The organism is Brevundimonas sp. SGAir0440 (assembly GCF_005484585.1).
GTDB lineage: Bacteria > Pseudomonadota > Alphaproteobacteria > Caulobacterales > Caulobacteraceae > Brevundimonas.
Genome location: NZ_CP039435.1, coordinates 837,776 through 950,319 on the forward strand (window position 1 = coordinate 837,776; position 112,544 = coordinate 950,319).

At 66.0% G+C, this 112,544-nt stretch carries 104 protein-coding genes, 1 tRNA gene and 2 pseudogenes (2 of these 107 running past the window's edge); 64 read left to right on the forward strand and 43 right to left on the reverse strand.

Features of this window, described 5'->3' with window-relative positions; genetic code table 11:
• Together E7T10_RS04110 and E7T10_RS04115 are read right to left on the reverse strand one after the other, a co-directional pair.
• Positions 1–966, reverse strand: partial view of a hypothetical protein gene (locus E7T10_RS04110; RefSeq protein WP_137720842.1) — the 5' portion only. It extends 627 nt beyond the left edge of the window; the window shows 966 of its 1,593 coding nt (coding positions 1–966); it begins with the start codon at positions 964–966; its stop codon lies beyond the left edge, outside the window.
• 82 nt (positions 967–1,048) lie between these two features.
• Entirely contained in the window at positions 1,049–1,693 is a 645-nt protein-coding gene (locus E7T10_RS04115) for an exopolysaccharide biosynthesis protein (RefSeq protein WP_137720843.1), read from the reverse strand.
• Positions 1,694–1,780: 87 nt separating this feature from the next.
• Between E7T10_RS04115 and E7T10_RS04120 the strand changes: the two genes are divergently transcribed.
• Genes E7T10_RS04120 through E7T10_RS04130 form a run of 3 tightly spaced genes read left to right on the forward strand, consistent with a single transcriptional unit; the run spans position 1,781 to position 3,509 of the window.
• Positions 1,781–2,356, forward strand: coding sequence for a YqaA family protein (locus E7T10_RS04120; protein WP_137720844.1), 576 nt, complete (start codon positions 1,781–1,783; stop codon positions 2,354–2,356).
• A 39-nt stretch (positions 2,357–2,395) separates the two neighbouring features.
• Positions 2,396–2,941: a disulfide bond formation protein B gene (locus E7T10_RS04125; protein ID WP_137720845.1), complete on the forward strand. Its 546-nt coding sequence runs from the start codon at positions 2,396–2,398 to the stop codon at positions 2,939–2,941.
• Positions 2,942–2,945: 4 nt separating this feature from the next.
• A complete protein-coding gene (locus E7T10_RS04130) occupies positions 2,946–3,509 on the forward strand; it encodes a demethoxyubiquinone hydroxylase family protein (protein ID WP_137720846.1) in 564 nt (187 codons plus the stop codon).
• A gap of 139 nt (positions 3,510–3,648) precedes the next feature.
• Here the strand turns inward: E7T10_RS04130 and E7T10_RS04135 are convergent, their stop codons facing one another.
• Together E7T10_RS04135 and E7T10_RS04140 are read right to left on the reverse strand one after the other, a co-directional pair.
• Positions 3,649–4,851, reverse strand: a complete 1,203-nt coding sequence (locus E7T10_RS04135) for an acetyl-CoA C-acyltransferase (RefSeq protein ID WP_137720847.1) — start codon at positions 4,849–4,851, stop codon at positions 3,649–3,651.
• Between the two features lie 225 nt (positions 4,852–5,076).
• Positions 5,077–5,985, reverse strand: coding sequence for an SDR family NAD(P)-dependent oxidoreductase (locus E7T10_RS04140; RefSeq protein WP_137720848.1), 909 nt, complete (start codon positions 5,983–5,985; stop codon positions 5,077–5,079).
• Between the two features lie 155 nt (positions 5,986–6,140).
• Here E7T10_RS04140 and E7T10_RS04145 point away from each other — a divergent pair, with 155 nt between their 5' ends.
• The 5 genes from E7T10_RS04145 to aguB all read left to right on the forward strand — a co-directional run bounded on the left by E7T10_RS04145 (position 6,141) and on the right by aguB (position 13,642).
• Complete coding sequence (locus E7T10_RS04145; protein WP_137720849.1) at positions 6,141–7,295, forward strand: OmpA family protein; 1,155 nt, start codon at positions 6,141–6,143, stop codon at positions 7,293–7,295.
• A gap of 520 nt (positions 7,296–7,815) precedes the next feature.
• Positions 7,816–8,946 (forward strand): capsular biosynthesis protein, encoded by a 1,131-nt coding sequence (locus E7T10_RS04150; RefSeq protein WP_137720850.1) that lies wholly within the window; start codon positions 7,816–7,818, stop codon positions 8,944–8,946.
• Positions 8,947–9,115: 169 nt separating this feature from the next.
• Positions 9,116–11,629: a TonB-dependent receptor gene (locus E7T10_RS04155; RefSeq protein ID WP_137720851.1), complete on the forward strand. Its 2,514-nt coding sequence runs from the start codon at positions 9,116–9,118 to the stop codon at positions 11,627–11,629.
• A gap of 133 nt (positions 11,630–11,762) precedes the next feature.
• Positions 11,763–12,782: an agmatine deiminase family protein gene (locus E7T10_RS04160; RefSeq protein WP_137720852.1), complete on the forward strand. Its 1,020-nt coding sequence runs from the start codon at positions 11,763–11,765 to the stop codon at positions 12,780–12,782.
• Positions 12,779–13,642, forward strand: a complete 864-nt coding sequence (gene aguB, locus E7T10_RS04165; RefSeq protein ID WP_137720853.1) for an N-carbamoylputrescine amidase — start codon at positions 12,779–12,781, stop codon at positions 13,640–13,642. The genes E7T10_RS04160 and aguB overlap by 4 nt, the downstream gene beginning before the upstream one ends.
• A gap of 154 nt (positions 13,643–13,796) precedes the next feature.
• On the opposite strand, the gene E7T10_RS04170 is transcribed toward aguB, so the two are convergent.
• Positions 13,797–14,537, reverse strand: a complete 741-nt coding sequence (locus tag E7T10_RS04170) for an alpha/beta fold hydrolase (protein ID WP_137720854.1) — start codon at positions 14,535–14,537, stop codon at positions 13,797–13,799.
• 71 nt (positions 14,538–14,608) lie between these two features.
• On the opposite strand from E7T10_RS04170, the gene E7T10_RS04175 reads away from it, so the two are divergent.
• The 5 genes from E7T10_RS04175 to rplT all read left to right on the forward strand — a co-directional run bounded on the left by E7T10_RS04175 (position 14,609) and on the right by rplT (position 18,442).
• Positions 14,609–15,571, forward strand: coding sequence for a glycosyltransferase family 9 protein (locus tag E7T10_RS04175; RefSeq protein ID WP_137720855.1), 963 nt, complete (start codon positions 14,609–14,611; stop codon positions 15,569–15,571).
• Between the two features lie 125 nt (positions 15,572–15,696).
• Positions 15,697–16,218 carry a translation initiation factor IF-3 gene (gene infC / locus E7T10_RS04180; protein ID WP_039244129.1) on the forward strand — a complete coding sequence of 174 codons (522 nt, stop codon included), beginning with the start codon at positions 15,697–15,699 and terminating at the stop codon, positions 16,216–16,218.
• 84 nt (positions 16,219–16,302) lie between these two features.
• The gene (locus E7T10_RS04185) at positions 16,303–17,607 is read left to right on the forward strand and encodes an MFS transporter (protein WP_137720856.1); all 1,305 of its coding nucleotides are present in this window, start codon (positions 16,303–16,305) and stop codon (positions 17,605–17,607) included.
• A 161-nt stretch (positions 17,608–17,768) separates the two neighbouring features.
• The gene (gene rpmI / locus E7T10_RS04190; RefSeq protein WP_137720857.1) at positions 17,769–17,966 is read left to right on the forward strand and encodes a 50S ribosomal protein L35; all 198 of its coding nucleotides are present in this window, start codon (positions 17,769–17,771) and stop codon (positions 17,964–17,966) included.
• Between the two features lie 122 nt (positions 17,967–18,088).
• Positions 18,089–18,442, forward strand: coding sequence for a 50S ribosomal protein L20 (rplT, locus tag E7T10_RS04195; RefSeq protein ID WP_017506327.1), 354 nt, complete (start codon positions 18,089–18,091; stop codon positions 18,440–18,442).
• A gap of 91 nt (positions 18,443–18,533) precedes the next feature.
• Here rplT and E7T10_RS04200 read toward each other — a convergent pair whose 3' ends face one another.
• Positions 18,534–20,129: an ATP-binding protein gene (locus E7T10_RS04200; protein WP_137720858.1), complete on the reverse strand. Its 1,596-nt coding sequence runs from the start codon at positions 20,127–20,129 to the stop codon at positions 18,534–18,536.
• Positions 20,130–20,297: 168 nt separating this feature from the next.
• On the opposite strand from E7T10_RS04200, the gene E7T10_RS04205 reads away from it, so the two are divergent.
• From E7T10_RS04205 to E7T10_RS04235, 7 genes are all read left to right on the forward strand, one after another.
• Positions 20,298–21,272, forward strand: coding sequence for a polysaccharide deacetylase family protein (locus tag E7T10_RS04205; protein WP_137720859.1), 975 nt, complete (start codon positions 20,298–20,300; stop codon positions 21,270–21,272).
• A gap of 41 nt (positions 21,273–21,313) precedes the next feature.
• Positions 21,314–22,390, forward strand: a complete 1,077-nt coding sequence (pheS, locus tag E7T10_RS04210) for a phenylalanine--tRNA ligase subunit alpha (protein WP_091748933.1) — start codon at positions 21,314–21,316, stop codon at positions 22,388–22,390.
• 53 nt (positions 22,391–22,443) lie between these two features.
• Positions 22,444–22,839: a hypothetical protein gene (locus E7T10_RS04215; RefSeq protein WP_137720860.1), complete on the forward strand. Its 396-nt coding sequence runs from the start codon at positions 22,444–22,446 to the stop codon at positions 22,837–22,839.
• Positions 22,836–25,259: a phenylalanine--tRNA ligase subunit beta gene (gene pheT / locus E7T10_RS04220; protein ID WP_137720861.1), complete on the forward strand. Its 2,424-nt coding sequence runs from the start codon at positions 22,836–22,838 to the stop codon at positions 25,257–25,259. Before E7T10_RS04215 ends, pheT begins: the two co-directional genes overlap by 4 nt.
• A 44-nt stretch (positions 25,260–25,303) precedes the next feature.
• Positions 25,304–26,644 (forward strand): APC family permease, encoded by a 1,341-nt coding sequence (locus tag E7T10_RS04225; protein ID WP_137720862.1) that lies wholly within the window; start codon positions 25,304–25,306, stop codon positions 26,642–26,644.
• A gap of 158 nt (positions 26,645–26,802) precedes the next feature.
• Positions 26,803–27,066, forward strand: a complete 264-nt coding sequence (locus E7T10_RS04230) for a hypothetical protein (protein WP_137720863.1) — start codon at positions 26,803–26,805, stop codon at positions 27,064–27,066.
• A gap of 140 nt (positions 27,067–27,206) precedes the next feature.
• The gene (locus E7T10_RS04235) at positions 27,207–27,818 is read left to right on the forward strand and encodes a DUF1134 domain-containing protein (protein WP_017506335.1); all 612 of its coding nucleotides are present in this window, start codon (positions 27,207–27,209) and stop codon (positions 27,816–27,818) included.
• Positions 27,819–27,875: 57 nt separating this feature from the next.
• Here the strand turns inward: E7T10_RS04235 and E7T10_RS04240 are convergent, their stop codons facing one another.
• Together E7T10_RS04240 and E7T10_RS04245 are read right to left on the reverse strand one after the other, a co-directional pair.
• Entirely contained in the window at positions 27,876–28,769 is an 894-nt protein-coding gene (locus E7T10_RS04240) for an SDR family NAD(P)-dependent oxidoreductase (protein WP_137720864.1), read from the reverse strand.
• Between the two features lie 8 nt (positions 28,770–28,777).
• Positions 28,778–30,010, reverse strand: coding sequence for an NAD-dependent epimerase/dehydratase family protein (locus E7T10_RS04245; protein WP_137720865.1), 1,233 nt, complete (start codon positions 30,008–30,010; stop codon positions 28,778–28,780).
• A 353-nt stretch (positions 30,011–30,363) separates the two neighbouring features.
• Here E7T10_RS04245 and E7T10_RS04250 point away from each other — a divergent pair, with 353 nt between their 5' ends.
• From E7T10_RS04250 to E7T10_RS04270, 5 genes are all read left to right on the forward strand, one after another.
• The gene (locus E7T10_RS04250; protein WP_137720866.1) at positions 30,364–31,371 is read left to right on the forward strand and encodes a DUF4167 domain-containing protein; all 1,008 of its coding nucleotides are present in this window, start codon (positions 30,364–30,366) and stop codon (positions 31,369–31,371) included.
• Positions 31,372–31,442: 71 nt separating this feature from the next.
• Positions 31,443–32,555, forward strand: coding sequence for a HAMP domain-containing sensor histidine kinase (locus tag E7T10_RS04255; protein WP_168189883.1), 1,113 nt, complete (start codon positions 31,443–31,445; stop codon positions 32,553–32,555).
• On the forward strand, positions 32,483–32,749 hold the full coding sequence (locus E7T10_RS15675) for a response regulator (protein ID WP_246846139.1): 267 nt from the start codon (positions 32,483–32,485) through the stop codon (positions 32,747–32,749). The genes E7T10_RS04255 and E7T10_RS15675 overlap by 73 nt, the downstream gene beginning before the upstream one ends.
• A 39-nt stretch (positions 32,750–32,788) precedes the next feature.
• On the forward strand, positions 32,789–33,463 hold the full coding sequence (locus E7T10_RS04265; RefSeq protein WP_137720869.1) for a DUF4893 domain-containing protein: 675 nt from the start codon (positions 32,789–32,791) through the stop codon (positions 33,461–33,463).
• A gap of 60 nt (positions 33,464–33,523) precedes the next feature.
• Positions 33,524–34,279, forward strand: coding sequence for a DUF4893 domain-containing protein (locus E7T10_RS04270; protein WP_210416144.1), 756 nt, complete (start codon positions 33,524–33,526; stop codon positions 34,277–34,279).
• Here E7T10_RS04270 and E7T10_RS04275 read toward each other — a convergent pair.
• The gene (locus tag E7T10_RS04275) at positions 34,276–34,752 is read right to left on the reverse strand and encodes a hypothetical protein (RefSeq protein WP_137720871.1); all 477 of its coding nucleotides are present in this window, start codon (positions 34,750–34,752) and stop codon (positions 34,276–34,278) included. The two genes, E7T10_RS04270 and E7T10_RS04275, sit on opposite strands and share 4 nt — an antisense overlap.
• Before the next feature lie 89 nt (positions 34,753–34,841).
• Positions 34,842–36,494: a serine hydrolase gene (locus E7T10_RS04280; RefSeq protein WP_137720872.1), complete on the reverse strand. Its 1,653-nt coding sequence runs from the start codon at positions 36,492–36,494 to the stop codon at positions 34,842–34,844.
• A 143-nt stretch (positions 36,495–36,637) separates the two neighbouring features.
• Between E7T10_RS04280 and E7T10_RS04285 the strand changes: the two genes are divergently transcribed.
• Both E7T10_RS04285 and E7T10_RS04290 read left to right on the forward strand, forming a co-directional pair.
• Positions 36,638–37,081, forward strand: a complete 444-nt coding sequence (locus E7T10_RS04285) for a MarR family winged helix-turn-helix transcriptional regulator (protein WP_246846094.1) — start codon at positions 36,638–36,640, stop codon at positions 37,079–37,081.
• Positions 37,082–37,107: 26 nt separating this feature from the next.
• Complete coding sequence (locus E7T10_RS04290) at positions 37,108–38,463, forward strand: S41 family peptidase (RefSeq protein WP_137720874.1); 1,356 nt, start codon at positions 37,108–37,110, stop codon at positions 38,461–38,463.
• A 5-nt stretch (positions 38,464–38,468) separates the two neighbouring features.
• On the opposite strand, the gene E7T10_RS04295 is transcribed toward E7T10_RS04290, so the two are convergent.
• A complete protein-coding gene (locus E7T10_RS04295) occupies positions 38,469–40,370 on the reverse strand; it encodes a BCCT family transporter (protein ID WP_137720875.1) in 1,902 nt (633 codons plus the stop codon).
• Positions 40,371–40,530: 160 nt separating this feature from the next.
• Here E7T10_RS04295 and E7T10_RS04300 point away from each other — a divergent pair, with 160 nt between their 5' ends.
• The 4 genes from E7T10_RS04300 (at position 40,531) to E7T10_RS04310 (ending at position 47,818) form a co-directional block, all read left to right on the forward strand.
• Positions 40,531–42,822, forward strand: coding sequence for a TonB-dependent receptor domain-containing protein (locus tag E7T10_RS04300; protein ID WP_210416145.1), 2,292 nt, complete (start codon positions 40,531–40,533; stop codon positions 42,820–42,822).
• A 120-nt stretch (positions 42,823–42,942) separates the two neighbouring features.
• The gene (gene clpB / locus E7T10_RS04305) at positions 42,943–45,531 is read left to right on the forward strand and encodes an ATP-dependent chaperone ClpB (protein ID WP_137720876.1); all 2,589 of its coding nucleotides are present in this window, start codon (positions 42,943–42,945) and stop codon (positions 45,529–45,531) included.
• Between the two features lie 414 nt (positions 45,532–45,945).
• On the forward strand, positions 45,946–46,080 hold the full coding sequence (locus E7T10_RS16000; RefSeq protein ID WP_256371847.1) for a hypothetical protein: 135 nt from the start codon (positions 45,946–45,948) through the stop codon (positions 46,078–46,080).
• A 409-nt stretch (positions 46,081–46,489) separates the two neighbouring features.
• Positions 46,490–47,818, forward strand: coding sequence for an integrase arm-type DNA-binding domain-containing protein (locus E7T10_RS04310; RefSeq protein WP_046653310.1), 1,329 nt, complete (start codon positions 46,490–46,492; stop codon positions 47,816–47,818).
• 311 nt (positions 47,819–48,129) lie between these two features.
• On the opposite strand, the gene E7T10_RS04315 is transcribed toward E7T10_RS04310, so the two are convergent.
• On the reverse strand, positions 48,130–48,459 hold the full coding sequence (locus tag E7T10_RS04315) for a helix-turn-helix domain-containing protein (protein ID WP_125901467.1): 330 nt from the start codon (positions 48,457–48,459) through the stop codon (positions 48,130–48,132).
• 883 nt (positions 48,460–49,342) lie between these two features.
• On the opposite strand from E7T10_RS04315, the gene E7T10_RS04320 reads away from it, so the two are divergent.
• From E7T10_RS04320 to E7T10_RS04350, 7 genes are all read left to right on the forward strand, one after another.
• The gene (locus E7T10_RS04320; protein ID WP_232464046.1) at positions 49,343–49,570 is read left to right on the forward strand and encodes a hypothetical protein; all 228 of its coding nucleotides are present in this window, start codon (positions 49,343–49,345) and stop codon (positions 49,568–49,570) included.
• 87 nt (positions 49,571–49,657) lie between these two features.
• The gene (locus tag E7T10_RS04325; RefSeq protein WP_246846095.1) at positions 49,658–50,071 is read left to right on the forward strand and encodes a hypothetical protein; all 414 of its coding nucleotides are present in this window, start codon (positions 49,658–49,660) and stop codon (positions 50,069–50,071) included.
• A gap of 61 nt (positions 50,072–50,132) precedes the next feature.
• Entirely contained in the window at positions 50,133–51,452 is a 1,320-nt protein-coding gene (locus E7T10_RS04330) for a TolC family protein (RefSeq protein ID WP_137720877.1), read from the forward strand.
• A complete protein-coding gene (locus tag E7T10_RS04335) occupies positions 51,449–52,708 on the forward strand; it encodes an efflux RND transporter periplasmic adaptor subunit (protein ID WP_125901471.1) in 1,260 nt (419 codons plus the stop codon). Before E7T10_RS04330 ends, E7T10_RS04335 begins: the two co-directional genes overlap by 4 nt.
• Positions 52,709–52,722: 14 nt before the next feature.
• Positions 52,723–55,908, forward strand: a complete 3,186-nt coding sequence (locus tag E7T10_RS04340) for an efflux RND transporter permease subunit (RefSeq protein WP_125901472.1) — start codon at positions 52,723–52,725, stop codon at positions 55,906–55,908.
• A gap of 109 nt (positions 55,909–56,017) precedes the next feature.
• The gene (locus E7T10_RS04345) at positions 56,018–56,749 is read left to right on the forward strand and encodes a HupE/UreJ family protein (protein ID WP_125901473.1); all 732 of its coding nucleotides are present in this window, start codon (positions 56,018–56,020) and stop codon (positions 56,747–56,749) included.
• A gap of 14 nt (positions 56,750–56,763) precedes the next feature.
• On the forward strand, positions 56,764–57,405 hold the full coding sequence (locus E7T10_RS04350) for a transmembrane anchor protein (protein ID WP_076224200.1): 642 nt from the start codon (positions 56,764–56,766) through the stop codon (positions 57,403–57,405).
• A 65-nt stretch (positions 57,406–57,470) separates the two neighbouring features.
• Here the strand turns inward: E7T10_RS04350 and E7T10_RS04355 are convergent, their stop codons facing one another.
• Entirely contained in the window at positions 57,471–58,802 is a 1,332-nt protein-coding gene (locus E7T10_RS04355; protein ID WP_125901563.1) for an MFS transporter, read from the reverse strand.
• A 66-nt stretch (positions 58,803–58,868) separates the two neighbouring features.
• Here E7T10_RS04355 and E7T10_RS04360 point away from each other — a divergent pair, with 66 nt between their 5' ends.
• The 6 genes from E7T10_RS04360 (at position 58,869) to E7T10_RS04385 (ending at position 64,361) form a co-directional block, all read left to right on the forward strand.
• Entirely contained in the window at positions 58,869–59,144 is a 276-nt protein-coding gene (locus E7T10_RS04360) for a metal-sensing transcriptional repressor (protein ID WP_046653321.1), read from the forward strand.
• Between the two features lie 142 nt (positions 59,145–59,286).
• Positions 59,287–60,477 (forward strand): chromate efflux transporter, encoded by a 1,191-nt coding sequence (gene chrA, locus E7T10_RS04365; RefSeq protein ID WP_125901474.1) that lies wholly within the window; start codon positions 59,287–59,289, stop codon positions 60,475–60,477.
• 57 nt (positions 60,478–60,534) lie between these two features.
• Positions 60,535–61,182, forward strand: coding sequence for a hypothetical protein (locus tag E7T10_RS04370; RefSeq protein ID WP_137720878.1), 648 nt, complete (start codon positions 60,535–60,537; stop codon positions 61,180–61,182).
• Entirely contained in the window at positions 61,179–62,561 is a 1,383-nt protein-coding gene (locus E7T10_RS04375; RefSeq protein WP_125901476.1) for a 7-cyano-7-deazaguanine synthase, read from the forward strand. Before E7T10_RS04370 ends, E7T10_RS04375 begins: the two co-directional genes overlap by 4 nt.
• Positions 62,561–63,739 carry an ImmA/IrrE family metallo-endopeptidase gene (locus tag E7T10_RS04380; protein WP_125901477.1) on the forward strand — a complete coding sequence of 393 codons (1,179 nt, stop codon included), beginning with the start codon at positions 62,561–62,563 and terminating at the stop codon, positions 63,737–63,739. Before E7T10_RS04375 ends, E7T10_RS04380 begins: the two co-directional genes overlap by 1 nt.
• Positions 63,714–64,361 (forward strand): hypothetical protein, encoded by a 648-nt coding sequence (locus E7T10_RS04385; RefSeq protein WP_125901478.1) that lies wholly within the window; start codon positions 63,714–63,716, stop codon positions 64,359–64,361. The genes E7T10_RS04380 and E7T10_RS04385 overlap by 26 nt, the downstream gene beginning before the upstream one ends.
• Here E7T10_RS04385 and E7T10_RS04390 read toward each other — a convergent pair.
• The gene (locus E7T10_RS04390; protein ID WP_125901479.1) at positions 64,358–64,567 is read right to left on the reverse strand and encodes a helix-turn-helix domain-containing protein; all 210 of its coding nucleotides are present in this window, start codon (positions 64,565–64,567) and stop codon (positions 64,358–64,360) included. The genes E7T10_RS04385 and E7T10_RS04390 overlap by 4 nt on opposite strands.
• Positions 64,568–64,832: 265 nt before the next feature.
• On the opposite strand from E7T10_RS04390, the gene E7T10_RS04395 reads away from it, so the two are divergent.
• Positions 64,833–65,582 (forward strand): hypothetical protein, encoded by a 750-nt coding sequence (locus E7T10_RS04395; protein WP_125901480.1) that lies wholly within the window; start codon positions 64,833–64,835, stop codon positions 65,580–65,582.
• A 197-nt stretch (positions 65,583–65,779) separates the two neighbouring features.
• On the opposite strand, the gene E7T10_RS04400 is transcribed toward E7T10_RS04395, so the two are convergent.
• Together E7T10_RS04400 and prmC are read right to left on the reverse strand one after the other, a co-directional pair.
• Positions 65,780–66,136 (reverse strand): endonuclease domain-containing protein, encoded by a 357-nt coding sequence (locus E7T10_RS04400; protein ID WP_168189885.1) that lies wholly within the window; start codon positions 66,134–66,136, stop codon positions 65,780–65,782.
• A 264-nt stretch (positions 66,137–66,400) separates the two neighbouring features.
• A complete protein-coding gene (gene prmC / locus E7T10_RS04405; protein WP_168189886.1) occupies positions 66,401–67,312 on the reverse strand; it encodes a peptide chain release factor N(5)-glutamine methyltransferase in 912 nt (303 codons plus the stop codon).
• 63 nt (positions 67,313–67,375) lie between these two features.
• On the opposite strand from prmC, the gene E7T10_RS04410 reads away from it, so the two are divergent.
• On the forward strand, positions 67,376–68,683 hold the full coding sequence (locus E7T10_RS04410) for a YihY/virulence factor BrkB family protein (RefSeq protein WP_246846096.1): 1,308 nt from the start codon (positions 67,376–67,378) through the stop codon (positions 68,681–68,683).
• Here E7T10_RS04410 and hslU read toward each other — a convergent pair.
• On the reverse strand, positions 68,673–69,974 hold the full coding sequence (gene hslU / locus E7T10_RS04415; RefSeq protein WP_039246193.1) for an ATP-dependent protease ATPase subunit HslU: 1,302 nt from the start codon (positions 69,972–69,974) through the stop codon (positions 68,673–68,675). The genes E7T10_RS04410 and hslU overlap by 11 nt on opposite strands.
• Positions 69,975–70,064: 90 nt before the next feature.
• On the reverse strand, positions 70,065–71,048 hold the full coding sequence (locus E7T10_RS04420; protein WP_137720882.1) for a hypothetical protein: 984 nt from the start codon (positions 71,046–71,048) through the stop codon (positions 70,065–70,067).
• Positions 71,049–71,186: 138 nt separating this feature from the next.
• On the opposite strand from E7T10_RS04420, the gene E7T10_RS04425 reads away from it, so the two are divergent.
• The gene (locus tag E7T10_RS04425) at positions 71,187–71,738 is read left to right on the forward strand and encodes a GNAT family N-acetyltransferase (RefSeq protein ID WP_137720883.1); all 552 of its coding nucleotides are present in this window, start codon (positions 71,187–71,189) and stop codon (positions 71,736–71,738) included.
• Between the two features lie 65 nt (positions 71,739–71,803).
• Here the strand turns inward: E7T10_RS04425 and ppa are convergent, their stop codons facing one another.
• Complete coding sequence (gene ppa, locus E7T10_RS04430) at positions 71,804–72,364, reverse strand: inorganic diphosphatase (protein ID WP_039246191.1); 561 nt, start codon at positions 72,362–72,364, stop codon at positions 71,804–71,806.
• A gap of 81 nt (positions 72,365–72,445) precedes the next feature.
• Between ppa and E7T10_RS04435 the strand changes: the two genes are divergently transcribed.
• On the forward strand, positions 72,446–73,189 hold the full coding sequence (locus E7T10_RS04435; protein ID WP_246846097.1) for a DUF599 domain-containing protein: 744 nt from the start codon (positions 72,446–72,448) through the stop codon (positions 73,187–73,189).
• Positions 73,190–73,448: 259 nt separating this feature from the next.
• Here E7T10_RS04435 and E7T10_RS04440 read toward each other — a convergent pair whose 3' ends face one another.
• The gene (locus tag E7T10_RS04440) at positions 73,449–74,273 is read right to left on the reverse strand and encodes an N-formylglutamate amidohydrolase (RefSeq protein ID WP_137720884.1); all 825 of its coding nucleotides are present in this window, start codon (positions 74,271–74,273) and stop codon (positions 73,449–73,451) included.
• A gap of 112 nt (positions 74,274–74,385) precedes the next feature.
• On the opposite strand from E7T10_RS04440, the gene cpdR reads away from it, so the two are divergent.
• The 3 genes from cpdR (at position 74,386) to E7T10_RS04455 (ending at position 76,042) form a co-directional block, all read left to right on the forward strand.
• Entirely contained in the window at positions 74,386–74,742 is a 357-nt protein-coding gene (gene cpdR, locus E7T10_RS04445; protein WP_017506825.1) for a cell cycle two-component system response regulator CpdR, read from the forward strand.
• A 136-nt stretch (positions 74,743–74,878) separates the two neighbouring features.
• Positions 74,879–74,953: transfer RNA gene (locus E7T10_RS04450), tRNA-Val, on the forward strand.
• Positions 74,954–75,427: 474 nt separating this feature from the next.
• Positions 75,428–76,042: a helix-turn-helix domain-containing protein gene (locus E7T10_RS04455; RefSeq protein WP_246846098.1), complete on the forward strand. Its 615-nt coding sequence runs from the start codon at positions 75,428–75,430 to the stop codon at positions 76,040–76,042.
• Here E7T10_RS04455 and E7T10_RS04460 read toward each other — a convergent pair.
• On the reverse strand, positions 76,039–77,685 hold the full coding sequence (locus E7T10_RS04460) for an amino acid ABC transporter ATP-binding/permease protein (protein ID WP_137720886.1): 1,647 nt from the start codon (positions 77,683–77,685) through the stop codon (positions 76,039–76,041). The two genes, E7T10_RS04455 and E7T10_RS04460, sit on opposite strands and share 4 nt — an antisense overlap.
• Entirely contained in the window at positions 77,682–79,286 is a 1,605-nt protein-coding gene (cydD, locus tag E7T10_RS04465) for a thiol reductant ABC exporter subunit CydD (RefSeq protein WP_137720887.1), read from the reverse strand. The genes E7T10_RS04460 and cydD overlap by 4 nt, the downstream gene beginning before the upstream one ends.
• 196 nt (positions 79,287–79,482) lie before the next feature.
• On the opposite strand from cydD, the gene E7T10_RS04470 reads away from it, so the two are divergent.
• From E7T10_RS04470 to E7T10_RS15885, 9 genes are all read left to right on the forward strand, one after another.
• A complete protein-coding gene (locus E7T10_RS04470) occupies positions 79,483–81,063 on the forward strand; it encodes a cytochrome ubiquinol oxidase subunit I (RefSeq protein ID WP_137722549.1) in 1,581 nt (526 codons plus the stop codon).
• Positions 81,064–81,087: 24 nt separating this feature from the next.
• Positions 81,088–82,236, forward strand: a complete 1,149-nt coding sequence (cydB, locus tag E7T10_RS04475; RefSeq protein WP_137720888.1) for a cytochrome d ubiquinol oxidase subunit II — start codon at positions 81,088–81,090, stop codon at positions 82,234–82,236.
• A gap of 19 nt (positions 82,237–82,255) precedes the next feature.
• Entirely contained in the window at positions 82,256–82,405 is a 150-nt protein-coding gene (gene cydX, locus E7T10_RS04480; RefSeq protein WP_017504187.1) for a cytochrome bd-I oxidase subunit CydX, read from the forward strand.
• Entirely contained in the window at positions 82,392–83,768 is a 1,377-nt protein-coding gene (gene hemN / locus E7T10_RS04485) for an oxygen-independent coproporphyrinogen III oxidase (protein WP_137720889.1), read from the forward strand. Before cydX ends, hemN begins: the two co-directional genes overlap by 14 nt.
• Before the next feature lie 128 nt (positions 83,769–83,896).
• Positions 83,897–84,553, forward strand: a complete 657-nt coding sequence (locus tag E7T10_RS04490) for an OmpW family protein (RefSeq protein ID WP_137722550.1) — start codon at positions 83,897–83,899, stop codon at positions 84,551–84,553.
• 89 nt (positions 84,554–84,642) lie between these two features.
• Entirely contained in the window at positions 84,643–85,614 is a 972-nt protein-coding gene (locus E7T10_RS04495) for a GAF domain-containing protein (RefSeq protein ID WP_137720890.1), read from the forward strand.
• A 137-nt stretch (positions 85,615–85,751) separates the two neighbouring features.
• The gene (locus E7T10_RS04500) at positions 85,752–87,269 is read left to right on the forward strand and encodes an aldehyde dehydrogenase family protein (RefSeq protein ID WP_137720891.1); all 1,518 of its coding nucleotides are present in this window, start codon (positions 85,752–85,754) and stop codon (positions 87,267–87,269) included.
• Positions 87,270–87,507: 238 nt separating this feature from the next.
• A complete protein-coding gene (locus tag E7T10_RS15880; protein ID WP_246846099.1) occupies positions 87,508–87,897 on the forward strand; it encodes an integrase in 390 nt (129 codons plus the stop codon).
• A gap of 34 nt (positions 87,898–87,931) precedes the next feature.
• Positions 87,932–88,126, forward strand: coding sequence for an integrase (locus E7T10_RS15885; protein WP_246846100.1), 195 nt, complete (start codon positions 87,932–87,934; stop codon positions 88,124–88,126).
• 308 nt (positions 88,127–88,434) lie between these two features.
• Here the strand turns inward: E7T10_RS15885 and E7T10_RS04510 are convergent, their stop codons facing one another.
• The 4 genes from E7T10_RS04510 to E7T10_RS15685 all read right to left on the reverse strand — a co-directional run bounded on the left by E7T10_RS04510 (position 88,435) and on the right by E7T10_RS15685 (position 91,026).
• A complete protein-coding gene (locus E7T10_RS04510; protein ID WP_137720892.1) occupies positions 88,435–89,136 on the reverse strand; it encodes an acyltransferase in 702 nt (233 codons plus the stop codon).
• Entirely contained in the window at positions 89,136–89,480 is a 345-nt protein-coding gene (locus tag E7T10_RS16005) for an acyltransferase family protein (protein ID WP_371276072.1), read from the reverse strand. Before E7T10_RS16005 ends, E7T10_RS04510 begins: the two co-directional genes overlap by 1 nt.
• Before the next feature lie 550 nt (positions 89,481–90,030).
• Positions 90,031–90,720: a DNA polymerase III subunit epsilon gene (locus E7T10_RS04520; RefSeq protein ID WP_246846101.1), complete on the reverse strand. Its 690-nt coding sequence runs from the start codon at positions 90,718–90,720 to the stop codon at positions 90,031–90,033.
• Between the two features lie 162 nt (positions 90,721–90,882).
• Positions 90,883–91,026, reverse strand: coding sequence for a hypothetical protein (locus E7T10_RS15685; RefSeq protein ID WP_017504296.1), 144 nt, complete (start codon positions 91,024–91,026; stop codon positions 90,883–90,885).
• A 129-nt stretch (positions 91,027–91,155) separates the two neighbouring features.
• On the opposite strand from E7T10_RS15685, the gene E7T10_RS04525 reads away from it, so the two are divergent.
• A complete protein-coding gene (locus E7T10_RS04525) occupies positions 91,156–91,827 on the forward strand; it encodes a DUF1345 domain-containing protein (RefSeq protein ID WP_246846102.1) in 672 nt (223 codons plus the stop codon).
• A gap of 423 nt (positions 91,828–92,250) precedes the next feature.
• On the opposite strand, the pseudogene E7T10_RS15890 reads toward E7T10_RS04525, so the two are convergent.
• From E7T10_RS15890 to E7T10_RS04570, 10 genes and pseudogenes are all read right to left on the reverse strand, one after another.
• A pseudogene (locus tag E7T10_RS15890) lies at positions 92,251–92,617 on the reverse strand (IS3 family transposase); the annotation flags it as partial.
• 191 nt (positions 92,618–92,808) lie between these two features.
• Complete coding sequence (locus E7T10_RS04530) at positions 92,809–93,363, reverse strand: HdeD family acid-resistance protein (protein ID WP_026108291.1); 555 nt, start codon at positions 93,361–93,363, stop codon at positions 92,809–92,811.
• 95 nt (positions 93,364–93,458) lie between these two features.
• Entirely contained in the window at positions 93,459–94,259 is an 801-nt protein-coding gene (locus E7T10_RS04535; protein WP_246846103.1) for a MipA/OmpV family protein, read from the reverse strand.
• Positions 94,256–95,638, reverse strand: a complete 1,383-nt coding sequence (locus E7T10_RS04540) for an efflux transporter outer membrane subunit (protein WP_246846104.1) — start codon at positions 95,636–95,638, stop codon at positions 94,256–94,258. Before E7T10_RS04540 ends, E7T10_RS04535 begins: the two co-directional genes overlap by 4 nt.
• Entirely contained in the window at positions 95,638–96,678 is a 1,041-nt protein-coding gene (locus E7T10_RS04545) for an HlyD family secretion protein (RefSeq protein WP_246846105.1), read from the reverse strand. The genes E7T10_RS04540 and E7T10_RS04545 overlap by 1 nt, the downstream gene beginning before the upstream one ends.
• A gap of 155 nt (positions 96,679–96,833) precedes the next feature.
• Positions 96,834–98,543: an MFS transporter gene (locus E7T10_RS04550; protein ID WP_137720897.1), complete on the reverse strand. Its 1,710-nt coding sequence runs from the start codon at positions 98,541–98,543 to the stop codon at positions 96,834–96,836.
• On the reverse strand, positions 98,540–99,088 hold the full coding sequence (locus E7T10_RS04555) for a TetR/AcrR family transcriptional regulator (RefSeq protein WP_137720898.1): 549 nt from the start codon (positions 99,086–99,088) through the stop codon (positions 98,540–98,542). The genes E7T10_RS04550 and E7T10_RS04555 overlap by 4 nt, the downstream gene beginning before the upstream one ends.
• 502 nt (positions 99,089–99,590) lie before the next feature.
• A complete protein-coding gene (locus E7T10_RS04560; RefSeq protein ID WP_168189887.1) occupies positions 99,591–100,151 on the reverse strand; it encodes a TetR/AcrR family transcriptional regulator in 561 nt (186 codons plus the stop codon).
• Positions 100,152–100,240: 89 nt separating this feature from the next.
• On the reverse strand, positions 100,241–100,678 hold the full coding sequence (locus E7T10_RS04565; RefSeq protein WP_137720900.1) for a hypothetical protein: 438 nt from the start codon (positions 100,676–100,678) through the stop codon (positions 100,241–100,243).
• Between the two features lie 85 nt (positions 100,679–100,763).
• Complete coding sequence (locus tag E7T10_RS04570) at positions 100,764–102,068, reverse strand: alpha/beta hydrolase (RefSeq protein ID WP_137720901.1); 1,305 nt, start codon at positions 102,066–102,068, stop codon at positions 100,764–100,766.
• A gap of 155 nt (positions 102,069–102,223) precedes the next feature.
• Between E7T10_RS04570 and E7T10_RS04575 the strand changes: the two genes are divergently transcribed.
• The 3 genes from E7T10_RS04575 (at position 102,224) to E7T10_RS04585 (ending at position 104,203) form a co-directional block, all read left to right on the forward strand.
• Positions 102,224–103,225 carry a DUF4105 domain-containing protein gene (locus E7T10_RS04575; RefSeq protein ID WP_137720902.1) on the forward strand — a complete coding sequence of 334 codons (1,002 nt, stop codon included), beginning with the start codon at positions 102,224–102,226 and terminating at the stop codon, positions 103,223–103,225.
• An 85-nt stretch (positions 103,226–103,310) separates the two neighbouring features.
• Complete coding sequence (locus E7T10_RS04580; RefSeq protein ID WP_026108292.1) at positions 103,311–103,736, forward strand: organic hydroperoxide resistance protein; 426 nt, start codon at positions 103,311–103,313, stop codon at positions 103,734–103,736.
• A complete protein-coding gene (locus tag E7T10_RS04585) occupies positions 103,733–104,203 on the forward strand; it encodes a MarR family winged helix-turn-helix transcriptional regulator (protein WP_017504304.1) in 471 nt (156 codons plus the stop codon). Before E7T10_RS04580 ends, E7T10_RS04585 begins: the two co-directional genes overlap by 4 nt.
• Before the next feature lie 9 nt (positions 104,204–104,212).
• On the opposite strand, the pseudogene E7T10_RS04590 reads toward E7T10_RS04585, so the two are convergent.
• The 7 genes and pseudogenes from E7T10_RS04590 to E7T10_RS04620 form a co-directional block, all read right to left on the reverse strand.
• Positions 104,213–104,363: pseudogene (locus E7T10_RS04590) on the reverse strand (IS5/IS1182 family transposase); the annotation flags it as partial.
• 49 nt (positions 104,364–104,412) lie between these two features.
• Positions 104,413–105,552: a hybrid sensor histidine kinase/response regulator gene (locus E7T10_RS04595; protein WP_017504305.1), complete on the reverse strand. Its 1,140-nt coding sequence runs from the start codon at positions 105,550–105,552 to the stop codon at positions 104,413–104,415.
• Positions 105,549–106,118, reverse strand: coding sequence for a chemotaxis protein CheB (locus E7T10_RS04600; RefSeq protein ID WP_017504306.1), 570 nt, complete (start codon positions 106,116–106,118; stop codon positions 105,549–105,551). Before E7T10_RS04600 ends, E7T10_RS04595 begins: the two co-directional genes overlap by 4 nt.
• Positions 106,115–106,954: a protein-glutamate O-methyltransferase CheR gene (locus tag E7T10_RS04605; protein WP_246846106.1), complete on the reverse strand. Its 840-nt coding sequence runs from the start codon at positions 106,952–106,954 to the stop codon at positions 106,115–106,117. Before E7T10_RS04605 ends, E7T10_RS04600 begins: the two co-directional genes overlap by 4 nt.
• On the reverse strand, positions 106,951–110,382 hold the full coding sequence (locus E7T10_RS04610) for a response regulator (RefSeq protein ID WP_168189888.1): 3,432 nt from the start codon (positions 110,380–110,382) through the stop codon (positions 106,951–106,953). Before E7T10_RS04610 ends, E7T10_RS04605 begins: the two co-directional genes overlap by 4 nt.
• A 441-nt stretch (positions 110,383–110,823) precedes the next feature.
• Entirely contained in the window at positions 110,824–112,407 is a 1,584-nt protein-coding gene (locus E7T10_RS04615; RefSeq protein ID WP_017504309.1) for an NAD(P)/FAD-dependent oxidoreductase, read from the reverse strand.
• A protein-coding gene (locus E7T10_RS04620) for a TetR/AcrR family transcriptional regulator (protein ID WP_017504310.1) crosses the window boundary here: on the reverse strand, positions 112,394–112,544 show its final stretch. 551 nt of this gene lie beyond the right edge of the window; 151 of the gene's 702 nt are visible here — the last part of the coding sequence; the start codon falls outside the window, past its right edge; the stop codon is at positions 112,394–112,396. The genes E7T10_RS04615 and E7T10_RS04620 overlap by 14 nt, the downstream gene beginning before the upstream one ends.

The window sequence follows — 112,544 nt, forward strand, 5'->3', positions numbered from 1 at the left end:
ACGCTGTTCGGCGTCAGGGCGGTCGCCAAGGGCGGCGCGACAAGCGTTAAGCCGTCGCGCCAGCGAGGTCTTCAATTGAGCCTCGTCGATCGTTCCCGTGGACAGGGCGGCGACCAATGCGCCGTATTCGGCCCCGCCCTCATGCAGCCAAGGCGCGCTGGCGCCGTCCTTGGTCGTCACCGCATGGCTGTTCCACAGGTGCAACGTCTCGTGCCAGACGAAGGTCGACAACTGTTCGATCACATCGGGCGCGGGCGCGGACCAGTCCGAGCCATGAAAGCGCAGGGAGATGACGCCATTGTCGGTCACATCGCCCCGGTATGTCGTCGGGCCGGGGCTGTCGGTGGTGACGATCAGGGTCGGCGCATAGGGCAGGTCGCGGCCGAGGCGAGCGCCATAGAATCCCTGGGCCGCCAGAAAGCCCTCAGTCATCGCGGTGCGCAGGGATGCGGGAACGGTGTCCCCGACGACGACCACGCCGCCGTCATCCTGCGTCACGGCCGACGTCGGTCCGACATAGACGTAGCTCTTGATCGCGTCGCATTGAGGCGTGGCGGTTTCACTTGGGGCCGCCTTGACGGTCAGTTCGGCGTCCATGTCCTTCAGCGCCAGCGCGGGTCCATAAAGGCTCTGGCCCGACCCCACCCGCACCAGGCCGATATAGACGCGGTCCACCTCGGCCGCGTCAGGCGCGATCAGAATTTCGAAGGCGTCGAACGGCTGGTCGGACTTCACGACGCCGTCCGAAAGGGACAGGCCGGGGGTCTTCACCGTCCAGAGGGTGCGGATGATGTCCTGGTCCAGGAAGGCGACCTCGGTGGTCGGCTGGGCCAGCTTCCAGGTCACCAGAACGCCGCCCGGCGCGGTGCGCGCCTCGATCGTCGCGGCCTGTTGAGCCGAGGCGGGGGCGGCGGCTGCGAAAGCGAGGCCGAGTGCGGCGACGAGGCCGATCAGATTCGAGGTCAAGTCTTTGGGCTCCCACCACCAAGCGTGAGCATACTGACCAAAACAACTGAGGCGATTTGACGGCCGATATCTTACGGTTGCGTCAGCCCGGCAGCCAGCGCGTGGCCCATTCGGCGCCCATCAGAAGGCCGGTCCCGAGCGCGCCCAGGAGGGCCAGCCAGACGGTCGTGACGGCGCAGCCGGCGAGGACGAACAGGCCGTCGCGCTGGATCAGGCCGACTGACAGCAGGGCCAGGGCGATGGAGGGGATGGTGTTGGTCAGGGGCATGACGATGGTCACGGTCGCCAGGATCATGAAGACGGCGGCCAGCTTTTCGCCCGGCCCATCGGCGAAGCGGCGAAGGCGGGGGCGCGACAGCCGGTCGATCCAGCCCAGTTTGGTTTCGGCGAAATCGGCCATGGCCTTCAGCCACGATCCTTTGCACCGCAGGTTCAGAAACCAGCGCGGCAGCCAAGGCTCCTCGCGCCCGACCAGCATCTGGCCAGCCAGCAGGATGACGATCAGCCCGACCACCTGCGGCACGCCGTAGAGGCCCGGCACCAGGCAGGGGATGGAGAGCAGAAGGATCAACAGCCCATAGGCGCGCTCGTCCAGCCGGTCGCGGATTTCGTGCAGGGTCAGGCCCGCGTCGCCGCCGTCATCGGCCAGCCGCCGCAGCAGCCGGGTGACGTTATGGCTGACGTCGTCCTGCTGGACCGTGGACGGGGAAGAGGCGGAGGTCGTCATTCAGGCGCTCTAGCAGGTGGACGTAACGGCCGAGGATGACGCAACGCCGCAGGGGTGCTAACGCGCCGTGCCGCCTTAAGGATCGCCATGCTGCGCAAACTCTATGACCGCGTCTTCGACCTGGCGCGCAGCCGCCATGCGACAAAGGCCCTGGCGGTCGTCTCCTTCGCCGAGAGTTCGTTCTTTCCGATCCCGCCCGACGTGATGCTGGCGCCCATGATTTTGGCGCGGCCGAACAAGGCGTATGTCTACGCCGCCGTTTGCACCGCAGCGTCGGTTCTGGGCGGGATTCTCGGTTATGCGATAGGCTATTTCCTGACCGATCTGGGTCTGGCGATCATGCGGGTGCTGGGCCATTCGGACGGACTGGAGCAGTTCCGCGCCTGGTTCGATCAGTGGGGTCTGTGGGTCATTCTGATCAAGGGGCTGACGCCCATCCCCTACAAGCTGGTGACCATCGCCTCGGGCTTGGCGGCGTTCAGCTTTCCGGTCTTCATCGCCGCGTCGGTCGTGACGCGGGGCGGACGGTTCTTCCTGGAGGCGTGGATCCTGAAGCGCTGGGGGCCGGCCATGCTGGCGCAGGTGGAAAAGCGGCTGGCGATGTGGAGCGTGATCGGCCTGGTCGCGCTGGTCGGGCTGATCGTCGTCCTGAAGCTTCTGTAAGTCGACGCGGCCGCAGGGGCGGGGTAAGACCGTTTCAAGATGATCGATATCTATCGCCTTCTGACCCGTTGGTGGACCGCCTTCGCCCTGGCCGCGTCGCTGGCCATGCTGGGCGCGGCCCATGCGTTCGAACGGTTCGGCGGCCTGGCGCCCTGCAACCTGTGTCTGAAGCAACGCGAGGTCTATTGGGGCGCCGTCGTCGTCGCTGTGCTGGCCACGGGTTGGACCCTTTTCAGCGGCGGACGCCGGGGCACGCCGCGCATCGCCGCCTTCCTGCTGGCGGCCGTGTTCGCCACAGGCGCCATCACAGCCATCTTCCACATGGGCGGCGAATACAAATGGTGGGCGCTGCCTGCGACCTGTTCGTCCGTCGGCGGCTCGGTCGATATGGACAGTCTGACGGCCTTGGCCATGGGCACGGGGCCGGTGACCAAGGTGATCGGCTGCGGCGATGTGGCCTGGAGCTGGCTGGGTCTGTCGATGGCGGGATGGAACGCGATCATCGCCTCGGCGCTTGCGGTGTTCAGCCTGTTGGCGGCGAAACGTCCCAAGGACGCCCGCGCGCCCCGGATCGAAAAGGCCTGATGCAATGAGCCATTCCATTCCCCTCCCTCGTCCTGGCCAAGGCGCCGACAAGGCGCGGATGGACGAAATCTTGCGCGTCGACCACGCCGGGGAATATGCGGCCGTCCTGATCTATCGCGCCCAGAAGGCGGTGTTCGAGGGGCGCAAGGGGCGTGACGGCATCGCCCGCGACCTGTCGGAGATGCAGGACCAGGAAGCGGTGCATCTGGCGCGCTTCGAGCGGCTGCTGAACGAGCGGCGGGTGCGGCCCACGGTCATGACGCCCCTGTGGCGCATCGCCGCCTCGGCGCTGGGCGCCGGCACCGCCCTGATGGGTGAAAAGGCGGCGCACGCCTGCACCGAGGCGGTCGAGAGCGTGATCGAGAAACACTATTCCGACCAGATCGCCGAGATCGGCGACCGCGATCCGGCCCTGGCCGCCGAGCTGAAACAGTTCCGCGACGAGGAACTGGCCCACCACGATCACGCCATCGAACACGGCAGCCGCGAAGCGCCTGCCTATCGCCTGCTATCCGGCGTGATCAAGGTCGGCTGCAAGGCGGCGATCAAGATCAGCGAGCGGGTGTGACACTAAGCCACCGTCACCCTCGGGCTTGATCCGAGGGCCGGGTGGTCCGCCGCATCGCGCCAAGGCGACGCACAGCCAAGTCCGCGTCTGATCCTCGGGTCAAGCCCGAGGATGACGAGTTTGGGTGGGTGTGAAATCTTCAATAGATCTCGAACAATCCCGCAGCCCCCATGCCGCCACCGATGCACATGGTGACGACGCCGTATTTGGCGCCGCGACGCTTGCCCTCGATCAGGACGTGGCCGGTCATGCGGGCGCCGGACATGCCGTAGGGGTGGCCGATGGAGATGGCGCCGCCCGAGACGTTCAGGCGGTCGTCGGGAATGCCCAGCGTGTCTTGGCAATACAGAACCTGGGCCGCGAAGGCCTCGTTCAGCTCCCAGATGCCGATGTCGTCCATCGTCAGGCCGTGGCGCTTCAGCAGTTTGGGCACGGCATAGACCGGGCCGATACCCATTTCGTCCGGCTCGCAGCCGGCGACGGCCATGCCGCGGTAGGCGCCGAGCGGTTGCAGGTTACGCTTCACCGCCTCGCCGGCCACCATGACGACGCAGGCCGAGGCGCCGTCCGACAGCTGCGAGGCGTTGCCGGCGGTGATGAACTCGCCCGTCTGGATCTCCTCACCGCCGCCGAAGACGGGCTTCAGCGCCTTCAGCCCTTCCAGCGTCGTGTCGGGACGGTTGCCCTCGTCCTTGGACAGGGTGACCTCTTTCGATGAGGTCTGCCCGGTGGCCTTGTCCATGACCAGCATGGTGGTGGTCATCGGCACGATCTCGGCGTCGAAGCGACCGGCGTCCTGGGCGGCGGCGGTGCGCTGCTGGGATTTCAGCGCATAGTCGTCCTGGCGGTCGCGGCTGACGCCGTAGCGGCGCGACACCACCTCGGCCGTCTCCAGCATCGACATATAGATGTGGGGCGACTGCTTCAGCAGCGCCTCGTCCTTCATCCGGTACAGGTTCATATTCTGGTTCTGGACCAGGGAGATGCTTTCCAGCCCGCCGCCGACGGCCATCTTCTGCTGATCGAAGACGACCTGTTTCGCCGCCGTGGCGATGCCCATCAGGCCCGAGGCGCACTGACGGTCCAGGCTCATGCCGGGAACGGAGGAGGGCAGGCCGGCGGCGAGCGCGATCTGGCGCGCGACGTTGGTGCCGGTCGAACCCTGCTGCAGGGCCGCGCCCATGATCACGTCCTCGATCTCGGCCGGATCGACGCCGGCGCGCTGGACTGCGTGCTTGACCGCATGGGCGCCGAGTTGCTGCGCCTGGGTGTCGTTGAAGGCGCCGCGATAGGCGCGCCCGATGGGCGTACGGGCGGTGGAGACGATGACGGCTTCGCGCATGGGCTTTCCTCCTGGGGCTATCGCCCTTCGGGCTACTTGAGCCCATTCTTGTTTGGCCTATTGCGCTTGGCGCTGCTTGAGGCCGTTCCTGTTTGGCCTATCGCGCTTGGCGCTGCTTGAGGCCGTTCCTGTTTGGCCTACGCGCGTACGCGCTGCTTGAGGCCGGTTTCCTCTGACGCCAAGTTAGGCGCCTCACGTCGCGTCAACGCAAGGCGCCTTATTTGGTCAGCCGCCGTGCGCCTTCTGCGCCTTGGTCAGTTCGATCATGCCCTGGGCGGCGCCCATGTCCGGCACGATCTCGCCCGCGCGGTCCGAGATGGCGTTGAAGCGGGCGGCGACCTGTTCTGGCGCATCGTCGCCGGTGACGAAGTCGCCTTGGGTCAGAGTGACATAGGCGCGCTCGAACCCGCCGGCGCCGGCGGCCAGGATGGCGCGGCTCGGCGCCTCCTGGCTGACCAGGTAAAGCAGGCCGGGCGTGACGAGAGCCGGGGCCAGGGCCTCCAGAGGCAGGGCGGCGCCCAGATCCTCGGTCATGCGGGTGTGGGCGGTGGGCGCCAGGCAGTTGACGCGGATGTCGTTCTTGGCCCCCTCGATCGACAAGGTCTGCATCAGGCCGACCAGCGCCATCTTGGCCGCGCCATAGTTCGACTGGCCGAAGTTGCCGTACAGGCCAGACGACGAGGTCGTCATCACGATCCGGCCGTAGTTCTGCCCGCGCATGATTTCCCATACGGCCTTGGTGCAGTTGACAGCGCCCATCAGGTGAACGTCGACGACGAAACGGAAGTCCTCGATCTCCATCTTTGCGAAGGTCTTGTCGCGCAGGACGCCGGCGTTGTTCACCAGGATGTCGATCCGGCCCCATTTCGCCATGGCCTGATCCACCATGGCCTGGACTGCGGCGAAGTCCGTCACCGAGGCCGCATTGGCCATGGCCTCGCCACCGGCCGCCTCGATTTCCGCCACGACCGATTCCGCCGCTGTCGCCGACCCGCCCGAACCGTCGCGCGCCCCGCCCAGGTCGTTGACGACCACTTTCGCCCCGCGCGCCGCAAGAGCCAGAGCGTGTTCGCGCCCCAGGCCGCCGCCGGCCCCCGTTACGATCGCCACCTGTGCGTCAAACCGCATCGCCATAATCCGTCTCCTTTCGCAAGCGCCCAATGTGTTGAAACGGCGCCACAGTCGACACAATCGTAGCTCAACCGCGGAACCGTGCGCCAGCCACGCCGTTCGGTCCCGTGAATGCTGTGCTATTGTGCAGCTTCGCGCATTCAAACAGTGAGGAAGCTATGAAGCTCAAACTTCTCGCCTCTGTCGCCGCAGCTGGGCTGTTCGCAGCCGGAGCCGCATCGGCAGAACCCAATGGTTGGTACGGGGCGATCGACGCCGGTTATCAATGGATCGACGAGATCAACGCCGAATCGTCGACTACCAATGCCAACTGGAACTACGAAGTGAACGATGGCTGGGCGGCGTTCGCTCGCCTCGGTTATCGTTTCAACCCCAACTGGCGTGCGGAACTCGAAGGCGGCTATCGCTCGGGCGACGTCGGCACCGTTCGGGCCGTTTCGGGCACTCAGGGCGTCTGCAACTTCACCCCTGCGACGGGCGGTTGCTTCTCTCCTGAAGGCGACATCGAATCGATGACCCTGATGGCGAACATCATCTACGACTTCGGTTACGAAGCTTGGGGTATCCGTCCCTTCGTCGGCCTTGGCGCTGGTGTGAACCACGTCAAGACGGACATAACCGGCAACTTGCGCGCCAACCGCGGCGCCGTCTTCACCGCGGACGACACCTCGACCAAGTTCGCTGCTCAAGCGATCGCCGGTCTGGCTTGGGCTGTGGGCGACCGCGCCAACATCGACCTGACCTACCGCTACCTGACGGGCGACGCTAACTTCGCCTCGACGACGGTCGGTACGGGCGTGGGCGCCACGTCGTTCGGCGAATGGGACGGCGACTACGATCAGTCGCACACCGTGACTCTGGGTCTGCGCTACAGCTTCGGTGCGGAAGACGCGCCGCCGCCGCCGCCTCCCCCGCCCCCGCCGCCCCCGCCGCCTCCTCCGCCCCCGCCGCCCCCGCCGCCGGTCGCTCAGAAGCCGATGCCTCGCCAGTTCGTGGTCTACTTCGACTGGGATCGCTCGGACCTGACTGCGGAAGCCCGTTCGGTGGTGACGCAGGCCGCCAACTACGCCAAGTCGGGCGCACCGACGCGCGTCCTGATCGTCGGCTACACCGACACCTCGGGTTCGGCTGCCTATAACCTGGGTCTGTCCAACCGTCGTTCGCGCACCGTCGCGGACGCGCTGGTCGCCTCGGGCGTCAACGGCGGTGTCATCGCCCTGGACGGCAAGGGCGAGACCAACCTGGCCAAGCCGACCGCCGACGGTGTGCGCGAACCGCTCAACCGCCGCGCGACCATCGACATCAACTTCTAAGATCCGAAGGCGCGCCGGTGCGGTTCATCCGGCCCGGCGCTCCCGAGGTCATGAAGTTCGTCGATTTGACAACATCATGCCGCCGTCGCCCTTTGGGCGGCGGCGGTTTTGGTGCCGTAAAGCAACGCCAACCGTCCTGCGTTTCAAAATCCCCGGGACTTGAGCGATTTCAATTGATCGCGTCCAAACTGCGGGACACAAGCATGGCGATGATCCGTAATCACAGACATCTCGGTCGCAGCCGGAGCGCAGCAATGCACGCCTCGGTGGCGGATAGAGGATAGGCGTGATGGTGGATTTGCGATCATCCTCCAGACTTCTGTCGGCAAGACGTCGGCGCAGATATCGGCTTCGCGGCGATGCGGTGCGTCCCGAGGTCCGTCCGAGATTGCAGGCGTCGCGGCCTTCGCACTCGGCGACGATTTCCGCTTTCCCGGCCAAAAGAAAGTTCGGTCCGACCGCCTTGGCGGGTCGTCGCTTCCTGATCGTTTCGGCGCCGTTTGGGCGATTCGGTGCGGTGATGGCCTCGGTTCTTGAGGCGCGGGGCGCCAATGTGAACCGCATGATCTTCAATGCCGGCGACGCGATGAACTGGCGTCGGTCCGGGGGCATTGTGTTCAAGGACACGGCGAAGGCATGGACCGAAGGGTTGATCGAGTTCGCCTCGGCGTTCACCGACATAATCCTGTTTGGCGAGGCCGGAGAGTACAACCGAGCGGTCCTAGCGGCGTCCGACCGTTTGCAAGCGCGCGTCTGGGTTTTGGAAAACGGCTATTTCCGTCCCGACTGGATCACGGTCGAGCGAAACGGCGTCAATGGCTCGAGCGCCCTGCCGCGGTTTAAGGGCGGCTATCCCGAGCCTGCGCCACTGCTGCCTGAACCCTTTACGGTCGGAAAAATCCTGCCGCATCACGTCGCCAACATCAGCGCCTACCACACGGTGCAGGTGGCGGGAAAAGCCCTGTTCCCGAACTACACGGCGCCTTACGTGTTCTCGCCGCTGGACCAGTGCCTCGGTCACATCCGGCGCTATTTGAGCCTGGCGTTCAGACGGGCTGAAAACTGTGACGCCGACGTCATAAAGGCCAGGGGCGACTTCTTCATCGCGTGTCTGCAGCGCGAGGGCGACGCGCAGCTGCTGCGCTATTCGCGCTATTGCGACAACCGCGCCTTCCTCACGGCGGTGATCGCCAGTTTCGCCGCCAAGGCGCTGCCGAAGACGCGTCTGGTCGTGAAGAACCATCCGCTTGATCCCGGCCTGGTCAATCTGCGCGCCATTACGCTGCGTCTTGCTGAGCGGTATGGCGTCGCCGGCCGTGTCGATTTCATCGATGGCGGCAACCTTGCGGCCCTGTGCCGCGCCTCGCAAGGCATGGTGGTCAACAACTCCAGCGCCGCCTTGTCGGCGCTGGGTTTCCATACGCCGGTCAAGGTGCTGGGAGACGCCTTCTTCGATTTCGAGGGATTGACCGATCAGAAGCCGCTGGATGATTTCTGGCGCGCGCCGGAGGCGCCGGATAGCGACCTGTTCACACGATTCCGTGCGCATGTGATCGCCCAAAGCCAGGTGAACGGCAATTATCATGAGCCGCACGCCATCGTGCCGACGGCCAATGGCATCGCGGACGTTTTTGAGCGGGCGTTAGCCTAGCTGACCCCCGTAAGGTGTGGCGCCCAGACCACCCTCTGTCTCTGTCATATTGCTGTTACATAACTGTCGCCCAAGGTTTCAACATGCGCCCTAGAGGGGGCTGGATTGCGACAGGCGATGGACGCCTGACGCCAGAGCCATTCGCGCCGTCCATCTGGGGATAGATGTAATGATTACTCGCAAAAGCCTGATCTGGGCGACCACCGCCCTTGCCGGCTCGCTAGCCTTCGCCGGAACCGCCTCCGCCCAATCGACCGGCACCGAAGCGACCGAAGTCGGCGAAGTCGTCGTTACCGGGGTTCGCGGACAGCGCACCATTGAGGGTCTTGCAACCGCCGAGACTGTCGCCAAGACACGCAACACCATTGGCCAGGAGTTCATCGCGACTCAGTCGGCCGGCCAGACCATTCTTCAGACCCTTAATCTGACGCCGGGCCTCAGCTTCACCAACGCCGATCCGTACGGTTCGTCGGGCGGCAACATCCGTCTGCGCGGCTTCGACGGCAACCGCGTGTCGCTGACCTTCGATGGTATCCCGTTGAACGACACCGGCAACTACGCCACCTACACCAACCAGCAGCTTGATCCCGAACTGATCGAACGCGCCTCGATCAACACCGGTTCGACCGACGTCGATAGCCCGACCGCTTCGGCGACCGGCGGCACGATCAACTACGTCACGCGCCGCCCGGCCGCCGATTTTGGCGGCTGGTTGCAAGGTTCGCTGGGCGACTTCAGCTACAATCGCATCATGGGTTTGATCGATACCGGCGCCGTTGGTCCGTGGGGCACCTCGGCCTGGTTCGCCGCTTCGCACCAGAAGTATGACAAGTTCAAAGGCATCGGCGAGCTTGAAAAAACGCAATACAACGCCCGCATTTATCAACCGCTGCGCGACAATGGCGACTTCATTTCGCTGGCGGCTCACTGGAACGAGAACCGCAACAACAACTACAATGGCCCGAACCTGGCCACCGCGACCGGCTTCTGCGACGTTGCGCGAACCCAGGTCTGCGTCAGCGACGTTGAAACCAGCCCGTTCGGCTGGGGCGTCGATTTCGATCGCACTTACACCGCGCCGACGGTTCGTCCTGGCGTAGCAGACGTAGATACCAACGGCGCCAACTACTGGGGTTTGCGCATCAACCCGTCCGACACGGGCAACATCCGCGGTCAGTCGCGCTTCACCTTGGCTGACGGCCTGATCCTGACGATCGACCCGTCGTTCTCTTACACCCTTGCCAATGGCGGTTCGCAACAAACCGTGCTGGCCGAGAACGACCTGTTGCTGCGCGGCACCCGTACGACGGGCGGCGTCGACCTGAATGGCGACGGCGACATTCTGGACCGCGTTCGCGTCATGACGCCGTCAAACACCCACACCCAGCGCTACACCCTGAACAGTTCGCTGATCTGGGATCTGAACGACCATCACCGTCTGCGCGCCGCCTATGCGCTGGATTGGGGTCGTCACCGCCAGACCGGCCTTTACGGCCGCATCGACTTCTCGAACCCGACGAACCCGAGCTTCGTGGACGAGTTCGGCGGCCTGAAGGAAGAGGGCAACCGGGTCGTGAACCTGGACGGCTTCGCCCTGCGTTCGCGTGACCGCCTGTCCTATGCCGAACTGAACCAGTTCTCGGTCGAGTACATCGGTCGCTTCTTGGATGAAGCTCTGACCGTGAATATCGGCGTCCGCGCGCCGTTCTTCTCGCGTGAACTCAACCAGTTCTGCTACACGCAGAACGCCTCTTCCAACGTGATCTGCACCTCGGAAGTGCCGGCGACGACCTTGGCCAACGGCAACGTGACCTTCGCCGGTCGTGGAACCACCCAATACGTCGCTCCGTACTCGCGCACCGTGAAGTACGACGACGTCCTGCCGAACGTCGGCGCCACCTATAAGTTCGGCGGCGCTCAGTCGATCTACGCCAGCTATTCGGAGTCGCTTTCGGCGCCGCGTACGGACAGCCTCTATGCGGCGACCCGTCTGGCGGACGGCTCGATCGGCAATCCGACCGTGCAGCCGGAGACGTCCAAGAACATCGACTTCGGCTACCGCTACACGGCGGGCACGCTGATTGCTCAGGCTTCGGGCTTCTTCAACCAGTTCGATAACCGCATCGTCAGCACCTTCGAGCCGGATCTGGATCAGTTCGTCGATCGCAACGTGGGTTCGGTTGAATCCAAGGGTGTTGAAATCTCGGTGGGTTGGTCGCCGATCCAGGCGCTGAGCCTCTACGGTTCGGCCTCGTTCCTGGATAGCGAACTGCAAGACGACTATGTCTATGATCGCGCAGGCAACCGCCTTCAGACCAAGGGCAAGAAGCAGGTTGAAACTCCCGACCAGATGTACTCGCTGCGTGCGTCTTACCAGTTCAACGACATCTTCTCGGCCGGCATCCAAGGTAAATACACCGGAGAGCGTTGGGTCACCGATGTCAATGACCTGAAGGTCGACGCCTACACCGTGGTCGATCTGGACGCCCGTTTCGACTTTGCCCCGCTGGGCTTCGAAGGCACCTATCTGCAGTTCAACGTCACCAACCTGTTCGATGAGCAGTACTACAGCACCCTTGGAACCCGCGCGTCGGGCACCCCTGGCCAACTGGGTTATAGCCGCTCGTTCGCCGGCGTCGGCGCGCCGCGCACCATGATGGCGACCCTGCGCTACGCCTTCTAAGGCTTAAGCCAGACTGAAACGACGAAGGGCGGTCCGTTCGCGGGCCGCCCTTTTTCGTGGCTGACGTTGAAGTCGGGGGCGCTTGGGGCCATATGGCGCGGCTCCCAGTTCGGCCCTTCTTGAGGACGCCCGCATGACCGATCCGACTGCTGCCGCCATCCCCGCAGAATGGGCGCCGCACCGCGCCATGTGGGTGGGTTGGCCCAGCCATGCGGAATATTGGTTCGAGGCGCTGGAACAGGCGCAGGACGAGGTCGAGGGTCTGGTGCGGGCCCTGGCCGGACCGGGGCGCGAGCAGGTCAAGCTATTGGTCGGCAAGGCCGAGGTACTGGCCGACGCCCAGGCGCGTTTTGCGGGTGTGGCCAATGTCGAGGTCGTGGCCGGCGAGTTCGGCGACGTGTGGCTGCGCGACACCGGGCCGATCTTCGGCGCGGGATCCAGGACGGCCGCCGCGTTCAAGTTCAACGGCTGGGGCGGAAAATATGACATGCCGGGCGACGACCTGGTCGCCGGCCAGATCGGCCGACATGCGGGCGTGGACCTGACCTGGAACGACTTTGTCATGGAGGGCGGGTCGCTGGATCACGACGGGGAGGGGAGCGTTCTGACCACGCGCCAGTGCCTGCTGAACCCGAACCGCAATCCGGCGTGGAACCAGGATGAAGCCGTCGCGGCGGCGGCGCTGGAAAAGGCGGTCGGCGCCAAGGTGGTGGTGTGGCTTGGCGACGGTTTGCTGAACGACCACACCGACGGGCACGTCGATAATCTGGCGCGGTTTGTCGCGCCGGGCGTGGTGGCCTGCCCGGTCGCCTGGGGCACGAACGACGTCAACGCCGACGTCTATGACGCGACGGCGCGCGATCTGGCCGCCGTGACCGATGCGGCGGGGCGTCGGCTGAAGGTCGTGCGCATCCCGTCGCCGGGCCTGGTGCTGGACGAGGACGAGCGCCCGATCCCGGCCAGCCACATGAACTTCCTGATCGCCAACGGCGCCGTGATCGTTCCCACCTATGGCGATGCGCGCGCCGCCGACATGGCCTGTCAGGCGTTGAAGGACGCCTTCCCCGATCGTGAGATCATCCCGCTGCCGTCCAACGCCATCCTGACCGGCGGCGGCTCGTTCCACTGCATCTCCCAGCAGGAGCCCGCATGACCCGCAACATCACCGTCGCCGGCATCCAGACCTCGTACGGCGAGGACATGCAGGCGAACATCGACAAGACCATCGCCTTCGTGCGCGAGGCGGCTAGTCGGGGCGCGCAGGTGATCCTGCCGTCGGAACTTTTCCAGGGCCCGTATTTCTGCGTCTCGCAGGAAGAGCACTGGTTCACGCAGGCTTATGAGTGGCGCGAACATCCATGCGTTGTGGCCATGGCGCCGGTGGCCAAGGAACTGGGCGTGGCCATTCCGGTCTCGATCTTCGAGAAGGACGGGCCGCAGTATTACAACTCGCTGGTCATGCTGGATGCCGACGGCGAGGCGCTGGGCGTCTATCGCAAGAGCCATATCCCCGACGGTCCCGGCTATCAGGAGAAGTATTATTTCCGGCCGGGCGACACTGGATTCAAGGTCTGGAAGACCCGCTTTGGCAAGGTCGGGGTCGGCATCTGCTGGGACCAGTGGTTCCCGGAAGCGGCGCGGGCGATGATGCTGATGGGCGCAGACGTCCTGATGTATCCGACCGCCATCGGCACCGAGCCGCATGATGCGACCCTGCACACGGCCGAGCCGTGGCGGCGGGCCATGCAGGGACACGCGGTGTCGAACGCCGTGCCGGTCGTCGGCGCCAACCGGATTGGGAATGAGCGCGTGACCGAGGTCGGCCAGACCTTCTACGGCCATTCCTTTATCGCCGATCAGCAGGGCGAATTGGTCGAGCAACTGGGCGCCGAGGAGGAGGGGGTGCTGGTGCACCGCTTCGATCTGGACGAGCTGGACAAATATCGCGCGGCCTGGGGCTTCTTCCGCGATCGCCGGACGGACCTGTACGGGGCGTTGACGGGTAAAGGCTGATCCGATCCTCCCCCGCGTCAGCGGGGGAGGGGGACCGCCGCAGGCGGTGGGGGGGCGAGCCCCGCACCGTGCGTAAGATGCGGCCGAGGTCAGTTCCGTATCCGCCCCCTCCACCACTTCGTGGTTCCCCTCCCCCGTGAACGGGGGAGGATTTTTAGCCCCGCATCGCCTCGACCGCCGCGATAAGTCGGTCGAGGTCGGAGGGCGTCGAAAGCCGGTGATCGCCGCCCTCGATCAGGTCCAGGCGCACATCGCCGCCCGTCAGCCGTTCGACCAGTTCGACCTGATGTCGCCACGGCACGACGTCGTCGGCGCGGCCTTGCAGGACATGAACCGGAGCGGCGATGTCGATCACGCCGTCCAGCAGCAGCCAATCGCGCGCCTCTTCGAACATGCGCCGCGTCAGGACATATTCGCCCAGACCCTCCTCGACGATCAGGGTTTCGCCCTCGCGCAGGATGGCTTGACGCTCGTGGTCGGCCAGGCCGGGCCACATCAGCCGTTTGGTGAAGTCCTGGGCCGGATTGACCAGCACCAGACCCTTGATCCGGTCCGGCCGCGCCAGGGTCGCCAGCAGCGAGACCCAGCCGCCCATCGAGGAGCCGACCGGAATGACCGGGCCGGACAGGCTGTCGATCAGGGCGACGGCGTCCTCGCGCCAGCGACCGATGGTGGCCTGTCTCCAGTCGCCGGAGGACTGGCCATGGGCGAAATGGTCGTAGCGGATGAAGTTCCAGCCGCGTTCGCGCGCGGCGACGTCCAGGGCCAGGGCCTTGGTCCCCTCCATGTCCGAGCGGAAGCCGCCGACCCAGATCACGGTCGGGCCGTCGCCTTCGACGCGCTTGAAGGCCAGGGTTTCGCCGTCGGGGCGGGACAGGTGCTGGATGTCGGTCATGGCGCCGTTCTGCCCGGACTTTCCGCCGTCGTCACCCTTGACCGCGACGCGCGATGGCGGAACACAGACCCATGTCCGCACCCCAGGTCCTGTTCGTCACCTCCAACCGCATCGGCGACTGCGTCATCTCGTCCGGCGTGATCCGCGAGATTGCGCGTCAGGTCCCGGGGGCCGAGATCACCGTCGCATGCGGTCGGCCGCCCGCGCCCTTCTTCCGCAATGCGCCCGGCGTCGTGCGCACCATCGTGCTGGATAAGAAGAAGCTGGCCGGGCACTGGGTCGATCTGTGGAAACAGGTCGTCGGTACGCGCTGGGACCTGGTCATCGACATCCGGGGTTCGGCGCTCAGCTATCTGATCCCGGCGAAGCGGCGCATCGTCTATAACCGCTCGTGGGAGACGGGCCTGCGCAAGGTCGAGATGGTGTCGCGCCTGATGGGGTCGCCGACGCCGCTGGATCCCGAAATCTTCCTGGACGATCAGGCGCGGGCCGAGGCAGCAGCCGTCATCGATCCGCAGCTGGCGGGCGGCGCGGGTACGGGGCCGATCATCGCTCTGGCGCCCATTGCGCACCAGCCGGGCAAGAGCTGGCCCGCCGACCGCTGGGGCGCGCTGGTCGAGAGGCTGAAAACTGAGCCGCGCTTCGACGGCTGGCGCTTCATGCCGGTGGGCGGACCGGGCGACCGGCCGCCCGCGACCCCGGCTTTGGAAGCTGCTGGCCCGCGCGGCATAGATTTCGTCGGCAAGGGCGACATCCTGGCCTCCGCCGCCGCCATCGACCGGGCCGATCTGTTCGTCGGCAATGATTCAGGACTGATGCACGTCTCGGCGGCGCTGGGCCGTCCGACCCTGGGCCTGTTCGGTCCGACGGAGTGGTGGCTGTATGGGCCGTGGGGGCCCAAGACGCGCACGGCGGCGTCCAACGAGACCCGCGGCCAGTTCGCGCCGATCGAGGACCTGACGGTGGATCACGTGTTCAACGCGGTGTTGGCGCTGCATGACGCCTACATCGTCGAAACGCCTGCGAACCCTTGAAAAATCGGGGCTCGCGGCGCATATTGCCGGCCTTGAGGGGAACGTGGCGATCGCCGCGTGCATTCGCTCATCACGACATACGCCTTCTCTGACCACATAAGGAAACGACGCCCATTCGCCGTCCCATGCAAGCGCCACCCGTGAAAGACGGGCCGCGTATGAACCAGGATATCCGTGCCCCTCGCGTTCTGCTCATCGACCAGAACGGCGAAAAACAGGGCGTCATGCCCACCTCCGCCGCTCTGGAAGCCGCCGAGGAAGCCGGGTTGGACCTGGTCGAGATCGTCTCCACCTCCGAGCCGCCGGTGGCCAAGATCCTCGATTACGGCAAGCACCGTTTCCAGGAACAGAAGAAGAAGGCCGAGCAGCGCAAGCGCCAGAAGGTCGTCGAGCTGAAGGAGATCAAACTCCGTCCGAACATCGACACCCACGACTATGAGGTGAAGGCCAAGGCCATGCACCGCTTCTTCGACGAGGGCGACAAGGTCAAGGTGACCCTGCGCTTCCGCGGTCGCGAAATGGCGCACCCCGAACTGGGCATGAAGCTGCTGAACAAGGTCCAGGCCGATTTCGACGAAATCGCCAAGGTCGAGTTCGCGCCCAAGATGGAAGGCCGCCAGATGATCATGATCCTGGCCCCGCGCTGATCGCAATCCATCGCTGAATGCCAAACGCCCCGGTCCCGCGACCGGGGCGTTTTTCTTTGCGGGAGAAACGGCTAAGCGTAGGCAATGACGAACGCCGATACGGTCGCTGCGCGCACCCCGCCGCCCAAGCTCAAGACGCCGGCTCTGGCCGTGCTGTTTGCGACGGTGTTCATCAATCTCGTCGGGTTCGGGCTGGTGGTGCCGTTGCTGCCGTTCTTCGCCCAGAGCCTGAAGGCCGAGGCGTGGCAGATCACGCTGATGTTCTCGGCCTATTCGCTGGGTCAGTTCTTCGCCGAGCCGTTCTGGGGGCGGTTGTCGGATCGGATCGGGCGAAAGCCCGTGCTGTTGATGACCCTGATCGCCAATGCGCTGGGCTATCTGATGCTGGCCTTCGTGCCCAACATCTGGCTGGCGATCGCAGTCAGGCTGTTCACCGGCCTGGGCGCCGGCAATATCTCGACGGTTCAGGGGTATGTGGCCGATGTGACCCCGCCCGAGCAGCGGGCCGGGCGGATGGGCCTGATCGGCGCCGCGTTCGGCCTGGGCTTCATCGTCGGGCCGGGGCTGGGCGGATTGCTGACGCAGCCGCAGCTGGGACGGCTGGGCTATCAGCTGCCGATCTTCCTGGCGGCGGCGTTGGCGGCGGTCGCGGCGGTCGGCGTCGTCGTCTTCCTGCGCGAGAGCCGGGCCAAGGCCGATCCCACAGCACCGCGTCCGGCCTTCCTGGCGGGGCTGAAGGCTGCGCGCGACAACGCGGTGGTGTCGCGCGTGCTGGTCGTGACCCTGATCTATATGGCCGGGTTTTCGGCGATGGAGAGCGTGTTCGGCCTGTGGTCCGAGAGCCGCTATCAATGGGGCGCGCGCGAGGTGGGGCTCAGCTTCATGATCGTGGGCATCGTCTCGACGCTGAACCAGGGGTTCTTCGCCGGGCGGCTGGCGCGGCGGTTCGGCGAATCGCGCGTGCTGGCCACCGGCATGCTGCTGTTTGGAACCTCGCTGGTGTTGCAGGTGCTGGCTCCGGTCGCGTGGTTTCCCGCGACGCGGCTCGAGCTGGGCGCCCTGACGATCCCGGTCGTCCAGGGCTGGATCATCCCGATCGTGATGGCGATCGGCGCGTGCGGCATGTCGCTGGCCATGCCCAACATCTCGGCCATGATCAGCCGCGCCTCGCCGCCGGATCGGCAGGGGGCCATGCTGGGTCTGAACATGGCCTCCAGCTCGGTGGCGCGCATCTTCGGGCCGATGATCGCGGGCGCGCTGTTCTCGGGGCTGGGGCATGACTGGCCCTTTGTGATCGGGGCGCTGCTGACCCTCCCGGCGGCCCTGATGGCGATCAACGCCGGGCGCGTCATTCGCAGCGGCGAGGGCGGCGTGAAAGCCCCGGCCTGACTCGTCTTGCAATGGCGGCGCTCTTCACGTAGAAGCCGCGCCTTCGCGTACCGAACCGCCAGGCGAACAGGCATGCCTGGGCGGTTCTTAAACTCTGGAGAGATACCTCCCACGGGCTCAAGCAGTCCAAAGGACGGTAGCCCTCCAAAAAGGAGACTGAAATGCCGAAACTGAAGACGAAGTCGGGCGCCAAGAAGCGCTTCAAATTCACGGCCACTGGCAAGGTTAAGGCCGGCGTTGCGGGCAAGCGTCACCGCTTGATCAGCCACAACTCGAAATACATCCGCCAGAACCGCGGCACCTCGATCATGGCCGACGCCGACGCCAAGAAGATCAAATCCTACATGCCGTACGCCTAAGGCGAACGACAGGCAGACGATCTTTTCGCACTGAATTTGAACCACGGTCCCTCAAGCAGCAAGCCCCAAAACCTAGCAAGGTGGGCGGCGCGCGATAGGGACTTCCCTAAGGGAAAAACATCATGGCTCGCGTTAAACGTGGCGTAACCTCGCACGCCAAGCACAAGAAGGTTCTGGAGCAGGCCAAGGGCTTCTCCGGCCGCCGCAAGAATACCATCCGTACGGCCAAGGCCGCCGTCGATCGCGCCGGGCAATACGCCTATCGCGACCGTCGCGCCAAGAAGCGCAACTTCCGCGCCCTGTGGATCCAGCGCATCAACGCCGCCGCCCGTCTGGAAGGCTTCACCTACAGCCAGTTCATCAACGGCCTGAACAAAGCCGGCATCGAACTGGACCGCAAGGTTCTGGCCGCGATCGCCGCCGACGCGACCGGCTTCAAGGCCGTCGCCGACAAGGTCCGCGCCGCCCTGGCGTAAGAACTGTGCTCAAGCCGCGAGCGACCGCGTCGCGAGCGTAGCGCAACAAGAATGACGCCCGCTCCGGTTTCCGGGGCGGGCGTTCTTCGTTTCAGGCCGCCTTGGGGACCTGCGATGGCTGGCTCTGCGCCAGCACCATGCGGATGGCGTTCAGCAGGGCGTCGGGCTGGATCGGCTTTTGCGCCACGCCGTTCATGCCGGCGGCGATATAGTCCAGCTCGTCGCGCTCGTCGGCGTTCGCCGTCAGGGCCAGGATCGGCAGGGCGCCGGCCGGGCCGGGCAGGGCGCGGATAGCCCGCGTCGCGGCGACCCCGTCCATCACGGGCATCTTGATGTCCATCAGGGCCAGGTCGAACGGACGGGCCATTACGGCGTCCACCGCCTCGCGCCCGTTCTCGGCCATCTCGCAGGTGCAGCCGAACATCTCCAGCAGCTTGCCGGCGACGAAGCGGTTGGTGGCGTTGTCGTCCACCACCAGCACATGCAGGGTGTCGTGCGGCGTCGGCTCGGCCAAGGCGGGGGCGGGCGCCGCGCTCTCGGTCGCGACGCGCAGCGGCAGGCGCACCTGGAAGCGCGCGCCGCCCTGGGGCGAGGCGCCCAGCGAGATCGCGCCGCCCATCCGTTCGGCGATCTGTCGGCAGATGGCTAGGCCCAGGCCCGCGCCCGCCCCCTCGCGCCCGGCCTTTCCGGTGTTGAAGGGATCGAAGATGGTCGCGGCCGCCGCCTCGGGCACGCCGGGTCCGCTGTCGTCCACGGTGAAGATCACCTCGCCGTCGGCGTGGCTTTCGATCAGGGCGACGACCTCGCCCGTCAGGGTGAACTTCAGCGCATTGCCGATCAGGTTGTTCAGCAGTTGCTTCAGCCGCATCCCGTCGGCCTGAACGCAGGGAACGGCCAGGTCGGTGCGGATGGTCAGGGCCAGGGCCTTTTCCTCGGCCCGCGCGCGCCACAGGGCGTCGATGTCGAAGGCGACGGCCGACAGGTCGAGCGGCTCCTCCTCCAGCGTCAGCATGCCGGCCGAGGCGCGTGACATGTCCAGCGCGTCGGTCAGCAACCGCAGCAGGCTCTGGCCCGAATCGATCACGGTGCGGACGTAGGGGCGCAGCTCTTCCTGCTCCAGCTTCTTGTCCATCAGGGCCGCGACGCCCAGCACCCCGTTCAGGGGCGTGCGGATCTCGTGGCTCATCACCGCCAGGAACTCGGACTTGGCCCGGCTGGAGGCGACGGCCTCGGCCTCGGCCAGGGCCAGGTCGCGGGCCAGGGCGCTCATCTCCTCGGCCCGCTGGCGGTGCAGGGCCGCGCCCGCCTGAACCACCTGCAGCGCCGTGCCGACGCCGACATAGCGGCCGCCTGCCACCACGATGAAGCCGGTCAGCAAGGCGCCCAGCTCAGCCGCACCATAAGCCTGGAAGAAGGCCTCGGCGCTGGTCGCCGCCTCCGCCACCGGCGCATTGCGGTCCATCAGGCTTTCGGCGGGCCTTCGGGCATACAGGGCGCGTCCGAACTCGGCCGCCATCCTCAGGGTGAAGGCGTTGCGTTCGATGATGCCTAGGGGGCGGCCATCGTCATCGACGACGGCCAGGGCCAGGGTGTTCGGCTCGGTCTGGAACCGTTCGAACACATCCGCGCCTGGCGTGGACGGGGCCACGGGCGCGATCAAGTCGACGAAATCACCGATCAGCGGCATCAAGATCCTCGCAAGTTCGGAGGCCTGATTAGACGGTGATATTTAACGCCAGCTTTGCCGTTCATGAACCTTTCGCGGCGGGTTTTCGACAGTCGATCCGTGGGCGGATGGAAAGTCCTGACTGCGCGCGATATTCCCTCGCGGACGCGACTTCGATAGCCTCGCCCGATGATGCGCACCTTGATTTGCGGCCTGGCTGCAGCCCTTGCCCTGACCACCGCCGCTGCTGCGCAGGACCGACGCGTCGCCGTGACCTTCGACGACCTGCCGTTCCAGACGGATGCGGCGACCCTGTGCGATCCGGCGCGCCTGATGACGATCACCCAGGATTTCGTCGCCATGCTGAAGCCGCTGGATACGCACGGCACAGCCTTCGTCAATGCGGGCAAGGTCTGCGAGGCCGAGCGCGCCACGATCCTGCCCCGCGTGCTTAACGTTTGGCTGGACGCCGGTCTTGGCTTGGGCAACCACACCAACACCCATCTGAACATCCACGCGACGACGGTTGAGGCCTATCTGGCCGACGTGGACGCTGGGGCGCCGATCGTTCGGCAGGTGCTTGAGGCTCGCGGACGGTCATTGCGCTGGTTCCGTCACCCTTATCTTTTCACCGGCGAGACGCAGGAAAAGCACGACGCCATCGCCGCCGGCCTGGCCCAGCGCGGCTATACGATTGCGCCGGTGACCCTCGACAACAACGACTGGATGTTCGCCGACGTTTATCGCAAGGCCGAGCAGATCGGCGATCAGGCGCTGATGCAGCGCATCGGTCAGGCCTATGTGGCGCATATGGCGACGGTGCTGGACTTCTTCGAACCTTACAGCGCCGAGGTGGCGGACGGGCGTGAACCGGCGCAGGTGCTGTTGCTGCACGCCAACACCCTGAACCAGGCCTGGTATCCGCAGATCCACGCCCTGTATCTGGCGCGCGGTTATCGCTTCGTGCCGCTGGAAGAGGCGCTGGCCGATCCGATCTATCAGCACCCTGACACCTATGTCCGCGCCAACGGAATCTCGTGGTTGCACCGCTGGATGCGGACCGACGGCCGGCCCATCCGCTGGGAGCCGGAACCGCCCGCCTGGATCGTTGCGGCCAACAAGGCGCCGGCGTCGGAACTTCAGGCCCTCGCATCGGCCCCTTGAAGGGTGACGAAACGGTTTCCACCCGTTAAGGCACGGGGCAAATGACCGATCTCGCCACACTCGAACTCGACCTGATCAACGCCATCGGCGGCGCGGAAACCGTCGCCGCCCTGGAAGAGGTGCGCGTCGCCGCCCTGGGCAAGTCCGGCTCCGTCTCCGGCCTGCTGAAGGGCATGGGCGCCATGAGCCCCGACGAACGCCGTGAACAGGGGCCGATGATCAACGGCCTGCGCGACCGCGTCGCCGCCGCCATCGCCGCGAAGAAGACCGCGCTGGAAGCCGCCGAACTGGACGCGCGTCTGCTGTCGGAACGCATCGATCTGACCCTGCCGGCGCGTCCGCGCAGGAAGGGCGGGGTCCACCCGACCATGCAGGTGATGGACGAGATGATCGCCCTGTTCGCCGAGATGGGCTTCGCTGTGGCCGAAGGTCCGGACATCGAGGACGACTTCCACAACTTCACGGCCCTGAACTTCCCGCCCAAACACCCGGCGCGGGAAATGCACGACACCTTCTTCCTGAAGCCCGACCCCGAGACGGGCGAGCGCAAGGTGCTGCGGACCCACACCAGCCCGGTGCAGGTCCGAACCATGATGTCGCAAAAGCCGCCGATCCGCATCGTCGCCCCGGGCCGCACCTTCCGCAAGGATTCGGACGCCACCCACACGCCGATGTTCCACCAGATCGAGGGTCTGGTGATCGACCGTGACATTCACATGGGCCACCTGAAGACCACGCTTCAGACCTTCATCGCCCGCTTCTTCGAACTGGACGCGGTCCAGGCGCGCTTCCGTCCGCACCACTTCCCCTTCACCGAACCGTCGGCCGAAATGGACATCCGCTGCGATCGCTCTGGCGGAAAACTGGTGTTCAACACCGGCGACGACTGGCTGGAGATTCTGGGCTGCGGGATGGTGCATCCCAATGTGCTCAGGAACTGCGGCATCGACCCGGACGAATATCAGGGCTTCGCCTTCGGCATGGGCGTGGATCGGCTGGCCATGCTGAAATACGGCGTGCCCGACCTGCGCCCCATGTTCGACGCCGACACCCGCTGGCTGTCCCACTACGGCTTCTCGGCCTTCGCCGCCCCCAACCCGGCCTCGGGCCTGAGCTGAACCCATGAGTGACGCTGCCAAAGCCGCGTCATACCGATTAAGAGGCTAAAGTAATGGCGCGTTTGCCGATCAACCGACCCGTCAATCTTGCACGCGATTTGACCCAGACGACATTCGAGAACGTCGATCTGAACCTGCACGATCTTTATCAGCATTGCCGTGACAAGGGCGCTGTCGTGGGGCGCACCTTCACCGGTTGCCGGCTGGATGGCCCGGCGATCGTTCTGGTCGGACCCGGCACGACGTTCGATGAGACGAACTTCGGCGACTCGCGCGGGGGTATGAAGAATCTTCTGCTCCAGCCGATGGGGGACAAGGCGCTGGGCACCATCCCGATGCATGACTGCACCTTCGTGGGCTGCGAATTCTACAATGTCGGCTTCACCGGAGCCGCAGATATTCTGGAGCAGCTGGCGGCTGTTCCGACGGTGGCGGGACCGGCGGCATGAAGTTCACCCTGTCCTGGCTGAAGGACCACCTCGAAACCGAGGCGGATGTTCAGCAGATCGCCGAGGCCATGACCATGGCCGGGCTGGAGGTCGAGGAGGTGCTCGACCCCGCCTCCAAACTGGCGCCGTTCACTGTGGCCAAGATCGTTTCGGCCGAGCGTCACCCCAACGCCGACCGGCTGCAGGTCTGCCAGGTCGAGACGGTCGACGGGATGAAGGAGATCGTCTGCGGCGCGCCGAACGCGCGGGCGGGCCTGACCACCATCTACGCCCCCATCGGCGCCTATGTGCCGGGCCTGGGCGTGACCCTGGTCGAGAAGCCGGTGCGCGGCGTGGTGTCGAACGGCATGCTGTGCTCGGCCTCGGAGCTCGAGTTGTCGGACGAGAGCGACGGCATTCAGGAGCTGCCGCCCGAAATCCCCGTGGGCACGCCGGTCGCCGGCCTGTTCGGCGCCGAGCCGGTCATCGATTTCGAGGTCACGCCGAACCGGCCCGACTGGCTGGGCGTGGCCGGCATCGCGCGGGATCTGGCCGCCGCCAGCGTCGGCAAGCTGAAGCATTTCGACATCGCCGTGGTGCGCGGGGCCTTCCCGTCGCCGATCAGCGTGCGGCTGGAGGCTCCCGAGATGTGCCCGGTTTTCGCCGGTCGCGTCATTCGCGGCGTCAAGAACGGCCCGTCGCCGGCGTGGCTGCAGAAGCGTCTGACGGCCATCGGCCTGCGCTCGATCAACCGTCTGGTCGATGTGACCAATCTGATCGCCTATGACCGCGCTCGCCCGCTGCACGTCTATGACGTCGCCAAGCTGTCAGGAACGGAGATCGTGGTGCGGGCGGGGCAGGTTTCGGCCGCGACCGGCGGGCACGAGCATCTGATCGCCCTGGACGGCAAGACCTACGCCGCATCCGCAGCCGACTGCATCATCGCCGACGCCGGGGGCGAGCGCCCCATCGGCCTGGGCGGCGTGATGGGCGGGGAATCGACCGGCTGCGACGAGACCACCACCGACGTCTTCCTGGAAAGCGCCTGGTTTGACCCGCTGGTCATCGCCCAGACCGGCCGTGCGTTGGGCATCCACTCCGACGCCCAGTACCGGTTCGCGCGCGGCGTCGATCCGGTCTCGGTCACGCCGGGTCTGGAACTGGCCACGCGTTTGATCCTGGACCTGTGCGGCGGCGAGCCGTCGGACATCGTCTTTGTCGGCGAACCGCCGGCCAGCCCGGCGCCCTTCGCCTTCGACCCCGCCTATGTGAAGCGTCTCAGCGGCATGGATCTGGCCGACGACCGGATCGGGACCATCCTGGGCCAGCTCGGGTTCCTGGTTCAGGCCGCGCCGGCCGGTCAGGCCGAGCCCTGGATCGTCACCCCGCCCTCATGGCGTCGCGACGTCGAAGGTCCGGCCGATCTGGTGGAAGAGGTTGCGCGCATCGAGGGCTTCGACAGCCTGCCCGATACGCCTCTGCCCGAGGTCGCCCGCCCCGCCGGCGGCGTGTTGAGCCTCCGCCAGGCCCGCGTCCGCACCGCGCGTCGCGCCCTGGCGGCCCTCGGTTACGCCGAGGCCGTCACGTGGTCCTTCACCAAACAGTCGACCGCGGCCCTGTTCGGCGGCGGGGATGATCGGCTGGTGCTGGAGAACCCCATCGCGGCCGATCTGGACTGCATGCGGCCCTCGGCCCTGCCGAACTTGGTCCAGGCGGCGGCGAGGAACGCCGCGCGCGGTTTCGCCGACGCCGCCCTGTTCGAGATCGGCCCCATCTATCTGGGCGACGGTCCGGCGGATCAGCGCACGGTCATCGCCGGCCTGGTCGCCCCGCACGCCGCCCGTCACTGGGCCGGCGCCGGTGAGGACGCCCTGTTCGCGCTCAAGGGCGACCTGACCACCCTGCTGGAAGAGATCGGCGCCCCGGTCGCCTCGCTGCAACTGGTCCAGGGCCAGAACCGCGACTGGTGGCACCCTGGCCGTTCGGCCCGGCTGCAACTGGGCCCCAAGAATGTGATGGTCGAGCTCGGCGAACTGCATCCGCGCGTCCTGAAGGCGCTGGACGCTGACGGTCCGATCTTGGCCTTCGAAATCGTGCTGGACAATGTGCCGGAGCCACGCGGCAAAAGCGGCAAGGCGCGCGGCTCGGCGGACCTGTCGGCCTTCATGCCCCTGACCCGCGACTTCGCCTTCGTGGTGGAAGACGCCAAGCCTGTGGGCGATCTGGTCCGGGCCGCGACGGGGGCCGACAAGGCCCTGGTCGCGGACGTGCGCGTCTTCGACGTCTATCGCGGCAAGGGCGTGGACGAGGGCTTCAAGTCCGTCGCCCTGGAGGTCGTGATCCAGCCGCGCGAAGCCACCCTGACCGAAGCCGAGATCGAGGCCCTGACCGCCAAGGTCGTCGGAGCGGTCGAAAAGCAGGGCGGCAAGCTGCGGGCTTGAGGGAGCGCAGCGCCGTCGTTCAGGCGGCGCGGGGGACATTGGCGATGACGACGGAACCTCAGGCGGCCCAACCGGATCGCGGCCATCTGCTGCGTGTCCTGGGCGTGACGTTCGGCGTCGCCGTCGTGGTCGGCGGCGTCATCGGTCAGGGCATACTGCGCACGCCGGGCGTGGTCGCCGAGGGGGTTCAGAACCCCACGATCATCATCGCGCTGTGGTGCGTCGCCGGTCTGGTCGCCTGGATCGACGCCATGTCGACCGTCGAACTGGCCGCCTCGATCCGCAAGACGGGCGGCCCCTATATCTTTGCCCGACGCGCCTTCGGGTCGCTGACCGGCCTCGCCGTCGGCGTTTGCGACTGGCTGGGCAATATGGGCGGCATCGCCTTCATCGCCGTGGTCTTCGGCGAATATCTGCACCGACTAGGCGTCGCGACCAGCGTGCCGATCGGCGTCCTGGCCCTCTTGATTGTGGTCGTGGTGGGCAGCGTGCAATGGCTGGGCACCAAGGTCGGCGGTCGGGCGCAGGAGATCGGCAGCGCGGTCAAGGCGGCCCTGTTCACCGTGCTGATCATCGGCCTGTTCCTGGCGCCGCGCGGCGCGCCCGTCGCGACCGAGATCGCGCCGGCGACGGCGGCGGCCCTGACCTTCGGCGGCATCGTCATGGCCCTGCGGGCTATTTCCGGCACCTACTACGGCTGGAACAGCGCCTCCTACTTCTGCGAAGAGGTCGTCGATCCGGGCCGGACGATCGCGCGGGCGACCTTCTCGGGCATCGCCGTGGTGACGGTGATCTATGTGCTGGCCAACCTGGCCTATCTGAACGTCCTGACGCCGGCCGAGATGGCCGGGTCGAACCTCCTCGCGGCGGATGCGGCCGGTCGGGTGTTCGGCGATGTCGCCGGCTCAATCGTCACGGCCATTTCGCTGGTGTCGCTGGTGACGATCATCAATGCGATGGTCATGGTGTTCCCGCGCGTCCTGTTCGCCATGGCGCGCGAGTATCAGATTTCGGCCCTGACCCGGGTCGCCGCCAACGGCACGCCGCGTCTGGCCCTGATCGCCACCGTGCTGGCCGGTGGGCTGCTGGCCACGATCGGCGTCTATGAAACCCTGCTGACCTTTTCGACGTCGCTGCTGGCGCTGATGAGCGTGCTGGTGAACGCCGCCGTCATCGTCCTGAGGGTGCGCGAGCCCAATCTGGAACGCCCCTGGAAGATGCCGCTCTATCCCCTGCCGGCGATCATCGCCCTGGCGATCAATACGACCCTGTTCGTGATCTTCGTGGTCGAGGATCCTTTGACGGCTGGAAAGGCCTTTGGAATGCTGGCGGTCCTGATCGGCCTCGCCTGGTTGTTAGTCCGACGAAAGCGCGTCTTCCTATAATCCTTGAAGTATTCCAATCACGATTGTCCGCTCTGGCCCGAGACGATATCGAGTCACTGGTTGCCAGCACGGGGATCGGCTTTGCCTGTAGTTGCTATTGCCGTGAAGAGATAAGTGTCGTCTCGTAGTGACTTCATTCGAAGTTTGGGGAGAAGTAGATGAACAGAGAAGTCCAGCACTGGCAGGTTATTTTTGACGGTCGAAAGCATCGTATGATTCATAATCATTTAGATACCGATCACCGCGTTCTGTCGAAGGGGCTGACGCACCAGCAGGCTTCAGCTATGGTTTCTGCAAAGAATGCTGATCACTCCCGTAAGGCTGTAGGCAATTTCATTACGGGTTTCATGCATGTATCGGCCGAGGCCGCAGGACACTGCGTAAAAACCGTTAAAGATGGCTACGACAAAGGCCGAAGGTAGTCATTCGCCTTGCTGTCGCTGTGAGTGGGTAAGACCCCGTTAACCTTGAAGCCGCAAGGCTGCCGCAAAGGTCGGGGACGGTGAGGCCAAGACCGGCGCGCCAGCCGGCCGTCCTCTCGTCGCCTTTCGGAGCGCCCTCCATGCATCGCCGCCAACTGATCCTTTCGGGCCTCGCCACCGCCGCCGGCGCCTCGTCGCTGGGCGCCTGCGCCTCGGCGCCGCCGCGCGATCCCAACTATCCGATCCGCTCAGACCAGACCGCCCAGGCCTACAGCTTCGATGAACTGGTTTCGGCCGGCTCGCGCGAGCTGGGCATCGCGGCCGAGGTCGTGGGCGGCGCGATCGAGCGTGTCTTCGCTGACCAGGGCGACCGCCCGACCGCCTATATCGCGGGCGAGGAAGGCTCCGGTGCCGTCGTCGTCGGCGCCCGTTATGGCCGCGGCGCCCTGCATATGAAGGACCTGTCGGCGTCTCAGGAAGTGTTCTGGCAGGGCGCGTCGGTGGGTTGGGACTGGGGCGGCAACGCCAGCCGCGTCTTCACCCTGGTCTATGGCCTGTACCACCCCGACATGATCTATCGCCGCTATCCCGGCATCGAGGGCTCGGCCTATCTGGTCGCGGGCCTGGGCGTGAACTATCAGCGCGCCGACGGCATCGTCCTGGCCCCCATCCGCACCGGCGTCGGCCTGCGCCTGGGCGCCAACGTCGGCACCATGAGCTACAGCCGTCAGCGCAATCTGCTGCCGTTCTAAGCGCGCTAAGCTCGCGACGCGGTCGCTTGCGGCTTGAGCGCGTGGCCGCTTCGCGGGTTAGCTCACCAATCGCAGCGGCGGCGGCGCGTCCATCAGCGTCGCCAGCCCCTCGCGCCAGCTGGGATAGGCGGGCCGCCAGCCCAGTTCGGCCTTGGCCAGGGCGTTCGAGACGCGCTTGGAATCCAGATAGAAGCGACGCATCGCCTCGCTGACGCTGTCGTCGGTCCAGTCCACCTGGGGCGGGCGGGGCAGGCCCATCCGATCCGCCGCCCATTCCATCACCACATCGGCGGGCGAGGGTTCGTCGTCGGTCAGATTGTAGGCGGCGCCCGGTCGCGGCTGCGCCATCGAGGCGAACAGGCCCGAGACGATGTCATCCACATGGATGCGGTTGAAGACCTGGCCGGGCTTTCTGACCAGTTTCGCCGTGCCTTCCCTCAACCGCTCGACCACGCTGCGCGCCGGCCCGTAGAAACCGGGCAGGCGGAAGATCTGGACCGTCAGCCCCATCCCCTGCGCCCCGTCCAGCCAATCGCGTTCGGCCCGGACGCGGCGTGCGCCCTCCAGATTGGCGGCGTTCAGAGGCCCGTCCTCGAACACCCATCCGCCGGCCCGGTCGCCGTAGACGGAGGTGGAGGAGACATAACCGATCCAGTCGGGCCAAGCGTCGCCCGCAAGAGGCCCCAGGGCCCGCAGACCGGGACAGCCTTGGGCGTCCGGCGCGGCTGTGATCAGCACGGCCGTCGCCGCTTCCAGCGCCGTCTTCAGGGCCGCCGTATCGCTGGGGTCGATGGCCATGATCCCGTCGGCCGCCAGGGCGCGGCGCCGCTCGGGATCGCGAGAGGTGGCGGTCGCGCGTCCGCCGCGCCTCATGGCCTCCAGCGCCGCCGCCCGTCCCAGATAGCCGCCGCCGAAGACCAGCAGATCGAGGGGAGGGGAGGCGATAGGCATTACGAAACTCAGGCCGTCAGAACTTGGGAAGGCGGCGCGTCGACTGCCGGTCGCGCCTCATTTTCCAGCGCCTCCGCCCGGCGTTGGTTCCAGGCGGACACGCACGGCACCCGACCCAGATCGGCCCGGTCGGCATAGCGGCGGGCGATTTCCGTCACCTCGTCCATCAGGCCTTGCGCCAGAGTGATCGGCTTGAGCCCCAGATCACGGAACTGATCGTTGGCGACGACCAGATCGTTCTCGTCGGCCTCCTGACGCGGATTGGCGACATTGTGGATTTCGGCGCCGGTCTTGTCGGCGATCATGGCCGCCAGATCGCGCACGCGGCGGCTCTCGGTCATCTGGTTCAGGATCTTGACCCGGTCGCCCCGCTTGGGCGGGTTCTTCAGCGCCAGTTCGACGCAGCGCACCGTGTCCTGAATATGGATGAAGGCCCGCGTCTGGCCACCCGACCCATGCACCGTCAGCGGATAGCCGACCGCCGCCTGCATCAGAAAGCGGTTCAGCACCGTGCCGTAATCGCCGTCATAGTCGAAGCGGTTGATCAGTCGTTCGTCCTGTTTGGTCTGTTCGGTCTGGGTGCCCCAGACGATGCCCTGGTGCAGGTCGGTGATGCGAAGATTGTCGTTGCGGGCATAGAACTGGAACAGCAGGGCGTCCTGCGTCTTGGTCATGTGATAGATGCTGCCCGGATTGGGCGGGAACAGGATTTCTTGCTCGGCGGGACCATTGTCGGTCTCCACCGTCACCTTCAGATAACCCTCGGGGATGCGCAGGCCCGCCGTGCCGTAGCCATAGACGCCCATCGTCCCCAGGTGCGCCAGGTGGACGTCCAAGCCGCTTTCGACGATGGCGGCCAGCAGATGGTTGGTGGCGTTGATGTTGTTGTCGACGGTGTACAGCTTGTGCCGCGCCGACTTCATCGAATAGGGGGCGGCCCGCTGCTCGGCGAAATGCACCACGCTGTCGGGTGCAAAGTCGCGGATCAGGGCGACCAGGCGGTCGAACTCCTTGCCCACCGTCATGTTGACGAAGCCGATGTCACGGCCGGACACGTCTTTCCACGCCTTGATCCGCTCGCCCATGGTGCGGATCGGCGTCAGGGACTGGACCTCCAGCTCGTTGTCGATGTTGCGGCGGCTCAGGTTGTCGACGATGGTCACGTCCCACCCTTCGGCCGACAGATGCAGGGCCGTGGGCCAGCCGCAAAAACCGTCGCCGCCCAGAACCAGCACGCGCATGGGATCGCCTCGTCGTCGTCTCAAAGGTCATGCCTAGCCCAGCCGTCGCGCTTGGCAAAGCGCCGCCGTGCAGGGTTCGGTGCGACGCATTGACGAATATCGCTTGGAAAGGCCGCTCACTCGGGTTAAGTCTCTGCCGTCTCCCACTCAATCGCAGCTTTACGGGCGCATACCCGGCTGTTCGCGGCTTGAGCCGGCCATGACGGTCGGTCCCCAAAGGACCGGCGCACCATGCGGGCGACAAGGCATTCCGACAGTTCGACAATCGGGGATCGGCCCCGAGCGAGACGGAACCACGAAACGGACGGAACCGGCCTTCAGGCTTTGGTCCGCCCCTGCACACGGTAGCGCGAATGAGAGATTTCAAGGGCATGAAGCGTCAGCGCGGACGCAATCGGAACAAGGCGGGCGCCAATAACGCCAACAACGCCAATCCGAATCGTTCGTGGGATTCGCAGGGCCCCGAGAACATCAAGGTCCGGGGCAACGCCCAGACGGTGTACGAGCGCTATCAGCAGCTGGCCCGCGATGCGGCCTCCAGCGGCGACCGGGTGCTGGCCGAAAACTATCAGCAGCACGCCGAGCACTATTATCGCGTCCTGCGCGCGCTCCAGCCGCAGCGGTCCTTCTCGGACATCGCCGCGCGCGAACAGTCCAACCAGGGCTTCGACATCGACTTCGAGGACGAATCGGGCGCCCAGGCCGCCGCCTTCGTCGCCGCCCAGCAGGCCGCCGACCGTCAGGCCGCAGAGGCCGCCGAACGCGCCGAGCAGAACCAGAACCGCGACCGCGACTACAATCGCGACCGGGACCGGGACCGGGATCGTGACAACCGCGACCGCGACCGCGATCAGAACCGCGATCGTGACCGTGACCAGAACCGCGACGGCCAGCAGCCGCGCGAACCCCGCGAGCCGCGCGAGGGCGACGAGGTCCGCGCCGAGGGCGAGGGCGGCGGTCGTCGCGAAAGCCGCCGCGAACGCTGGGAGCGTCGGCGCGAGGAACGCAATCGCCGCTTCGACAATCAGGACGGCGGCCAAGACGGCGCTGAGGGCGTAGCTCCTGCCTATGCCGAGGCCGACCGCGCCGAAGCCGTCAGCGAGGCGCCCGCCGCTGAAGCCCCTGTGACTGAAACGCCGAGCGTCGAGGCGCCGGCCGCCGATGAACGGCCCGCACGCCGTCCGCGCCGCACCGCCGCCGCTGTCGCGGCGGATGAGGGCGACGCCCCGACCGCCCTGCCGGGCTTTCTGACCCGCGCGCCGGCGTCGTCGGCCCCGGCCGAGCAGGCCGAAGGCGAGGCGGCCCCGCGTCGCCGTGCGCCGCGCCGCAAGCCCGAAGCCGCCGCAGCCAGCGAAGACTGATAGCAACCCAAGCGAGTATATTTACCTGAACGCAACCCCGGCGCGCCAAGATGGCGCGTCGGAGGGGCGTCATGGATTTCGTCTTGCTTGTCTTGTCCCTGGCGCTGGCGGGGACCTGCGCCGGGATCTGGCTCTGGCTTCAGGCGCACGGGGTCGCCGAGCGCCTGCGTCGTGAGAACGCTCGGCTCGAAGCCCGCATCGTGCAGCAGACCCAAGGCCTGCGCCACGCCCTGACGACGGCCGAGGGCGAGGTCGATCGCCTGACCGCCGAGCTGCGGACGCGGGACGAAATCATGCAGGCCCTGGGGCGCGAATTGCGCAACCCGCTGACCACCATCATGGGCTTCTCTCAATTATTGCGAGCCAACGACCAGGCCGACCCCCTGACCGCGCGTCAGGCTCAGTTCGTGCGTCAGATCGAGGCCGCGGCCGGCGTCCTGTTGGCTCTGATCGAGGAAAGCGAAGCCTTCATGGACGCTGACGGCGGCGGTTCGCCTTCGCTGCACCGCGTCGATCTGCGTCTGGCGCTGCGCCAGGTCTGCGATGGGCTGGAGGCGCAGGCGCGAGAAGCAGGGGTGACGCTGGCCTGTCCGCCGCCTGCCCACGGCCTGTGCGTCATGGCCGATCCGGGCCAGATCCGCCGCATCCTGCGCCGCTTGGTCGAGAACGCCCTGCGCCATTCGCCCGGCGGAGGCACGGTGCGCATGGAGATGTCGCGCGCCGAGGACCGGATCATCATCGCCATCCATGACGCCGGCATGAGTCTGACCGGGGCAGGCGACGACCGACCGTTCCGCCCGTTGGATGGTCGCGACGCCAGAGGCGGCACCGCCCTCGGCGTCGCCTCGGTCCAGCGGTTGACCGAGCGGATGGGCGGCGCCCTGACCATGGCGCGCGACCCCGGCGCGGGCGCGGTCTTTTCACTCAGCCTGCCGGCAGCCCCCGCGCCGGGTCTGGCGTCATCGCGTCAGGCGGTCGTGCTCTATATCGAGGACAATCCCGCCAACATCGCCCTGATGCGCCAGGCGGCGAGCGGCCTGGGCCTGACGCTGCACGCCGCGACGACGGGACCGGAGGGCTGGATCTGGCGCGCGCGCTCAGACCCGATATCATCCTGCTCGACATCGGCCTGCCGGACATGGACGGCTATGAGGTCAAGGCGCGGCTGGGCGTCGACCCCCTGACGCGCCACGTGCCGGTCCTGGCGCTGACGGCGGCCGTCTCGGCGCCGGACCGGGCGCGCGGCCGCGCCTCCGGCTTCGACGCCTGGCTGGCCAAGCCGCTGGATCTGGCGGCCCTGGCTGCGGCGCTGAATACGGCCCTGAATACGGCCTTGGGCGGCCCGGAGGTTGACGCCGACGGTCGCGAGAGGGCCTAAGAGGCTTAAGTCCGCCTGGTTGCCCCAAGGGAAGCGTCGATGTCCCGTTTCGTCTCGTTCCGCTCGCTCGCGCGTCGTCTGGCGCCGCTGGCCGTCCTGTGCGCCGTCGCCGCCTGCGCCTCGACCCCGCCGCCGCCACCCCCGCCGCCGTCCGGCGCATCGGGCGCGCTGATGGACTGGCGCGGCGTCATTACCTCCGGCGACCGGGACCGTTACCGCCGGGTCGACGCCGCCTGGACCCTGGCCCTGCAACAGGCCAAGCGTCAGCGCGGCTCCGGCGACTTGAACAGCCTGGGCGATCTGATCGACCCCAAGGCCGACCGGCCCGGCGTCGCGCCCCTGCCCGGCGACTATCGCTGCCGCACGGTCAAACTGGGCACCCAGGGGGGCGAGGACGGGCTCGGTTACGTCGTCTACGGCTGGTTCGCCTGCCGCATCGAACAGACGCCGAAAGGCTTGAAGTTCTCCAAGCTAACCGGCTCGCAGCGCCCCTCCGGCCTGCTCTTTCCCGAAGACGACCGCCATATGGTGATGCTCGGCTCGCTGGCCCTGGCGCAGGAGCCGGCCGCCAACACCTATGGCCGCAACCCCGACCGCGATTTGGTCGCCATCCTGCAACGCATCGGCGAGGCGCGGTGGCGCCTGGTCCTGCCGTGGCCCAACACCGAATCCAATCTGGACCTGATCGAGCTGGTCCCGGCGCCGCGCGGCTAAGGTTCGGCTGAACCTCGGGCGCCCTGTCACGTTCGGTCAGGGCAACCGATGGAGACGCTGATGCGCCGCACCCCTCTGGCCGTTCTGGCCCTGATGACCACCACGGCCCTGGCGGCCTGTGGCGACGACCGTCCCGCAAGCCCGGCCGCTCCCGCGACGCCGGCCGCTCCCGCTTCTCCGGCGACCTCTGCCTCTCCGGCCGATCCCGCCACGCCCGCTTCGGCAGCGGTGCCCCAGCAGCCCGCGACGTCCGCAGGCGGCATGCAGGGCGGAACCGACGACTGGCGTCAGGTCGCCAAGGCCGCCGATGCCAGCCTGCTTGGCCGGCTGGATCAGGCCTGGCGCATGGCCCGCGCCGAAGCCGAGGACGGCGGCTTCTCGCGTCAGGTCGAGGCTCTGGGGCCGCTCGCCGACCCGAACGCCGCCCAGACGGGCCGCATCCAACCCGGCCCCGGAACCTATCGCTGCCGCACCATCAAGATGGGCCGCCGTGTCGAGGGCCAGGGACTGGCCTATGTCGAATATCCCTGGTTCGCCTGTTCGGTCGAGCTGACGCCCGGCGGCGATCTGGTCCTGACCAAGACGACGGGATCGCAGCGCACGCGCGGCCTGATCTATCCCGACACCGACCGCCGCGCCGTCTATGTCGGCGCCCAGGCCTGGGGCGCCGACGAGAAGACCTTCCCCGCCTACGGCGACAAGGCCGAACGCGATCAGGTCGGCGTCATCGAACGCATCGGCCAGAACCGCTGGCGCTTGGTCCTGCCGTGGCCCAAGCAGGAAGCTAAGCTGGAGCTGCTCGAGATCACCGGCTAGCGCGCGCCGGTCGAGCGGGCGATCGCGGCGCGCATGCCCTCGGCGTGAAGCGCGCCTGACGGGGCGATCTTGGTGTTCGGCGTTTCGCTGGGTCCCAGATCGGCGGTGCGATCCTCCGGCCCGGTCCAGCTCGGGCTTTCGGCCTTGCGACGGACGGCCTCGCGCAGATTATCGGTCGCCGTCGCGGATGCCCCGCCGGATTCAGAGCCGGCTTTCCGCCGGTCCATCTCATTGGCGACGCGGGCGATGGCCTCGGTCAGCAGCGCCTTCTTTTCACGCGCGCCCGTATCCGGGCCGCTCTCTCCCGCACGAACGCGTCCTCGGATCTGACGCTGCACCCGGTCGCGCCGCGCGCGCAGCCGCCCGATCAGGTCGCGCAACTCCGCCTGCGAACGCTCGGCCAGCGCCTTCGTCTGTTCGACCATATCCGCCTCGTCGCGATCCAGCGCGCGCGGGTTTGGGGTCTTGGACATGACGGTCTCCCTTTCGATTGATGGGAAGACAGCGTCAGGACGCCAGGGCCGTTCCGGTTTGCGACCCTGGGTCACAGGGTCGTCCGAGGTCACACGCGCGTCAGTCTCAGGTCCTGATAGTCGTAGCTGAAGTCGATGTCGGGGCTGACCCCCTTCACCGTCGCGGTCGCCGGTTTGGCGGTCAGGATCGAGAAGGTGACGAAGGCGTCCTCCTCGCGCTTGTCCGGGAAACGGGTGCGGAAGGTCTCGCCGTCATACGGCTCCAGCCAGCCTTGCAGGGCGGGCGTATGGGTGAAGCTCAGCCACAGGCCGCTCTTGCGGTTGCGGCCGCGTCCCTCGGTCTTGGGCGCAATGACGATGTCGCCGTACCACGGGTCGCGCCAGGTTCCGGCGTAGGCTTCGAGCGGCATGGACGGGGGTGCGCCGGCCGCCTGTTTGGCGTCGATCTCGGCGGCGGCGGCGATGGATTTCGCATTGCCCTCGGCCTCCAGCTTTTTGGAGTCCGCGATCCAGTCCACATCGACCTTGCCCATGCAGATGTCGGTGATGCCGGACCGCAAGGCGCGCAGTAGGAAGCTCTCCTCGGCGTTGGAGAAGACGCTGAAGCCGGTCTTGCGGCCGGGGATCAGCACCGTGGCGGAAATCCCGCCGGGCGAGCCGCCGCCATGGCTGGCGATCCGCTCGCCGCGATAGTCCTGAACCTGCAGCCCCATGGCATAGGTCGAGGCGATGGATCGGTTGGGCAGTTCCGCTGTCGGTCCGGCCGACGACCCGACGATGATGTTGGGGCGATACATCTCGCGCGCCGCATCCTCGGAATACAGCCGTGTCCCGTCGGGCAGCTTGCCGTCGTTGAGCCGCACGGCGATCCATTTGGCCCAGTCGGTCGCGGTGGTGCAGATGCCGCCCGCCGCCGCCGCCGAATCCCAGTTCCAGACCTCGACGATGGACTTGGCGATCGGCGTCATCGCGCCCTGATAACGCAGCGGCGGCCCGACCCGGCCGTGGGGCAGGGCGGACTTGGACGCATCGGCCAGACGCGCCAGCGGCACGGTTTCGGTCATCCCAACCTTGTCCAGGATACGCGTCTGGACGAAGGCCTCCCAACTCATCCCCGACACGGCCTCCAGCACCGCGCCCGCGACCACGAACATCAGGTTGCAATAGTGGTATCGCGCCCGGAACCCGTCCTCGATCGGCACGAAGGCCGCCTGGGCCAGCACCTCGGCGCGGGTGCGGTCCGAGTTGGGCCAGAACAGCAGGTCGCCGGCGCCCAGGCCGAACCCGGCCCGGTGGCTCAGCGTATCGCGCACCGTGATGTGCTCGCCGATGTAGGGATCGGACAGGGTGAAGCCGGGCAGATAGGTCCGGACCGGTTCGTCCCACTTCACCTTGCCCTCGTCGACCAGGATGGCCAGGGCGGCGGCGGTGACGTTCTTGGTGTTGGAGGCGATGGCGAACAGGGTGTGCTCATCGGCCCGCGCCGGCTCGCCCTGAACCTTGACGCCATAACCGCGCGCCAGAACAGTCGCCCCGTCCTTGACCACCGCGACGCCCAGCGCCGGCTGATCGGGCCAGGCCGCCATGCACTTGGCCACATAGGCGTCCACCGCCGCCGCCAGCGACGCATCATCGTTCGCCGGCGCGCTCTGAGCTGTCGTTTGGGCGAACACTGGCCCCGCCGCCAGCGCCGCCGCGCCTCCGGAAGCGAACAGGGTGCGGCGCGACAGACGAAGGGACATGGCGAACTCCAGCAAAGACCGCCGGACGCTAGCGCCCCGCCCGCCCAAGGCCAAGTGCTGCTGACAAAAGGGGATTGACGATAAATATAAGCACTTATATATAAGCCCTCATGTTGTCTGCATCACCCACACTCGGAACGCTATTGCGCCATCTGATCGATCTTCTGGATGGAGAGGTCGAGGCGGCCTATGCGGCCTCTGGCCTGAATTGGCGTCCCCGCTACACGCCGATCCTTCGCGTCCTGATGCGCGACGGCGGGCAGTCGATCAAGACCATCGCGCAGCAGATCGGCATCAGCCATTCGGCCGTCAGTCAGACCGTGACCCAGATGGTCAAGGACGAGCTGGTTCTGCTGAAGCCCGGCGCCGACGCGCGCGAGCGGATCGTGATGCTGACCGCCAAGACCGAAGCGATGATCCCGCGGCTGAAACGTCAATGGTCGGCCGTGAACCAGGCGGCCGAGACGCTGGACCATGAGCTGTCGGCGCCCCTCTCCGGCGTGGTCAAGGAGGCCATCGCCGCCCTGACGGATCAACCCTTCGGCCAACGCATTCAAGCCGCTGCAAAGACGCAGTCGGCCGTCTAACCTCAACCCCTCCACCGGAATCTGTCATGCAATCCAAGCTGCTTAGCGCCGCTGCGATGGCGCTCGCCCTGATGGGCGTCCAAGGCGTCGTTCCCGACAAGGCCCACGCTCAGGCCCGCCCTCCCGTCGTTTCGTCCGCGCCGGTCGAACTGTCCGCGACCCAGCGCGCTGCGGTCCTGAGCGCGATCCGACAGGCGGTTCGGTCTTCTTACGTCTTTCCCGACCGGGTGCCGGCGATCCTTGCTCGGTTGGACGCCGCCCAGACGTCCGGCCGCTACGACGTGTCCTCGCCCAACGAACTGGCGGGGCTGATCAGCGGCGACCTGAGAGAAGTCAGTCAGGACGGTCACGTCTATCTGGAATATGCGCCCGATCGCTTCGCCGCCGCCTCGGCCGGCGCCGACGCGACCCAAGCCCTCTCAGAGATCGACGCCGCCGCCGCCCGTCGCGACAACCACGGTCTCAGCGCCATGGAAATCCTGCCCGGCAACGTCCGCTATCTGAAAATCGACGCCTTCCATTGGGTCTCGGACGAAACGGGCCGCGCCTACGACGACGCCATGCGGTTCCTGAAGGGCGGCGACGCGGTCATCATCGACCTGCGGGGCAATGGCGGCGGAGCGTCCGAGGCGGTCCAGTATCTGGTCAGCCACTTCCTTCAGGCCGGGACGCTGGAGATCACCTTCCTGAAGGCCGGGCAAGAGCCGGTGCAGACGCGCGCGCTCGACAATCTACCCGCCGGGCGACTGAACGGCACGCCCCTGTATGTACTGATCGACCAGGCCTCGGCCTCTGCGGCGGAATCCTTCGCCTATGACGTTCAGCAGTTCAAACTCGGCCGGCTGGTGGGAGCCAAGACGGCGGGCGCCGCCAACAACAATGACTTCTTGCCCATCGCGCCGAGCTTCATGCTCAGCCTGTCGGTCGGCCGACCCGTTCACGCGGTCAGCGGCGGCAACTGGGAGGGCGTCGGCGTGGCGCCGGACACCCCGACTTCCTCCGTCCAGGCGCTGGACGCCGCCCAGGCCGAGGCCCTGCGCGGCTTGCTGTCGACGACGACGTCAGACGCCGCCAAGACGGACTACGCCTGGGCCCTGACTGCGGTCGAGGCGCGCCTAAACCCGCCCGTGACCGACGCCGCCCTGCTGCAATCCGCGCCCGGCGCCTATCGCAACTATGTGGTCACGATGCAGGACGGCACCCTGGTCGTCGCCCGGCCCGGCCACCCGCTGTGGCCCGCGCCGCGCAAGCTGCAAGCGCTGACCGCCGACGGCCTGTTTGCAGTCGAGGGTCTCGGCGTCCTGCGCATCGGCTTCAAGGACGGCGCCCTGCAACTGTGGTGGAAGGACGAGCCCGCGCCGCGCACCATCCCGAAGACCTGAGGTCTCTACGCCAGTCGCCAGCGTTGCAGCTTTTCCAGCACGTCGGCGACGATCTGGTCGCGGGTGAAGCCGGTGATGTCGTGCGGGCGCTCGCCTTGGCCGGTCTGGGCGGTCAGTCGCCATTCCAGCAAGCGACGGCCTTCGGGCGTCTCGCGCTGGGTCACGGCGGGACGCGGTCGCGAGCGGGCGCCCAGGCGATAGATGAAGGTGCGCTCGCCCTGTTTGACCGTCAGCCAGGCGTCGCCGTCGTCGCGCCCGATCTCGGACTTCGCCGCCTCGGCCTCCATGGCGGCGTGAACCGTTTCCAGCGCGGGCAGGCCGTGGCGCTCGATCTCATCGTTGATGTCGCTGCGGCTGGCCGGGGCTAGGATGCGTTTCAACTGCTGCGCCAGGGGTGCCCCTTCGGTCTCGAGGCTGCGGCCCGCGAGGTCGGCGTTCATCTGGCGCACCAGGCCGATCGACAGCAGGATCATGATCAGGACGAAGGGCAGGGCGGCGGCCAGGGTGGCGGCCTGCAGCGCGCCCAGCCCGCCCGCCAGCAGCAGGGTGGCGGCGATCAGACCCAGCAGCAGGCACCAATAGATCCGCTGCCAGCGCGGCGTGTCGTCGGCCCCGCCAGAGGCGATGGTGTCGATCACCAGGGCGCCGGAATCGGCCGAAGTGACGAAGAAGACCGCCACCAGAAGGATCGCCAGACCCGAGGTGAAGGCCGCGCCCGGCAGCAGCTCCAGGAAGTAGAACAAAGCGGTCGACAGGTCGGCCGAGACGGCCTTGGAAATCGCACCCGCCGCCTGCCCCATGTCCAGGCTGATCGCCGTATTGCCGAAGACGGTCATCCACAGGAAGGTGAAGCCGGCCGGCGCCAGCAGCACGTTCAGCAGGAACTCCCGCACCGTTCGCCCGCGCGAAATCCGGGCAATGAACATCCCCACGAACGGCGACCAGGCGATCCACCAGGCCCAGTAGAACAGGGTCCAGTCCGCCATCCAGGCGCGCGGCTCATAGGCGTAGAGGGTGAAGGTCCGCTCGACGAAATGGCTGAGATAGAAGCCGAAGTTCTGGACCAGCGCCTTGAACAGGAAGCCGGTCGGCCCGACCACCAGCACGAACAGCATCAACAGCACCGCCAGAATCAGGTTCAGCTCGGACAGCCGGCGCACCCCCTTGCCGACCCCGCTCATGACCGAGGCGGTCGCCGCCGCCATGACCACGACGATCAGCCCGACCTGAACCCAGGCGGTGTTGGGAACGCCCAGCAGATAGGTCAGGCCGCTGTTCATCTGCGACACGCCGAAACCCAGAGACGTGGCGATGCCAAAGGCCGTGCCCCAGATGGCGAAGATGTCGACCGCATCGCCGATCGGCCCGTTGACGCGCCTGCCCAGCAAGGGCGACAGCCCCGACCTCAGCGTCAGCGGCAGACCCTTGCGGTGGGCGAAGAAGGCCAGGCTGAGGCCCACCAGCGCATAGATCGACCAGGCGTGCGCCCCATAGTGGAAGAAGGTGATGCCCATGGCCTGACGCGCGGCGTCGAAGGTGCGGCCGGCGCCCTCGGGCGGATTGATATAGTGCTGGATCGGCTCGGCGACGCCGAAATACATCAGGCCGATCCCCATGCCGGCGGCGAACAGCATGGCCAGCCAGGACAGATAGGGAAAGTCCGGCTCGGCGTCGTCAGGGCCCAGCTTCAGTGCGCCCGTGGGGCCGATCGCCAGCACCAGCACCAGCCCCACGAAGGCGGCGACCGAGGCGATATAGAGCCAGCCGAAGGTGTCGATCACCCAGGCCTGAACGCTCTGGAACAGGCGGTCGGATTCTCCCGGCGCGACGATGGCGACAAGGAGCAGCAGCGCGATGATGGCGCTCGCGCCCCAGAACACGCGGGGGTTCATCTTCGTGGTCAGCATCGGGTCAAAGCGTATGGCGAAGCTGACAGTTCCCAGCTTGGCCACAACCGCGCCGTCTCGATGAAGAAGATGTAACTTTGCGATTCAAAGTAACGTCGATAGTCAGGCTTATCGACGGGCGCAAACAGACGTCCGCGCACTCTTTCAGGATCGCCGGGGTATGACCTCTTCCAAACTCGTTCTCATGCTGGGTGCGGCCGCCGTCGCCCTGCCCGGCGCCGCTCTGGCCCAGAACCAGACGCCGTCTCAAACCCCGCCGCCGGCGACGACGAGCCAGCCGGCCGCCCAGACCCCGGCGACGACGGCCCAGACGCCCGCGCCGCGCACTCAGACGGCCGAACCGGCCCAGCAACAGCAGCCCGCCAGCGTCGGCGACGTGGTCGTCAACGCCCGCGCCAATGACGTGCGCACCTCGATCGACTCGGTCAGCTACAGCCTGGCCAACGACCTTCAGGCGACGACGGGCAGTCTGGCCGACGCGCTGCGCAACGTGCCGTCGGTGGACGTGGACCCGGAGGGCAATGTGTCGCTTCGCGGCGACGCCAATGTCACCATCCTGGTGGACGGCCGCCCGTCAGGCATCCTGACCGGCCCCGGTCGCGGCCAGGCCCTGATCCAGCTGCCGGCCAGCCAGTATGCCCGCATCGAAGTCATGACCAATCCATCCGCCGCCTATAGCCCCGAGGGTTCGGGCGGGGTCATCAACCTGATCACCAAGCCCACGGCGCCCAAGCCGGGCACCCAGACGACCGGCTCGCTGCGCGTCAACGTCGGCGACAACGGCCGCTGGAACGCGGGCCTCAGCGGCTCGTACCAGAAGGATCGCCTGACCCTGTCGGGCGACGCCAGCTATCGCTCCGATCCGACCGAACTGACCTTCAACCGCGTCCGTGAACAGCTGGATCCGGTCACCGGCGCGGTGGTGTCGACCACGACCGTCGAACAGCCGGTCGAGTCCGAGCAGAACGGCGCCTTCGCCCGCTTCACCGCCGAATACAAGCTGGACGACAAGACCCAGCTGACCGGCGAACTGCGCGGCGTGGCCTTCGACGGCACAGGGTCGGGCGACGGCCTTTATGAAACCCGCAACGCCGCCGGCGCGGTGACCAGCGCCTATCGCCGGGTCGGCGATTCCGACTTCAACTTCAACAACTGGGGCGCCACGGCGCGCGTGCTGCGTCGCTTCGACGGCGACGGTCATGAATGGTCCAACGAGCTGCGCTACGATTCCAACGCCAACGACACCACCAGTCAGACCCTGACCACCTTCCTGACCCCGGCGGGCGCGGCTCTGTATGAGCGGACAAACACGGAAGTCGATCAGGTCACCTGGGGCTTCACCAGCGCCTATACCCGCCCGATGTCCGACGGCGGCAAGCTGCGCCTGGGCTATGAGCTGAACGCCCAGCGGCCCGAGCAGGACGCCGAGTTCCTGCGCGGTCCCTCGCAGGCGGCCTTGGCGCCGGTGCCGGCCCTGAACAACCGTTTCGAAGCGACCCAGACGGTGCATGCCCTCTACACCACTTACGAGCGGCCACTGGGCGAGAAGCTGTCGGCCCAGCTGGGCCTGCGGCTTGAGCAGGCGGACATCGAGATCAAGGATCTGACCGGCGGCGCCTCGGCGTCCCAAAACTATTTCCGCGCCTATCCGACCGCCCACGTCCAGTATCAGCTGACGCCCGAACAGACCCTTCGCGCCAGCTATTCGCGCCGCATCCAGCGGCCCCAGCCCAGCCAGCTGAACCCGTTCGTCGTCTATCAGGACCCGCTGAACGTCCGCTCGGGCAATCCGGATCTGGAGCCGCAGGAGACCGACAGCTTCGAGGCCATGTGGCAGATGCGAAAGGGCCAGAGCTTCTATCAGGCCACCGCCTATCTGCGGAACACCGACAAGGCCTTCACCGACGTGGCGTCCGATATCGGCGGCGGCGTCTTCCTGACCCGTCCGGAAAACCTGGGCTCGCGTCGCGACCTGGGCGTGGAGGCGACGGCGAACGGGCGCCTGCATCCGACCCTGCGCTATAGCGCCAGCGTCAACGTCTTCCGTCAGGAGATCGACTCGGGCGCTGTCGTCGGCGGCGGCGACCGCGAGGCGACCCTGGCCAGCGGCCGTCTCAGCCTGAACTGGCAGCCGACCGCCAAGGACTTCGTCCAGCTCTCCAGCTTCTGGCAGGGCGACAGCCTGTTGGCGCAGGGCCGGCGCGAAGCGGGCGGCATGGTCAATCTGGGCTATCGCCGGAAGCTGAGCGAGCAGCTGTCGTTCAACTTCACCGCGCGCGATCTGTTCAATACCTTCAACACCACGACCATCTACGAGACGCCGCAGTTCCGCGAACGCTCGGAGCAGGACATCAAGCTGCGGGCTTTCTACATCGGCCTGACCTGGAACTTCGGCGGTCCGCGCCGCCAGCCGGAACAGTTCGACTTCTCGACCGGCCCGACCGGGGGCTGAAAACTCCGGTCCTCGACCCCTTGTGTGCCTGATTGGCCACACCATCTCGGTTTCACAGACCCGCGGCGTCGCTTCCTGAAAGGGCGTCGCGGGCGAAATCCGCCTGATGAGGGGACCTTTATGAATCTCGAACTCTATTCCGACCGCGCCAAACAGGCCGTTCAGTCGGCCCAGTCGCTGGCCCTGGCCCGCCGTCACCAGCAGTTCGCGCCCGAGCATCTGCTCAGGGTGCTGCTGGAGGAACGCGACGGCCTGGCCCGCAATCTGATCACCGCCGCCGGGGGCGACGCCCGCCGCGCCGAGGCCGATATCGAAACCGCGCTGAAGAAGCGCGCCCAGGTCACCGGCGGCTCGGGCCAGCTCTATCTGGACGGCGACACCGCGCGCGTCTTCGCCGCCGCCGAGGAGGCGTCCAAGACCGCCGGCGACGCCTTCGTCACCACCGAACGGCTGCTGGCCGCGCTGGCCAAGGAAGGCGGGGTCGCCGCCGAGGTGTTGAAGGCCTCGGGCGTCACCGCCGACAAGCTGGAGACCGCCATCGCCGAGGTGAGGAAGGGCAAGACCGCCGACAGCGCGGGGGCCGAGGACGGGTACGACGCCTTGAAACGCTATGCCCGCGACCTGACCCTGGCCGCCCGCGACGGCAAGATCGACCCGGTCATCGGCCGCGACGAAGAGATCCGCCGCACCATCCAGGTCCTGGCTAGGCGGACCAAGAACAACCCCGTCCTGATCGGCGAACCCGGCGTGGGCAAGACCGCGATCGTCGAGGGTCTGGCCCTGCGCATCGTCAACGGCGACGTGCCCGAATCCCTGCGCGACAAGACCGTCATGGCGCTGGACATGGGCTCCCTGATCGCCGGCGCGAAGTACCGCGGCGAGTTCGAGGAGCGCCTGAAATCCGTCCTGTCCGAGGTCTCTGCGGCCGAGGGCGGCATCATCCTGTTCATCGACGAGATGCACACCCTGGTCGGCGCCGGAAAGGGCGACGGCGCCATGGACGCCTCCAACCTGCTGAAGCCCGCCCTGGCGCGCGGCGAGTTGCACTGCGTGGGCGCCACGACCCTGGATGAATACCGCAAGCACGTCGAAAAGGACGCCGCCCTGGCCCGCCGCTTCCAGCCGGTCATGGTCGAGGAGCCGACGGTCGAGGACACCGTCTCCATCCTGCGCGGACTGAAGGAGAAGTACGAGGTCCACCACGGCGTGCGCATTTCCGACAGCGCGATTGTGGCCGCAGCCACTTTGTCGAACCGCTACATCACCGACCGCTTCCTGCCGGACAAGGCCATCGACCTGATCGACGAGGCCGCCAGCCGCGTGCGCATGGCCGTGGATTCCAAGCCCGAGGCCCTGGACGAGATCGACCGCCGCCTGGTCCAGCTCAAGATCGAACGCGAGGCCTTGAAGAAGGAAACCGACCAGGCCTCCCAGCACCGTCTGGAAAAGCTGGAGGACGAGATCGCCGATCTGGAAGGCCAGTCCGACGACCTGACCAGCCAGTGGAAGGCCGAAAAGGACAAGGTCGGCCAGGGCGCCCAGCTGCGTGAAACCCTGGACCGCCTGCGTCTGGAACTCGCCAACGCCCAGCGCGCCGGCGATCTGGGCCGCGCGTCAGAGATCGCCTATGGCCAGATCCCCCAGATCGAGAAACAGCTCGAAGAAGCCGAGGCTGAGGAAACCAGCGCAAAAGGCCCCCTGACCCCCGAGGTCGTCGACGCCGAACAGATCGCCGCTGTCGTCAGCCGCTGGACTGGCGTGCCCGTCGACAAGATGCTGGAGGGCGAACGCGAGAAACTGCTCCAGATGGAGACCGCGCTCGGCGGTCGCGTGGTGGGTCAGGACGAGGCGCTGGCCGCCGTCTCCGACGCCGTGCGCCGCGCCCGCGCCGGCCTGAACGACCCCAACCGTCCGCTGGGCAGCTTCCTGTTCCTGGGCCCGACCGGCGTGGGCAAGACCGAACTGACCAAGGCTCTGGCCGACTTCCTGTTCGACGACGAGGCGGCCATCACCCGCCTGGATATGTCGGAATATATGGAGAAACACAGCGTCTCCCGCCTGATCGGCGCCCCTCCCGGCTATGTCGGCTATGACGAGGGCGGCGCCCTGACCGAGGCCGTGCGTCGTCGCCCCTATCAGGTCGTCCTGTTCGACGAGGTCGAAAAGGCCCACCCCGACGTCTTCAACGTGCTGCTGCAAGTGCTCGACGACGGCCGCCTGACCGACGGGCAGGGACGCACCATCGACTTCCGCAACACCCTGATCATCATGACCTCCAACCTGGGCAGCCAGTATCTGGCCGATCAGGGCGAGGGGGACGATGTGGAGGCCGTGCGCCCCTTCGTCATGGACGCCGTGCGCGCTCACTTCCGGCCCGAGTTCCTGAACCGGATCGACGAGATCATCCTGTTCCACCGCCTGGGCCGCGACCAGATGGGCGGCATCGTCCGCATCCAGCTGTCACGCTTCGAGAAGCTGCTCGCCGACCGCCGCCTGACCCTGGACCTGGACGACAGCGCCCTGGCCTGGCTCGCCGACCGCGGCTACGACCCCGCCTATGGCGCACGACCCCTGAAACGCGTCATCCAGAAGGACCTGGTCGACCCGATCGCGAGGAAGTTGCTGGCCGGCGAGATCGAGGACGGCGGGGTGATTGCGGTCACCGCCGGCGAGGGCGGGTTGGAGATCGGGAAGATGCGGGTGCATTGAAGCTGCTCAGAGCTATGCCTGACTAATGTCAACGTCGGCGCGAGCCGTCTCAGCGGCCGGGCCGCAGCGGGCGGCGGGCGGCGTGCGACCCTCACCCTTTCGCGCAAGGACGACGGCATCGCCGTCGTGCGCTCAAGCCCTCTCCGAATGGGAGAGGGGAGACCAAAACCTGATCCTTCTCCCGTTGGGAGAAGGTGGCCGCGAAGCGGTCGGATGAGGGTCGGATGCCGAAGTCGGCGTGAGCCGTCGCAGCGGTCGGGCCGCAGCGGATGGCGGGCGGCGGACGACCCTCACCCTTTCGCCGTACCGATCGCTACGCTATCGGAGGCTCAAGCCCTCTCCCGATGGGAGAGGGTGTCCGGAACTAAACGGGAACATTAACGCTTTAGGTCTGTCTGACTTTAGGAGGCTACAATGGCCAAGAATGAGCAGACCGGCGAGAAGGCCGGTAAATCCGCGTCCAAGGTTTTGCGGGACGACCGAACAGGCAAGGACTCGAAAAGCGCGGCGGGTTCGGCCCTTTCGCAACGTCCCGACAAGAAAAAATAGGCTCTGATCCTTCTCCCCTTGGGAGAAGGTGGCCGCGAAGCGGACGGACGAAGGTCGGGTGTCGAAGTCGGGGTGAGCCGTCGCAGCGGTCGGGCCGCAGAGGATGGCGGGGGGCGGACGACCCTCACCCTTTCGCCTTGCCGCTCGCTGCGCTCTCGGAGGCTCAAGCCCTCTCCCTCTGGGAGCACGAAGGCCTGAAGAATCATGAATTGCCTGGTGTCCCAAAAATGGACGGCAATTCAGATTGTTATCTCATTTCTGAACGCTGCCTTTGGTCGCTGTCAGAGAGGCTTTCCGGGTCCATTTGGGATCACTTAGGACGACTTACGACCACCGTTAGTGGCACGGTGGGTGGTCTGTCTGGCGTGGGAAGTGCTGCTCGAACCTCGAACTTTGAACGAGGTAGAGAATGACAAACCACGAGAACAGGAAGGGCAATCGCGCCCGCTTGACGCGCAAGCTGATCGACAAAGCGCAAGCCGATCATGTGCGGGGAAAGCGGGTGCGCCTATGGGACACAGACGTGCCCCAACTGTACGTCCAGATCACGCCCGGAGGCTCCGCCAGCTACTACATTCGCTATCCTAGGGCTGACGGCAGCAAGAATGACTTTCGGCTGTGCGCAGCTTCCATTCCGCCCGAAGACGCCCGCCGTGGAGCGCTTCAGCGGTTGGCTGCGCTGCAACTGGAAGGAATTGATCCCGCCGTTGAACGTCGTGACGACATTGCAGCCGCGAAACGTGGAAAGGTGGAAACGGTCAGCGCGCTGGCGGAGTTGTTTGACGAAGCCCACCCGCATTTTTCGGAGGGGGATAAGAGGGCGAGAAGCTACCTGCTGGGGCGTTTTGTGTTGCCACGCATAGGCGATCGTCCCTTCAGGGAAATTTCGAAACCTGAGATGAAGGATTTGGTTCGCAGCATCCAAAGCCAGATTGCGACAGATGCCCGCCATCCCCGATTCAATGGGCATTCCACAGCCAACCAAATCCAGTCCATTGTCCGCAGAATGTACAACTGGGCGATCTCTGATCGGGAGTGGTTGTCCGAAAACCCCGCGTCGTTCCCGGCCCTCTTTGAAGACAATCTGGAACAACGTCCCGAGTACTTTGATCCGGATTCATTTGCCAAAATCTGGCATGCGAACGTCGCACGCGCCACCGGTAAGGACACGCGGATCAGTGTCGCGCTTGCGACGCTGCTCTATCTGGTGACACTCCAGCGGCCCGTTGATGTTGCTCGCGCGCAGCGGGAGCATATCAATTTGTCTGAGGCCACCTGGATTGTTCCGAAACATCTGACCAAGAAAAAGCGGAAGCCCTACTATGTGCCTTTGACTCCGCTGGCTATGCGGTTGATCCAGGCGCAGATGGAGCGCAGCTCCAGCACGTATCTCTTCCCGACATGCGGACGCGGCGACCACCTCTTGAGGGGGTCGATGGGAGGTGCCTTTATGGCCATGCGCAACCAGATGGTTGAGGCTGGCGAACTTCCGTCGAAAGAACTGCAATTGTACGACGGTCGACGATACGGACGCACTGTCATTGAAGAAGACTTGGGCTTTCCGGAGCGTGTCGCCGAGCACGTCATCAACCACTACGATGAAAACCAGCCTTCGCGCCGCTACAACGTTCGTACAATGCGTGAGAAGGTGCGGGCCGCTCAGAATGCCTGGAGCGATGAAATCGCTCGAATGGTGGGGCCGCACGCGTTTAGCCCTGCGCCTTCGGACAAGCAGTAACGTCCCGGAAGCAAGTTTCTCCTGCCGCAAATTCCGACAAAAACTGTCAATGCATTTGAGGCAGCCCCAGGCGCCGCGTGTCAGAGATTCTGACATGCGGCGTCCTACAATTGGTGAGGCCTCATCCCTTCAATTTGGGCAACGTTCATATGGCCCCAAAGCCCCACATCCACGAGCACCGATCGCGCTGCCAGCGCCTGACGGCGCGCTGATGTTTAGGCCGGCGGGGTACGAGGACGCCGCCTCTCAGGTATGCGAGGCGGCGTGAAATTGATGGAGCCGTCGAGTGAAGGGTTCGCGCGTCGGGGAGGCTAACCACGATCCGTGGATTGCACCGATCGCAACGGGCGCGTCGGTCGCCGCAGCGTCATCGGGGAGTGGTCAGCGGCATAGGAGATGCGAACGGTGCGCGCTTCGCGGGTGTTGGACACCATTTGAGCGGCCATGTGTTCCATGAGGTCGGACAGGCGATAGCGCGGATCGCGCCGCAAGGCGGCCGAGTAGCGAGGGCCGTGGCCGCGAAGGCGCCATTTCGAAAGCGTCTCGACCTTCACACCGATGTAGGCGGCGGCTTCTTCGGCTGTCAGCCAGCGGTTCTCCAGCGGGCTCAGGCTAGGCGCATCACGTTCGTCGTTCTTCATGGCTTCTCCTTGCTTCGTTGCACATCTCCTGTGGGTCAGTGCGAGTTAATAGTGAGATTTACGAAAACTTAACCGAAAACGTTAGTCAAGAAAAAATAGCAAAAACTAGACGATTTGTTGGTTAATTCAGTATTATCGTAAACAAAATCTACATTGAATCGTGATTATCGCGGAATGTATTCGCGAAAGCAGTTCTCCAAGAAATCAGCAATCACCTGCCAAGGTCTGCTCGGAGACGGGTCAATAGCCGCCTTTCGCTTCACCTCAGCCAAGAGCGCTTCCCGCTCCATGTAGGCCGCAACGGCAGCATATTGCGCGCGTCGTTCAGGCGCCCCTCGCTGGCTCAGTCGGACGACCTCTTCAAGACTGCGGTTACTTTTCAGGCGATTAGCCTGGTCGCTGATGACCCTGACATTGCCAGGCTGATAGCCTTTGGCGGGATTGATCCGATCAAGAGAGGGGGAACTGGCGGACCTCGCCGTACCCACGGTCAAGGGCAGACCAAGAACGGGGCAACGGCGCGGCATGGAGATGTCCTGACGCCGAAGCGTATAGGGCACGCCCTGACGGACAGCGCGCTGACGTGCTCGCGTCAAAAGCGCGGATGTGGGACGAGTTTTACGCGCAACGCTAAGGTAGCCGCGCATGTAGGCAGCATTGCAGCTTCGGCAGGTTCGGCGTTGGCTCGGCTTTCCATGGAGCGGACAAGTCGGTTGATCCGGTTTAACGTCATTCATAGAGGCACCTCCATTCATGTATTGGTGCTATTTATCAAATATGGTGCTATTGGTCAATCATGAATTCTGAGCGCGACACAAGCCCCTCCGGCGCCGTCGTTACTGGGGCGCAGTTGCGCGCAGCGCGCGGGCTTTTGAATATGTCCGTGTCCGATCTGGCTGAGCGTACGGGGCTGGCGCTGAACACCGTTCGAAAGGCCGAAAGCACCAACGCCGCTGCGCCCGTCACAACGGCAAATGCACGGTTGCTTGTTGCAACTTTGGAAGACGCTGGTGTCGTATTCATCCCTGCAGGAATGCTCGGAGCCGGAGTGCAGCTACGCTTTCCGGACCAGGAGCCACTGAAGCGACGGCGCGATTATAAAGGCGAGTAGGGCCAAACTGCTGCGACCCTCACGCAGTTGCATCGTCGACGGTTTCCCCGTAACGAAATTCGATCGGGGAATTTCGATTTGCCACGCTTGTTCCGTTTCCTTTGCGTTTGCCTGGGCGTGACCGTCATGGTCGCGGTGCAGATGCATGGCGTGCAGAATAATCAGCACAGGATCGAACACGGCCTTCAGTTCCCTGGCGTTTCCTATGAAGACACGGCCGATCTGGCTCACGACCATGACCACGGTCACAGCCATGACGCGGCGACGAACGACGATGGCTCGGCTAACCCTCAGGCGATGGATGTCGCCGATGAAAGCGGCAAATCCCCTCTCAGCCATCACCATCACAGCGGGGGCGACATTCATGTGGCCCTGGCGACGCCTGTCCATCCGACCGGCGCGGGCGTGGTGACCTCGCTCGACCTTGGCCCGGCGCCCGACGCCGTGCCGCCCGGCGCCGTTCTCGACGCGCCGCTCCAACCTCCCAGACAGAACGCTTGATCGCCTGAAAAGCTGATCCTGCGCGGCCTCGCGGCCGTGCGCGTCCTGTTGGAGACATCCCTTGAAACCTTCCCAATCCGGCGTTGTCGGATGGCGAGGGCGAGGCGCGGCCGTATCCGCCCTCGCGCTCGCCCTGGCTGCGGCATGGTCGCCGCCCGCCATTGTGCTTGCCCAGTCGCCGGCTTCTGCTGAAGCCGCATCTGGCCGGGCGCTCACCCTTGAAGGCGCGCTGCGGCGCGCCGCCGCCGCCGATCCGGCGCGACCGGGCCTCGACGCGCGCCTGCGCGGCGTTGAGGCCGGCGTTCGCCAGGCCGGCCTTCGCCCCAATCCGACCTTGGGTCTGATGGTCGAAAACTTGCCCACCCTGGGCGGCGGCGACATTCTGGGGCGAACAGAAACCACCCTGACGTATGAGCAGAAGCTAGAACGGGGAGGCGATCGATCCGCCCGCACCGGCCTGGCGCAAAGCGAAGGCCTGCTGATCACGGCCCAGGCCCAGATCGGGCAACTGGATCGCCTCGAACTTGTGCAGCGCGCCTGGGTCGACGCCATGGCGGCAGAAGCCCAGCTGGAGATCGCACGGGAGCGGCTTTCGCTCGCGGAACGCTTCCAGACGGAAGTTCAGCGTCGCGTGAACGCGGCCCGCGATCCCCTGTTCGCGGGGGCGCGCGCCGAGGCCGAACTGGCCCAGGCCCAGATCGATTTCGATCAGGCCGAGATCGCCGTTCGCGTCGCGCGCATCGTCCTGGCCAAATTCTGGGACGGCGCCGCCGACTTCCGCATGGGGGCCTCCGACTTCGAGGACACCAGCGCCGCTCGCGTCGCCGCCGGCGCTGTGGCCCAGGCGGACCTTGAAGCCTTCCGCGCCCGCCAGGCCATCGCCGACGCCCAGGTTCGCCTGGAGCAGGCCCGCGCCGTGCCCGATCCCACGGTCAGCGTCGGCGTACGGCACATCTGGGACAATGAGGTGGCTCTGGTCTTTGGCGGGTCCGTACCGCTGCAACGCTACGACCGGAACCAGGGCGCTATCGACCGCGCCCGCGCTGACGGTCTGGCGGCCCAGGCCGATCAGAACGCCCTGCGCCTGGAGCGCGAGCGGGAAATCGCCCGCCTTCAGGGGCAGCTTCTGGCCCGCGCCAATGAAGCCCGGCGCATCGCCGAGGAAACCCAGCCCCAGGCTGAACGGGCCGTTGTCCTGGTCCGCGAGGGCTTCGCGCGCGGCGGCTTCACCTACAACGACGTGATGAGCGCCCATGCGGCCCTGCTGCAGGCCAAGGCCCGTCGCGTCGCGGTGCTGCAGACCTTCCACAACGACCGCGCGCGGCTCGACCGCCTGACCGGCGCGCACGCCGACCTGCTCGGCCTGGAGACCCAACCATGAAGACGTCCCGCACTTCCGCGACTGCGCTCGGCTGCGTCCTGGCCGCCGTCGCCCTGACGCTGGCCGCCTGCGGCGGCGGCGACAAGGCCGCCAAACCTGAAGGCGAGGCGGCGGCCGCCGCCGACTACGAACGCGGACCGCACAACGGTCGTCTGCTTCGCGACGGCGACTTCGCCATCGAGGTGACCATCTACGAGGAAGGGCCGGAACCCCTGTTCCGCCTCTATCCCTACCTGAACGACAAGCCGCTCGACCCCAAGCAGGTGCAGGCGAACATCGCCCTGAGCCGCCTGGGGCCGAAGGTGGATCGCTTCACCTTCACGCCTGCGAACGACTACCTGGCCAGTCCGGGCGTCGTGTCCGAGCCCCACTCGTTCGATGTGGCGGTCAGCGCCGTTCGTGCGGGCAAGCGCTCGGCCTGGACCTATCAGTCCTATGAGGGTCGGACGGTCATCAGCGCCGACGCAGCCCAAGCCGGCGGCGTCACCACCCAGCAGGCCGGCCCCGCCGTTCTCGGCGAGAGCCTGCCGCTCAGCGGCCGCGTCGAGATCACGCCGGAGGGCCAGGCCGAGGTTCACGCCCGCTATCCGGGCCGGGTGATGTCGATGACCGTGGAACTGGGCCAGCGCGTCTCGCGTGGGCAGGTCGTCGCCCGCGTGGAGTCGAGCGAAAGCCTCCAGACCTATTCGGTCACCGCGCCCATCTCGGGCGTGATCACCGCCAAGAACGTCAACCCCGGCTCCATCACCGGCGGCGGCGCCCCCATGCTGACGATCGGCGACCCGACCCGGCTTCACGCCGAGTTCTTCCTCTATCCGCGCGACGCCGAACGCGTTCGCGTCGGTCAAAGGATCGAGATCAAGAGCCAGGCGGGCGAGCACACGGCCAGCGGCGTCATCGAGGCGATCCTGCCGGCCGACGATGTGCTCAGCCAGACCCTCGTCGCCCATGTCGAACTGCCCTACCAGGGCGGCGTCTGGCGGCCGGGTCTCGGGGTTTCGGGACTGGTCCAGGTCGGCCAGGGCGAGGTTCCGCTGGCGGTGCGCACCAAGGCGCTGCAGCCGTTCCGCGACTTCACTGTGGTCTACGCCAAAGTCGGCGACACCTATGAGGTGCGCATGCTCGACCTGGGCCGTCGCACCGAAGAGTGGACCGAGGTCCTGGGCGGCATCGAGCCCGGCACGACCTATGTCGTCGACGGCGCCTTCCTCATTCGCGCGGACATCGAGAAGTCCGGCGCGAGCCACGACCACTAGGGGGATGCGTCACCATGCTTGAACGCATCATCAGCCTGTCGATCCGGCATCGCTGGGTCGTGCTGGCGCTCGTCCTCGTGGCGGTCATCATCGGCGTCTGGAGTTTCCAGAAGCTGCCGATCGACGCCACGCCCGACATCACCAACGTCCAGATTCAGATCAATACGGAGGCGCCCGGCTATTCGCCGCTTGAGGCCGAACAGCGCATCACCTTCCCGGTCGAGACCGCCGTCGCCGGCGTGCCGGGCCTGTCCTATACCCGATCCGTCTCGCGCTACGGCCTGAGCCAGGTGACGGTCGTGTTCGAGGACGGGACCGACATCTACCGGGCGCGGCAACTGGTCAACGAGCGGCTTCAGACCGCGCGCGGCCAGCTTCCGTCCGGCCTGTCGCCCGAACTGGGGCCGATCGCCACGGGCCTGGGCGAAATCTTCATGTACACGATCGAGGCCAAGCCCGGCGCCCGCAAGGCCGACGGCGCGCCTTACTCGCCCGAGGATCTTCGCACCCTGCAGGACTGGGTCATCCGTCCGCAGATGCGCAACACGCCCGGCGTCACCGAGGTCAACACCATCGGCGGCTTCGAGCGCCAATACCACGTCACGCCCCGTCCTGAACGGCTCGCCGCCTTCGGCGTCACCATGGACGAAGTCGTTTCGGCGCTGGAGCGCAACAACGCCAACGTCGGCGCCGGCTACGTCGAGCGCTATGGCGAGCAGTGGCTGATCCGCGTGCCGGGTCAGGCCTCGACGGCGCAGGACCTGTCCAACATCGTCATCACCACGCGCGGCGGCGTTCCCATCCGGATCGCCGAGGTCGCCGAAGTCGGCCTGGGCGAACAGCTTCGCACCGGCGCGGCGACGGAGAACGGCAAGGAGACGGTCCTGGCGACCGTCCTGATGCTGGCCGGTGAAAACAGCCGCGTCGTCGCCCAGGCGGCGGCGGCGCGACTGGAGGAAGCCGCCAAGGCCCTGCCGGACGGCGTGATCGCCTCGCCCGTCTATGACCGCACCGACCTGGTCGAGCGGGCCATCAAGACGGTCGAGAAGAACCTGCTTGAGGGCGCCCTGCTCGTGATCGTGGTGCTGTTCCTGCTTCTGGGGAACTTCCGCGCCGCCCTGATCACGGCGGCGGTCATCCCGATCACCATGATGATGACCATCACCGGCATGGTGCGCACCGGCGTGTCGGGCAATCTGATGAGCCTGGGCGCTCTGGACTTCGGTCTGATCGTCGACGGCGCCGTCATCATCGTCGAGAACTGCCTGCGGCGCTTCGCCGAGGCGCAACATCAGCAGGGGCGCCTGCTGACCCGTGACGAGCGCTTCTCCCTGGCGGCGCGCGCCTCCAGCGAAGTGATCCGGCCGTCCCTGTTCGGCGTCCTGATCATCACCCTGGTCTATGTGCCGATCTTCGCCCTGGACGGGGTCGAGGGCAAAACCTTCCACCCCATGGCCATCACCGTGGTCATCGCCCTGACCGCCGCCCTGGTGCTGTCCCTGACCTTCGTGCCGGCGGCGGTGGCGATGTTCGTCACCGGCAAGGTGCAGGAGAAGGACAGCTTCCTGATGCGCTGGGCGCGCACCGGCTATCAGCCGGCGCTCGACTTCGCCTTGAGGACGCGCGTCGCCATGGTCGCCGTGGCCGTGGCCCTCGTCGTGGGCGCGGCCCTGATCGCCTCGCGCATGGGTTCGGAGTTCGTGCCGAACCTGGACGAAGGCGACATCGCCATGCACGCCTTGCGCATTCCAGGCACCAGCCTGACCCAGGCCGTCGAGATGCAGACTGCGCTCGAAGCCCGTCTGGCGAAGTTCCCGGAGGTCGAACGCGTCGTGGCCAAAATCGGCACGGGGGCGGTCGCCACCGACCCTGTGCCGCCCTCGGTCGCGGACACCTTCATCCTGCTGAAGGACCGCAAGGACTGGCCTGATCCCCGCAAGCCGAAACTCCAGCTCGTTCGCGAGATGGAAGAAGCGGTGAACGCGGTGCCAGGCAGCAAGTACGAGTTCACCCAGCCCATCCAGATGCGGTTCAACGAACTGCTGTCCGGCGTCCGGGCCGATGTCGCCATCAAGGTCCATGGCGACGACCTGGATCAACTCGTGGCGCTCGGGTCCCAGATCGAAGAGATCGTCGGCGCCGTACCCGGCGCCGCCGATCCGCAGTCCGAGCAGGTCACCGGCCTGCCCATGCTGCAGATCACGCCGAACCGGGACGCCATCGCGCGCCTGGGCCTAAGCATCGACGACGTCCAGTCGGTGATCTCCGCCTCCATGGGCGGGGCCACGGCCGGGCAAATCTTCGAAGGCGACCGACGCTTCGACATCGTCGTGCGCCTGCCGGAAGACCTGCGGCGCAACACCGACGCCATCGGCCGCATCCAGGTGCCGCTTCCGGGCGCAGACGGTCAGCCGCGCGGCTTCGTGCCGCTCAGCGAGATCGCGACGATCGCGCTGGAGACTGGCCCGAACCAGATCAGTCGCGAAGACGGCAAGCGCCGCATCGTCGTGACCGCCAACGTGCGGAACCGCGACCTCGGCTCCTTCATCGGCGAAGTGCGCGAGCGCGTCGAACAGGAAGTCGATCTGCCAGCCGGCTACTGGATTTCCTATGGCGGCACCTTCGAGCAGCTGATCTCGGCTGCCAAGCGGTTGCAGTTGGTCGTTCCTGCGGTCCTGCTGCTGATCCTCGGCCTGCTGTTCGCCCTGTTCCGCTCCTGGCGGGACAGCGCCATCGTCTTCTCCGGCGTGCCCCTGGCGCTAACCGGCGGGGTGGCGGCGCTGGCGCTGCGGGGCCTGCCCCTGTCGATCTCGGCCGGCGTCGGCTTCATCGCCCTGTCGGGCGTGGCCGTGCTGAACGGCGTCGTCATGGTCAGCTTCATCCGGGGCCTGATCGAAGAGGGCAAGCCCGTGGGCCAGGCCATCCGGGAGGGGGCGCTGACGCGCCTGCGCCCGGTGCTGATGACCGCCCTGGTCGCCAGCCTCGGCTTCGTCCCCATGGCGGTGAACGTCGGCGCCGGCGCGGAGGTCCAGCGTCCGCTGGCCACCGTCGTCATCGGCGGCATCGTCTCCTCGACGATCCTGACCCTGCTCGTGCTCCCGGCGCTCTACAGCCTGGTGCACGGCCGGGACGCCCCCGGCGATCGGCCCAGGCCCGCCTGGCTAGACCATCTCCCCTTCCGCCGCCGTCGGGCGCTCTGAAGCGGTCGGCCGCCCCGTTTCGGGGCGGCCGGTCATCGGCGCCGACCCCATCACCGACGCCCGCCGACCACGGCGGACGTCGCACTTCACTCCAATCGCAAGGATGCACATGACTTCCGCACCCTGCCGCGACCGACTGTCGTGGCTTCGATCACCCTGGACCCTGGCGGTCCTGGTGGTCGGCTTCCTCTTCCTTGAAGGCCTGCTCAGCCAGGTCCTCGCCCACGGCGTCGCCGCAGGCGACAAGGGCTACATCCAGGAGACCTCAGGCTTCCTGTTCTGGCCCTTCGTCTATCTGGGGGCCAAGCACATGGTCACGGGCTACGACCACCTGCTGTTCCTGTTCGGCGTGATCTTCTTCCTCTACCGGATGAAGGACATCGGCATCTATGTGACGCTGTTCGCCATCGGCCACTCGTCGACCCTGCTGCTCGGGGTGCTGATGAACATCAGCGTCTCCAGCTATCTGGTCGACGCCATCATCGGCCTGTCGGTCGTCTACAAGGCCCTGGACAACATGGGCGCCTATCAGAGGTGGTTCGGCTTCCAGCCCTCCACCAAGGCGGCCACGATGATCTTCGGCCTGTTCCACGGCTTCGGTCTCGCCACCAAGCTGCAGGACTTCCAACTATCGCCCGACGGCCTGCTGTGGAACCTCGTGGCCTTCAACATCGGCGTCGAGATCGGCCAACTGCTCGCCCTGGGCGGCATCCTCATCCTGATGGGCTTCTGGCGCCGCACGAACGGCTTCTGGAAACACGCCTACCTCACCAACGTCGTGCTGATGACGCTCGGCTTCATTCTGACGGGCTATCAGCTCGTCGGCTTCTTCGTCATGTGATCGGAGACACCCTCATGTACAACGCAAACCGCCCCTCCAAAGCCGACCTGCCGACCACGGGCCAACTGTTGAAGTCGACCGGCATCGCCGCCGCTGTAGCCTCCGTGCTCCTGGTCACCGTCGTTCTCCCCGCCGAATACGGCGTCGACCCCACCCGCATCGGTTCGGTCTTCGGTCTCACCGAAATGGGCCGCATCAAGCAGCAACTCGCCAAGGAGGCCGAAGCCGACGCCGCAGCTGACGCGGCCGCTGTAGATGCTGTCCCTGTGGCGGCGTCGCCGAGCCCCGTTGCGCCAGCCGCCACCGTTCCAGCCGCCGCCCCGACGGCCACGCCCAGCGTCGGCCGCACGGACGAAACCGTCCTGACGCTGCAGCCTGATCAAGGTGCCGAGATCAAGCTGGTCATGGAAGAAGGCGCGACAGCGCGCTTCACTTGGACCAGCAGCGGCGGCAAGATCAACTTCGACACCCACGCAGACCGACCAGGCGTCTCCTACCACGGCTACGGCAAGGGCTCCTCCCAAAGGGAGGAAGGCGTTCTGACGGCGGCCTTTACCGGTAGCCATGGCTGGTTCTGGCGCAACCGCACCGGTCAGCCCGTAACCATCACCCTTAAAACCATTGGCGCCTATACCGAGATCAAGCGCGTCGTCTGACGTAAATCCCGACACCTATAGACAGGGCGCGCCGTTGCACGGCGCGCCCTGATTTCTTTACGGCGTCACACGCGATTCTTGGGCCACCGGCGGTGATTGTCATCAATCACGACAGGGTGGGCGTGTGCTACGCCTTCCGCATCGGGGCGCATTCCCTCGCTCAGGTGCGCGTGATCCGGCTCCATGTCGTGGTGGTCGTGCAGCAGGTTCAGCGGATCGTGCGCAGGCCAGACGAAGAGCGCCAGAAGGGTGCCGAGGCCGCACAGTCCCGCCAGAACGACGAAGGCCATCTGAGGATCAGCTTCGGCCGACACCAGCCCCGCGACCGGATAGGCGATCAACCAACAGGCGTGCGACAGGGCGAACTGGGCCGCAAACAGGGCCGGCCGTTCCGCCGCCGACGAGGACCGCCGCAGGGCGCGGCCCGCAGGCGTGATGGTCAGCGAGTAGCCAAAGCCCATGACGATCCACAGACCGATCAGCACCGGATAGCTGCGGGCGAACAGCGCACCGGCGATGAGCACGGCGGTCATCAGGACGGCGCCCGACACCATGGCGCTGCGATCCGTCACCCGCTCCAGCGTCTTGGGAAGCAGGAAGGCGGCCGTCATCGACCCGCCTCCGAATGCCGCCAAGGCCCAGGCGGTCGCCTGCTGCGACAGGCCGAAGTTCGACTGCACCAGGACGACAGTGTTGACGAAGACCATGGCGCCGCCCGCCGCCGTCGCCAGGCTAACCGCCAGCAGGCCGCGCAGGCGTGGCGTCAGGGCGAACAGCTTCACGCCTCCGGTCAGACGACGCAGGAACGGCAGGCTCTGCGACGCCGACAGCTTGGGCAGGACCGCCGTCACGACGAAGCCCGCTGACAGGATGAAGCCCAGCGCGGTCCCGACGAAGAGGTTGTGATAGCTGATGAAGGCCAATAGCACCGCCGCCAGCACGGGGCTGGCGACGCTTTCCAGATCGGCCGCCAGTCGGGACAAGGACAGGGCCTTAGTGTACTCGCCCTCGTCCTCCAGCAGGTCGGGGATCATGGCCTGGAAAGCCGGGGTGAAGGCGGCCGAGGCGACGTAGAGCACCGTCATAAGTCCGTAGACCTGCCAGGCCTCGTTGACGAAGGGCAGCGAAGCCGCAACGCCAGCGCGCACCACGTCCAGCGAAACCAGCAGGGTCTTGCGCGGCAGTCGAGACGCCAGGGCGCTGGCGAAAGGCGCCACCCCGACATAGGCGATCATCTTGATCGCCAGGGCCACGCCGAGGATTTCACCCGCGCTGGCGCCCGCCAGGTCATGCGCCAGCAGGCCCAGGGCCACGGTCGCCATGCCGGTTCCGAGCAGGGCCGCCACCTGGGCGATGAACAGGTGACGATAGGCGGCGTTCCTGAGGGGAGAGAACATCACGGGCCTTTCGATGCGGCGTTTTCGCGTTTGACGTATCCCCACCAGGGGGATAGGTCAAATTGCATGGCACACATCTCTCATGCGTCGCATCCCGAAGTCATCAAGCGCCTGAAGCGCGCCGAGGGTCACATGCGGACCGTCATCCAGATGATGGAGGATAAGAGGGCCTGCGTTGATCTGGCCCAACAGCTTCACGCCATCGAGAAGGCGGTCGCGGCGGCGAAGAAGACCTTGATTCACGACCACATCGACCACTGCTTGGCCCATGCCGCTGACGGCGACCCTGTCGAGGCGAAGCAGGCGATGGCCGAGTTCCGGGAAATCACCAAGTACCTGTGACGTCAGCTTCCAACCGGCAGGACGTCGCCCTGCCAATCCGCCTCCGGTAACGCTATGATGGGCGGGCAGGCAGTCGCGGCTGCCCTGCTGGTGCGATGCGTCAAACGCACGTCGTCGTCCGCGCGACCCGTGAGGCAAGTCCATGACTACGTCGCCAGACACCCTCGGTCCGCCCCGCCTTTCGCTGGCGGCGCTGTTTCTCAAATTCCTGCGGTTCGGTTTCCTGGCGTTTGGCGGCCCCGTCGCCCAGATCGCCATGATCCGCCGCACCCTCGTCGATGAAGAGCGATGGATTTCCAGTCCGCGCTTCAACCGCCTTCTGGCGGTGATGCAGGCGCTTCCTGGGCCAGAGGCCCACGAGTTGTGCGTCCATATGGGCATGATGGCGCGGGGACGGATCGGCGGCCTGCTCGCAGGCCTCGGCTTCATGCTGCCCGGCTTCGTGCTGATGCTGGCGGCGGCCTGGCTCTATGAACGCTTCATCGTCGGACAATCGGGCCTGACCGGCCTGCTTTTGGGCGTTCAGATCGTCGTGGTCGCCATCATCATCCGCGCCGTGCATCGGATCGGCTCCCACGTCCTAGAGGACCGTCTGCTGTGGGCGCTAGCGATCGGGGCCTTCGTCGCCTCTCTCCTCCATGCGCCCTTCTGGATACCGCTTGTGGCTTGCGGCCTGATCTACGCCCTGGAGCAACGTCCCTGGGCAGGCGTCGCCATTGCCGTCGCCGCCGTCTTCATCGCCATCCTGTTCGGCGTCTATCTGGAGGTCGCCCCGCCTGCGATCGCGATCTCGGCTGAGCCGTCGCCTCAACTCGCCGCTCTATTCATCGCCGGGTTGAAGGGCGGGCTGCTGACGTTCGGCGGCGCCTATACCGCCATCCCCTACGTGCGCGCCGACACTGTCGGACGCGGCTGGTTGCCGGACGGCGTCTTCCTAGATGGCGTGGCGCTGGCCGGCGTCCTGCCGGCGCCTCTGGTGATTTTCGGCACCTTCACGGGCTATGTGGTCGGCGGCTGGGCCGGCGCGCTGGCGCTGACTGCCGGAATTTTCCTGCCCGCCTTCGCCTTCTCGATGGTGCTGTTCAATCACCTGGAGGCCGTGGTCGAGAACCCGGCCTTGCACCGCCTCCTGGCAGGCGTGGCGGCCGCCGTCGTCGGCGTCATCGCCGCCACTTCGCTTCAACTGGCCTGGACCACAGCCCAGTCGGCGCCGACGTGGTGGATCGCAGGTTTGATCTTCATCGCCGCACTGATCGCCGCCGTGCGGATCAAACCGCGCTGGACACCGATTCTCATTCTGAGCGGGGCGGTTGCAGGACAGCTCGTGCTCTAAAGATTCATTGTCCAATCGCGCCATGCGTGAGCACGCAGCGACGGCCTAAATTTCGTTATGTCAGAAATCGTCGGTATTTTTATTGACAATGTCAGAATCGTGCGGCAACCTTCCTGGCATGGAGGTAAGACCATGAGCGACGGTCCTCATCGTAGCCTGCCGTTGAGGCGGGCCTGGAAGAAAGTCTGCGAGATCGCAGACGGACGTGCCCATGCACTGGAGGAAGTGGTTGAGAGAATTCCGGCCGCACTAGCTGCGGACGCAAAAGGCGAGATCAGCGAAGGCCTGCTCAGAAGCCTGCGTCGGATTCTCACGTCCGAACAGCCGCAACTGATCGACGACACGCCCCAACAGGTGGCGGCGCTGCGTTCGCAGGCGGCCTCGGTTATGGAGATCGACTTGGTAGAAGCGGTCGGCGACGCCCTACGTAACGGCCAACGCGGAGCTGAAGCTTTCCAAAGCGGAGCCGAGGCTGTCTTTGAGGAGCGTGGGGAAGCAGTGACCCGATCTCTTGTGGAGCACTACCTGCGCCGATCGCCGCTAGAACGAGCCGCTCATGTCGAGCAACGAGTCACCGCTGCGCTCAAGCAGGCGAGTGACCGGGTGCGTGATGTCGCAACCGGCCTAGTTACCGGGGTTATGAAGCGTGCCTTGCCGAAGGCCGTGGATCGGTCCGGCCTCGAAGATGGACCCGCCCTCGCATGACGGGTTTCGCCTCCTATCGCGCAAACGAAGCACCGCTTTTAATCGATGCGGTCGAAGCAGATGCGCCGCTCCGTGACGGCGCGACGCCCGCTCTGCTAGGGCAAAGTCTTTGCCTTGATACCCGCGGGCTCACCTCATTCTTCTTCGCGCGGTTTGATCGCCGCCTCTACGATCTCCTAGTTGTCGCGGCGGCGGTCGAATTCTGTGACCGCTTTAAACGACGTCCAGGTTGGGGGTGGTCGCGCGCGTTTGACGTCCGGGTCGCAGTGCACGAACCCGAAGTCTGGTCCGCACCGGAGGCGAAGGCACTTCTGGAAGAGACCGTGTCATTCCTGACAGGTGATGTCTGGCGGTTCTGCTTCGAAGCTAGACTAAGGGACGAACCCGCGCCCGTGACGCTTCCACTGCCGCTTCCGCCTTATTGCGCGCTCATTATGCCCTACAGCGAAGGCCTAGATTCTCTTGCGGTCCATGCCCTCACGGCACACGCGACCAACAGCGAACTTGTCCGGGTGCGCCTAGGGTCAGGCGGCGTCGACAAGGCAGTGCTGGACAAGGACCGCAAACCCTTTGCACGAGTGCCCTACAAAGTCTCCGTGCCAAACAACGCGGAATCGTCCGCTCGATCTAGGGGCTTCAAATTCGCGGTCGTGACCGCGATCGCCGCAGCGATGTCGGGAGTTCAACGGATCATCGTCACCGAAAGCGGGCAAGGGGTCTTGGGACCGGTGCTTGTTCGATCCGGTCATGCGTACCCCGACTATCGCGTCCATCCCGCCTTTAGCCGGAAAATGGAAAGCCTGTTCTTGGCGCTCACTGGGCATGAAATTCGGTATGAGTATCCGCGTCTCTGGTACACCAAGGGTGAGACCATGGCCGCCGCGAAGGCATTACCGACGCCCCCGGATTTCGTCACGCGGACGCGCAGTTGCTGGCAGAGTTCGCAGCAAGCTTCCGTAGACGGCTCACGCCGCCAATGCGGAATTTGCGCGGCGTGCATGCTGCGACGTGTGAGCATGTTCGCTGCGGAGATTGATGAGCCTGCGGACAGGTACGTGTGGGAAAATCTGACTGTCACTGAATTTGACACTGGCGCTGCCGCCGCATTCCAAGGACATACGCGCGCTCTGAGAGAGTATGGTATCGCAGGCGTGCTACATATGGACCATCTAGCGTCACTGGCTGCACCTTCAGCGCAGACCAGTGCATTCCATCGCGTCGTACGCCTCACTGCAGACGCGCTTGGTGAAGATGAAGGCTCTGTGCTGGCCCAGACCCGAGCTCTGCTGGATCGCCACGCTGAGGAATGGCGTCGCTTCGTGATCGCTCAAGGCAATCAATCTTTTGTTGCGCGGTATGCCGCCAGCGTGGTCGCGTGATGGAGACTCCTGCCGCCATCGATCCAATCGCCCTGGGGGAGCGCCTGCGTCTGGCGAGAGACGCGGCGAAGATCACCCAGGCCCAAGCGGCCGAAGCCATCTCTGCGGCTCGCACGACCCTAGTGGCGATCGAACAGGGCGGCCGCCGGCCGCGTCTAGAAGAATTGCAGACTCTCGCTGGCCTTTACGGCACGACAGTGAACGCGTTGTTGCGCCGGGAGTCAGCCAAGGTAGACCTGCGTCCCCGCTTTCGTCGAACCCAAGACGGCGGCTCAGCTGTTGAGATGGCTTCCGCCTTGTTGACCGACTTGGTCAAGGCCGAGGTGGAACTTGAAGATTTGCTTGGAGTGGTTCGGGGTCGATCCGAGCCTCCGGAGCGCCCCATTCTGCCCGGTAACGTCCTCGCCCAAGCCGAAGAAGATGCATTCGAACTACGCCAGTGGCTGGGCATAGGAGATGCGCCCGTCCATGACATGGTTTCAATTCTCGAACTTCAGCTTGGAGCTCGTGTGTTCGTCCGCAGGCTTGAGGCCAAGATTTCTGGTCTCTATGCTTACGACAACGACGCTGGTCCATGCGTCCTGCTAAACGCCCTACATCCGAAAGAACGGCGAGCGCAAACCGCCGCCCATGAACTCGGTCACTACATCTCTACCCGAAACGCGCCGGACAGCCTTTATGAGGGCTCGCCTGAACAGACTCGCGAAGAGCGCTACGCCAATGCCTTCGCGCGGGCGTTCCTAACGCCTGCGCGAACGGTCAAGTCGATGTTCCGGGACACGACAGCGGGGGCGACAAATCTGACGCGCCGCCACGTGATCGTGCTTGCCCATGGCTTCGGTGTATCACGTGAAGCTTTGGTGCGGCGGCTCGAAGAATTGGACCTCGTGCCGAACGGAACTTGGGATTGGTTCGAACGGACCGGCGGCATTACTAACGACCAGGCGCGGCAGGTCCTGGGCGAAAACCCAGCATTCGATCCGCGCGGCGAAGATGGGGAGCGGTCGGTGTCGCTCCGCCTTCAACTCCTAGCGGCCGAGGCGTGGAAGCGTGGCCTGCTCTCCGAGGGTCAAGTGGTCAGTCTGCTCAAGATCGACCGGGTACAAGCGCGTGAGTTGATAGACGCCTATGAGGCAGATGAGGAGGCGGCCGATGGGCTTCCCCGCATCCGGCGCTGAGCCCCCAATACATGTCGCTGATGCGAGCGTTTGGATCAACCTCGCCGCTACGGGCCGATGCCCGGAAATCCTCGCTGCGCTCGGTGCGTCATTCGCTATCGTTGATGTGGTGCTCAGGGAACTTCAGCGCGGCAGCGCCAATGGGCATGGGGTGCTGGAGCATATCCAGCCGCTGATCCAGTCCGGGCTAATTCGAGTTGTGGAGATGGAAACCGCAGACGAAGAGCCGTATCTTAGCCTAGTTGCAGGCGGCACGGCAGAAACCTTGGACGATGGCGAGGCTGCGACCTTGGTCGTAGCCGTGCGCCTTGGGGCAATCGCCCTCATTGACGAACGCAAAGCGACTGCGATCGCAAAGCGTCGCTTTTCTGCACTCGAACTTCGGTCCAGCACTGAGCTGCTATTCGCTACGCTACCAGACGAAGGCGGGAATGTCGGCCCCTTGGCCGATGCCCTGTTTTTGGCGCTCCAGAGGGCCAGAATGCGGGTGCCAACTCATTGGCAGGCTAGGGTGATCGAAGTTCTGGGTCCCGAGCGAGCGAGCGCCTGCAACAGTTTGCCGGCGCATCTACGGGCACCGCTGATAGACACGGTAAACGCTCGTCCCGTTCGCTCCGATTAGCGGACTGCGTAAAATTCTGTGGGATGGACGCCAAGCACTTCAGCCAACTTGCCTAGAATTGCCACTGTCGGGTTGCCCTCGCCTCGCTCTATGCGCCCGAGATGACGCATCGCCAGACCCGCTTCACCCGCTAACGCCTCCTGGCTCAAGCCGCGCTCCTTGCGGAGACGCCTGATATTTGCGCCGACGATCTTCTCCCATTCCATCAGCGCGATGGTGTTAGCGGAGCGGTAACCTCTCTAGGACATCTATGTCCTATTATTCCAGAGGGGCGATTATGGGGTGTCTGGCGGGTGTGATGTTCGGCGCGGTCGGCTTTTTCGTCGCCGGACCGATAGGCGCGATCATCGGTCTGCTCATCGGCATCCTGGGTGCCGTAGGAGCGAAACGCCGATGAGAAGGTTGCTTATCCTGACAAGCGCTAGCGCTCTGCTGACCGGCTGCGCCTCTACTCCGCCGCCGGAGGTGCGGATGATCCCCACCGCCGATCACGGCGTGGGTGTCCGCTTCTCGCGCGGCAACGCCCTGATGGTGTCGAATGGGCCGTCCGGCGCGATCATGCTGCTGCCGATCCGCTATAACGACACGCAGAAATTCTTCTTCTCGATCGCCGCCTTCAACACCTCAGGTTACCCGATCAACATCGGTTCAGAGGACGTGCGCCTCTATCTGGATGGGCAGCCCTACAGCGTCCAGGACTTCGACTATCTGCGCCACAGTGCGCGCACGACCGCCCAGCGTGAGATGAACCTGGCCTGGGCCGACGCGGCCGTGGAATATTTCCTCACTCTTCAGGAGATGGAGGACCACCCACGCCGCCACGACATCGCCTACCGCAGCGCCTCCGGGCAGCTGCAGGCGTCGCACGATCATATCCAGCGACGGTTGCGCCAGACTATCTCCACTCTGGGACGAACGATGCTGGAGACGACGACCATCGACCCCGGCACGGCGCATGGCGGCGCGATCCTGGCGGAACAGATCGTCATCCCTGACGGCATGGTTCGCGACATGGTGATTGAAGTGCGTTTCGGGGGCTTCCCGCACCGCTTCCGGTTGAACCTGGCGCCGTCGGGCACCTACGCCCCGACGCCGGTCGACATCCCAGCCGTCCCGGCCCAGGTCACGCAGGAGCTCATGCGCACCCGCGAGACCTGGCACTGGACCGACGGCCCGCCGCCGTCGCCGGCGATCTTCAAGGGCATGCCGGTGATCGAATAGCTGCAGTTCGCACTGCAGTACGTTTTGTGCTACAGTTAGAACGTTGTCGTTCAAGGATTTTCCCGAACTTGTCGCAAAGTGGCACCTTGGGTGGCACGACATTTAGAACGGGCGCTCCTTGTCGATCAGCGATCTGAAAACCAAGAGGTTCTTGCTCACCTACCCGCCCTACATTCCCTATTCTGGGAGAGGGAAGGTCAGAGGCCTAGCGTTTTGGCGTGGTCGCGGATGGCGGCGTCGATGCGGCCGGGGTCGGCCAGGGCTTCGGCGTTGGTGAAGCGAACGACGGTCCAGCCCAGCGCCTCGATCGCCCGCTGGCGATAGTGGTCGTTCAAGACGACCTCGTCGCGCTCATGCACCCCGCCGTCGATCTCGATGACCAGCCGAAGCGGCACGCAGGCGAAATCCACCACATAGCCGCCGATCGGATGCTGGCGTCTCACCTTCCAGCCGTCGACGGCGCCGCCGCGCAACCGCGCCCATATCCGGTCCTCGGCCAGGCCACCGCTCTGGCGAAGCCCCCGCGAGCGCGGCGTCAGGCGGTTGGTCGTCATGCGCGGCTCCCTTCGGAAGGCCATCCCACAGCCGCCGCCATCATTCGGCAAGCAAAACCCGCCAGTCCGCGTATCTGCGGCGCATACCGCGAACGATTCCAACACCCTGCCGCCCGCCAGCGTCATCTTCCTGCCCACGCTCCTAAACCGTGCGATCCTGTCTCGGTTCGTCCGCAGGGGACGCATCGCACGGCCGGGGAGGGCCAGATCAGACGAATTAGACGAATTAGACGGTGTTTTTGTCCGCCGACCGTCTGATCTCCGTCAGTCCTGCGGGATGGGGTTGGTGCGCGGGTCCGGGCCGTTGGTGACAACGCGGTCGCGTTCGCCCAGGTCCTTGATGATCTTGACGTCGGTGAAGCCGGCGGCCTCGAACAGCGCCTTGACCTGCGGGCCTTGATCGAAGCCGATCTCGACGGCGAAGACGCCCAGCGGCTTCAGGATGCGTTTCACCTCGGGCGCCAGGTCGCGGTAAGCCTGCAAGCCGTCGGGGCCGCCGTCCAGGGCCAGGTGCGGGTCGTGGTCGCGGACCTCCGGGTCCAGGGTCGCGATATGGTCGGTCGGGATATAGGGCGGGTTGGACAGCACCAGGTCGAAGCTGGCGTCGCCGAAGCCCGCCGCCCATTCGGTGCGCAGGAAGGTGGCGCGCTCGTTCAGGTCCAGGTTGGCGGCGTTCTCCTTGGCCACAGCCAGAGCCTCGGACGAGATGTCGGTGCCGACCCCGCGCGCGGCCGGCCGTTCGGCCAGAAGCGCCAGCAGGATCGCGCCCGAGCCGGTGCCCAGGTCGATGGCGTCGAAGGCTTCGTTCTTGCCGAAGGCCAGCATGGACACGTCCATCAGGGTCTCGGTGTCGGGGCGGGGGCTGAGGACGTCGGGGGTGACGTTCAGCATGATCTTCCAGAAGCCCTTCTTGCCGACGATGCGTGAGACGGGCTCGCGCTTCAGCCGGCGATCGACCATGGCCTCATAGGCGCTCAGCTGGTCGGCGGTGATGGGCCGATAGGGGTCGGTCAGGATGTCCATGCGGCTGGCGCCGGCGGCGGCCTCCAGCAGCAGGCGGGCGTCGATGGCGGGGCTGTCGATGCGGCCGGTCTTCAGCCGGGCCTGCGCCGCCTTCCAGGCGGTCAGCAGGGTCGGGGCGTCTGTGTCGGACTTGGGCGTGATGGGGTCGGTCATGGGCGTTGATTGGCCCGGCCCGGCGCCGATTTCAAGCGCGACGGGAGGGAACGTCAGGCCAGCTTGACCGTTCGCGTCGGGATGACTGCGCGCCGCCCCTCCCGTCTCGTCCCGCTTCGCAACCTGTTCTCCCGCACGCCGGCGCCGGTCGAGCGCGGGCGGTTGTGGAAGTTCCTGGGGGCCGCCGCCGGGGGTCTGGCCGCCGGGGCCGGCGCGGCCCACCTGCTCTACAGCCAGGGGCACAAGGTCGGGGTCGAACTGCGCGCGCCCCGCCCCGAACCCCTGCCGCCCAAGGTCCCCACGCCCGAGGACTATGAGGCTCAGGACCCCGGTCGCGGCCGCATGGCCAAGCGGCCGGGCCAGATCCCGCACAAGGGCTGGGTCGACATCGCCTGGCGCACGGCCGGCTCCTATTTCGGCGACCGGGTCGGCTTCGTCGCCGGCGGGGTGACCTTCTTCACCCTGCTGTCGCTGTTCCCGCTCTTGGGGACGTTCGTCACCCTCTACGGTCTGTTCGCCGATCCGACCGACGCGTGGGGGCGGCTGCAGTTCCTCTACGCCCTGCTGCCGGACAGCATCGCGGTCTTCCTCGGCGGCGAGATGCAGCGCCTGGCCGAGAACTCCAACAGCCAGCTGACCTTCACCCTAGTGTGGACCCTGGCCCTGTCGCTGTGGACCGCCAACGGGGCGGTCAAGGTGCTGTTCTACGGCCTGAACGTCGCCTACCACGAGGTCGAGCGCCGCAACATCGTGCGCTACAACCTGATCTGCATGGTCTTCACCGTGGGGGCCATCCTGGCGGTCCTGCTGACCTCGGCGCTGGTGGTCGGCGTCCCGGTGGTGGTGCGGCTGTTCGGCCTGGAGGAGGAGTGGGGCCTGATCGCCCCGCTGCGCTGGCCGCTGCTGCTGGTCGGCTATGTCGCCGCCCTGACCGTCATCTACCGTTACGGCCCCTGCCGTCAGCGCGCGCGCTGGCGCTGGGTCACGCCGGGCGCGATCTTTGCGGCCCTGCTCAGCCTGACGGTGTCCTTCCTGTTCAGCTGGTATCTGTCGAACTTCGTGCGGACCGACAGCTACGGCCCGCTGGCGGCCATGATGGGTTTCCTGCTGTGGACCTGGCTGTCGGTGCAGGTGATCGTCATGGGCGCCGAGCTGAACGCCGAGATCGAGCACCAGACCGCCGTGGACACGACCACCGGCAAGCCCCTGCCGATCGGCGAGCGGGGCGCCAAGGTCGCCGACAGCATCGGTCCGCGACGCGGCAACCCCGCGGCTCTCGCTTTCACCCAGCGCCATGCCGAGATGATGGCCGACCGCATCATGCGCCGCCCCAACCGCCACGCCGCCGGGGCGCCCACCGCTACAGAATGAAGCGGCTCAGATCGACGTCCTTGGTCAGGGCGTCCATCTTCTCGCGCACCGCATCGCCGTCGAAGGTCACGGTCTGGCCCGACAGGTCCGAGGCCTTGAAGCTGGTTTCCTCGAGCACCCGCTCCATCACGGTCTGAAGCCGGCGCGCGCCGATGTTCTCGACCGCGCTGTTGGCCGCCACCGCCGCATCGGCCATCGCTTCGACCGCATCGTCGGTGAAGGTCAGGGTCACGTCCTCGGTCGCCAGCAGGGCCTGGTTCTGACGGATCAGATTGGCCTCCGGCTCGGTCAGGATGCGCTTGAAGTCGTCGCGCGTCAGGGCCTTCAGCTCGACCCGGATCGGCAACCGCCCCTGAAGCTCGGGCAGCAGATCGCTGGGCTTGGCGACGTGGAAGGCGCCCGAGGCGATGAACAGCACATGGTCGGTCTTCACCGGCCCATACTTCGTCGAGACCGTGGTGCCTTCGATCAGGGGCAGCAGGTCGCGTTGGACCCCTTCACGCGACACGTCCGCGCCGGATGCGCCTTGCCGGGCCGCGACCTTGTCGATCTCGTCCAGGAAGACGATGCCCTCGTTCTCGGCCAGTTTCAGCGCCTCCTGCGTCAGGCTGTCCTGATCCAACAGCTTGTCGCCCTCTTCGGCGATCAGGGGCGTGGTCGCATCGCGCACGGCCAGCTTGACGGTCTTGGTGCGCCCGCCGCCCATCTTGCCCAGCATCTCCGACAGGTTCAGCAGGCCCACGTTGCCGCCGCCCGGAATGTCCAGCCCCTGGATGGGCGAGGCGGTGTCGGCCAGCGCGATCTCGATCTCCTTGTCGTCCAGTTCTCCGGCGCGCAGCTTCTTTCGGAAACTGTCCCGCGTCGCCGGTCCCGCGCCCGGTCCGACAAGGGCGTCCAGGATGCGGTCCTCGGCGGCGGCCTCGGCCTTGGCCCGCACGTCGCCGCGCCGTCGCTCTCGCACCATGATCAGGGCGCTTTCGACCAGGTCGCGCACGATCTGGTCCACGTCACGGCCGACATAGCCGACCTCGGTGAACTTGGTGGCCTCGACCTTCAGGAAGGGCGAGCCCGCCAGCCGCGCCAGCCGACGCGCGATCTCCGTCTTGCCGACGCCGGTGGGGCCGATCATCAGGATGTTCTTGGGCGTCACCTCGTCGCGCAGGTCCGCCGGCACGCGCTTCCTGCGCCAGCGGTTCCTCAGGGCGACGGCGACGGCGCGCTTGGCGTCGTTCTGGCCGACGATATAGCGATCCAGTTCGGAGACGATCTCGCGGGGGGTCAGTTCAGTCATGCGACGCAGATAGGAGAGGCCGAACCGTTGCGGGAGAGGGCAGGGCGTCGCGGCGCGTCCGATTTCTTCATGACCGACGCGTCGCCTACGTCAGGACGCATCCAGATAGGCCGAGGCGTCGACGAAGGCCTGAACCGCCGCCTGATCGGCGTAGTCCAGCTCCAGCATCGCCTTGATCGCTGCGGCCTTGTCCGGCGCGCGGTCATAGTAGCCGCTGGCGATGGCGTAGCCGACGTAATAGCCCAGGTCGGCCGTCCCGAAGCGGTTGTTCGCCCCGTTGTACAGCCAGCCGCCGAAGTCTTCGCCGTTCATGTCGGCGCGGAAGGCCGTCTTGATCGCTGCGTCATTGGCCGGGCCGTAGGTGACATACGGCAGCTTCGGCAGCCGCCCGGTCGCTTTTTCGGCCACGAAATCGGCGACCCCCTCATAGACGACCTGGGCCAGCAGGGTCTGGCGTTCGCCCTGTTGCTGGGTGTGAACGACCTCGTGGGTCGCCAGCAAATCCAGGTTCTCCAACGGACCGCTGGCGAAATAGGTGGTGAAAAACCGTTTCAGATTGGGCGGCATCTGCGACAGGTCCACGCTGGCGTCGCCGGTGGCCATCTCCACGCCGATCAGCACCTTGTCGCCCTGGGTCGTTCCCGCCGAACGCAGGGCACCGACCTCGAAATACACGCCGGCCGGTCGCAGATCGGGATACAGTTCGCGCAGGCGCGCCAGATGAACCTCCAGCCTGTCCAGCGCCTGACCGGCCAAGGCGGTTCGCGGCCGCACCGTGTCCCAATAGGCCGGATAGGCCCGGATCGCCTCCAGATAGGTGTCGACCGTATAGGCCTTCGCCTCCATGAAGGCCGCCAGACCCGGCGTGCCCTGGTCGATGTACATCCGCTGGAACAGGTCGCGTTGACGGACAGGATCGGCTTCGGCGCGCACCGCGTCATAGGCGCTCCAGAACCGGGCGATGTCGCTGTCCACGACCTGCACCTGTGGGGCGGGGTCCGGCGACCAGGCCACAGCGGGCGCCGACATCAGGCAGACGATCGCTGCGGCTGCGGCGGACAGGATGTGGCGCATAGACAGGTCTCCGGCTGAAGGGACGGCATGGGGGCGCAAGCGTGGCCTTGGCTCAAATGAAATCGCCGTAATCATCGCGCGGACTGGAGGCGTCATGCCGCAATGCCCTCGCGCCGGTCCTGCGCTATGGCCCCCGGAATGGAAACGCCCAAACTCGCCCTGACGCCGTTGGAAACCGACCGACTGATCCTGCGCCGTTTCGCGGCGGGCGACGCCGCCGACCTGTTCGCCTATCTGCACCAGCCGCGCGCCGCCTGTTTCGTGTCTATGACGCTTCAGGACATGGCGGCGGCCGAGGCGGAAGTCCTCAAGCGCGCAGCCGAGGGCGAGTATATCGCCGTCCAGTCCAGGGCCGACGGCCATGTCATCGGCGATGTCTTCGCCATGTTCGAGGCGCCGGACACCTGGTCCATCGGATGGAACTTCAACAGCGCCTACGCGGGCGCCGGCTATGCGTCCGAAGCGGCTCGCGTTCTGGTCGACCATCTGTTCAAGGACAAGGCGGCGCGTCGCCTGTACGCCTATGTCGAGGACGACAATCTGGCGTCACAGAGGCTCTGCGAACGGTTGGGCATGCGGCGCGAAGGGCTGTTCCGCGAGTTCATCTCGTTCGTGAACGACGCCGCGGGCCAGCCGATCTACGTCAACACCTATCAGTACGCCCTTCTGCGACACGAGTGGCGATCGTGACGCTCAGCAAAAAGGCGTCCCCCGACCGGAGGACGCCTTGAGGCTTCAAGCGCTTGTCGCCCGGATCAGGCGGCGTTGGCGGCCTTGTTCTTGGCCAGCTTGTCCTGGTGGGCCTGCATGCCCTTGGCGATCAGGTCGGCGGCCTCGCCGGCGTCGCCCCAGCCCTCGACCTTGACCGACTTGCCCTTCTCCAGGTCCTTGTAGCGGGTGAAGAAGTGCTCGATCTGCTCGATCAGGATGGCGGGCAGCTGACGATAGCTGGCGATCTCGGTGTAGTAGGGGTTCAGCTTATCGACCGGCACGGCCAGAATCTTCTCGTCGCCGCCGGCCTCGTCCACCATCTTCAGCACGCCGATGGGGCGCGAACGGATGACGCAGCCCGGAACGACCGGCGTCGGGTTCAGCACGATCACGTCGCAGGGGTCGCCGTCGTCCGACAGAGTGTGCGGCACGAAGCCGTAGTTGCCCGGATAGTACATGGCCGTGTGCAGGAAGCGGTCGACGAACAGGGCGCCCGATTCCTTGTCCATCTCGTATTTCACCGGCAGGCCGCCTTGCGGGATTTCGATGATGACGTTGATGTCCCAGGGAGCGTTCGGGCCGACGGGAATGGCGTCGAGGTTCATGGCGGGGTCTTTGCTGCGACTGCGAAACTTTGAAAGGCGAAGGGTGATAGGCTCCCCGGCCCGTCACGGCAAGGGCGACCTGTGGCGAACATCGCCCTCGGCGGGCTTGCGTCGGGTCGCATCATCGCGGACATCTGGATCATGACCTGGACCGATTGGGCGGCGCTGGCCCTCTTCTTCATCTGCTGGCTGGGATACAGCCCCATCCTGGCCTTCATCAGCAGGAAGGGCGGCTCGCTGAACCAGGACATGGAGCATGTCCGGGCGGCCTGGATGCAGTCCATGACGCATCGCGAGATGAAGCTGATCGACAGCCAGCTCATGGGCCATTCGATCAACTCCGCCTCCTTCTTCGCCTCCACCAACCTGCTGCTGATCGCGGCGGTCGCGGGCATCCTGTTCGGCGGTGAAAGCGCGCTTCAGGGGTTCGCCGCCGTCGGCGCCGAAAACGTGCCGATGAAGATACTGGAGGCCAAGCTGGCGCTGGTGCTGATCTGTCTGGCGCGCGGCTTTCTGGATTTCATCTGGGCGCTGCGCCAGATGAACTACGCCCTGGCGCTGATCGGCGCGGCGCCGGAGATCCACACCAAGACCGACCGCAAGGCTTTCAGCGAGGCGGCGGGCCAGCTTTTGAACCCGGCGCTCAGTTCCTTTAGTCAGGGTGTGCGCGGCTATTACTTCGCCCTGGCGGCGGCGGCCTGGCTGTTCGGCCCGTTGTGGCTGGCGCTGGGCGTCGCCTCGTCCTTCGGTCTGTTGATCTATCGTCAGGAGGCGTCGCCCGCCGCCCGCGCCATTCGCAACGCACGGCGGCTGCTGGACAACTGACCAGGTCCTTTCGCAGTTGCGAGATTGAGCACCCGTCCGACTTTCGTCAAAAGAGCGCCGTCTTGTCAGGCGACCCGCCATATTTGCGTAACAAGGCGTGACCGAGCGGGCGCGCATGGGTCTTGACCCATTGTGCATCGCAACCTAAGTTGACCTCTGACGCCTCCGGGCGTCTTGCCCTTCCTGGGCGTTTCCTCCCTATAGACTTTTAATGCCGCACCCTCGGGTGCGGCTTTTTTTTGATCTGATCAGTGATCAGTCAGGCCGACCAGTCGTCTGCGCACAGGGCGGCGATCACGCGCGACAGGGTCTTTTGCGTCTTGGCGTAGGTCGCGTTGGGGGCCAGCGTAGCCTCGTCCAGATACAGTTTACGGCTCAGCTCGATCTGGATCGCCTCATAGCCCTCGTCCGGTCGGCCCCAGCGCTGGGTCGACCAGCCGCCGGCGTAAGGATGGTTCTGCGCCACGCGCCAGCCCAGGCCCTCGAACAACTCGCGCAGCCGCCGGCTGAGCCGCGCACCGCAGGCCGAGCCGTAACGGTCGCCCAGCACGACTTCGGCCCCGACGGCGCGAGCAGGCATCGAATGCCAGTCGATCAGCACGGCGCGTCCATGCGTCGCGCGCGTCGCCTGCATCCGTTCGTCCAGCGCCTGGTGATAGGGGGCGTGGACCCTGGCGATGCGGCTCCTGGCCTCCGCCAGCGTCAGCCGACGCGCATAGAGCGGCGTCCCGTCGCCGGCCAAGCGGGGGATCACGCCGTACCCCGCCGCCGTCTTGGCTCCGACCGGCCCGCCCAGATCCGCGATCAGGGCCGGGTCCAGCTCAGACGGATCACGGTTCAGATCGACATAGGCCCGGCCGAGCCGGCCTTCGATCAGCGCGGCGCCTCTGCGCGGTCCCTCTTCGACCAAGCGCCCGACCAGGGCGTCCTCGGCGCTTTTCAGGCTGGCGCGCGACAGGCCCGGCGCGGCACCCATGTCGTCGGGATAGAAGTCGCCGGAGTGGGGCGAGGCGAACACCAGCGCCGTCGCGGGCGCGTCCGCCGCCGGGGCGGTGATCGAAAAGCTGTCTCCGCCGTCGGTCATGCTCCCGCTTAGCGCGTTTCGCTGTGGAAGGAAGTCGGCTGAGCGGCGAATTTCATCGGCGGTTTACCGTTCGGGCTCTAGGTTTGCGGTCTGTTTCAAGGGTGTTTTTCGAATGGCGCGTATTCTCCTGGCCGAAGACGACGGTTCGTTGCGCGGATTTCTGACGCGCGCGCTGGAGCGGGCAGGCCACCAGGTCATCGACTGCGAGAACGGCGACGACGCGATCGACGCCTTGGAACACGGTCCCTACGACCTGCTGCTGACCGACATCGTCATGCCGGGCGCCGACGGGATCGAGGTCGCTCGCGTCGCCGCCGCCCGTCAGCCCGGCCTGCGCATCATGTTCATCACCGGCTTCGCCGCCGTAGCCCTGACCGCCGCCCAGGCCACGCCGGACGCCAAAGTGTTGTCCAAGCCCGTCCACCTGCGCGATCTGGTCAATGAGGTCGAGCGGATGGTCGCCGCCTGACCCTTCGCTGCGACTGGGCCGAGCGGTGTTCGGCGAGAAATCGCATTCTTGCCGCTAAATCGGCTTGATGCCGACCGGCCTCGCCGCTATATGACCGCTCTTCCCGCTCCGAAGACGTTTTTCGGAGCCCTACGGCGGATGCGTAGCTCAGCGGGAGAGCACCTCGTTGACATCGAGGGGGTCACAGGTTCAATCCCTGTCGCGTCCACCATTCCTTTCAATAACTTAGCTTGTCGCAGCTTGCGATACTGACCGGAAACTGGCCACAAACTCTGCCCTCGGCATGCTGATCGTCGGAGTTAGACACCGACGAATGCCTCCTAATGCTGCTGTTGACTCGTTGCGGACTTTGAGAAAGGCCGGTTTGCGGCAAGGGCTTACCCGATCGCAGCAGGCCAAGGAGTAGTACCTGTTTTGATCGATGCCGGTAGATCAGGAGGTCTGTCTCGCATCAGCAACTTGTCGCTCTTCCCCCGTGAATGACGCAAATGCTGAAGCACTCTCAGCTGGCACGTCGAGATAGACTGCTTCACTGGTGCTCCAGGGGTGATAGACAGTGAGCATGTTGAAAGTCCGCGCGTTGCCTAGGGCCTGTGCCGACCGGCCCACCAGTTCGGTCTGCTCAGGCTGTGGTGCGCGTGCGTTCAGCGTCTGCGACGCGTTGTCGGAGGTCGATCTTGGGCGATTGGACTCGATCGCAGAACGCGTAGCGCTGGCGAGCGGCGACGTCCTGGCCAATGAGGCCGAACCGGTCTTGAACGTCTTCAACATCACCTCGGGCGCTGTGCGGATATACAAGCTTCTGCCCGATGGTCGTCGACAGATCACCGGCTTCCTGTTCGCCGGGGATTTCATTGGACTGACGGCGGGGGAGACCTACGCCTTCTCTGCTGAGGCGATCGAGGACACGACCGTATGTCGCTTCCGGGCCTCGGAATATCGGGCCCTGGCGCGAGAGCGGCCCAGTCTGGAAGCGGCCTTGCTGAGCCGGGCGATGCATGAGCTGACGGCGGCTCAAGATCAGATGCTGCTGCTCGGTCGCAAGACCGCGCGTGAACGCGTGGCCAGCTTTCTGGTGACGATGCTTTCGCGCGATCCCTTGCGTCCCTCCGGCGACAACGCCGTGCGACTGCCGATGACCCGATCCGAGATCGCGGACTATCTCGGACTGACGATCGAGACCGTCAGTCGCGAGCTGACCAAGTTGAAGATCAGCGGCGTCATCCATGCCGTCGCCCTGCACGACTTGCGGATCGAGCGCCCTGACCGCCTGAAAGACATGGCGAACGGCGCATCCTAGGCGGCCAAATCATCCGGAAGGCAGGTCAGACGAAGATGTCCGTCGCTGTCCAGCCCTTCGACCCGGATGGAGCGGTTGCAGAGCGCCATCGGCGACGCCCGGTGGCCGACCAAGATCAGGCCTTGCCCCCGCGCGGCCAGGCGGTTCAGAAGGCGGCCCAGGACCTGGGCCTCCGTCGCGGCGTCCAGGCCTTCCGTCGGTTCGTCCAGCACCAGCCAGGGCGCATCGCGCAGATAGGCGCGCGCCAGGCCAAGACGCCGTCGTTCTCCACCGGATAGCTGCTCGCCGTTCGGTCCGACGGGGGTGTCCAGCCCCAGCGATTCGGCGCGAATTCGGTCGCCCAGCGCGGCGTCGTCCAGCGCCGCCCACAGGGCCGCATCGTCGGCAGGTCCTGCAAGCAACAGGTTCTCGCGCACGGATCCGTTCAGCAGACGGACGTCCTGGGCCGCATAGGCGAACAGCCGGCGCCGATCCTCCGGCGCGATGACAACGGCGTCCAATCCACCGAGCCGCATCTCGCCGGTCTGGGGCGTTCGCAACCCGATCAGCCGTTCGATCAGCGTCGTCTTTCCGGCGCCGGAGGGGCCGACGATGCCGAGGCGATAGGGCGGCACGAGCTCGCCGTTAAGGTTTGCGAGACCGAACGCCGCTCCGCTGAGCGGTCGGCCGTGACGAGGGGACGCCATGGGCATGGCGGCGTCTAGGCGAGACAGGGCCTGGGCGGCGGCGCCGTTCTGGTGCAGGGCAACGACCAGCCCGCCGGCGGATTCGACACCCATCACCGCCGCCAAGGCCGCGAGCGCGATCAGCGGCAGATCGGCGGAGGATGCGGCGGGGATGACGACGCCGACCGCGAGGGCGCTCGCCGCCGCCTGCCACACGGCCATCCAGCCGCCCGAGCGGGTCAGGGCGATCTGCGCCGCGTCGTGATTGGCGGCGACCTGCGCGACCTGCGCGCACGCCCAGTCGTCAAGACCGTAGGCCTTCAGCTCGGGCGCGGCGGCCTCCAATGCGGCGAGGCGATCCTTTACCGCGCCGGCGCCGGTTTGGACTGCTCGGCCGGCGGGATCGGCGAGGCGGCGGGCGATCAGAACGCCGCCCAAGACAGCTGCGATCATCACGACGAACAGGGCCGCGCCGGCCAAGGGGGAGGCGAGGGTGGCCAGCAGAATGGCGGAGACGGCGCCGGCGCCCAGGCTCCAGAGCGCCGAGCGGCGCACGAAGAGGGTCTGAACCGCGTCCACGTCCTGAACCAGCCGGGCCGAGACCTCGCCGGATGACAGGTTCAGTGCGCGCTCGGCCGGGCCTGTGGCGATGGCGTCGAACACCTGCGGGCGCAGGCGGGCGAGCGCCTTCAGGGCAGCCTCATGGCCCGCGACGCGCTCGACATAGCGCCCGCCGGTGCGGACGATGGCCAGCAGGCGGATGATGGCGCTGGGCATCATGTAGTTGAAGCTCTGGGCGGCCGCCGCGCCCGCCAGGCCCGCAAAGGCTGCGCCCGTGATGAACCAGCCCGACAGCCCCAACAGACAGACGGCCGCCACCGAGACGACAGCGCCGCCGGCCGCAGCGAGCCGAAGCCGGGCGCGTTGAGCCTGAGCCTGGGCGGCGATCAGGCCAGCGATGCGTGACGGGACTCTCATAGCGTCACCACGCGGTCGGCCAGGGCGGCGACGGCTGGGGAGTGGGTGGCGATCAGGGTGGTGCGGCCGCGCGCGGCCTGACGAATGACGTCGAGCATGGCGCGTTCCGAGGCCGGATCCAGATTCGCGGTCGGCTCGTCCAGCACGAGAAGCGGCGCCCGCTTCAGGATGGCGCGGGCCAGGCCCAGGCGACGGCGTTCGCCGCCCGACAGGCCGCCGCCGCGCTCGTCGATGGGGCGATCGAGATCGCCGGACAGGCCCGCCGTGCGCGCGGCCAGGGCGATGCGGCCGGGGCAGGCGGTGCGATCCGCCAGGCCGATGTTCTCGGCCAGGGTCCCAGGCGTCACGATCGGGTGCTGGCTGGCCCAGGCGACCCGCCCGGCGATGTCGCCGCACTGACTGAGCCGCGCACCGCCCACCTCGACCTCGCCGCGCGTCAGGGGCGCGAGGCCGAGCAGCAGATGCAGTAGGCTGGACTTGCCTGCGCCGCTGGCGCCCATCATCGCCACGATCTGGCCCGGCGCGATGTCGAGGTCGAACCCGTCGATGACCGGCGCTGAGCCTTCATAAGCGATGGCGACGTCGCGGAAATGGATGGCGGGCGCCCGGTCGCCGATAAGCGCGCGCTGGGCCGGGCGTGGGTCTGGCGTGATCAGGGATGGGGCCGCGGCCTCGGCGGCCTGGCGATCATGATAGGCGGCCGCCAGTCGGCGCAGCGGCGCATAGACTTCGGGCGCCAGGGGCAGCACGAAGAAGGCGCGCGACAGGTCCAGCGTCTCGGGAACGGGGAAGGGCAGCAGCCGCAACAGGTTGAAGCCGCAATAGACGGCGATCAGCGCGACCGACAAGGCCGAGAAGAACTCCAGCACGCCCGACGACAGGAAGGCGATGCGCATGACGCGGGCGGTGCGGCGCTCCAGCTCGTCCGAGGCCTGGGAGATCTGCACCGTCGTGCGGCCCACGGCGTCGAAGGCGAGAATGGCGGGCAGCGTGCGGATACGGTCGATGAACAGACCAGACAGCCGCTCAAGCGCCTGAAACTGACGACGGCTTTCGCCCGCCGCAGCCGTGCCCGCCAGGGCCATGCCGACGATGAACGGGAACAGGGTGAACAGCAGAATGCCCGCCGACACCGGGCTGGCGATCGCGGCGGCGGCGATGATCAGCAGCGGCGAAACGCCTGCGGCGAGGCGCAAAGGCGCAAACCGCGAATAGTAGCCGTCCAGCGCGCCGACCCCTTCGACCAGGGCCGTCATCTGCGCGCTGGATCGCCGTGCTCGCCCGAACAGGTCTGACAGCAGGCGGCCTCGGACGTCGGTCTTTACCGCCCGACCCAGCTTCGCGCCGACGATCACGGCGGCCTGGCCGATCAGGCCGCGCGCGATCAGACTGAACACAGCCAGGGCCAACCACGGAGCGGCGGCGGCCGGCGATACGGTCAGGCTGGAAATCGTCAAAGCCAGCCCCGCCGCGAAGCCGATCGCTGGCGCGACGTCCGCAATGGTCAGCACGCCGGTCAGCAGGGTCAGCCGCCCCCACGGACGACCGATCTGCTTCAGCCAGGCGGCCGCAGATACAGGGGCGATTGGCACGGCGCTCATCAGGCGACTCCAGCGCTCGGCGCAGGCCTCGCGCCACTGGGCGAAACGTCGTTGGACGAAATGTCCAAGGACCAAGCGTCCAATAGGGCCGCGCGTTCGCTGCCGCTTTGATCGAGATCAAGGCGGGCGTCCCGCGCAACGCCTACGGCCGACGAAACGTCGGTCCAGCAGACCGATTCCTCGGAGCAACGCCATGATCGACCTCGCGGTCGTCGACCTGTCCCGGCTGCAGTTCGCGCTGACAGCCCTTTACCACTTCCTGTTCGTTCCCCTGACGCTGGGGCTGTCGTTCATGCTGGTCATCATGGAGTCGATCTATGTGATGACCCGCCGGCCCATCTGGAGGACGATCACCCGGTTCTGGGGCGTGCTGTTCGGCATCAACTTCGTACTGGGCGTCGCGACCGGCATCACCATGGAGTTCCAGTTCGGCATGAACTGGAGCTATTACAGCCACTATGTCGGCGACATCTTCGGCGCGCCGCTGGCCATCGAAGGGCTGATGGCCTTCTTCCTGGAGGCGACCTTTGTCGGCCTGATGTTCTTCGGCTGGGACAAGCTCAAGCCGCACGCCCACCTGTTCGTCACCTTCATGGTCGCGCTGGGCACCAATCTGTCGGCCCTGTGGATCCTGATCGCCAACGGCTGGATGCAGAACCCGGTCGGCGCCGCCTTCAATCCCGACACGATGCGGATGGAGGTCACGGACTTCATGGCCGTGGTGTTCAACCCGGTGGCCCAGGCCAAGTTCGTCCACACCGTTTCGGCCGGCTATGTCTGCGCCTCGGTCTTCGTTCTGGGCGTTTCGGCCTTCTATCTGCTGCGTGGCAAGCACGTCGGCTTCGCCAAGCGGTCGATGACGGTGGCCTCTGCGTTCGGTCTGGCGGCGTCGCTGTCGGCCGTCGTGCTGGGCGACCAGTCCGGCTACAATCTGACCGACAACCAGAAGATGAAGCTCGCCGCTCTGGAGGCCATGTGGCACACCGAGCCTGCGCCCGCAGGCCTGACGCTGATCGGCGTTCCCTCGATGAAGGACCGCGAGACCCATTTCGGCGTTCACGTGCCGTGGATCATGGGGCTGATCGCGACCCGCACCATCGACAAGCCCGTCGAAGGCATCTTCGAACTGGTCGCCACGGCTGAGGACCGCATCGAATCCGGCGTCATCGCCTATGACGCGCTGGAGAAGGTCAAGGCTGACCCGGCCGATCCCGTCGCGCGCGGCGTGTTCGAGACCCACCGCCGCGACCTGGGCTATGGCCTGCTGCTGAAGCGCCACGTCGCCGATCCCCGCCAGGCCACGCCGGCGCTGATCCAGCAGACAGCATGGGAGACGGTGCCGAACGTCCCGGCCCTGTTCTGGAGCTTCCGCATCATGGCGGGCGTCGGAATGTTCATGATCGCCCTGTTCGGGACCGCCTTCGTGCTGTGCACCCTGCGCAAGCATCAGACGAAGTGGTTCCTGCGCCTTGCCGTCCTGGCCATCCCTCTGCCGTGGATCGCGATCGAGTTCGGGTGGATCCTGGCCGAGTTCGGCCGCCAGCCGTGGGCGGTGGAGGGCGTGCTGCCCACCTTCCTGGGCGCCTCGTCCCTGACCGTGCCGCAGCTGTGGGCCACGATCGTCGGCTTCACCCTGCTGTATGGCGCCCTGGCGGTGGTCGAGGTGCGGCTGATGCTCTTCGCCATCAAAAAGGGGCCGTTCCACGAACAGGAGACGTTCGGCGAACCCAGCCCCGAAGCCCCGGCCGAGCGCGTTCCCGCCCCCGCCGTGGCCTGACCCAAGACCTTAGGACATCCGACAATGGATCTTCCCCTCGACTTCGCCACCCTTCGTTTGATCTGGTGGGGGCTGCTGGGCGTGCTTCTGATCGCCTTCGCACTGACCGACGGTTTCGACCTGGGCGTCGGCGCCCTTCTGCCCTTCGTCGCCAGGACCGACGAGGAACGCCGCATGGTGATCAACACCGTCGGCGCCACCTGGGAAGGCAACCAGGTGTGGTTCATCCTGGGCGGCGGCGCCATCTTCGCCGCCTGGCCCTTCGTCTACGCCGTCAGTTTCTCAGGCTTCTACCTGGCCATGTTCCTGGTGCTGTCCGCGCTGATCCTGCGGCCGGTGTCGTTCAAATATCGCTCCAAGCGGGCGTCGCCCAAGTGGCGGTCGTTCTGGGACTGGTGCCTGTTCATCGGCGGTTTCGTCCCGGCCCTGGTGTTCGGGGTGGCGGTGGGGAACGTCCTCTTGGGCGCGCCCTTCCATCTGGATGGCGACCTGCGGTCCTTCTACGACGGCACGTTGCTCGGCCTGTTCACCCCTTTCAGCCTGATCGCCGGGCTGTTGTCGGTGGCCATGCTGGTCCTGCACGGCGCGGCCTGGCTGTCGGTCAAGGCGGAGCCCGGCCCTGTTATGGAGCGGGCGCGATTGTTCGGCACGGTCGCCGCTGTTCTGGCCCTGATCCTGTTCGCGGTCGGCGGACTCTATGTCGCTTACGGCGGCCTAGGCTACCGGATCACCGGCGCGCTGGACGTCAACGGCTTCTCCAACCCGCTGCGTACGACCGTCGAGGCCACGCCCGGCTCCTGGCTGGATAACTACGGCCGCTATCCGTGGATGCTGATTGCACCGGCCCTGGGCTTCCTCGGCGCGCTGGTCGGCCTGATCGGGATGTGGCGGCGGTCCGCGCCACTGGCGTTCGGCGGATCTTCCCTGTCCACCGTGGGCATCATCTCCACGGTCGGCCTGTCGATGTTCCCGTTCATCCTGCCCAGCTCGGTCAATCCGCAATCCAGCCTGACGGTGTGGAACGCCTCGTCCAGCCATCTGACCCTGTTCATCATGCTGATCTGCACGGCGATCTTCCTGCCTCTGGTGCTGCTCTACACCGCCTGGGTCTATCGCGTGCTCTGGGGCCGGACATCGACCGCCGCCCTCAAGACCAATCCCGATCTGTACTGACCCTTAGGAGCGCAGAACCATGTGGTATTTTTCCTGGATCCTGGGGCTTGGCCTGGCCGTCGGTTTCGGCGTGCTGAACGGCCTGTGGCACGAGTTCCATCTGTTTGACGAAGGCGACGCCGGCCTGTCCACGCCCGACGCATCGAAAGAGGGCGATGTCCCTCTCTAGCCCCGCGCGCCTGCCCGTTCGCGACCTGATCGCGCGCTATGACGCCCATGCGCCACGCTATACCTCCTATCCGACGGCGGCCCAGTTCACGCCTGCCGTCGGGCCCGGCGAATGGGCCGACTGGCTGGGGCGCTTGCCCTCCGATCAGCCGGTCTCGCTGTATCTCCACCTGCCGTTCTGCAAGCGGCTGTGCTGGTACTGCGGCTGCAACACCCGGGCGGTGAACCGACCCGGCGTCATCTCCAGCTATGTCGATCTGCTGCTGCGCGAGGCGGATTTGGTCCTGGCCCGGATTGGCCGCCCGGTCCGTGTCGGATCGATCCATCTGGGCGGCGGCACCCCGAACATGCTGCCGCCGGACGATCTGGAACGACTGTTCGCCGGTCTGTCCGCGCGGTTCGACCTGGGCGACTGTTTCGAGGTCGCCGCCGAGTTGGATCCCGAAGTCCTGACGCCGGAGTGGGTCGAGGCGGCGGGCCGCATCGGCCTGAGCCGCGCCAGTCTGGGCGTGCAGGACCTGTCGCCAAGCGTGCAGGCGGCGGTGAACCGGCCCGAGCGTTTCGAAACCATTCGCTGGGCGGTCGAGGCCCTGCGGGGGCAGGGCGTGACCTCCCTCAACCTGGATCTGATGTACGGCCTGCCGCTTCAGGCCGTCGAGAACGTCATCACCACCCTGGGCCAGGTCACGACGCTGAGACCCGAACGGATCGCCCTTTTCGGCTATGCCCATGTGCCGTGGATGAAGCCGCATCAGCGGTTGATCAACGACGCCGATCTGCCGGGCGCCGAAGCGCGCTTCGCTCAAAGCCAGGCGGCGGCGCGCTATCTGGTCGGCAAGGGATGGCAGGCGATCGGACTGGACCATTTCGCGCTGCCGCACGACGGGCTGGCGGCGGCGGACCGGGCCGGACGGCTGCATCGCAACTTCCAGGGCTACACCACCGACGCTGCAGACGTGCTGATCGGCCTGGGCGCTTCGTCGATCAGCCGCACGCCCAGGGGCTATGTTCAGAACCAGGCGCAGGAACGCGACTGGCGCCGCGCTGTCGAGGCCGGCGACCTGCCGGTCGCTCGAGGCGTCGCCCTGACCGAACGCGACGCGTTCGTCAGCCAGATTATCGAGCGGCTGATGTGCGATTTCGTCGTTGATCTGGCGCCCATCGTTCGACGTCGCGGTCGAGACCTGTCGGACGTCGCCGGCGCCTTGTCCCTGTTGGAGCGCTTCGTCGACGACGGTCTGGTGCGGATCGACGGGACGGTGGTGGCGGTGACCGACCTGGGCCGCCCCTTCGTCCGGGCGGTTTGCGCCGCCTTCGATCCCAATGCGGCGGCTCTTCAGCAAAGGCATGCGCGGGTGGTGTGAGTGGACAGATTGTCCACCCGCTGAACGATTTGCGCTGGATCAAGGCTGAGGCGTCCACCGGGGCGCACACCCCGCTCAGACGCCTGACAAAGGCCGCACGACGCGGCCATGGCGTCGGGGATCAGAAGATGAAGACCAAGACCCTGCTGCTCGCCGCTGCCGCCTTCACCGCCTGCGCGGCGCCGGCCTTTGCTCAGACATCCGTCGCCTGGGAGACGCCCAAGAAGGGCGACTTCTTGGTGAGCGGGCGCGTCACCGACGTCTTCTCCCAGGCCGATGACGCCATCACCACAGCCGCGGGCGCCGACACCGGCCTGAAGGTGGATGTGGGCGACAGCGTCATGCCGACCCTGAGCTTCACCTACTTCCTGACCGATCACTTCGCGGTCGAGGCGATCGTGGGCACGACCCGGCACGAAATCCGCGCGCAGGGCGGCGCGACGGACGTGGCCGTGCATGAGACCTGGGTTCTGCCGCCGGTGGTCACCCTGCAGTACCGTCCGCTGAGCCAGGGGAGCTTCAGCCCCTATTTCGGCGCGGGCGTGAACTACATGCTGTTCTACAGCGGCAAGGACAAGAACGGCTTCACCGTCGATCTGGACGACGGTTTCGGCTACGCGCTTCAAGCGGGCGTGGACGTCGGCATTAAGGGGCCCTGGAGCCTGAACCTTGACGTCAAGAAGGTCTGGTTCGAGACCGACGCCAGGATCAACGACGGCGCCTTGAAGTCCAGCGTGAACCTCGATCCGTGGGTCGTGTCTCTGGGCGTCAGCCGCAAGTTTTAGCTGGAGCCCCTAGGGGTCGCCGACCCTTGTCCCATTGACTGGAACACCGATGCGGCGCTCTTTTTCCGAAAGAGCGCCAAGGAACATCAATGGTCGCGCAAATGGGAAACGGCCACGGCAAGCTGATCAAACAGGCACTGGACGCCGCCGGAGGTGAGGCGCGTTCGGCCCTGGCGGCGTCATGGCGACGGTCGATGTCGCTTTATGGGCTCGATCCTGAGGATGAAGGCCGACCGAACACCCTGACAGACCAGGAGTTGCGCGAAGCCCGGGACGCCCTAGAGCCGATGACAACGGCGGCTCAGGACTCGCTTGACCGACTGTTCCTCGCCGTCGGCGACACAGGATGCTGTGTCCTTCTCACCAACGCTGAAGGGGTGACCCTGGAGCGGCGAGGCGCAGCGGCGGATGATGAGATCTTCCGCCGCTGGGGATTATGGCCCGGCGCGGTCTGGTCTGAGGCTGTTGAGGGTACAAACGGCATCGGCACGGCTTTGGCCGAACGTCGGCCGCTGACCATCCATCGCGATCAGCATTTTCATACCCGTAACACGGCGCTCAGTTGCACCAGCCATCCCATCTACGGTCCGACAGGGCGGCTGGCGGGCTTGTTGGACGTCTCGTCGTGCCGTGCCGATGCGACGCAAGGCGTATTGGGGTTGATCGCGGCGGCGGTGGCGGACGCTGCGAGAGCGATCGAGGCGCAAACTTTCCGATACGCCTTTCCCCAGGCGCGCATCGTGCTGACTGACGATGCGGCCGGACGAAACACCGCGGCCCTGCTGGCGGTTGACCAGGACGATCTGGTGGTTGGAGCGACGCGCGCCGCACGCCTTGCGCTCGCGATCACCGACGACCGGATCGCAAACCAGCTCGCGGCGTCGGAGGTGTTGGGCGTAGGCGCCGTGGAAGCCGATCTTCTGAACGCCGAACGCGGCGCGGTGCGTCGCGCGCTAGCGTTGAGCGGCGGCAATGTCTCGGCGGCCGCGCGCGCTCTTGGGGTGAGCCGCGCGACCCTGCACCGCAAGCTGCACCGGCTCGGCCTTTCTAACGCACCTTAATAAGCGATCTGTCGCAGTTCTGCGACAGGTTTGCGCCGCAGCATGGCAGCGGCGTATGGAGTCACGTGCTCCGCAGGATGACCTTCTGATCCAAAGACGTCGACAATCGACGCCAGAGGACAACGCAGGAGGCCTTCATGACCAAGCCCGAATTCATTCGCGCCGCGACCCCCAAGTTTAAGGCGCGCTACGAGAACTTCATCGGCGGACAGTGGGTCCCGCCCGTCAACGGCCGATACTTCGAGAACACCTCACCGGTGAATGGCCGCGTATTGTGCGAGGTCGCACGATCGGACGCGGCCGACGTCGAACTGGCCCTGGACGCCGCCCACGACGCCAAGGACGCGTGGGGGCGAACCAGCGTCGCCGAACGCGCCGTCATCCTGAACAAGATCGCTGACCGGATCGAAGCCAATCTGCAAGTCGTCGCAGAGGCGGAGACCTGGGACAACGGCAAGCCAGTGCGCGAGACGACGGCCGCCGATATTCCCCTTGCGATCGACCATTTCCGCTATTTCGCCGGCTGCATCCGGGCGCAGGAAGGCGGAATTTCGGAACTCGACCACGATATGGTCGCCTATCACTTCCATGAGCCGCTTGGCGTGGTGGGGCAGATCATCCCCTGGAACTTCCCGATCCTGATGGCGGCCTGGAAGATCGCTCCGGCCTTGGCGGCGGGCAACTGCATCGTGCTGAAGCCGGCGGAGCAGACCCCGGCGTCCATCCTCGTGGTGATCGAACTGATCCAGGATTTGCTGCCGGCCGGCGTGCTGAACATCGTTTCGGGCACGGGGCCCGAGGTGGGCGAGCCGTTGGCCACCAATCCGCGCATCGCCAAGATCGCCTTCACCGGCTCGACCGCCGTCGGCCAGAAGATCATGCAGTATGCGACCCAGAACCTGATCCCGGTGACGCTGGAGCTTGGCGGCAAGTCGCCGAACATCTTTTTCAATGACGTGATGGATCACGACGACGCCTATCTGGACAAGGCGCTGGAGGGCTTCGCCATGTTCGCGCTCAATCAGGGTGAGGTCTGCACCTGCCCCAGCCGCGCCCTGATCCATGAGGACATCTATGAGGCCTTCATCGAAAAGGCGATCGCCCGGGTGGAGTCCATCGTCCAAGGCGACCCTCTGGATCCGGCGACCATGGTGGGGGCGCAGTCCTCGACCCAACAGCTCGACAAAATTCTTGGCTACCTGAAGCTCGGCAAAGAGGAGGGCGCCGAGGTCCTGACCGGCGGAGATCAGTCCTCGCTCAAGGACGATCTGGCCGGCGGCTACTACGTCAAGCCGACCGTGTACAAAGGCACCAACGACATGCGGATCTTCCAAGAGGAAATCTTTGGTCCGGTCCTGGCGGTGACGACCTTCAAAACCTTCGAAGAGGCCATGGCAATCGCAAATGACACCGAATACGGCCTGGGCGCCGGGGTGTGGTCACGCGACATGAACACCGCCTATCGCGCCGGCCGCGCCATCCAGGCCGGACGGGTCTGGACCAACTGCTATCATCAATATCCGGCCCACGCGGCCTTCGGCGGCTACAAGAAGTCGGGCATCGGGCGCGAAAACCACCGCATGATGTTGGACCATTATCAGCAGACCAAGAACCTGCTTGTCAGCTACAGCCCCGACAAGTTGGGCTTCTTCTAATCCGGGCGCGGATGGCCGATCGAGGATTGGCCATCCTGCGTAGGGTCCTATCATTAGCCGCTCAGCTGGGCAGGCCTGAAACTCTTCACGGTGGAGCCGCCGCGAGTAGCCCGGACACGGGACGGTTTTCGAGCCGCTGAGCGTCAGCTTTTGAGCTTTGGGGCAATGACCGCTCATGGCGCATCTAGGTTGTTTGGAGCGTATCTTGATGAGGGGGTGTTGATCGTGGGAGGTGGCCATGAGCCAGCCCGATCTGTTTCGTTTACCTCGCAAACTCTGGAACGCTGGTCGAATGACCGGTGCGAAGGCCCCACTCAAGCCAAAGCACATCTGGGCGATCCGTCAGCACTTGAAGTCCGTTGGATCGAAACGGGATCTTGCAATGTTCAACACCGCATTGGACGTTAAGCTGCGGGGCTGTGATCTAGTAAAACTTCGTCTCGGCGATATTGCTCAAGGCGGCGCCATTCGGCAGCGGTCGCCGATCATCCAGCAGAAGACCGGTCGGCCCGTGCCATTCGAGATCACGGAGGCCGCGAGGGAAGCTCACTGGTTGGAGCGCCGAGGACGACGGCGTGACGACTGGCTGTTCCCTAGCCGCAGCCGGGATGGAGCAGATAGGCACTAGGCAGTACGCCCGACTGGTCGAAACCTGGGTGAGAATGATCGACCTGAATCCCAGCGCCTATGGCACCCATAGCCTTAGACGGACCAAGGTGGCCTTGATCTATAAGAAGACTGGAAACCTACGCGCCTGCCAGCTCCTTCTCGGGCATGGAAAGCTCGAGAGCACCGTTAGGTATTTCGGCATCGAAGTCGACGACGCGCCGGAGATTTCAGAGCAGATCGACCTCTGAGCAGGCTTGGGGCGGCCCGCCGTTAAGCGGACTGCCCCTATGTCTTAGAGGGATGAAATCGGACGTTGGCTATGAATCCGAGACAAGTTCATGCTTCACTTTAGCAGACCTTCCGCATGACGCCGATGGGTCGGTTTGCGAAGTCGGTACCGCCCCGAAGAGTACCTCTGATTTACGCACGGAATGTCGTCTTTCTGGCTTCGTTCGCATGACCTCTCTTGGCGCGCGTCCAGCAATTTTATTTCCCTGTCGGTAGCTCTGCACGGGAAGGGGGGTGTCGCGGCGGGTCTCGTTGTAGAAACGGACAGCTAATACGTCGGCCCCCGATGGATCGATCGATGCCCCAGGCCTTGAGCGGGGACTTCGACAAAGCGGTAGGCTAGGGCAGCTCCGACGAGGGTGACGGCGAGAAACGCAAGCGCGAACGCCCCGGCAGCCAGAGGGGTCTGAAAGCTGAGTCCCAGGGCAGGCGCCCCGAACCAAAACAGCATGAATACAAGTCCGTGGACGAGGTATATCGAATAGGAGATGCGGCCGAGGCAATGTGGGACCGCCGAGGCCAGCGCGTGGTTCAGCCGTCCTTGCCCGCTCGCGCCCGTGAGTACCAGCAAGGCGAACAGCGGTACGATTAGCAGGTCGTTAGCGTCGAGGTGCATCAACACGACGATGCCGGCCAGAGCCGACAACGCGAGGCCGTCGGTGACGGCTGGCGAAAGCGGGAGGGCGGACCGCTGGAGACGATACAGACCCAAGCCAATCAGGAAGCCGCCGAAGCATCGGATCACGCCAAAGTCGAAGGTGATGTCAAGGGTGTGGCGGCCGACGGCGACATAGAGACCGATCAGGACGAAGGCTCCGGCGACCATGCAAAGCACTCCAGCGACAGGACGGCGGGGCCTCAGGATTGGGATCAGCAAGGGGGCTACGGCGTAAACCCACCATTCTGCCGCGATCGACCAGGACACGATGTTAGAGGTCAGGCCGGCGCCCGGCGTCATCGCATGCAGCATCAGAAGGTTGGTCGGCAGCGCGAAGGCTTGAAGAAGGCGTCCCAGCTTCCATCCCGCAAGCCGGGCCACGCCGAACCGGCTGCGATCACAGCTACGATTAGCAGCAGGGTTAGCGCGAGATGCAGTGGATAGATGCGCAGGAAGCGAGAGCGGTAGTAGCTTGCCGTAGCCCGCCAGCGGATCCCCGCTCCTAGGCGCTCAGCATAGGCGTGATGGATTACGAATCCGCTGAGGATGAAGAAGAAATCGACCCACAGATAGCCGTTGGCGATGAGACCGCTCGACGTCTTGGGAAGGAGGTTGCCCATCTCGCGATAGAACAGGCAGACGTCGATGTGGAACATCACGACGCCCAGCGCTGCGATCCCCCTCATAGACGTTAGAGCGTCCATTTCGCCCCCCGTGGGAGCGGTGACCTTTGCAGGATTTTGCATCAACTCTCGCAGCGTGTCTCAAGCTGGTATCCCGACCGCGCAAGACGAATGGGCGCTCCTTTCTAAAGCATAGACCGACATTTTGCGGTCATTTGCAACTCGTGCCGATGGTTATCAGCGGGGGTGTTGGGTGAAGAACATCAGGTATTTGGCCCTGGTCGCGGCTCTGCGGACTGGGGGACGCGACCGGCGCTTCGCAGCCACGACACCCTTTTGGCGCAACGCCACCTATGATTTGTAATGGCCGATCGGCTCGCCAACGGCGACCCAAGCAATGACAACGCTTACGGACGTGGCCGCTGCAGACGCCCGTGTCAGAATGGATGCGGAGGTCGGTAGTACATCTCCACCCGTTCAATCTGCTCGTAGAAACCAAGGACGGCCTCGGCCCCCCACAAAGTGCCGCCTGTTCTGTTTGGTTTTCAGATTAGTCGCTAACATCCCTGGCGGCGCTCGCTTGCTAGAGCAGGCGTCCCTGATCCGACGTCCGGACGGCCGTGTCGGTCATCAGGCCGCGGCGGCGAAGCTCGGTCGCGGCGGTGAAGGCGATGTCGATGTCGCGTCCCGACGCCAGGATCTGAAGCCGGTCGGCATCCACCGCGCTCCACACCTTGCCACGCTCGGGGCCGGCGGGCACGCGGGGCAGCAGTCCCGGTTCGCGGCTCCAGGCCAGAAGCTGGTCGACGGTCGTCTGGTTCAGCATGTCGCGCAGATGATGCGCGGTGACATAGGCGTCGGGCAGGGCGCGATGCGCCGGCAGGCCGAGCTCATGCACCAAACCCTCGGGCCGGCGCAGATAGCGCAGCATCTGGTTGGAGAAGCGCGGCAGGTGGGGCCACAGCCGCAGGGCGCATTTCCAGGTGCAAATCCACTTTGCGCCGCCTGACAGGGCAGGGGTGCAATACCGCTGCTCGAAGCCGGCCCGGTGAGCCGCCAGGGCGATCACGCCCGTCTCCGGGCGAAGGATGGGCGGCGCGACAGCCTTCCAATAGCCGGCGTCCTGAACCCACTCGTCCAGAATGTGGTGGATCGCCATGGTGTCGGGCGAAATCGGCCGGCCGGGATTTACGAAACGGGCGCCGCGCGTCGCATCCAGACGCCACGGCCCGGCCACGTCGCGCACAACGTCCTGCCAGCCGATCTCGCACACGTCCTGAGGGCCGGATCCGGCGGTCTCCAGGTCGATGACGCGGATGCGTTGGGGTGATGGGGTGAAGTCGGTCAGGGCGTCCTCGGCGTGGCGTTTACGCCTGACAACGCCTGGGGCGCCGGATTTGGTCCGGCGCCTGAAAAGACCGACGACAGCTTTTCGTCAGTTCGGCAGACGGATCGACCCGTGCGGCATGACGGTCATCACGGCCCAGAGGCCGACCAGCACCACGGGCGAGGCGATCAACGCCCGCCGACAGCGATGCGCCAGATAAAGAGCCTCGCCGATCACGATCGACACCAGCATTTGCGTTTCCCCCGAAACGATAACCGACACTTCTATGACGTCGCCGATAGACATGTCCCTCAATGAGACGAAATCCATTTTGTCGTGGGATCTCCGCAGGCCGGGCGGTCGCTGGACGTGCGACCAGGAATGCGCAATCTCGCGGGCATGGGATCTGTCGCGCGCCTGTTCCGTCTGCATTTGTCGCTGTGGCTCGGGCTGCTGGTGCTGGCGACCGTCGCGGCGCTGGCGCCGGCCGGCCTCGGCTGGCCGATGCGACTGGCGGCCGGCTGGGACGCGGGCGTGGCGACCTTCCTCATTGCGACCTTTGCGCGGATCTTCAGGGCGCGTTCGCAAGAGGCGATGCGACGCCGCGCGGCTGAACTGGATCAGGCGGGCGTTCTGGTCCTGCCGCTCAGCATGGCGGCGGCCGTGGCCAGCGTCGTGGTCCTAGTCCTCGCCATGGTGGCCAGCGACGGCAAGCCGACGATCGGGCAGGCGGTGTTCTCAGTGTGCACCGTCGGCCTGTCGTGGCTGTATGTGCACATCATCTTCGCCCTGCATTACGCCCACGGCTTCTACGCCCCGCGCGACGACGGCAAGGGCGATCAGGGCGGGCTGATCTTTCCGGGCGAGGAGGACGCGGACTACTGGGACTTTCTACACTTCGCCCTGATAATCGGCGTGGCGAACCAGACGGCCGATGTGCAGATCGCCAGCCGCAAGCTGCGCGGCCTGGCGACGTTTCACAGCCTGATCGCCTGGTTCTTCAATGCCGTTATCCTGGCGCTGACGGTCAATCTGGCCGCCACGCTGCTCTAAGGTGTGAGCGTCGCACGACAAACGCGGTCGTCGCGTGGGCGTGGCCAAAAGAGCTGATCTGAAAGGATGGCCAGTCTCCCTCTTCCTCGAAATATCGATGGAAGAGGGAGGCTGATGGTGGTGTGCCAAGGAGCGGAGGTCATTCTCTCCGTGACCGGCACTTCCAAAATGTGCCGGCTAACTCCCTGATCGAGCCGCTTAAACAGGGAATAGCTCAAACTTAGCCAAATCCTCTCTGAACACCTGAGCCTTTAAGCTAATGCTTCTTAGAAGGTTTTCACGATCCCGCGCCAGAAATGCGGTTCCAAATACAGGGAAACGCATGTCATTTCAGGCAGAGCGTGGAACGACTCGAGCCAAATCTAAATAAACATCGTAGCTATCGTCGGCGGCCGACGATCACTTGTCCAAAGTCACGATATGCCTATGGTGGTGGAGCACCGCGCAGGCGCGCCGCTCTGACACGTTCAACTCGGCCCGCACCTTGTCGATGCAGGTCCGGCGACGGGCAGGGCTCAGAAGTTTTCCGGGGCCGCCTCCCACAGGATCAGCTTGTCCAGCGTCAGGTCCGACACCCCCCCGACGCAGCCGGGCGTTCTCCAGCTAAAGCGCCTTCGCCGTTTGACCTGATCCGTCTTCATCCCGCCGAACGCCGCCGCCAGTGGAAGTACGTCGTCTCAGTCACTGCGATCGTCTTCACCCCTCCGAGATCGACTTGCCTTGCCCGGTCAGCACCTCAACCTGGCGCAGCTTGGCTATGATCTCCGGGCTTGTGGAGCTTCCCGGCCATCCTTGGTTCCATCCATTCCGGTCCGCAGACCAACATAGGATCACTTCAAAGAGCGCAGACCACGATCTTGGATACGGTCCGCCTCGGGGCAGTTATTCCCGGCCCGCGCCGTGATGCGTTCGGCAAGCAGCCCCTCGACCGCGGCCTTCAGAGCGGCTGCGATCGGGGGCTCCGTTTTCCGAACGACTCGTTCAGCGCCCTATTTTCCGCAGCTTCAGCGACAGGGTGACGATCAGGAGGCCCGAAACGATGGCCCAGGCGCCGATCAGCCAGACCAGGGCCAAGGCGCCCGCGCCGGGAACGACGATGACGGCCAAACCGAACAGCACAGAGATCGCGCCGGAGAGGATCAGCAGCCACTCATTGCGGATCGTCTTGCGCAACTGGATGGCGCCGACGATCTCGAAGATACCGCGGGCGATGGCCGCCGCGCCGATGATGACCACAAGGGCGACGGCGGTCACGCCGGGCAAGGCCAGGGCGACCGCGCCCGCCGCCAGTCCCACGAGCCCCACGACGGCCAGCCACCAGCGCGGCGCAAGGCCGCCCCCGCGGATGGCCCCGAGCAAGGCGAACGCGCCGTCCAGAATGGCGTAAATTCCGTAGAGGATCACTAGCGTCAGCAACGTCACCTGGGGCCAAGCGAAGGTCAGGACGCCAAAGACGATGGCCGCTAAGCCGCGCAGCAGAAGCAACCACCAGGCCCGGCTCAGAAAGTCTCCAAGCGGATTGAAATGCGTATCCATGAGTTCAGCCCCGTCATTTGCGGCGTCATTCGCCGCGTGGAGGCCGGGCGTCATCGCCCGACCGGAAAACTACCAGCCGCCGAAACGGCGCACGATCAGAATCCCCCCTGTTCGTCTCGAGCCTGGATCAGGGGGCTGTCGGCGACGTCGCCCATGGCCCGCTCGGCGTTGGCGAAAGTCGCCACGGCCCAGTGGTCGCCGATCGGCGTCAGCATCAGGAAGGCGACGCCGACGTTCCGGACGCCGCTTCCCGGCGCATAGGGCGTAAGACCGGTCACACTCGCCGCGTCGGCATCGACGCCGAAATAGGCGTCGTTGCTGCGGGCGTCGCCGCCGCGTTCATAGAGGGTGCTCTGCAATAGGCCGATGCGCGTCAGGCGCTGGTGCGAGGCCGAGGCGTAGTAGGTCGTCCCCTCGGTCTGACTGCTGATGTCACGCATGACACGTCCGCCGACCGAGATGTTCCCCGGAATCCCGACGAAGGCATAGACCGCCATGTCGGCGCCGAGGTCGGGCAGGTCCAGCCCCTCGATGGCCGACTGACCGGAATAATGCGGCCGAAGCTGCGCGCCCGCCCTCAGCCCGTCGTCGGCCACGACATTGTAGCCGAGCCCGTCGAGCGGATTGCCGTAGACCCGGTTGCGCCAGTTGAAATCGGCCCAGGGCGTGGCGTTGACGCGGTTCGCCTCTCCCCCGGTCGGGCTGAAGCCATGAACTGCCCCGGCGCCGATGTTGACGCTCCATTCCGGCGTGCTCAGCACGGGTTCGAACGGCTGGGTCTGGGCCGAGGCCGCCCCGGCGACCGCCATCCCCAGAACGACGCCCAATGCGACGCCGAGGGCGCCGGCCAGCACATTACAGGCGTTGAGACGCCGGGAACCGGGACGCGGCATCATGGTCGCTCCTGGTCGACCGGTGAATTCCATCCGCCGCCCAAGGCTTGATAGAGGGCGACAGCATTCAGAAGCTGGCTTTCGCGCAACTGGACGATAGCCAGTTCTGCGCTGAACAGGCCGCGTTGGGCGTCAAGCTCTTCCAGGTAGGCGGCGTAGCCCGCGCGGTAGCGGTTGCGAGCGTGGAACAGGGCTTCGTCCTGGGCCGCGCGCTGGGCTTCGGCCTGGCGGGCCTGAGTCTCCAGACGCGTCGTGCCCTCCAGGGCGTTCTCGACCTCGGAGAAAGCTCCCAGCACTGCGCGTTGATAGGCGAAGGCGGCCTGATCGCGGCGCGCCTCGGACGCCTCGGCCTGGGCCGACAGCCGTCCCCCGTCGAACAGCGGAGCCAAGAGACTGCCGCCCAGGCTCCACACTGTCACCGGATCGAGGTGTTCGACGAACAATTCCCCAATGGAGCCGGTCAGCCGCACCTGGGGCAGAAGCGCCGCGCGCGACGCGGCCAGGCTGGCGTCGGCGGCGACCAGCTGCGCCTCGGCCTGGGCGATGTCGGGACGCCGGACCAGAAGGCTGGAGGGCAGGCCCGGCCCGGGTTGCGGCAGGGCCAGGGTGTCGAATCGGCCTCGCTCGACCGCGCCGGGCAGGTCGCCGGTCAACAGTCTGAGGCCGTTCTCCTGGCGACGGATCGCCAGTTCCAGCGCGGGAACCCGCTGTGCCGTCGCTTCATACTCCGCCTGGGCCTGGGTCAGCTCTAGACGCGAGATCTGGCCCGCCTCGACGCGGCGCGTGGCCAACCGCAGGGCCTCTTCGCGCGAGGCCAGGGTGCTGCGCGCCACCTCCAGCTGGGCGTCCAGCGAGGTGAGGGTCACATATGCTCGGGCCGTAGCGGCCGCGACCGAGAGGGCGGCCGCATCGCGACCGAAACGGCTGGCCTGGAGCGAGGCCCGGGCCGCAGCGTCGGCGTTGCGCAGCCTGCCCCACAGATCGACCTCATAGGCGACCTGAAGCTGGGGCTGGGCCACGGCCGCCTCCGAGGGCTGGCCGAAGGCGTTCAGTTCGCGCGCGTCCTGGACCGCGACCGAGCCGGTCAGTGAGGGCAGAAGCGCCGCGCGCGCCTGGGTCGACAGCGCCTCGGCCTCTCTGACCCGCGCCTCGGCGACAGCCAGGTCGGTGTTGCGCGCCAGGGCCGCCTCCACCGCGGCGGTGAGGCCGGGATCGCCGAACGCGGCCCACCATCCGGTCTCGGCGACGGCCCCGGTCGGCGTCGCCGCGCGCCAATCCCCCGGCGCGCCGACGGCGGCCTCGGGCGGCGGCGGGGACGGCGCGACGGTGGCGCATGCCGAAAGCGCCATTGCGGTCGCGCCCATCAGCAGGAGGGGGCGCATCAGCGGTCGCTCCCCGCGGTCGAGGTGTCGACGCGCGCCACCACCGACATGCCGGGCCGCAGGCGTGCAAGACCGTCCTGTCCGGTGTCGAGCACGATCCGCACAGGGAGCCTTTGGGCGATCTTGGTGAAATTCCCGGTGGCGTTCTGCGCGGGCAGGACGGCGAACTCCGAGCCCGTCGCCGGCGAAATTTTCTGGATCCGCCCGGTGAAGCGCCGGTCGCCCAGGGCGTCGACGGTCACTGTCGCCGCCTGCCCCTCGATCATGCGGCCAGCCTGGCGCTCCTTGAAGTTGGCGATAACCCAGAGCTGAGGCGGCACCAGCGACACCAGTTGCGATCCCGCCGTCACATACTGCCCGCGACGCGCGCCCACCTGGCCGAGTTGTCCAGCTTCGGGGGCGGTGATGACCGTGTTGGCCAGGTCGATCTCGGCCAGGCGCACGGCGGCGCGGGCGCCTTCCACGGCGGCGACCAATCCCTGGCGCGAGACGCCGACGGAGCGTTCGTCCTGGCGGGCCACTTCTCTGCCCGCCTCGGCCTGACGGACGGCGGCCTCGGCGGACCTCAGGGCGGCCTCGGCTTGGTCGCGCTCGCGCAGGGAAACGGACCCGTCCGCCGCCAGGTCCGCGACCCGGTTCATGTCGGCCTGGGCGCGGGCCAACTGGGCGCGAGCCGAGGCGATCTCGGCCTCGCGGGCGCCGAGGGTAGCCCGTCGCGAGGCGCCCGCTTGCGCGGAGTTGGCCAGGTCCGCCTCGCGCGCCGCCAGGGTCGCCTCGGCCTGATCCAGCCGCTGGCGATAGATGCGGTCGTCGATGCGGAACAGGGGCTGACCTGCCTGCATCGTCTGGAAGTCCTTGACCATGACCTCTGTGATATAGCCGCTGACCTGTGGGGAGATCACCGTGACCTGCCCCCGGACATAGGCGTTGTCGGTCCGCTCCACCGCGCCTCCGAAGGGCGGCAGCTTCCAGGCGTATAGGATCAGCAAGACGGCCAGAACGCCGAGAAGTCCCGCGAGGATCGCCGCCCGAGGCGTCATTTTGGGTCGGGCTTTCGGCGCCGGCCCTGGAGATGCCGCCCCAGGCGCAGGTTTGGTTTGGCCGACATCCTCGGGCTGAGGCGCGGTGTGAGGATGATGGGGACCCGAAGGGCTCATGTCTGTCATGGCGCGGTACGTCTCAGGCGAAAGGGGGGTCAGATGGCGGCTGCGCCGGCGGCGCTTGGCGTATCGGCGGATTTGGGCGCATTGCGCATTTTCAACATCGTTCGGACCGTAAAGATCACGGTCAGGACGAGCTGAGTTATCGCGACCCAGAAGATCAACCAGAACACGTCGTTGAAGGCGAGCACGTTGGCCTGCTGGGTGACCTGCTGGGCCACTGTTGAAAGGCCTTGAAGGCTTTGCCCGGCAGGGTCGGCGATACTGGAACGAAAAGCGCCGCTATAGGTCTGCAGCAGGCTGGCGACTTGCGGATTCGATCCGACGAGTGCTTCGGACAGATAGGCGGCGTGGTGCTGGGCCCGCCAAATCTGAAAGGTGCCAAGGATGGCGCCCCCGAGCACGCCCCCGATCACCTGCGTCACGCCGAAGGTGACGGAAAAAGTGATGACCGATCCGAAGCCCCGCTGCACGAGCTGCCCGATGCCCAACATCACGGCGGCTCCCATGAACATGGCGGCCGCGAAGCCGATCAGCGCTTGGCTGACATAGAGATTGGCCGGCGCGGTCTGCACGGTGGAATGCGCGTCCATCCAGGCGCCGATCGCGATCAGGATCAGAGTTCCCAAAGACTGGACGATCACCAGCTTGGGCGAAATCATGAGCATGACCGCGCCCGCCAACACCCCCGCTACCGTGGCGAAGGCGACGATGACGTAAAGATGCTGGACCTGTTCGGGCGCCATGCCCAGCGCCTGGAGAAGGCCGGTCGATCCCACCGGCTGCTCGGACAACAACATGCGGACGAAAAGAATGGCGATGGCGAAGCGAAAGTATCCGCCGGTCAGAAACCAGCGCGTATCGACCAAGGGATTTTCCCGATAGTGCTCGAAGGTCCAACCGATCAGGATCAGGGCCACGCCCGCAGCCAGGGCCCAGCCGAGCCAGGGACGGTCGAACCACCATTCAAGTCGGCCGAGGCCGAGAACGGCCACCACCAGCGCAAAGCCTGAGGCAAAAAGCAAAAAGCTGACAATGTCCTTCCACTCGAAGGTGTGGATCCGGATTCCAGGGGGAATGCGCACGATCAGCACGGCAGCCAGACTGGCCACGGCGAGACCGGCTTCTAGGGCGCTCACTCCATGCCAACCCCCGAGATCAATCAGCATCGGCGAGAGGATGCGGGCGAGCGGCATGCCTAGCTGGGAGGCTCCGATCCCCAGGACCAGGGCCTGCAGCTTGTATTTCGGCGGGAGAGCCTGGAGCATATAAAAGACGGTCAGCGCCCCCATGGCCGCGCCCGTGACGCCGGAGACCGCCCGCACCAAAAGGGCGATCGGATAGCCGGTGACGAAGAGCTCCGCCACGGCCGCTCCGGCGTAGATGGTCAGAAAGACCATGACGAATCGAGAGATGCCGAATTGCTGACGATACTTCACCAGAAGCAGATTCATCGCGACGTTCGTCATGATGTAGATGCTGCTGAGCCAGGCGCCCTGGACAGGAGTCAGACCGAGTTCGCCCTGGATCTGATTGAGGTTCACGGACACCAGAGCGGTGCCCAAGGATCCCGTCAAACCCAGAAGCAAGGCCACGAGGCCGTATTTCAGCCTCTCGGAGCCCGGCATGTCCGGTGTTGACGGCGAGCCCGGTATCATTGGCCGCTCGTGCGGTTTCCAGTCAGGAACGTCGCCGATCGTCTGACCGAGTTTTTCGCGCGGGGCGAACAGGGGAACGCGGCTCATTCCGAACCCCTCAGAAGGCCGTCGAACATGAGACTTACGACCTTCTTTCGGGTCGATGCATCGGGCGCGCTTCGCATGCCGACTCCGATCATTCGCGCCGCGATCAACACCAATTCCGGCGTAAGATCGTGACGTATCCGGCCCGCCCGTATCGCGGCCTCAAGCGGTTCCTTCAGCGTAGTCTTGAGCCGATTTCGCAACGCAACCATAGCGGGCTCGTCAGGGGGCAACATGCGCCATGCCTCGGCCAACGCCGCATCCCGTTCCGACGCCGCCGCCGCTTCTTCCAGGAAGACCTTGATCTTCCCTTCCAAAGGGGATGGCCTCATCGCCGCAATGAGCGTGTCGACTTCAGATTCAACGACAGCCGCCAACAAGGCGGCACGATCCGGAAAATGTCGGTAAAGCGTGCCTCGCCCCACGCCCGCCGCGTCGACGACGGCGTCGAGAGACGCATTTACGCCTTGTTCAGCGAAAACCGTTCGCGCCGCGCTTATCAGCGCTGAGCGATGCCGCACGACATCTTTGCGTTCGATCTTCGTCATGGAACGCGAAGTGGACTAAAATGTCCGCTTTGTAAAGCGGCGGCCGATTGTAATGCTTCGAGTGAGTTGAGAGGCGGAGATCACAGCATCAGCCGGTTCCGCCGCGCTTTAATTAGGCTTGCGCGCCTTTCGAACCCAAACCGTCAGGAATCCCGGATCGGCGTAAGTTCGAACGGTCTGATCGCCGGTTTCGGGTCGACCTCACCGCATTCGGGATGGCTGTCAGAACGTCCAATAGAGTGCTGTTGCAACGGGTTTATTCAAGGCGTGTCCTGGTGACGGGCGCTACCGACGAGCTGTTCGGCGTCGAGGACCGCCGGTCGAGCTTCTTTGAAGCGCCATGTCGGCGCTTATGTCCGGCAGGTCGGGCCATGAGCCTGAACCAGTAAACTCATTCCGCAGGATTGCCGCAGTTAGATGAAGCGGTTGAAATCGGCGCAGGGCTTGGCATTGACGCTCCGCTCATTGCGCAAATGAAGCATTGAGGGCCGCAGCTTGGATCTCAGACAGCCTCGTGGGGCGTGATGATTTGGTTGACCAGCATCCAGGCCCGATCCGCCAGGTCCCTGCGCTCCGCTTCGTTCCGGCCATAGAGGGCGCCGCTCACCAAGGTCAGAAGCAGCAGGACGTCCGCCGGTTGGAGGTCTCTTCGGCAAGCACCGGCCGCCGACGCCCGCTCGATGAGGCCGTAGAAGGTCGCCGTCAGGCGTTCCAGGGCCGCCTGGATTTCCGGGAGACGCCGGTCCGCCTGCTGCCAATAGTCAATCAGGGGTGAGCGCAAGGTGATGCGTTCGGCGACGAAGCGGAGCAGGATGAGAAAGCCGTCATCCCGATCGGCCACGCGCGTGGCTTCCGCTTCGATCTCACCGAGTCCGCGTTGGAGCAACGCCATGATCAGGGCCTGACGATCGGCGAAATTGCGAAACAGGGTGATGCGCGTTACCCCCGCTCGCTGGGCGATCAGGTCAAGCGGCGCGTTCAAGCCCATCTCGACGAAGGCGGCTTCGGCGGCGTCCAGGAGTTGGGTGCGGTTCTGTTGGGCATCCGCCCGGCGTCTGGCCATGTGGCTTTTGGATGGGCGCGGTCCGCCGCTGTCAAGCCCGCCAGCAGGAGAGGCGGGCGACTCGACGGCCGACATCTCCGGTTTCGTTTTCAATCGCCCCGGCGCGCCTTGACCTGATGGTCGAGCCAGCCGCGGGTTTCGCCGAGCCAGGTGTTGACCTGCGCAGCGGCGTCGTCGCGGGTCAGGTCGAACCGGGTCTGCAGGCGCGAGATCAGCAGGTCGATATCCGCCTCGACCGCCTCGCGCCGGTCGGCCAGGTCCACCCTGGCGTCATCGATGTGGGCCTTCGCGGTCGCCCAGTGATCGGCCATCAGGGCGTTGAAACGGTCACCCTGGGCGTGGAGGGTCGCGATCGGTTGATGCTCCTTTTGCCAGCGGTTCACGGCTTTCTCGGCCTGCTCCGTCGCGAGGCCGAACCCCCTCTGGATCAAGCCCGCGATCTCCCTGAGGTTGCCCTTGACTGCGCCGGTCTGGTCATCGAGGCTTTCGGCCCACAGGCGCTGGATGCGACCCGAAACGATCTCCACTGGCCGGCCAGCTGGTTCGTGTTCATCGAAGCGGTCCGTGTGTTGGGGCTGCCTGGGACTGGCTGATTGATATGGATTTTATCTTTTAATCCCGCTCCACGGATGCACCTTGATGTGGATCAATCACCGGTCGGGGAGAACTGAGGGCGTCCGCTTCGTCCACTTCGACGGGCGGCCCCGGCGGTGTGACGTCCGGAGCGTCATCTGCGATCGTGCGCGTGTCCGAGGGCGCGACCGCCTCGGCGGGGGCGGCCTGGGGCTGACGCGTCACCGGAGCCTTTTGGGAGATGTCGGAAGTGATCGCCTCGGCGACGTCCAGAACCAAGGCGCCTAGCGGCAGGTCGGAGCTTCCCGACAAGCCCGGGCCGGACACCAGGCTGCTGCCCAGCAGCCGGACCACCTCGGGGCTCTCTGAGAAGACTGAATGGTTCAGCCGGTCACGGCCGCGGACATCGGCCAGATTGATGACGGTGACGCCGCCGGTCCGCTCCAGCTGGCTGCGGATAGGCTCCTCGGACGGGTCGAGGGCGCCGACGCGTTGCACGCCTCCGGCAAGCAGGCGCGAAACCCGCAGGGCCTGGTCGTCGCGCGAGACCAGGAAGGTGAAATGGGGCCGGTCAGGGCCCAGAACCGCGACCTGCTGGGCGAAGACGTCCACGTCCAGGTCCGGCGCGGCGAGGATCACATTCTCGATCTTTGGGTCGACCCGTCCCTCGCGGATCGCGTACTGGCGCAGCGCCTCGACCGCGATCCAGCTGCCCATCGAATGAGCCATGACGGTGACCTCGGTCACATTCGGATTGCGCGCGGCCAGCCGGAGCAACTGTTCCAGGGCGTCGCGTGAATAGTTGGCGCTTTCCCTATCGTAGACATAGGCATAGATCCGGCCCAGCGAGGGCCATGTGAACAGTACCGGCGCGGCCTGGATGCCGGAATCATTCGTCAGCTGGGCGAGGGAATAGACGGCCCGGTCGAACGGCACATTGAAGCCGTGCACGAAAATCAGCAGGCGGCCTTCCTTCAGCTGCGCGTTCATCCACGCCTCGGCCGAGGCGTCGTCGACGACCGGATCGATGGAGAGGGTGGCGAACTCCCGCGCGGGATCGGCCTCGCGCCGACGCGGCCATTCGACGGCGCCGATCTGGTGGGCAGGAGGGATCGAGACGTCGACCACCATGGCCGTCAGGTGTTCCCCCCTCTTGCCTGAATAGACCACGCCCGGCGCCTCGGTTGGGGCGCGCGTGGAATAGACCAGCATGCTGACCTCCTGGGCGCCCGGCGGGGGCGTGGCGATCGGCAGCAGCACGCCGGAGGGTGCGGTCGCGCAGGCCTGCACCCCCAAGCCGAGAAACAGCAGCGGGCCCAGCGCCAGGGCGCGGCGGAGGGGCAAGGAGCCTAAGATCGCCCCGACCGTTCGAAAGGGAACCATTGATCACACGCCTGGATGTCGCTACCGAGTATTGAAACTCGACGTATCATTTGGATTTGCCCCGATCCAGTCGGATTATGGGTGTCTAGCGATGCAAGGATGACCCGGGGCAACAAGTGTTGAATCGAGCAGCGCGCGTCGCGGCGAGCCTTCTCATTGTCGTCCTGGCGGTCTTCTGCGGCCTGGCGATCCGCTACTGGATTCCTTGGCCGGCATGGCTGCGGGATGTGGGCGCCCTGCTGTTTCCGGTCGCAGTCCTGGGGCTGTGGTTCGCGCCAGGACGGTTGAGGCGCGCGCGGCGGGGAATGGGAGCGGTCCTGCTGGCGGTCCTGTTGGGCGCCTACTGGACCAAGGCGCCGGTCGCGCAGAACTGGCGTGACCTGCACGCCGAGGAAGCCTGGGCGGTGATCGACGGCGACCGGGCGACCATCCACAATTTCCGCGACGCCTTGCACGACCCTGGCGTCGCCTCGACCCCGCGCTGGACGACGCAGACCTTCGATCTGTCGACCCTTGAGGGGATGGATCTGATCCTCCAGCCGTTCGGCGACCTGAAGGCGATGGAGCATGTGATGCTGTCGTTCCGGTTCGCCGACGGCCGCCACGTCGTCGTCTCCATGGAGGCGCGCCAGGCGAGCGGCGCCGAGTTCGACCCCCTAGCGGGCTTCTTCCGGCGCGACCCCATCTATCCGGAACTGGCCACCGAGCGCGACCTGTTCTGGGAGCGGTTGGCCAGGACGCCGCCGGACGAGATCCAGATCTATCCGATCCGCCAGAGCCCTGAGGTCGTCCGCGTTTATTTCGAGCGCATCCTGCGGTTCACGACCCAGGTTCACGAGCGCCCCAAGTTCTATTCGACCCTGACCGAGAGCTGCATGACCTCCTTCATCAACCTGGCGCCCGAACGTTTCGCCTCGGTGCCATGGTATGATTTGAGGCGCTGGATTCCCGGCTATGCCCTGCCGCTGTTCCAGCAGCTGGGTCTCGTCGACGACACCATCCCCGCCGATGCGCTGGCGCGGGTCAGCAGCCTGCCAACCGATGTTCGACCCCCGTCGGAGTTTCCTGACGATGCGTCCTGGAGCGCCTATCTCCGAGCGCAGCTTGCAGCAAAGTGATCCGCAGCGGCGTTTCTCGGTGCAAGCTTGATATCCATGGCTGCGCAGATATATGGCTAGCCATATATTTCTGTTGGAGGGAATGATGAGCGCTCTTTATACGACCACGGTACACGCGGTCGGCGGCCGCGCCGGCTCTGTTCGCAGCGAGGACGGATTGCTCGCCCTTCCGCTCGCCCTGCCCCGAAGCCTTGGCGGCAAGGGAGACGCGACCAATCCGGAACAGCTGTTCGCCGCAGGTTACGCCGCCTGCTTCGGCAACGCCGTGATCCACATCACCCGCAATCGGGAAAGGAAAATCGGAGACGACGCCGTCGAGGTCACCGCGACCGTGGGCATGGAGCCCAATGCCGGTGGGGCGTTCGCCCTTACCGTGGCGCTCGATGTCACCATCGCTGGCGTCGATCAGGAGATGGCCGAAGCGATCGTCGAGGAGGCGCACAAGGTCTGCCCCTATTCGAACGCGACCCGGGGCAATATCGAGGTCGCGCTTTCGGTGAAGACCCGGTGAACTCCGGCGCCGATGCGGCCGGGCGAGGAGGGGAAGACCCGCTCCGGCTCGACCAGCAGGTGTGTTTTCCGCTTTATGCGGCGACGAACCTGCTGCAACGGCTCTACAAGCCGCTTTTGGAGCCGCTTGGCCTGACATACGCGCAATATCTGGTGGTGCTCGTATTATCGGCGCAGGCGCCGATTTCCGTAGGAGAGCTGGGCGCCTGCCTTCACCTCGATATTGGGACCTTGAGCCCGCTTTTGAAGCGCATGGAGCGGGCCGGTTGCATCAAAAGACGGCGTGACGCCGACGACAAGCGCCGCGTCCTCCTTACTCTCACGTCGCGTGGCTGCGCCCTGCATGATCGCGCCAGAAGCATTCCAGCGGAGCTTGCAAAGAAAGCGGGCTTGAAACCGGCCCAAATCAATGACCTGCGCGAGCAGGCGCAAAGGCTGATAAAACAGTTAGATGGCGCCTTGGCTTAGGCTCAGAGCTCAAAGCCAGAAGAGCAAGGTTGCGGCGAGGGCTATGGCGGGCAGGGAGACCTTCGGGCATCGATCATAGCAAGTGCCGATGCGCCGCCAGTCTTTTAGGCGACCGAAGATGATCTCGATGCGGTTTTCGCTTGTAGCGACGCCTGTCATACCGGATGGACTCGGTACGGGTTGGCCGATGGTGTTCGGCGTGGCGCGCCTCAGACCGAACGAGGGAGGCGCACGGTGAAGCGGCTGCCTTGGTCCTCGCCCTCGCTGGAGACGGCGATGGAGCCCCGGTGCAGCTCCACCAGCTGTTTGACCAGGGCCAAGCCGATGCCGAGCCCCTCGGACGACCGCGTGTCGGGGCCTGGAACCTGGGTGTAGAGGGCGAAGATTCTCTCCTGCATCTCGGGTGGGACGCCCACGCCATTGTCCTCGACCTCGATCTGGACGAAGTCGGCCTCCAGTCCCGCCGACAGCCGGAGTTCGCCACCGGCGGGGGTGTATTTGGCGGCGTTGGTCAGAAGGTTGCTGACGACCTGCGACAGTCGCGTGAAGTCCCCCGCGATCCACGCCGGCTCGTCCGGCAGCTCCACGGTCAGCGCATGCAGCCCGGCGTCGATCTTCGGACGGCTTGTGTCGATCGCCGACTCCAGCACGGCCTGCAGCGACACGCGTTCCAGACGCAGGGCGATCTTGCCTTGGTCGATGCGCGACACGTCGAGCAAATCCTCGATCAGGCGCGACAGATGCAGCACCTGGGTGCCCATCCGTTCGCGGATCACCCCGGCCTTGGACCCGTCCGCCTCGCGCTCCAGAAGTTGCAGCCCGGCCCTCAGCGCCATCAGAGGATTGCGCAGCTCATGGCCCAGGACGGCCAGGAACTCGTCCTTGCGGCGGTCGGCCGCCCTCAACTGGGCGGCGTAGGCTTCGAGTTCGTCGCGCTGGCGCAACATCTGGCGGCGCTGATCGAAGAGGTCGAAGAAGACCTCGGCCTTGCTGCTCAGGATGTCGGCTTCGATCGGCTTCTGAATGAAGTCCACCGCCCCGGCCTCATAGCCGCGGAAGCGTCGCTGGTGGTCCGCGCTGCCCGCCGTGACGAAGATGATGGGCACGTGGCGCGTCCGCGTCGATCCCCGCATGTATTCGGCCAGTTGGAAGCCGTCCATGCCGGGCATCTGCACGTCGAGCAACGCCAGGGCGACGTCATGCGCGAGCAGCAGTTCCAGCGCCTCGTCGCCGGTGCGGGCCTTGAGGAACGTCAGGCCGTCGCGCCGAAGCAGGGCCTCGAGCGCGAGCAGATTTTCCTGCAGATCGTCCACCAGGAGGACGGGGATGGGATCGTCGGTCTGGGTCATCCGGGCATCCGTGCAAGGTGGTCGGCGATGGCGTCGAGATCGAGGACCCGGGCGGGGCAGGCGGCCAGGGCGGCCTCGGGCATGGTCGAGGCGTAGGCCTGTCTCGGATCCTCGACGATCGTTTCACCGCCCGCCGTCGCCACGGCCTGCAACCCCGCGGCGCCGTCGGTGTTGGCGCCGGTCAGGATCACCCCGGTCAGACCCGCGCCATAGGCGTCGGCCGCGCTCTCGAACAACACGTCGATCGACGGGCGGGAATAGTTGACCAGCTCGTCCGACGACAGGGCCAGGCTTCCGTCGCGTTCGACCAGCAGGTGATAGTCCGAGGGCGCGAAATAGACCACGCCGGCCGCGGCCGGCTCCTTGTCTTCGGCCTCCTTGACGCGAACGCGGCAGCGCGACTGCAGCAGAGGCGCGAGGACGTTGTCCCGGTCGGCCGGGACATGCACCGCCACCAACACCGGCGCCGGAAACTCCGCCGGCAGGGCGGGCAGGATCTTCAGCAGGGCCTGGACCGCCCCGGCCGAGGCGCCGATGACGACGGCGCGTGTCTCGTTCGTCGTCATGCCGCGCGCTTCCTGTAGATCTTCTCCTCGCGCACGAACTCGCCGAAGGCGTCGGCGTGGGCGGAGAAGCGCAGGCTTTCCTTCGCCCCCAGGCCGAGGAAGCCGTTGCGGGGCAGGGCGTCGCGAAACAGGCCGATCGCCCGGTCCTGCAGCGCCCGGTCGAAATAGATCATGACATTGCGGCAGGAGATCAGCTGCATCTCGGCGAAGACGGCGTCGGTCACCAGGCTGTGGTCGGAGAAGACGACCCGGCTCCGCAGGCTCTTGTCGAACACCGCCCGGCCGTAGTCGGCGGTGTAGTAGTCCGACAGCGACGAGCGCCCGCCGGACTTCTGGTGGTTCTCGGTGAAGGTCCGCATCCGGTCGAGCGGATAGACGCCGGCCTCCGCGATGCGCAGCGCCTCGGGATTGATGTCGGTCGCATAAAAGAGGGTGCGATCGTAGAGCCCCTCCTCGCGGAACAGGATGGCCAGCGAATAGACCTCCTCCCCATGGCTGCAGCCGGCCACCCAGACCTTCAGGGACGGATAGGTGCGCAGGTGCGGCAGCACCGTCTCGCGCAGCGCCCGGAAGTAGGACGGATCGCGAAACATTTCGCTGACCTGCACCGTCAGATAGCCGAGCAGGCGCGGCAACATGCCGGGATTATGCAGTACCGCGTCCTGCAACGCCGACAGCGTGGGATAGCCCATCTGCTCGCGGGCCTGGACCAGGCGGCGCTTGATCGAGGCTCGCGCATAGCGGCGGAAGTCGTAGTGATAGCGCTGGAAGAGGCCCTCCAGCAGCAGCGCGATCTCGAGGTCCTCGACGCTGTCGGGCGCGGGCAGGGGGCTCACCGGGGCATCCACACGCGCACCAGCGACAGCAGCTTGTCCACGTCGATCGGCTTGGCCATGTAGTCGTTGGCGCCGGCGTCCAGGCAACGCGCCTGATCGTCCGGCATGGCCTTGGCGGTCAGCATCAGGATCGGCAACTGGGCCCAGCGCGCGTCGGCGCGGATCTTCGTCGTCGCCGTGAGGCCGTCCATCACCGGCATCATCACGTCCATCAGCACCAGGTCGATGGCCAAGGCCGGATCGGCCTCGGCCGCGGCCAGGGCGTCGATCGCCTCCTGGCCGTTTCGGGCGATCTCCACCACGGCGCCCCGGGGCTCCAGCACCTGCGTCAGGGAGTAGATGTTGCGCACATCGTCCTCGACGACGAGGATGCGACGACCTTCCAGCACGGCGTCGCGGTTGCGCGCCTTCTGGATCATCCGCTGCTGCTCGGGCGGCAGGTCCGACACCACCTGGTGCAGGAACAGCGACACCTCGTCGAGCAGCCGTTCCGGCGACCTGGCCCCCTTGATGATGATGGAACTGGAATAGCGCCGCAGCTGCTGCTCGTGCTCGGGCGACAGGTCCCGGCCGGTGTAGACGATCACCGGCGGGAAGGCGCGGTCGCCGTCCTGGCTCAGGGTCTCCAGCAGAGAGAACCCCGAGGCGTCCGGCAGGGTCAGGTCCAGCACCATGCAGTCGAAAGTCTGACGCGCTAGAGCCTCCAGGCATTCCGCCGCGGTGCCGACGCCGACGATCTCGACCTGGCTCGAGCCCAGCAGCCGTTCTACCGCGTCGCGCTGGACCGGATCATCCTCGACCACCAGGACCCGGCGGACGGTGCGCGCCAGGGTCTCCTCCAGGTCTGTCAGCACCTCGGCCAAGTCCTCGCGCCGGACCGGCTTCATCGTATAGCCGCGCGCGCCCAAGGCGAGGGCGGTCTGGCTGTGATCGTCGGCCGAAACGATGTGGATCGGAATGTGCCGCGTACGGTCGTCGCGCTTGAGGCTGTCGAGCACCGTCAGTCCGGACTGATCCGGCAGGCCGATGTCGAGGACGATGGCGCTGGGGCCGTGACGTCGCGCCAGCGCCAGCGCCTCCTCGGCGGTGCTCGCCACCAGGCACTGGAAGCCCAGCTCCCGCGCAAGGTCGCGGACGATGGCGGCGAAACGGTCGTCGTCCTCGATCACCAGCAGCAGGCGCCGCGCGCCCGCGATCCGCTCGCGGTCGTCCTCGATGGCCCGCGGCATGGCCGGGCGCGTCGCGGCAGGCGACAAGGTCGGCGACGGCTCCTCGCCTGCAGAGGGCGCCTTGGCAGGGACGGGACGCGCGGCCACGGCGTCAGGGTCGTACATCCGAGGCGTCGTCAGGGTGAAGGTGCTGCCCTCGCCGGGCTTGCTCTCGAGCGCGATGGCGCCGCCGAGCAACCGCGCCAGCTCCCGAGAGATCGACAGGCCCAGACCCGTGCCTCCATAGCGGCGGCTGATGGTGCCGTCCGCTTGCTGGAAGGCCTCGAACACGCTCGCGTGCTGGTCACGCGAGATGCCGATACCCGTGTCCTTCACCGCGAAGGCCACGCCGTCGCCGTCGGGCCGGATGGAGAGGCGTACGCCGCCTGTCTCGGTGAATTTGAAGGCGTTCGACAGCAGGTTCTTGAGGATCTGCTCCAGCCGCTGCCGGTCGGTCTCCACGATTTCCGGCACGGCCTCGTCGACCTCGACGGCGAACGCCAGGCCGCGTGTTTCCGCCACCGGCTGAAACAGCTGGCGAAGGTCGGCGGCCACGCGCTCGACGGAGACGCCCTCGGCGCGCACCTGGACGTGACCGGCCTCGATCTTGGACAGGTCCAGAATGTCGTTGATCAGCGTCAGCAGATCGTCGCCCGAGGCCTGGATCGTGCGGGCGAACCGCACCTGGTCCTCCGTCAGATTGCCGTCGGCGTTGTCGCCCAGCAGCTTGGCCAGAATCAGCAGCGAGTTCAGCGGCGTGCGCAGCTCATGCGACATATTGGCGAGGAAGTCCGACTTGTACTGGCTGGCCTGCTCCAGGTCCCGGGCCTGACGCGCCAGGTCGGCGCCGACCTTCTCCAGGTCGTCGCGCTGCGTCTCGAGGGTCTGGGCCTGCTCCTCGAGCTGGCTGTTGGTCTGTTCGAGTTCGACCTGCTGCTGTTCGAGGCGGACCTGGGATTCCTTCAGCGCCCGGCCCTGCTCCTCCAGCTCCTCGTTGGAGACGCGCAGCTCCTCGCTCTGCACCTGCAACTCCTCGGCCTGGCGCTGGGTTTCCTCCAGCGCGTCCTGCAGCTCCGAGCGATAGCGTGCGGACCGCAGCGCCACGCCGACCGCGTCGGCGGCCGCCTCAAGCAGTTCCCTCACGAGGGCGCCCGGCGGATGAAGGAAGCCGAGTTCGATCACGCCGTTGACCGACCCGTCGACGCGGGCCGGGGCGATGAGCAGGTGCCGCGGGGTGTCGCGGCCCAGGGCCGAACCGATGGTCAGATAGCCTTCCGGCACCTCGGACAGCAGCACCGGACGGCCGTCGGCCGCGACCTGGCCGAGCAACCCTTCCTTGAGGCGGAAGGTCTCCGGCGTCGGCGCGTCGGCGGGAACGCCGAGCGCGCCGGCCCGCTGGAAGCGGTCGCCCTGGCCGGCGAACAGCACCGCCGCCTGCGAGCCGACGTAACGCGACAGGAAGGCCAGGACATTGTCGGCCAGCTGTTCCAGCGTCAGGTCGCCGCTGACGGCCTCGGCCAGACCGACCTGGCCCGATCGCAGCCAATCCTGCCGCGCCCGCGCGCGGGCGCTGCGGCGAATCAGCAGAAAGACGCTCACGGTCAGGACGCCGCCCAGCAGCGCCGACAGGATCCCGCTCAGGACGGCCGTTCGATACGCGACCTCCATCTGCGCAAGCCAGTCCTGCCGCTGCCGCAGACCCTCGGCCCGCACCGCGGCGACCCGCTCCCGGATGGCCTCCATCTCCGTCTTGCCCCGATCGGTCGCGACGACGGCCAGCGCGGGCGCGAACCCCTTGTTACGGCGCAGCGCCACCGTCTCGCGCAGTTCGTCCGTCTTGGCGGCGACGTTGCGGCGCAGCTGCGCGATATTGGCTTGCTGGCGCGGATTGGCTCGGGTCAGCTCCGCCAGACTGTCCAAACGCTCGTCCACGACGGCCATGGCGCGGTCGTAGGGCTCCAGATAGCGCTCGTCGCCGGTCAGGATGTAGCCGCGTTGCCCCGTCTCGGCGTCTTGGACCGCGCTCAGCAGATCGTCGGCGCCGATCAGGACGGAGTGGGTGTGGACGACTCTCTGATTGTTCGAGCGCAGGTCCTGAATGTTGGCGTAGGCGATGACGCCGCTGATCAGGAAGAACGCTAGGACCACGGCCAGGCCCGCGCCGGCCCAAAGCTCGACCTTGGAGCGAGCGAACATCTCACGGGACTTGAGAAGGTGCATGGGCGATCTCGGCGTGAAGAGAGGCGAGCCTGCCTACCGGCTCGATCTGCTCCCGCAAAGCTCAAACTGACGGCGAGGCGGCGTGTCAATCATCAGGCGGATCGACGAGCCGACGCCACGCACCGCTTGCCTGACCAGTTTAGCGTGGCTCGTGTGTTAAGGGTCTGAATATCGCCGAGGCGCAGACCGCCGAAAGGCACGCTCTATCTGCTCGTCCCGATCGACCGCGCCAGCAAGTTCGCCGTCACGCAACAGGTTGGTGGGGCCGACAGACGAGTCGCCTGGTGGATTCCAAAAAATCTGCAAGAGGCTTTTGCCTTACAAGACGTGTACGATCCTACGGACACCGGCATCCTGTTCGCTGAGCAACTGCGGAACCGAAGTGCGATGCGAGGTGCCGAGGGACCGAGATAGGACGTCGTCAGCTCGTCTTGGCGACCTTCATCGGAGATCCTTGAGCATGACCTTGGCCGCGCTGCGTCCGCTGGCGCCCCAGACGCCGCCGCCCGGATGGGTACTGGCGCCGGTCAGATAGACGCCGTCGATCGTTGTCTTATAACCGGCCAGGTCTGGCAGGGGTCGGAAACCGAACATCTGGTCCATGCTCATTTCCAGATGGGTGACGTCGCCCTGGACGAGGCCGATCCGGCGCTCGATCTCCAGCGGCGACTGGATGTAGCGATCGATCAGCTTGCCCTTCATGTTGGGGGTGTATTCGCAGACCACGTCCCAGATTTTGTCGGCTTCGCGCTCGGCGATGTCATCCCAGTTCTCACCGTCGAGATGGTAGGGATGATAGGAGGACCAACTGTAGAGCAGGTGCTTGCCCTCGGGCGCCAGGGTCGGATCAACGGCGGTGAAGCTCATCTGCATCACCGGCGGATAGTCGGGCGTGCGGCCAACACGGCCCAGGTTCATCGATCGCGTGAGGGTGTCGACGGTGGGACACAGCAACTGCATGCCGTGATGGCATTCGCCCACCCCACGGGTGTTGAGCGCCTGGCCCGCATACGCCGGCAATTCCGAAACCGCCTGGCGCACCATGAAGCCCGACCCGTTCATCACCTTCAGCGCCTCGAGCCGGCGCACCAGGTTCGGCTCGACCAGATCGCGATCAAGCAGCTTCAACAAGGCGGTCTGGACGTGGCATCCAAACAGGACGGTCTTGGCCTGAACCGTCTGGTCGCCGGCGCGGACCTCGAAGCGGGCGCCGTCCGTCGAGGAGAGGCTCGAAACCTTTTCCACCTCCGCATTGGTCAGGATCGTCCCTCCCATGGCTTCGAAGGCGCGGCCCAGGGCGACCGAGACCATGCCCGAGCCGCCGATGGCGCGATAGGCGCCGTCCTCGTGGATCATGCCGTAGTGGCCCAGGATGGTGGCGCTGGAGGCCGCGTCCGGATGTGGGCCATTCTGCGCCCCCAGCCAGACCAGGGCGGCCTTCAATTCCTCACTCTCGAACAGTTCCTCAAGCAGCCGGGTGGAATCGATCAGAACCTGGCGCACGAGGTCGTCGGCCTTGAGCGCGGTGCGCACCGCCCCAGGTCGGGAGAAGGCCGCCTTGATCACAGAGGCGATCGTCTGTCCCATCTGGGGCGGCGCCGACATCGCCGGCCATATCAGCCGCTGGACGTCGGCCCAGGTGGTCATGAACTCGCGATAGGTTTCGGCGTCGCGCGGATTGATCGCCGCAATGCTGTCGCAGGTCTTGTCCAGGCTACGGTAGAAGGTGATGGCCTTGTCCGTGCCCCGAATGGGGTAAAAGCCCCATGGGTCCAACTCAATGTATTCAAGACCGTGCTCGGCGAGACCAAGGTCCTCCATGATGCCCGTGGTCGGGAAAAGCACATGGATCGAGGAGCCTATATCGACCTTGTAGCCGCCGAACATTTCCTCGGTGCAGGCCGCGCCGCCGATCACCGGCCTGCGTTCCAGCACCGCCACCTTCTTGCCCGCCTTGGCAAGATAGCAGGCGCTGACCAGGGCGTTATGGCCCGCGCCGACGACAGCGACATCATAGGTTGGCATCGGAACACTCCTGTTGGAAAGGCGAAGGAGCCGAGGCGGCCCCGAGGAAAAGCTCGACCACCGCCGCCACATGGCGGCGACGGTCCTCTGCGGTCTCGTGGGGGTCGACGCCGAACAACATCCGCCGACGCGGGCCG

What these genes read in the sequence shown, in the direction of transcription:
- E7T10_RS04115 (WP_137720843.1), bottom strand. Translation starts at nt 1,693, where the DNA reads ATGACGACCTCCGCCTCTTCCCCGTCCACGGTCCAGCAGGACGACGTC.
- E7T10_RS04120 (WP_137720844.1), top strand. Translation starts at nt 1,781, where the DNA reads ATGCTGCGCAAACTCTATGACCGCGTCTTCGACCTGGCGCGCAGCCGC.
- E7T10_RS04125 (WP_137720845.1), top strand. Translation starts at nt 2,396, where the DNA reads ATGATCGATATCTATCGCCTTCTGACCCGTTGGTGGACCGCCTTCGCC.
- E7T10_RS04130 (WP_137720846.1), top strand. Translation starts at nt 2,946, where the DNA reads ATGAGCCATTCCATTCCCCTCCCTCGTCCTGGCCAAGGCGCCGACAAG.
- E7T10_RS04135 (WP_137720847.1), bottom strand. Translation starts at nt 4,851, where the DNA reads ATGCGCGAAGCCGTCATCGTCTCCACCGCCCGTACGCCCATCGGGCGC.
- E7T10_RS04140 (WP_137720848.1), bottom strand. Translation starts at nt 5,985, where the DNA reads ATGGCGATGCGGTTTGACGCACAGGTGGCGATCGTAACGGGGGCCGGC.
- E7T10_RS04145 (WP_137720849.1), top strand. Translation starts at nt 6,141, where the DNA reads ATGAAGCTCAAACTTCTCGCCTCTGTCGCCGCAGCTGGGCTGTTCGCA.
- E7T10_RS04150 (WP_137720850.1), top strand. Translation starts at nt 7,816, where the DNA reads ATGGCCTCGGTTCTTGAGGCGCGGGGCGCCAATGTGAACCGCATGATC.
- E7T10_RS04155 (WP_137720851.1), top strand. Translation starts at nt 9,116, where the DNA reads ATGATTACTCGCAAAAGCCTGATCTGGGCGACCACCGCCCTTGCCGGC.
- E7T10_RS04160 (WP_137720852.1), top strand. Translation starts at nt 11,763, where the DNA reads ATGACCGATCCGACTGCTGCCGCCATCCCCGCAGAATGGGCGCCGCAC.
- aguB (WP_137720853.1), top strand. Translation starts at nt 12,779, where the DNA reads ATGACCCGCAACATCACCGTCGCCGGCATCCAGACCTCGTACGGCGAG.
- E7T10_RS04170 (WP_137720854.1), bottom strand. Translation starts at nt 14,537, where the DNA reads ATGACCGACATCCAGCACCTGTCCCGCCCCGACGGCGAAACCCTGGCC.
- E7T10_RS04175 (WP_137720855.1), top strand. Translation starts at nt 14,609, where the DNA reads ATGTCCGCACCCCAGGTCCTGTTCGTCACCTCCAACCGCATCGGCGAC.
- infC (WP_039244129.1), top strand. Translation starts at nt 15,697, where the DNA reads ATGCAAGCGCCACCCGTGAAAGACGGGCCGCGTATGAACCAGGATATC.
- E7T10_RS04185 (WP_137720856.1), top strand. Translation starts at nt 16,303, where the DNA reads ATGACGAACGCCGATACGGTCGCTGCGCGCACCCCGCCGCCCAAGCTC.
- rpmI (WP_137720857.1), top strand. Translation starts at nt 17,769, where the DNA reads ATGCCGAAACTGAAGACGAAGTCGGGCGCCAAGAAGCGCTTCAAATTC.
- rplT (WP_017506327.1), top strand. Translation starts at nt 18,089, where the DNA reads ATGGCTCGCGTTAAACGTGGCGTAACCTCGCACGCCAAGCACAAGAAG.
- E7T10_RS04200 (WP_137720858.1), bottom strand. Translation starts at nt 20,129, where the DNA reads ATGCCGCTGATCGGTGATTTCGTCGACTTGATCGCGCCCGTGGCCCCG.
- E7T10_RS04205 (WP_137720859.1), top strand. Translation starts at nt 20,298, where the DNA reads ATGATGCGCACCTTGATTTGCGGCCTGGCTGCAGCCCTTGCCCTGACC.
- pheS (WP_091748933.1), top strand. Translation starts at nt 21,314, where the DNA reads ATGACCGATCTCGCCACACTCGAACTCGACCTGATCAACGCCATCGGC.
- E7T10_RS04215 (WP_137720860.1), top strand. Translation starts at nt 22,444, where the DNA reads ATGGCGCGTTTGCCGATCAACCGACCCGTCAATCTTGCACGCGATTTG.
- pheT (WP_137720861.1), top strand. Translation starts at nt 22,836, where the DNA reads ATGAAGTTCACCCTGTCCTGGCTGAAGGACCACCTCGAAACCGAGGCG.
- E7T10_RS04225 (WP_137720862.1), top strand. Translation starts at nt 25,304, where the DNA reads ATGACGACGGAACCTCAGGCGGCCCAACCGGATCGCGGCCATCTGCTG.
- E7T10_RS04230 (WP_137720863.1), top strand. Translation starts at nt 26,803, where the DNA reads ATGAACAGAGAAGTCCAGCACTGGCAGGTTATTTTTGACGGTCGAAAG.
- E7T10_RS04235 (WP_017506335.1), top strand. Translation starts at nt 27,207, where the DNA reads ATGCATCGCCGCCAACTGATCCTTTCGGGCCTCGCCACCGCCGCCGGC.
- E7T10_RS04240 (WP_137720864.1), bottom strand. Translation starts at nt 28,769, where the DNA reads ATGCCTATCGCCTCCCCTCCCCTCGATCTGCTGGTCTTCGGCGGCGGC.
- E7T10_RS04245 (WP_137720865.1), bottom strand. Translation starts at nt 30,010, where the DNA reads ATGCGCGTGCTGGTTCTGGGCGGCGACGGTTTTTGCGGCTGGCCCACG.
- E7T10_RS04250 (WP_137720866.1), top strand. Translation starts at nt 30,364, where the DNA reads ATGAGAGATTTCAAGGGCATGAAGCGTCAGCGCGGACGCAATCGGAAC.
- E7T10_RS04255 (WP_168189883.1), top strand. Translation starts at nt 31,443, where the DNA reads ATGGATTTCGTCTTGCTTGTCTTGTCCCTGGCGCTGGCGGGGACCTGC.
- E7T10_RS04265 (WP_137720869.1), top strand. Translation starts at nt 32,789, where the DNA reads ATGTCCCGTTTCGTCTCGTTCCGCTCGCTCGCGCGTCGTCTGGCGCCG.
- E7T10_RS04270 (WP_210416144.1), top strand. Translation starts at nt 33,524, where the DNA reads ATGCGCCGCACCCCTCTGGCCGTTCTGGCCCTGATGACCACCACGGCC.
- E7T10_RS04275 (WP_137720871.1), bottom strand. Translation starts at nt 34,752, where the DNA reads ATGTCCAAGACCCCAAACCCGCGCGCGCTGGATCGCGACGAGGCGGAT.
- E7T10_RS04280 (WP_137720872.1), bottom strand. Translation starts at nt 36,494, where the DNA reads ATGTCCCTTCGTCTGTCGCGCCGCACCCTGTTCGCTTCCGGAGGCGCG.
- E7T10_RS04290 (WP_137720874.1), top strand. Translation starts at nt 37,108, where the DNA reads ATGCAATCCAAGCTGCTTAGCGCCGCTGCGATGGCGCTCGCCCTGATG.
- E7T10_RS04295 (WP_137720875.1), bottom strand. Translation starts at nt 40,370, where the DNA reads ATGCTGACCACGAAGATGAACCCCCGCGTGTTCTGGGGCGCGAGCGCC.
- E7T10_RS04300 (WP_210416145.1), top strand. Translation starts at nt 40,531, where the DNA reads ATGACCTCTTCCAAACTCGTTCTCATGCTGGGTGCGGCCGCCGTCGCC.
- clpB (WP_137720876.1), top strand. Translation starts at nt 42,943, where the DNA reads ATGAATCTCGAACTCTATTCCGACCGCGCCAAACAGGCCGTTCAGTCG.
- E7T10_RS16000 (WP_256371847.1), top strand. Translation starts at nt 45,946, where the DNA reads ATGGCCAAGAATGAGCAGACCGGCGAGAAGGCCGGTAAATCCGCGTCC.
- E7T10_RS04310 (WP_046653310.1), top strand. Translation starts at nt 46,490, where the DNA reads ATGACAAACCACGAGAACAGGAAGGGCAATCGCGCCCGCTTGACGCGC.
- E7T10_RS04315 (WP_125901467.1), bottom strand. Translation starts at nt 48,459, where the DNA reads ATGAAGAACGACGAACGTGATGCGCCTAGCCTGAGCCCGCTGGAGAAC.
- E7T10_RS04335 (WP_125901471.1), top strand. Translation starts at nt 51,449, where the DNA reads ATGAAGACGTCCCGCACTTCCGCGACTGCGCTCGGCTGCGTCCTGGCC.
- E7T10_RS04340 (WP_125901472.1), top strand. Translation starts at nt 52,723, where the DNA reads ATGCTTGAACGCATCATCAGCCTGTCGATCCGGCATCGCTGGGTCGTG.
- E7T10_RS04345 (WP_125901473.1), top strand. Translation starts at nt 56,018, where the DNA reads ATGACTTCCGCACCCTGCCGCGACCGACTGTCGTGGCTTCGATCACCC.
- E7T10_RS04350 (WP_076224200.1), top strand. Translation starts at nt 56,764, where the DNA reads ATGTACAACGCAAACCGCCCCTCCAAAGCCGACCTGCCGACCACGGGC.
- E7T10_RS04355 (WP_125901563.1), bottom strand. Translation starts at nt 58,802, where the DNA reads ATGTTCTCTCCCCTCAGGAACGCCGCCTATCGTCACCTGTTCATCGCC.
- E7T10_RS04360 (WP_046653321.1), top strand. Translation starts at nt 58,869, where the DNA reads ATGGCACACATCTCTCATGCGTCGCATCCCGAAGTCATCAAGCGCCTG.
- chrA (WP_125901474.1), top strand. Translation starts at nt 59,287, where the DNA reads ATGACTACGTCGCCAGACACCCTCGGTCCGCCCCGCCTTTCGCTGGCG.
- E7T10_RS04370 (WP_137720878.1), top strand. Translation starts at nt 60,535, where the DNA reads ATGTCAGAAATCGTCGGTATTTTTATTGACAATGTCAGAATCGTGCGG.
- E7T10_RS04375 (WP_125901476.1), top strand. Translation starts at nt 61,179, where the DNA reads ATGACGGGTTTCGCCTCCTATCGCGCAAACGAAGCACCGCTTTTAATC.
- E7T10_RS04380 (WP_125901477.1), top strand. Translation starts at nt 62,561, where the DNA reads ATGGAGACTCCTGCCGCCATCGATCCAATCGCCCTGGGGGAGCGCCTG.
- E7T10_RS04385 (WP_125901478.1), top strand. Translation starts at nt 63,714, where the DNA reads ATGGGCTTCCCCGCATCCGGCGCTGAGCCCCCAATACATGTCGCTGAT.
- E7T10_RS04390 (WP_125901479.1), bottom strand. Translation starts at nt 64,567, where the DNA reads ATGGAATGGGAGAAGATCGTCGGCGCAAATATCAGGCGTCTCCGCAAG.
- E7T10_RS04395 (WP_125901480.1), top strand. Translation starts at nt 64,833, where the DNA reads ATGATCCCCACCGCCGATCACGGCGTGGGTGTCCGCTTCTCGCGCGGC.
- E7T10_RS04400 (WP_168189885.1), bottom strand. Translation starts at nt 66,136, where the DNA reads ATGACGACCAACCGCCTGACGCCGCGCTCGCGGGGGCTTCGCCAGAGC.
- prmC (WP_168189886.1), bottom strand. Translation starts at nt 67,312, where the DNA reads ATGACCGACCCCATCACGCCCAAGTCCGACACAGACGCCCCGACCCTG.
- hslU (WP_039246193.1), bottom strand. Translation starts at nt 69,974, where the DNA reads ATGACTGAACTGACCCCCCGCGAGATCGTCTCCGAACTGGATCGCTAT.
- E7T10_RS04420 (WP_137720882.1), bottom strand. Translation starts at nt 71,048, where the DNA reads ATGCGCCACATCCTGTCCGCCGCAGCCGCAGCGATCGTCTGCCTGATG.
- E7T10_RS04425 (WP_137720883.1), top strand. Translation starts at nt 71,187, where the DNA reads ATGGAAACGCCCAAACTCGCCCTGACGCCGTTGGAAACCGACCGACTG.
- ppa (WP_039246191.1), bottom strand. Translation starts at nt 72,364, where the DNA reads ATGAACCTCGACGCCATTCCCGTCGGCCCGAACGCTCCCTGGGACATC.
- E7T10_RS04440 (WP_137720884.1), bottom strand. Translation starts at nt 74,273, where the DNA reads ATGACCGACGGCGGAGACAGCTTTTCGATCACCGCCCCGGCGGCGGAC.
- cpdR (WP_017506825.1), top strand. Translation starts at nt 74,386, where the DNA reads ATGGCGCGTATTCTCCTGGCCGAAGACGACGGTTCGTTGCGCGGATTT.
- E7T10_RS04460 (WP_137720886.1), bottom strand. Translation starts at nt 77,685, where the DNA reads ATGAGAGTCCCGTCACGCATCGCTGGCCTGATCGCCGCCCAGGCTCAG.
- cydD (WP_137720887.1), bottom strand. Translation starts at nt 79,286, where the DNA reads ATGAGCGCCGTGCCAATCGCCCCTGTATCTGCGGCCGCCTGGCTGAAG.
- cydB (WP_137720888.1), top strand. Translation starts at nt 81,088, where the DNA reads ATGGATCTTCCCCTCGACTTCGCCACCCTTCGTTTGATCTGGTGGGGG.
- cydX (WP_017504187.1), top strand. Translation starts at nt 82,256, where the DNA reads ATGTGGTATTTTTCCTGGATCCTGGGGCTTGGCCTGGCCGTCGGTTTC.
- hemN (WP_137720889.1), top strand. Translation starts at nt 82,392, where the DNA reads ATGTCCCTCTCTAGCCCCGCGCGCCTGCCCGTTCGCGACCTGATCGCG.
- E7T10_RS04490 (WP_137722550.1), top strand. Translation starts at nt 83,897, where the DNA reads ATGAAGACCAAGACCCTGCTGCTCGCCGCTGCCGCCTTCACCGCCTGC.
- E7T10_RS04495 (WP_137720890.1), top strand. Translation starts at nt 84,643, where the DNA reads ATGGTCGCGCAAATGGGAAACGGCCACGGCAAGCTGATCAAACAGGCA.
- E7T10_RS04500 (WP_137720891.1), top strand. Translation starts at nt 85,752, where the DNA reads ATGACCAAGCCCGAATTCATTCGCGCCGCGACCCCCAAGTTTAAGGCG.
- E7T10_RS15880 (WP_246846099.1), top strand. Translation starts at nt 87,508, where the DNA reads ATGAGCCAGCCCGATCTGTTTCGTTTACCTCGCAAACTCTGGAACGCT.
- E7T10_RS15885 (WP_246846100.1), top strand. Translation starts at nt 87,932, where the DNA reads ATGATCGACCTGAATCCCAGCGCCTATGGCACCCATAGCCTTAGACGG.
- E7T10_RS04510 (WP_137720892.1), bottom strand. Translation starts at nt 89,136, where the DNA reads ATGCTGCATGCGATGACGCCGGGCGCCGGCCTGACCTCTAACATCGTG.
- E7T10_RS16005 (WP_371276072.1), bottom strand. Translation starts at nt 89,480, where the DNA reads ATGTTCCACATCGACGTCTGCCTGTTCTATCGCGAGATGGGCAACCTC.
- E7T10_RS15685 (WP_017504296.1), bottom strand. Translation starts at nt 91,026, where the DNA reads ATGCTGGTGTCGATCGTGATCGGCGAGGCTCTTTATCTGGCGCATCGC.
- E7T10_RS04525 (WP_246846102.1), top strand. Translation starts at nt 91,156, where the DNA reads ATGCGCAATCTCGCGGGCATGGGATCTGTCGCGCGCCTGTTCCGTCTG.
- E7T10_RS04530 (WP_026108291.1), bottom strand. Translation starts at nt 93,363, where the DNA reads ATGGATACGCATTTCAATCCGCTTGGAGACTTTCTGAGCCGGGCCTGG.
- E7T10_RS04535 (WP_246846103.1), bottom strand. Translation starts at nt 94,259, where the DNA reads ATGATGCCGCGTCCCGGTTCCCGGCGTCTCAACGCCTGTAATGTGCTG.
- E7T10_RS04540 (WP_246846104.1), bottom strand. Translation starts at nt 95,638, where the DNA reads ATGCGCCCCCTCCTGCTGATGGGCGCGACCGCAATGGCGCTTTCGGCA.
- E7T10_RS04545 (WP_246846105.1), bottom strand. Translation starts at nt 96,678, where the DNA reads ATGACGCCTCGGGCGGCGATCCTCGCGGGACTTCTCGGCGTTCTGGCC.
- E7T10_RS04550 (WP_137720897.1), bottom strand. Translation starts at nt 98,543, where the DNA reads ATGAGCCGCGTTCCCCTGTTCGCCCCGCGCGAAAAACTCGGTCAGACG.
- E7T10_RS04555 (WP_137720898.1), bottom strand. Translation starts at nt 99,088, where the DNA reads ATGACGAAGATCGAACGCAAAGATGTCGTGCGGCATCGCTCAGCGCTG.
- E7T10_RS04560 (WP_168189887.1), bottom strand. Translation starts at nt 100,151, where the DNA reads ATGGCCAGACGCCGGGCGGATGCCCAACAGAACCGCACCCAACTCCTG.
- E7T10_RS04580 (WP_026108292.1), top strand. Translation starts at nt 103,311, where the DNA reads ATGAGCGCTCTTTATACGACCACGGTACACGCGGTCGGCGGCCGCGCC.
- E7T10_RS04595 (WP_017504305.1), bottom strand. Translation starts at nt 105,552, where the DNA reads ATGACCCAGACCGACGATCCCATCCCCGTCCTCCTGGTGGACGATCTG.
- E7T10_RS04600 (WP_017504306.1), bottom strand. Translation starts at nt 106,118, where the DNA reads ATGACGACGAACGAGACACGCGCCGTCGTCATCGGCGCCTCGGCCGGG.
- E7T10_RS04610 (WP_168189888.1), bottom strand. Translation starts at nt 110,382, where the DNA reads ATGCACCTTCTCAAGTCCCGTGAGATGTTCGCTCGCTCCAAGGTCGAG.
- E7T10_RS04615 (WP_017504309.1), bottom strand. Translation starts at nt 112,407, where the DNA reads ATGCCAACCTATGATGTCGCTGTCGTCGGCGCGGGCCATAACGCCCTG.